Source organism: Pseudomonas campi (assembly GCF_013200955.2).
Classification (GTDB): Bacteria; Pseudomonadota; Gammaproteobacteria; order Pseudomonadales; family Pseudomonadaceae; genus Aquipseudomonas; species Aquipseudomonas campi.
In genome coordinates this window covers 1136933-1251249 of the sequence record NZ_CP053697.2, presented here as the reverse complement: position 1 = coordinate 1251249, position 114317 = coordinate 1136933, and the positions used below count along the sequence as shown (strand labels likewise).

At 64.4% G+C, this 114317-nt stretch carries 100 protein-coding genes (2 of these 100 running past the window's edge); 38 read left to right on the top strand and 62 right to left on the bottom strand.

Annotated features, from left to right (window positions below; genetic code table 11):
* The 7 genes from ispC to rpsB all read right to left on the bottom strand — a co-directional run.
* Window positions 1-1162, bottom strand: the 5' portion of a protein-coding gene (gene ispC, locus HNE05_RS05660) for a 1-deoxy-D-xylulose-5-phosphate reductoisomerase (protein WP_173204186.1). 29 nt of this gene lie to the left of the window's left edge; the window shows 1162 of its 1191 coding nt (coding positions 1-1162); the start codon lies at window positions 1160-1162; its stop codon lies beyond the left edge, outside the window.
* Window positions 1159-1974, bottom strand: coding sequence for a phosphatidate cytidylyltransferase (locus tag HNE05_RS05655; RefSeq protein ID WP_173204184.1), 816 nt, complete (start codon window positions 1972-1974; stop codon window positions 1159-1161). Before HNE05_RS05655 ends, ispC begins: the two co-directional genes overlap by 4 nt.
* A complete protein-coding gene (gene uppS / locus HNE05_RS05650) occupies window positions 1974-2729 on the bottom strand; it encodes a polyprenyl diphosphate synthase (RefSeq protein WP_173204182.1) in 756 nt (251 codons plus the stop codon). The genes HNE05_RS05655 and uppS overlap by 1 nt, the downstream gene beginning before the upstream one ends.
* A gap of 13 nt (window positions 2730-2742) precedes the next feature.
* Window positions 2743-3300: a ribosome recycling factor gene (frr, locus tag HNE05_RS05645; RefSeq protein WP_173204180.1), complete on the bottom strand. Its 558-nt coding sequence runs from the start codon at window positions 3298-3300 to the stop codon at window positions 2743-2745.
* Entirely contained in the window at window positions 3297-4040 is a 744-nt protein-coding gene (gene pyrH, locus HNE05_RS05640) for a UMP kinase (RefSeq protein WP_173204178.1), read from the bottom strand. Before pyrH ends, frr begins: the two co-directional genes overlap by 4 nt.
* 179 nt (window positions 4041-4219) lie before the next feature.
* Window positions 4220-5086 (bottom strand): translation elongation factor Ts, encoded by an 867-nt coding sequence (gene tsf / locus HNE05_RS05635; RefSeq protein WP_173204175.1) that lies wholly within the window; start codon window positions 5084-5086, stop codon window positions 4220-4222.
* Between the two features lie 122 nt (window positions 5087-5208).
* On the bottom strand, window positions 5209-5949 hold the full coding sequence (gene rpsB, locus HNE05_RS05630) for a 30S ribosomal protein S2 (protein ID WP_173204173.1): 741 nt from the start codon (window positions 5947-5949) through the stop codon (window positions 5209-5211).
* Window positions 5950-6245: 296 nt separating this feature from the next.
* Here rpsB and map point away from each other — a divergent pair, with 296 nt between their 5' ends.
* From map to dapC, 3 genes are read left to right on the top strand one after another with little or no spacing between them, the layout of a single operon-like run.
* Complete coding sequence (gene map / locus HNE05_RS05625; protein WP_173204171.1) at window positions 6246-7046, top strand: type I methionyl aminopeptidase; 801 nt, start codon at window positions 6246-6248, stop codon at window positions 7044-7046.
* Between the two features lie 33 nt (window positions 7047-7079).
* Window positions 7080-9782, top strand: a complete 2703-nt coding sequence (locus HNE05_RS05620) for a [protein-PII] uridylyltransferase (RefSeq protein WP_173204169.1) — start codon at window positions 7080-7082, stop codon at window positions 9780-9782.
* Between the two features lie 39 nt (window positions 9783-9821).
* Window positions 9822-11015, top strand: coding sequence for a succinyldiaminopimelate transaminase (dapC, locus tag HNE05_RS05615; RefSeq protein ID WP_173204167.1), 1194 nt, complete (start codon window positions 9822-9824; stop codon window positions 11013-11015).
* On the opposite strand, the gene HNE05_RS05610 is transcribed toward dapC, so the two are convergent.
* Window positions 11016-11681, bottom strand: coding sequence for a polysaccharide lyase family 7 protein (locus HNE05_RS05610; RefSeq protein ID WP_173204165.1), 666 nt, complete (start codon window positions 11679-11681; stop codon window positions 11016-11018).
* Between the two features lie 267 nt (window positions 11682-11948).
* Between HNE05_RS05610 and HNE05_RS05605 the strand changes: the two genes are divergently transcribed.
* The 4 genes from HNE05_RS05605 (at window position 11949) to HNE05_RS05590 (ending at window position 15186) form a co-directional block, all read left to right on the top strand.
* On the top strand, window positions 11949-12257 hold the full coding sequence (locus HNE05_RS05605; RefSeq protein ID WP_240008847.1) for an arsenate reductase: 309 nt from the start codon (window positions 11949-11951) through the stop codon (window positions 12255-12257).
* A 69-nt stretch (window positions 12258-12326) separates the two neighbouring features.
* The gene (gene dapD / locus HNE05_RS05600) at window positions 12327-13361 is read left to right on the top strand and encodes a 2,3,4,5-tetrahydropyridine-2,6-dicarboxylate N-succinyltransferase (protein WP_173204161.1); all 1035 of its coding nucleotides are present in this window, start codon (window positions 12327-12329) and stop codon (window positions 13359-13361) included.
* A 117-nt stretch (window positions 13362-13478) separates the two neighbouring features.
* Window positions 13479-14684, top strand: coding sequence for an aminotransferase class V-fold PLP-dependent enzyme (locus HNE05_RS05595; protein WP_173204159.1), 1206 nt, complete (start codon window positions 13479-13481; stop codon window positions 14682-14684).
* A gap of 94 nt (window positions 14685-14778) precedes the next feature.
* The gene (locus tag HNE05_RS05590; protein ID WP_173204157.1) at window positions 14779-15186 is read left to right on the top strand and encodes a SufE family protein; all 408 of its coding nucleotides are present in this window, start codon (window positions 14779-14781) and stop codon (window positions 15184-15186) included.
* Here HNE05_RS05590 and HNE05_RS05585 read toward each other — a convergent pair whose 3' ends face one another.
* The gene (locus HNE05_RS05585; protein ID WP_173204155.1) at window positions 15187-15918 is read right to left on the bottom strand and encodes a helix-turn-helix domain-containing protein; all 732 of its coding nucleotides are present in this window, start codon (window positions 15916-15918) and stop codon (window positions 15187-15189) included.
* An 83-nt stretch (window positions 15919-16001) separates the two neighbouring features.
* Between HNE05_RS05585 and HNE05_RS05580 the strand changes: the two genes are divergently transcribed.
* The gene (locus HNE05_RS05580) at window positions 16002-16808 is read left to right on the top strand and encodes a hypothetical protein (RefSeq protein ID WP_173204153.1); all 807 of its coding nucleotides are present in this window, start codon (window positions 16002-16004) and stop codon (window positions 16806-16808) included.
* Between the two features lie 253 nt (window positions 16809-17061).
* Here HNE05_RS05580 and HNE05_RS05575 read toward each other — a convergent pair whose 3' ends face one another.
* The 3 genes from HNE05_RS05575 to tcdA all read right to left on the bottom strand — a co-directional run bounded on the left by HNE05_RS05575 (window position 17062) and on the right by tcdA (window position 19601).
* Window positions 17062-17523, bottom strand: coding sequence for a YehS family protein (locus HNE05_RS05575; RefSeq protein WP_173204151.1), 462 nt, complete (start codon window positions 17521-17523; stop codon window positions 17062-17064).
* Window positions 17524-17633: 110 nt separating this feature from the next.
* Entirely contained in the window at window positions 17634-18422 is a 789-nt protein-coding gene (locus HNE05_RS05570; RefSeq protein WP_240008820.1) for a substrate-binding periplasmic protein, read from the bottom strand.
* A 369-nt stretch (window positions 18423-18791) separates the two neighbouring features.
* Window positions 18792-19601 carry a tRNA cyclic N6-threonylcarbamoyladenosine(37) synthase TcdA gene (tcdA, locus tag HNE05_RS05565; RefSeq protein ID WP_173204149.1) on the bottom strand — a complete coding sequence of 270 codons (810 nt, stop codon included), beginning with the start codon at window positions 19599-19601 and terminating at the stop codon, window positions 18792-18794.
* 226 nt (window positions 19602-19827) lie between these two features.
* Here tcdA and HNE05_RS05560 point away from each other — a divergent pair, with 226 nt between their 5' ends.
* The 4 genes from HNE05_RS05560 (at window position 19828) to HNE05_RS05545 (ending at window position 25167) form a co-directional block, all read left to right on the top strand.
* Window positions 19828-22416 carry a glycosyltransferase gene (locus HNE05_RS05560; RefSeq protein WP_173204147.1) on the top strand — a complete coding sequence of 863 codons (2589 nt, stop codon included), beginning with the start codon at window positions 19828-19830 and terminating at the stop codon, window positions 22414-22416.
* Between the two features lie 160 nt (window positions 22417-22576).
* Window positions 22577-23716 (top strand): succinyl-diaminopimelate desuccinylase, encoded by a 1140-nt coding sequence (gene dapE / locus HNE05_RS05555; RefSeq protein ID WP_173204146.1) that lies wholly within the window; start codon window positions 22577-22579, stop codon window positions 23714-23716.
* A complete protein-coding gene (locus HNE05_RS05550) occupies window positions 23713-24519 on the top strand; it encodes a putative RNA methyltransferase (RefSeq protein ID WP_173204145.1) in 807 nt (268 codons plus the stop codon). Before dapE ends, HNE05_RS05550 begins: the two co-directional genes overlap by 4 nt.
* Window positions 24520-24795: 276 nt before the next feature.
* A complete protein-coding gene (locus HNE05_RS05545) occupies window positions 24796-25167 on the top strand; it encodes a hypothetical protein (protein ID WP_173204142.1) in 372 nt (123 codons plus the stop codon).
* Between the two features lie 68 nt (window positions 25168-25235).
* Here the strand turns inward: HNE05_RS05545 and HNE05_RS05540 are convergent, their stop codons facing one another.
* The 5 genes from HNE05_RS05540 to HNE05_RS05520 form a co-directional block, all read right to left on the bottom strand.
* A complete protein-coding gene (locus tag HNE05_RS05540) occupies window positions 25236-25445 on the bottom strand; it encodes a cold-shock protein (protein ID WP_173204140.1) in 210 nt (69 codons plus the stop codon).
* A 439-nt stretch (window positions 25446-25884) separates the two neighbouring features.
* Complete coding sequence (locus HNE05_RS05535; protein WP_173204139.1) at window positions 25885-27720, bottom strand: GldG family protein; 1836 nt, start codon at window positions 27718-27720, stop codon at window positions 25885-25887.
* Between the two features lies 1 nt (window position 27721).
* Window positions 27722-28456: an ABC transporter permease gene (locus tag HNE05_RS05530; RefSeq protein ID WP_173204137.1), complete on the bottom strand. Its 735-nt coding sequence runs from the start codon at window positions 28454-28456 to the stop codon at window positions 27722-27724.
* Window positions 28453-29376, bottom strand: a complete 924-nt coding sequence (locus tag HNE05_RS05525) for an ABC transporter ATP-binding protein (RefSeq protein WP_173204135.1) — start codon at window positions 29374-29376, stop codon at window positions 28453-28455. Before HNE05_RS05525 ends, HNE05_RS05530 begins: the two co-directional genes overlap by 4 nt.
* A 478-nt stretch (window positions 29377-29854) precedes the next feature.
* Window positions 29855-30292, bottom strand: coding sequence for a hypothetical protein (locus HNE05_RS05520; RefSeq protein WP_173204133.1), 438 nt, complete (start codon window positions 30290-30292; stop codon window positions 29855-29857).
* A 253-nt stretch (window positions 30293-30545) separates the two neighbouring features.
* On the opposite strand from HNE05_RS05520, the gene plsB reads away from it, so the two are divergent.
* The 5 genes from plsB to HNE05_RS05495 all read left to right on the top strand — a co-directional run bounded on the left by plsB (window position 30546) and on the right by HNE05_RS05495 (window position 38432).
* On the top strand, window positions 30546-33032 hold the full coding sequence (gene plsB, locus HNE05_RS05515; RefSeq protein ID WP_173204131.1) for a glycerol-3-phosphate 1-O-acyltransferase PlsB: 2487 nt from the start codon (window positions 30546-30548) through the stop codon (window positions 33030-33032).
* A gap of 94 nt (window positions 33033-33126) precedes the next feature.
* On the top strand, window positions 33127-34611 hold the full coding sequence (locus tag HNE05_RS05510; RefSeq protein WP_173204129.1) for a hypothetical protein: 1485 nt from the start codon (window positions 33127-33129) through the stop codon (window positions 34609-34611).
* Window positions 34611-35708 carry a caspase family protein gene (locus tag HNE05_RS05505; RefSeq protein WP_173204127.1) on the top strand — a complete coding sequence of 366 codons (1098 nt, stop codon included), beginning with the start codon at window positions 34611-34613 and terminating at the stop codon, window positions 35706-35708. The genes HNE05_RS05510 and HNE05_RS05505 overlap by 1 nt, the downstream gene beginning before the upstream one ends.
* A complete protein-coding gene (locus HNE05_RS05500) occupies window positions 35695-37464 on the top strand; it encodes a hypothetical protein (RefSeq protein ID WP_173204125.1) in 1770 nt (589 codons plus the stop codon). The genes HNE05_RS05505 and HNE05_RS05500 overlap by 14 nt, the downstream gene beginning before the upstream one ends.
* Before the next feature lie 290 nt (window positions 37465-37754).
* The gene (locus tag HNE05_RS05495; RefSeq protein WP_173204123.1) at window positions 37755-38432 is read left to right on the top strand and encodes a DUF4197 domain-containing protein; all 678 of its coding nucleotides are present in this window, start codon (window positions 37755-37757) and stop codon (window positions 38430-38432) included.
* 62 nt (window positions 38433-38494) lie between these two features.
* Here the strand turns inward: HNE05_RS05495 and HNE05_RS05490 are convergent, their stop codons facing one another.
* Both HNE05_RS05490 and HNE05_RS05485 read right to left on the bottom strand, forming a co-directional pair.
* Window positions 38495-41566, bottom strand: coding sequence for an efflux RND transporter permease subunit (locus HNE05_RS05490; protein WP_173204121.1), 3072 nt, complete (start codon window positions 41564-41566; stop codon window positions 38495-38497).
* A gap of 4 nt (window positions 41567-41570) precedes the next feature.
* Window positions 41571-42674: an efflux RND transporter periplasmic adaptor subunit gene (locus HNE05_RS05485; RefSeq protein WP_173204119.1), complete on the bottom strand. Its 1104-nt coding sequence runs from the start codon at window positions 42672-42674 to the stop codon at window positions 41571-41573.
* A gap of 94 nt (window positions 42675-42768) precedes the next feature.
* On the opposite strand from HNE05_RS05485, the gene HNE05_RS05480 reads away from it, so the two are divergent.
* A complete protein-coding gene (locus HNE05_RS05480; protein WP_173204117.1) occupies window positions 42769-43407 on the top strand; it encodes a TetR/AcrR family transcriptional regulator in 639 nt (212 codons plus the stop codon).
* A gap of 231 nt (window positions 43408-43638) precedes the next feature.
* Here the strand turns inward: HNE05_RS05480 and HNE05_RS05475 are convergent, their stop codons facing one another.
* Window positions 43639-44418: a class I SAM-dependent methyltransferase gene (locus tag HNE05_RS05475; protein WP_173204115.1), complete on the bottom strand. Its 780-nt coding sequence runs from the start codon at window positions 44416-44418 to the stop codon at window positions 43639-43641.
* A gap of 106 nt (window positions 44419-44524) precedes the next feature.
* On the opposite strand from HNE05_RS05475, the gene HNE05_RS05470 reads away from it, so the two are divergent.
* A complete protein-coding gene (locus HNE05_RS05470) occupies window positions 44525-45319 on the top strand; it encodes a hypothetical protein (protein WP_173204114.1) in 795 nt (264 codons plus the stop codon).
* Window positions 45320-45425: 106 nt separating this feature from the next.
* Here the strand turns inward: HNE05_RS05470 and HNE05_RS05465 are convergent, their stop codons facing one another.
* The 5 genes from HNE05_RS05465 to ppc form a co-directional block, all read right to left on the bottom strand.
* Complete coding sequence (locus HNE05_RS05465; protein WP_240008819.1) at window positions 45426-46283, bottom strand: DUF72 domain-containing protein; 858 nt, start codon at window positions 46281-46283, stop codon at window positions 45426-45428.
* A 4-nt stretch (window positions 46284-46287) separates the two neighbouring features.
* Window positions 46288-46638, bottom strand: a complete 351-nt coding sequence (locus tag HNE05_RS05460; protein WP_173204112.1) for a hypothetical protein — start codon at window positions 46636-46638, stop codon at window positions 46288-46290.
* Between the two features lie 226 nt (window positions 46639-46864).
* The gene (tsaB, locus tag HNE05_RS05455; protein ID WP_173204111.1) at window positions 46865-47545 is read right to left on the bottom strand and encodes a tRNA (adenosine(37)-N6)-threonylcarbamoyltransferase complex dimerization subunit type 1 TsaB; all 681 of its coding nucleotides are present in this window, start codon (window positions 47543-47545) and stop codon (window positions 46865-46867) included.
* A gap of 259 nt (window positions 47546-47804) precedes the next feature.
* Complete coding sequence (gene adk, locus HNE05_RS05450; protein ID WP_173204110.1) at window positions 47805-48452, bottom strand: adenylate kinase; 648 nt, start codon at window positions 48450-48452, stop codon at window positions 47805-47807.
* Between the two features lie 159 nt (window positions 48453-48611).
* A complete protein-coding gene (gene ppc / locus HNE05_RS05445) occupies window positions 48612-51248 on the bottom strand; it encodes a phosphoenolpyruvate carboxylase (protein WP_173204109.1) in 2637 nt (878 codons plus the stop codon).
* A gap of 194 nt (window positions 51249-51442) precedes the next feature.
* Between ppc and HNE05_RS05440 the strand changes: the two genes are divergently transcribed.
* Window positions 51443-51787: a pilin assembly protein gene (locus HNE05_RS05440; RefSeq protein ID WP_173204108.1), complete on the top strand. Its 345-nt coding sequence runs from the start codon at window positions 51443-51445 to the stop codon at window positions 51785-51787.
* Window positions 51788-51955: 168 nt separating this feature from the next.
* On the opposite strand, the gene HNE05_RS05435 is transcribed toward HNE05_RS05440, so the two are convergent.
* The 10 genes from HNE05_RS05435 to HNE05_RS05390 all read right to left on the bottom strand — a co-directional run bounded on the left by HNE05_RS05435 (window position 51956) and on the right by HNE05_RS05390 (window position 63744).
* Window positions 51956-52288 (bottom strand): PA3694 family proteiin, encoded by a 333-nt coding sequence (locus HNE05_RS05435; RefSeq protein WP_173204107.1) that lies wholly within the window; start codon window positions 52286-52288, stop codon window positions 51956-51958.
* A 168-nt stretch (window positions 52289-52456) separates the two neighbouring features.
* The gene (locus HNE05_RS05430; protein ID WP_173204106.1) at window positions 52457-53206 is read right to left on the bottom strand and encodes a TIGR00266 family protein; all 750 of its coding nucleotides are present in this window, start codon (window positions 53204-53206) and stop codon (window positions 52457-52459) included.
* A 132-nt stretch (window positions 53207-53338) separates the two neighbouring features.
* On the bottom strand, window positions 53339-54628 hold the full coding sequence (locus HNE05_RS05425; RefSeq protein ID WP_173204105.1) for a flavohemoglobin expression-modulating QEGLA motif protein: 1290 nt from the start codon (window positions 54626-54628) through the stop codon (window positions 53339-53341).
* A gap of 12 nt (window positions 54629-54640) precedes the next feature.
* Entirely contained in the window at window positions 54641-55198 is a 558-nt protein-coding gene (locus HNE05_RS05420) for a hypothetical protein (protein ID WP_173204104.1), read from the bottom strand.
* Window positions 55199-55296: 98 nt separating this feature from the next.
* Entirely contained in the window at window positions 55297-56010 is a 714-nt protein-coding gene (locus tag HNE05_RS05415) for a TetR/AcrR family transcriptional regulator (RefSeq protein WP_173204103.1), read from the bottom strand.
* Between the two features lie 338 nt (window positions 56011-56348).
* Window positions 56349-57866 carry a lysine--tRNA ligase gene (gene lysS, locus HNE05_RS05410; protein ID WP_173204102.1) on the bottom strand — a complete coding sequence of 506 codons (1518 nt, stop codon included), beginning with the start codon at window positions 57864-57866 and terminating at the stop codon, window positions 56349-56351.
* A gap of 122 nt (window positions 57867-57988) precedes the next feature.
* Window positions 57989-59084 (bottom strand): peptide chain release factor 2 gene (prfB, locus tag HNE05_RS05405; protein ID WP_173204101.1). Its coding sequence is split into 2 segments (ribosomal slippage): window positions 57989-59011 and window positions 59013-59084, totalling 1095 coding nucleotides; the frame shifts between segments, so codons are not numbered across the junction.
* 199 nt (window positions 59085-59283) lie between these two features.
* Window positions 59284-60282, bottom strand: a complete 999-nt coding sequence (locus HNE05_RS05400) for an autotransporter outer membrane beta-barrel domain-containing protein (protein ID WP_173204099.1) — start codon at window positions 60280-60282, stop codon at window positions 59284-59286.
* A gap of 60 nt (window positions 60283-60342) precedes the next feature.
* Window positions 60343-61728, bottom strand: coding sequence for an exosortase Q (gene xrtQ, locus HNE05_RS05395; protein ID WP_173204097.1), 1386 nt, complete (start codon window positions 61726-61728; stop codon window positions 60343-60345).
* A gap of 3 nt (window positions 61729-61731) precedes the next feature.
* Window positions 61732-63744 carry a VIT and vWA domain-containing protein gene (locus tag HNE05_RS05390; RefSeq protein ID WP_173204095.1) on the bottom strand — a complete coding sequence of 671 codons (2013 nt, stop codon included), beginning with the start codon at window positions 63742-63744 and terminating at the stop codon, window positions 61732-61734.
* A gap of 187 nt (window positions 63745-63931) precedes the next feature.
* Between HNE05_RS05390 and HNE05_RS05385 the strand changes: the two genes are divergently transcribed.
* The 3 genes from HNE05_RS05385 to HNE05_RS05375 all read left to right on the top strand — a co-directional run bounded on the left by HNE05_RS05385 (window position 63932) and on the right by HNE05_RS05375 (window position 68544).
* Complete coding sequence (locus HNE05_RS05385; RefSeq protein WP_173204093.1) at window positions 63932-65572, top strand: sensor domain-containing diguanylate cyclase; 1641 nt, start codon at window positions 63932-63934, stop codon at window positions 65570-65572.
* A 130-nt stretch (window positions 65573-65702) separates the two neighbouring features.
* Complete coding sequence (gene cax / locus HNE05_RS05380; protein ID WP_173204091.1) at window positions 65703-66776, top strand: calcium/proton exchanger; 1074 nt, start codon at window positions 65703-65705, stop codon at window positions 66774-66776.
* A gap of 16 nt (window positions 66777-66792) precedes the next feature.
* Window positions 66793-68544, top strand: coding sequence for a SulP family inorganic anion transporter (locus HNE05_RS05375; protein WP_173204089.1), 1752 nt, complete (start codon window positions 66793-66795; stop codon window positions 68542-68544).
* Window positions 68545-68671: 127 nt separating this feature from the next.
* Here HNE05_RS05375 and HNE05_RS05370 read toward each other — a convergent pair whose 3' ends face one another.
* Window positions 68672-69445 carry a tellurite resistance TerB family protein gene (locus tag HNE05_RS05370; RefSeq protein ID WP_173204087.1) on the bottom strand — a complete coding sequence of 258 codons (774 nt, stop codon included), beginning with the start codon at window positions 69443-69445 and terminating at the stop codon, window positions 68672-68674.
* Between the two features lie 291 nt (window positions 69446-69736).
* Here HNE05_RS05370 and HNE05_RS05365 point away from each other — a divergent pair, with 291 nt between their 5' ends.
* Both HNE05_RS05365 and HNE05_RS05360 read left to right on the top strand, forming a co-directional pair.
* A complete protein-coding gene (locus tag HNE05_RS05365) occupies window positions 69737-70414 on the top strand; it encodes a transglutaminase-like cysteine peptidase (protein ID WP_173204084.1) in 678 nt (225 codons plus the stop codon).
* 168 nt (window positions 70415-70582) lie between these two features.
* Entirely contained in the window at window positions 70583-72235 is a 1653-nt protein-coding gene (locus tag HNE05_RS05360) for a GGDEF domain-containing protein (protein WP_173204082.1), read from the top strand.
* A gap of 156 nt (window positions 72236-72391) precedes the next feature.
* On the opposite strand, the gene recJ is transcribed toward HNE05_RS05360, so the two are convergent.
* Together recJ and HNE05_RS05350 are read right to left on the bottom strand one after the other, a co-directional pair.
* The gene (recJ, locus tag HNE05_RS05355; RefSeq protein WP_173204080.1) at window positions 72392-74107 is read right to left on the bottom strand and encodes a single-stranded-DNA-specific exonuclease RecJ; all 1716 of its coding nucleotides are present in this window, start codon (window positions 74105-74107) and stop codon (window positions 72392-72394) included.
* 88 nt (window positions 74108-74195) lie between these two features.
* On the bottom strand, window positions 74196-74735 hold the full coding sequence (locus HNE05_RS05350) for a YaeQ family protein (protein WP_173204078.1): 540 nt from the start codon (window positions 74733-74735) through the stop codon (window positions 74196-74198).
* Between the two features lie 189 nt (window positions 74736-74924).
* Here HNE05_RS05350 and HNE05_RS05345 point away from each other — a divergent pair, with 189 nt between their 5' ends.
* Window positions 74925-76640 carry a hypothetical protein gene (locus HNE05_RS05345; protein ID WP_173204076.1) on the top strand — a complete coding sequence of 572 codons (1716 nt, stop codon included), beginning with the start codon at window positions 74925-74927 and terminating at the stop codon, window positions 76638-76640.
* 13 nt (window positions 76641-76653) lie between these two features.
* Here the strand turns inward: HNE05_RS05345 and HNE05_RS05340 are convergent, their stop codons facing one another.
* The 9 genes from HNE05_RS05340 to bacA form a co-directional block, all read right to left on the bottom strand.
* Window positions 76654-77343, bottom strand: a complete 690-nt coding sequence (locus HNE05_RS05340; protein ID WP_173204074.1) for a phospholipase D-like domain-containing protein — start codon at window positions 77341-77343, stop codon at window positions 76654-76656.
* Window positions 77344-77856, bottom strand: a complete 513-nt coding sequence (locus tag HNE05_RS05335; RefSeq protein WP_173211609.1) for a rhomboid family intramembrane serine protease — start codon at window positions 77854-77856, stop codon at window positions 77344-77346.
* A 50-nt stretch (window positions 77857-77906) separates the two neighbouring features.
* Window positions 77907-83159 carry a DNA repair ATPase gene (locus HNE05_RS05330; RefSeq protein WP_173204072.1) on the bottom strand — a complete coding sequence of 1751 codons (5253 nt, stop codon included), beginning with the start codon at window positions 83157-83159 and terminating at the stop codon, window positions 77907-77909.
* Between the two features lie 93 nt (window positions 83160-83252).
* Window positions 83253-83492, bottom strand: coding sequence for a hypothetical protein (locus HNE05_RS05325; RefSeq protein ID WP_173204070.1), 240 nt, complete (start codon window positions 83490-83492; stop codon window positions 83253-83255).
* A 68-nt stretch (window positions 83493-83560) separates the two neighbouring features.
* Window positions 83561-83932, bottom strand: coding sequence for a TFIIB-type zinc ribbon-containing protein (locus tag HNE05_RS05320; protein WP_173204068.1), 372 nt, complete (start codon window positions 83930-83932; stop codon window positions 83561-83563).
* Between the two features lie 181 nt (window positions 83933-84113).
* A complete protein-coding gene (locus HNE05_RS05315; protein WP_173204066.1) occupies window positions 84114-86159 on the bottom strand; it encodes a flotillin family protein in 2046 nt (681 codons plus the stop codon).
* Window positions 86160-86385: 226 nt separating this feature from the next.
* A complete protein-coding gene (locus HNE05_RS05310; RefSeq protein WP_173204064.1) occupies window positions 86386-87030 on the bottom strand; it encodes an OB-fold-containig protein in 645 nt (214 codons plus the stop codon).
* 65 nt (window positions 87031-87095) lie between these two features.
* Window positions 87096-87791, bottom strand: coding sequence for a PspA/IM30 family protein (locus HNE05_RS05305; protein WP_173204062.1), 696 nt, complete (start codon window positions 87789-87791; stop codon window positions 87096-87098).
* A gap of 24 nt (window positions 87792-87815) precedes the next feature.
* Entirely contained in the window at window positions 87816-88436 is a 621-nt protein-coding gene (gene bacA, locus HNE05_RS05300) for a biofilm formation regulator BacA (protein WP_173204060.1), read from the bottom strand.
* Between the two features lie 293 nt (window positions 88437-88729).
* Here bacA and HNE05_RS05295 point away from each other — a divergent pair, with 293 nt between their 5' ends.
* The 5 genes from HNE05_RS05295 to HNE05_RS05275 all read left to right on the top strand — a co-directional run bounded on the left by HNE05_RS05295 (window position 88730) and on the right by HNE05_RS05275 (window position 93527).
* Entirely contained in the window at window positions 88730-89926 is a 1197-nt protein-coding gene (locus HNE05_RS05295; RefSeq protein WP_173204058.1) for a CaiB/BaiF CoA transferase family protein, read from the top strand.
* A gap of 281 nt (window positions 89927-90207) precedes the next feature.
* A complete protein-coding gene (locus HNE05_RS05290; RefSeq protein ID WP_173204056.1) occupies window positions 90208-91161 on the top strand; it encodes an ornithine cyclodeaminase family protein in 954 nt (317 codons plus the stop codon).
* The gene (locus HNE05_RS05285; RefSeq protein ID WP_420826988.1) at window positions 91158-92312 is read left to right on the top strand and encodes an NAD(P)/FAD-dependent oxidoreductase; all 1155 of its coding nucleotides are present in this window, start codon (window positions 91158-91160) and stop codon (window positions 92310-92312) included. Before HNE05_RS05290 ends, HNE05_RS05285 begins: the two co-directional genes overlap by 4 nt.
* Before the next feature lie 116 nt (window positions 92313-92428).
* Window positions 92429-93058 (top strand): helix-turn-helix transcriptional regulator, encoded by a 630-nt coding sequence (locus HNE05_RS05280; protein ID WP_173204054.1) that lies wholly within the window; start codon window positions 92429-92431, stop codon window positions 93056-93058.
* A gap of 28 nt (window positions 93059-93086) precedes the next feature.
* Entirely contained in the window at window positions 93087-93527 is a 441-nt protein-coding gene (locus tag HNE05_RS05275) for a hypothetical protein (protein ID WP_173204052.1), read from the top strand.
* 41 nt (window positions 93528-93568) lie between these two features.
* Here the strand turns inward: HNE05_RS05275 and HNE05_RS05270 are convergent, their stop codons facing one another.
* From HNE05_RS05270 to HNE05_RS05240, 7 genes are all read right to left on the bottom strand, one after another.
* Window positions 93569-94345: an ABC transporter substrate-binding protein gene (locus tag HNE05_RS05270; protein WP_173204050.1), complete on the bottom strand. Its 777-nt coding sequence runs from the start codon at window positions 94343-94345 to the stop codon at window positions 93569-93571.
* A gap of 299 nt (window positions 94346-94644) precedes the next feature.
* Window positions 94645-95100: a molybdopterin synthase catalytic subunit MoaE gene (gene moaE / locus HNE05_RS05265; protein ID WP_173204048.1), complete on the bottom strand. Its 456-nt coding sequence runs from the start codon at window positions 95098-95100 to the stop codon at window positions 94645-94647.
* Window positions 95101-95104: 4 nt separating this feature from the next.
* Window positions 95105-95350, bottom strand: coding sequence for a MoaD/ThiS family protein (locus HNE05_RS05260; protein WP_173204046.1), 246 nt, complete (start codon window positions 95348-95350; stop codon window positions 95105-95107).
* Window positions 95347-95823 (bottom strand): cyclic pyranopterin monophosphate synthase MoaC, encoded by a 477-nt coding sequence (moaC, locus tag HNE05_RS05255; RefSeq protein ID WP_173204044.1) that lies wholly within the window; start codon window positions 95821-95823, stop codon window positions 95347-95349. The genes HNE05_RS05260 and moaC overlap by 4 nt, the downstream gene beginning before the upstream one ends.
* Before the next feature lie 95 nt (window positions 95824-95918).
* Window positions 95919-97310, bottom strand: a complete 1392-nt coding sequence (locus HNE05_RS05250; RefSeq protein WP_173204042.1) for a PhoH family protein — start codon at window positions 97308-97310, stop codon at window positions 95919-95921.
* 348 nt (window positions 97311-97658) lie between these two features.
* Entirely contained in the window at window positions 97659-98786 is a 1128-nt protein-coding gene (locus HNE05_RS05245; protein ID WP_173204040.1) for a polysaccharide deacetylase family protein, read from the bottom strand.
* 238 nt (window positions 98787-99024) lie between these two features.
* Window positions 99025-100206: a tetratricopeptide repeat protein gene (locus HNE05_RS05240; protein ID WP_420826987.1), complete on the bottom strand. Its 1182-nt coding sequence runs from the start codon at window positions 100204-100206 to the stop codon at window positions 99025-99027.
* Between the two features lie 166 nt (window positions 100207-100372).
* On the opposite strand from HNE05_RS05240, the gene yaaA reads away from it, so the two are divergent.
* From yaaA to HNE05_RS05220, 4 genes are all read left to right on the top strand, one after another.
* Complete coding sequence (gene yaaA / locus HNE05_RS05235; RefSeq protein ID WP_173204038.1) at window positions 100373-101152, top strand: peroxide stress protein YaaA; 780 nt, start codon at window positions 100373-100375, stop codon at window positions 101150-101152.
* A 311-nt stretch (window positions 101153-101463) separates the two neighbouring features.
* Window positions 101464-102297: an SDR family oxidoreductase gene (locus tag HNE05_RS05230; RefSeq protein WP_173204036.1), complete on the top strand. Its 834-nt coding sequence runs from the start codon at window positions 101464-101466 to the stop codon at window positions 102295-102297.
* Between the two features lie 4 nt (window positions 102298-102301).
* Window positions 102302-102679, top strand: coding sequence for a hypothetical protein (locus tag HNE05_RS05225; protein ID WP_240008818.1), 378 nt, complete (start codon window positions 102302-102304; stop codon window positions 102677-102679).
* A 147-nt stretch (window positions 102680-102826) separates the two neighbouring features.
* Window positions 102827-103987, top strand: a complete 1161-nt coding sequence (locus tag HNE05_RS05220; RefSeq protein ID WP_173204034.1) for an AAA family ATPase — start codon at window positions 102827-102829, stop codon at window positions 103985-103987.
* On the opposite strand, the gene HNE05_RS05215 is transcribed toward HNE05_RS05220, so the two are convergent.
* Complete coding sequence (locus tag HNE05_RS05215) at window positions 103984-104883, bottom strand: DMT family transporter (RefSeq protein WP_173204032.1); 900 nt, start codon at window positions 104881-104883, stop codon at window positions 103984-103986. The genes HNE05_RS05220 and HNE05_RS05215 overlap by 4 nt on opposite strands.
* Before the next feature lie 146 nt (window positions 104884-105029).
* Between HNE05_RS05215 and HNE05_RS05210 the strand changes: the two genes are divergently transcribed.
* A complete protein-coding gene (locus tag HNE05_RS05210; RefSeq protein WP_173204030.1) occupies window positions 105030-105905 on the top strand; it encodes a helix-turn-helix domain-containing protein in 876 nt (291 codons plus the stop codon).
* Here HNE05_RS05210 and HNE05_RS05205 read toward each other — a convergent pair whose 3' ends face one another.
* The 4 genes from HNE05_RS05205 to HNE05_RS05190 all read right to left on the bottom strand — a co-directional run bounded on the left by HNE05_RS05205 (window position 105906) and on the right by HNE05_RS05190 (window position 108680).
* Entirely contained in the window at window positions 105906-106226 is a 321-nt protein-coding gene (locus HNE05_RS05205) for a DUF3325 family protein (protein WP_173204028.1), read from the bottom strand.
* A complete protein-coding gene (locus HNE05_RS05200; RefSeq protein ID WP_173204026.1) occupies window positions 106226-107752 on the bottom strand; it encodes a PepSY-associated TM helix domain-containing protein in 1527 nt (508 codons plus the stop codon). Before HNE05_RS05200 ends, HNE05_RS05205 begins: the two co-directional genes overlap by 1 nt.
* Window positions 107749-108045 carry a DUF3649 domain-containing protein gene (locus HNE05_RS05195; protein WP_173204024.1) on the bottom strand — a complete coding sequence of 99 codons (297 nt, stop codon included), beginning with the start codon at window positions 108043-108045 and terminating at the stop codon, window positions 107749-107751. The genes HNE05_RS05200 and HNE05_RS05195 overlap by 4 nt, the downstream gene beginning before the upstream one ends.
* Before the next feature lie 191 nt (window positions 108046-108236).
* Window positions 108237-108680, bottom strand: coding sequence for a phosphate-starvation-inducible protein PsiE (locus HNE05_RS05190; RefSeq protein ID WP_420827000.1), 444 nt, complete (start codon window positions 108678-108680; stop codon window positions 108237-108239).
* Window positions 108681-108935: 255 nt separating this feature from the next.
* On the opposite strand from HNE05_RS05190, the gene HNE05_RS05185 reads away from it, so the two are divergent.
* Window positions 108936-109196, top strand: coding sequence for a YebG family protein (locus HNE05_RS05185; RefSeq protein ID WP_173204020.1), 261 nt, complete (start codon window positions 108936-108938; stop codon window positions 109194-109196).
* Window positions 109197-109312: 116 nt separating this feature from the next.
* Here the strand turns inward: HNE05_RS05185 and HNE05_RS05180 are convergent, their stop codons facing one another.
* Entirely contained in the window at window positions 109313-110332 is a 1020-nt protein-coding gene (locus HNE05_RS05180) for a Leu/Phe/Val dehydrogenase (protein ID WP_173204018.1), read from the bottom strand.
* Window positions 110333-110674: 342 nt separating this feature from the next.
* Window positions 110675-111664, bottom strand: coding sequence for an NAD-dependent epimerase/dehydratase family protein (locus HNE05_RS05175; RefSeq protein WP_173204015.1), 990 nt, complete (start codon window positions 111662-111664; stop codon window positions 110675-110677).
* 204 nt (window positions 111665-111868) lie between these two features.
* On the opposite strand from HNE05_RS05175, the gene HNE05_RS05170 reads away from it, so the two are divergent.
* Entirely contained in the window at window positions 111869-113827 is a 1959-nt protein-coding gene (locus tag HNE05_RS05170) for a methyl-accepting chemotaxis protein (protein ID WP_173204013.1), read from the top strand.
* Window positions 113828-113960: 133 nt separating this feature from the next.
* Here HNE05_RS05170 and HNE05_RS05165 read toward each other — a convergent pair whose 3' ends face one another.
* A protein-coding gene (locus HNE05_RS05165) for a LysR family transcriptional regulator ArgP (protein WP_173204011.1) crosses the window boundary here: on the bottom strand, window positions 113961-114317 show its 3' end. 534 nt of this gene lie beyond the right edge of the window; 357 of the gene's 891 nt are visible here — the last part of the coding sequence; the start codon falls outside the window, past its right edge; it ends in the stop codon at window positions 113961-113963.

Sequence of the window (114317 nt, the reverse complement as noted above, 5' to 3'; positions counted from 1 at the left end):
CGGCCAGCACCCGTGCCCGGGCATCGGCGGCCAGTACCGCATCGAGACTTTCGACCGCAACGGCCGCCTCAAGATTCAGCACTTCATCGATGATACGCGCGATCTCGGGAAAGCGGATGCGCCGCTCGAGAAAGGCCGCCACCGCAATTTCATTAGCCGCATTGAGCAAGGCCGGCGCACTGCCACCGACTTCCGCTGCCTGCCGCGCCAGGCGCAGACAAGGAAAACGCTGTTCATCCGGGCGCTGGAAATCCAGACGCGCCACAGCGAACAGATCCAGTGGCGCCACCCCGGAGTCGATCCGTTCGGGCCAGGCCAGTGCATGGGCGATGGGTGTGCGCATATCCGGGTTACCCAGCTGCGCCAATACCGAGCCATCCACGTAGTCGACCAGTGAATGGATCACGCTCTGCGGGTGGATCACCACCTCAACCTGAGACGGCCTGGCATCGAACAGCCAGCAGGCCTCGATCAGCTCCAGCCCCTTGTTCATCATGCTCGCCGAATCGACGGAGATCTTGCGCCCCATCGACCAGTTGGGATGGGCGCAGGCCTGTTCGGGACTGACCTGCTCCAGCTCGGCCAACGGCGTTTCGCGAAACGGCCCACCCGAAGCGGTCAGCAGGATCCGCCGCACGCCGACCGCCCCCAAGCCGCGGGCGTAGTCGCCAGGCAGACACTGGAAGATCGCATTGTGCTCGCTGTCGATCGGCAAAAGCACGGCACCGCTGCGGCGCACAGCCTGGATGAACAGGTCGCCGGACATCACCAGCGCTTCCTTGTTGGCCAGCAGCACCTTCTTGCCGGCCTCGACCGCCGCCAGGGTCGGCTGCAAGCCAGCAGCGCCAACAATGGCGGCCATCACCGCATCCACCTCGGGATGAGCAGACACGTCGCACAGCGCCTGCGCACCCGCCAATACCTCGGTCGGTACATCTGCAGCGCGCAACGCACGCTGCAGTGCAGCCGCCGAAGCCTCATCAGGGGTTACCGCGAATTGCGGGCGATGTGTGCGACAGAGCTGCTCCAGCTCCTGCAGGCGCGAGAAACCGCTCAACGCAAACACCTGATAACGATCGGGATGACGCGCAATCACATCCAGGGTGCTGAGACCGATCGAACCGGTCGCCCCCAGCACGGTGATCTGCTGCGGCTGACTCACTGCGCGTTCCAGCCGGCCAGCCAGAGCAGTACGGCGAACAGCGGTACGGCGGCGGTCAGGCTGTCGATACGATCCAGCACACCACCGTGACCAGGCAGCAGATTGCTGCTGTCCTTGATCCCGGACTGACGCTTGAACATGCTCTCGGTCAGGTCACCGACCACCGACACCAGCACCACTAGCGCGGCGCCCGCCAGGGCCAGGGCAAAACCCTTGGCCTGCCAACCCTGCTGCAGGCCGACAGCTGCGGTGATCAGCAGGCTGGCCAGTAGCCCGCCATACAGACCTTCCCAGCTCTTGCCGGGACTAACGCTCGGCGCCAGCTTGCGCTTGCCGAAGGCCTTGCCAGCGAAATAGGCGCCGATGTCGGCACCCCAGACCAGTACCATCACCGCGATGATCAGCATGTTCGCCTGCGGCCACTGCTTGAGCAGCACCAGGCCTTGCCAGGCCGGCAGGAGGATCAGCAAGCCGATCAGCAACTTGCCGGGCAGGCCACCCCAGTAGCGACTGCTATCCGGATAGGTCAGCACCAGCAGGGTCGCCAGCGCCCACCAGAGCACCGCAGCCCCCAGCAACCAGGGCGCCAGCGCCGGGGTGAGGTAGAGCAGATAGAGCAGCGCTGCGACCAGCGCAGCATAACCGACACGCAGCCCTTGCGCGGCGAAGCCGGCCAGGCGCGCCCATTCCCAAGCGCCGAGGGTGACTACTGCACCGATGAACAGAGCAAACAGCCCACCATCCAGCAGAAAGAAACCACCCAGAGCAATCGGCAGCAGAAGCAGCGCCGTGATGATCCGTTGTTTGAGCATCAGTTACGCGCCTCGGCTTCTACCTGCTCGCTGGTCTTGCCGAAGCGCCGCTGGCGGGTAGAGAAATCGGCCAGCGCCTTGCGCATGGCCTCGTGTTTGAAATCCGGCCAGAACAGGTCGGAGAAATACAGCTCGGAGTAAGCCAGCTGCCAGAGCAGGAAATTGCTGATGCGGTGCTCACCACCGGTACGAATGCACAGGTCCGGCAGCGGCAGATCACCCGTAGCAAGGCAGCTCTGCAACAGCTCGGGAGTCAGATCTTCCGGCTGCAGATGCCCGGCCTGCACATCACGCGCCAGACGCTGAGCAGCCTGAGCGATATCCCACTGGCCACCATAATTGGCCGCCACCTGCAGGACGAAGCGATTTTCCCCGGCGGTGGCCTGCTCGGCCTCGCGCATGGCAGCCTGCAACTCCGGATGAAAGCGCGAGCGATCACCGATGATGCGCAGACTGATGGCATTCTCCTTGAGCTTCTTCGCCTCGCGACGCAGAGCACCGAGGAACAGCTCCATCAACGCCCCGACCTCCTCGGCCGGGCGCTGCCAGTTCTCACTGGAGAAGGCGAACAGAGTCAACACCTCGACCCCAGCCTCGGCGCACACCTCGATCACCGCACGCACGGCATCGACGCCGGCCTTGTGTCCGGCCACGCCAGGCAGCAGACGCTTTTTCGCCCAGCGATTGTTCCCATCCATGATGATGGCCACGTGACGCGGCACTATCGCCTGGGCTTCCTGCTTGCTCTTGACCATGGCTAGAAGACCGTCACACCGCCATCAGATCGGCTTCTTTGGCTTCCAGAGCCTTTTCCACCTCGGCGACGAACTTGTCGGTCAGCTTCTGCACCTCGTCGGAAGCGCGGCGTTCTTCGTCTTCGCTGATTTCCTTTTCCTTGACCAGGTCTTTCAGCTGGGCCAGGGCATCACGACGAATATTGCGCACCGCCACACGGGCGTTTTCCGCTTCGCCACGCGCCTGCTTGGTGAAGCCCTTGCGGGTTTCCTCGGTCAGCGCCGGCATCGAGATCAGCAGCAGCTCACCCAGGTTGGTCGGATTGAAGCCCAGGCCGGAACTCTGGATCGCCTTGTCGACGGCAGCCAGCATGCCGCGCTCGAACGCCACCACCTGCAGGGTGCGGGCATCCTTGACGGTGACGTTGGCCACCTGATTGAGCGGGGTATCAGCGCCGTAGTAAGGCACCATCACGCCGCCCAGAATGCTCGGGTGCGCCTGACCGGTACGAATCCGGCTGAACGCATGACTCAGCGACTCCAGACTCTTCTGCATGCGTTCCTGGGTGTCTTTCTTGATCTCGTTGATCATTGTGCATCCTCCTCGATCAGGGTTCCTTCGGCGCCGCCCACCACGATATTCAGCAGGGCGCCTGGCTTGTTCATGTTGAAAACCCGCAGCGGCATCTTGTGATCGCGGCACAGGCAGATGGCCGTCAGATCCATGACACCCAGCTTGCGGTCGAGCACCTCGTCATAGGTCAGACGATCGAATTTCTCGGCATTGGGGTCTTTGAAAGGATCGGCAGTGTACACGCCATCGACCTTGGTGGCCTTGAGCACGATATCGGCATCGATCTCGATCGCGCGCAGACAGGCGGCGGAATCAGTGGTGAAGAACGGATTGCCGGTACCGGCCGCAAAAATCACCACTTCACCGGTTTTCAGGTGGCGCATGGCCTTGCGCCGATCGTAATGATCGGTCACGCCGACCATGGAAATCGCCGACATCACGATAGCCGGGATATTCGAGCGCTCCAGCGCATCGCGCATGGCCAGGGCGTTCATCACGGTAGCGAGCATGCCCATGTGGTCACCGGTGACCCGATCCATGCCGGCCGCGGACAGCGCCGCACCGCGGAACAGGTTGCCGCCGCCGATCACCAGACCGACCTGCACACCGATGCCGACCAGTTGGCCGACTTCCAGGGCCATGCGATCGAGAACCTTCGGGTCGATACCGAAGTCTTCGGAGCCCATCAGGGCCTCGCCGCTAAGTTTGAGCAGAATGCGTTTATAGCGAGGTTGGCGACCACTCACCTGCTGAGCCATGCGTATCTCTCCTGCGGCGTTGTTTTCTAGCGAAGCCTCGTGAGCTTCATATTTTTACCCGGCAGTCAGACCACTGCCCGGTGAATTGGTGCGGCGCGACGGGTAATTAGGCCGCGCTTTGCAAAAGAGGCTGCACGCATAAGCGGGCAGCCTCTTCGGTACGACAGTGTAGAACCGTCTTACTGCTTGCTGGCGGCAGCCACTTGAGCAGCAACTTCGTCAGCGAAGTTGTCGACCGGCTTCTCGATGCCTTCACCGACCGCGAAGCGGGTGAAGGAAACGATTTCAGCGCCGCCTTTCTTGGCCAGAGCACCGACGGTGATTTCCGGATCCTTGACGAAGGCTTGCTCAACCAGGCTGGCCTCGGCCAGGAACTTGCTGATGCGACCGGCAATCATCTTCTCGACGATTTCAGCCGGCTTGCCCTTCATCTTGTCTTCGTTCAGGGACAGGAACACGTTCTTCTCGCGCTCGATGGCCTCGGCAGAGACCTGGCTCGGCAGCAGGAATTCCGGGTTGCTGGCAGCTACGTGCATGGCGATGTCTTTGGCCAGCTCGACGCTACCGCCTTTCAGAGCCACGACCACACCAATCTTGTTGCCGTGCAGGTAGGAACCCAGCACGTCGCCTTCAACACGGGCCAGACGGCGGATGTTGACGTTTTCACCGGTCTTGCCAACCAGCACCAGACGATCGGCTTCACGGGCTTCGATCAGCGGCTCAACGGTGGTCAGCTTGTCAGCGAAAGCCTGCTCGACGCTGGCAGCGACGAAGGCTTTGAAGTCGTCTTGCAGGGCCAGGAAGTCGGTCTGCGAGTTGACTTCCAGCAGAACGGCGGATTTACCGTCGTCCTTGACTGCGATGGCGCCTTCGGCGGCAATGTTGCCAGCCTTCTTGGCGGCCTTGATGGCGCCCGAGGCACGCATGTCGTCGATGGCTTTTTCGATGTCGCCGCCGGCCTTGGTCAAGGCCTTTTTGCAATCCATCATGCCTTCGCCAGTGCGCTCGCGCAGTTCTTTAACCAGGGCTGCAGTAATTTCTGCCATGTTCTTGATCCTCTTGAATCGGTAGTCAACCAATCAACCCGGATACCGGGTACAAATTCGTAAGTGGCAAAAAGGGGGCCTAGCCCCCTTCTTGCGCAACGGGTGACGTTAGTCGCCCGCTATCAGCCTTCGCTGGCCTCGGAGGACGCTTCTTCGACGAACTCGTCGGCGCCACCGGCAGCGTTGGTGCGACCACGGATTACGGCGTCGGCCATGGCACCCATGTACAGCTGGATGGCGCGGATGGCGTCGTCGTTACCCGGGATGATGAAGTCAACGCCTTCCGGGCTGCTGTTGGTATCGACTACGCCGATGACCGGGATGCCCAGCTTGTTGGCTTCGGTGATAGCAATGCGCTCGTGGTCAACGTCGATCACGAACAGAGCGTCCGGCAGACCGCCCATGTCCTTGATACCACCCAGGCTGCGATCCAGCTTTTGCAGGTCGCGGGTGCGCATCAGGGCTTCTTTCTTGGTCAGCTTGGCGAAGGTGCCGTCCTGGGACTGGGTTTCCAGATCACGCAGGCGCTTGATCGAAGCACGGATGGTTTTGTAGTTGGTCAGCATGCCGCCCAACCAGCGGTGATCGACGTACGGCGAACCGCAACGTGCAGCTTCTTCAGCAACGATCTTGCCAGCGGAACGCTTGGTGCCCACGAACAGAATCTTGTTCTTGCCGTTAGCCAGTTTCTCAACGAAGGACAGAGCCTCGTTGAACATCGGCAGGGTCTTTTCCAAGTTGATGATGTGGATCTTGTTGCGCGCGCCGAAAATGAACTTGCCCATTTTCGGGTTCCAGTAACGGGTCTGGTGGCCGAAGTGCACACCGGCCTTCAGCATATCGCGCATATTGACTTGGGACATGATAGTTCCTTGATAAGTCGGGTTAGGCCTCCACGCATCCCGCTATCCAACCCTTTCAGGCACCCAGGATAACGTGTCGATACGTGTGCGGATTAAAGCTTCACGAGCCCACTGCCCGTAAAGCGGCGCGTTTTATACCATAGAAAGCCGCACCAAGCTAGCGCAAACAACCCCCTCCAGCCCGCCGACCTGGGCCGAGCAACAGCCTGCGCGCCCTGCCGCCGGGCGATTGCTTTCTGCTAGAATCGCCGTCTTCCCTGTTTTTGCCTTGCGCCGCCGGCGCCGAGAGAGACTGCATGACCGTCACCATCAAGACTCCCGCAGAAATCGAAAAAATGCGCATCGCCGGCCGCTTGGCCGCCGAAGTGCTGGAGATGATCGGCGAGCACGTCAAACCCGGCGTCACCACCGAAGAAATCGACCGCATCTGCCACGACTTTATCGTCAACGTGCAGAAGGCCATTCCGGCGCCGCTCAACTACGGCGCCGCGCCAGGCCGCCCGGGCTTTCCCAAGTCGATCTGCACCTCGCTCAACCACGTGGTCTGCCACGGCATCCCCAACGAGAAGCCGCTGAAAGACGGCGACGTGCTGAACATCGACGTCACCGTAATCAAGGACGGCTACCACGGCGACACCAGCAAGATGTTCATGGTCGGCAAGGTGCCCGAGTGGGCGGTCAAGCTGGCCCAGGTCACCCAGGAATCTATGTACAAGGGCATCCAGCTGGTCAAGCCGGGCGCACGCCTGGGCGACATCGGCGAAGTGATCCAGAAGCATGCCGAGAAGCACGGCTTCAGCGTGGTGCGCGAGTACTGCGGGCATGGCATCGGCGCCGTGTTCCATGAAGAGCCGCAAGTGCTGCACTACGGCCGCGCCGGCACCGGTATGGAGCTCAAGGAAGGCATGACCTTCACCATCGAGCCGATGATCAACCAGGGTCGCCCGGAAACCCGCCTGCTCGGCGACGGCTGGACCGCCATCACCAAGGACCGCAAGCTCTCCGCCCAGTGGGAGCACACCATCCTGGTCACCGCCGACGGCTACGAGATCCTCACCCTGCGCAGCGACGACAGCCTGCCGCGCACTTCCGTCTGAGCCCACACATATATAGAGAGAAGGTAGGCACGCATGCCGCAGATGGACCCGGAGTTGTTTGATCGCGGCCAGTTCCAGGCAGAACTGGCGCTCAAGTCCAGCCCCATCGCCGCGTTCAAGAAAGCCCTCAAGCAGGCCCGCGAAGTGCTCGACGGGCGCTTCCGCGAAGGCCGTGATATCCGCCGTCTGGTCGAAGACCGCGCCTGGTTCGTCGACCAGATCCTCCAGGAAGCCTGGAAACGCTTCGACTGGTGCGAAGACGCCGACATCGCCCTGCTGGCGGTTGGCGGCTACGGGCGCGGCGAGCTGCACCCCAACTCCGACATCGACCTGCTGATCCTGCTCGACAGCGCCGACCACGAAATCTTCCGCAGCCCCATCGAAGGCTTCCTTACCCTGCTCTGGGACATCGGCCTGGAAGTCGGCCAGAGCGTGCGCTCGGTGGACGAGTGCGCCGAAGAAGCCCGCGCCGACCTGACGGTGATCACCAACCTGATGGAAAGCCGCACTATCGCCGGCCCCGAGCACCTGCGCCTGCGTATGCAGGAGGTCACCAGCAGCGCGCAGATGTGGCCGAGCAAGCACTTCTTCCTGGCCAAGCGCAAAGAACAGATGGCGCGCCACGCCAAGTACAACGACACCGAATACAACCTCGAACCCAATGTGAAGGGCTCGCCCGGGGGCCTGCGCGACATCCAGACCATCCTCTGGGTGGCTCGCCGCCAACTCGCCACCCTCAACCTGCATTCGCTGGTCAAGGAAGGCTTCCTGGTCGACAGCGAGTACAGCATGCTCGCCGCCAGCCAGGAGTTCCTGTGGAAGGTGCGCTACGCCCTGCACATGCTCGCCGGCCGCGCCGAAGACCGCCTACTGTTCGACCACCAGCGCAAGATCGCCGCCCTGCTCGGCTTCGAGGACGGTGACGGGCGCATGGCCGTCGAGCGCTTCATGCAGAAGTACTACCGGGTGGTGATGGGCGTCGCCGAGCTGAGCGAGCTGATCAACCAGCACTTCGAGGAAGTCATCCTGCGCGCCGGCGAATGCGGCACGGCGCAGCCGCTGAACAGTCGCTTCCAGCTGCGCGACGGCTATATCGAAGTGACCAGCGCCGGGGTATTCAAGCGCACCCCGTTCGCCATCCTCGAAGTCTTCGCACTGATGGCACAGCACCCCGAGATCAAGGGCGTGCGCGCCGACACCATCCGCCTGCTGCGCGACAGCCGCCACCTGATCGACGACGACTTCCGCCGCGATATCCGCAACACCAGCCTGTTCATCGAGCTGTTCAAGTCGCCCCAGGGCATCCACCGCAACCTGCGCAGGATGAACCGCTACGGCCTCCTCGGCCGCTACCTGCCGGAGTTCGGTCTGATCGTCGGACAGATGCAGCACGACCTGTTCCACATCTATACGGTCGATGCGCACACGCTGAACCTGATCAAGCACCTGCGCAAACTCAAGTGGCCGGAGCTGGCGGAAAAATTCCCGCTGGCCAGCAAGATCATGGGCAAGCTGCCCAAGCCGGAGCTGATCTACCTCGCCGGCCTCTATCACGACATCGGCAAGGGCCGCGGCGGCGACCACTCGGAACTGGGCGCGGTGGATGCCGAAGCCTTCTGCGTACGCCACCAGCTGCCGACCTGGGACACCCGCCTGATCACCTGGCTGGTGCAGAACCACCTGGTGATGTCGACCACCGCCCAGCGCAAGGACCTCTCCGACCCGCAGGTGATCTTCGACTTCGCCCAGCTGGTCGGCGACCAGACCCGTCTCGACTACCTCTACGTGCTGACCGTGGCCGACATCAACGCCACCAACCCCAGCTTGTGGAACTCCTGGCGCGCCAGCCTGCTGCGCCAGCTCTACACCGAGACCAAGCGCGCCCTGCGCCGCGGCCTGGAAAACCCGCTGGACCGCGAGGAACAGATCCGCCAGACGCAGAGCTCGGCGATCGACATCCTGGTGCGCGGCGGCATCGACCAGGACGACGCCGAGCAGCTGTGGAGCCAGCTCGGCGACGACTACTTCCTGCGCCATACCGCGGCCGACGTGGCCTGGCACACCGAGGCAATCCTCCAGCACCCGGCCGGCAACGACCCACTGGTGCTGATCAAGGAAACCGCCCAGCGCGAGTTCGAGGGCGCGACGCAGATCTTCATCTACGCCCCGGACCAGCACGACTTCTTCGCCGTGACCGTGGCCGCCATGGACCAGCTCAACCTGAACATCCATGACGCGCGGGTGATCACCTCCACCAGCCAGTTCACCCTCGACACCTATATCGTGCTGGATACCGAGGGCGGACGCATCGGCGACAACCCGGCGCGGATCAAGCAGATCCGCGAAGGCCTGATCGGCGCACTGAAGAATCCGGACGACTACCCGAACATCATCCAGCGCCGCGTGCCGCGCCAGCTCAAGCATTTCGCTTTCGCCCCGCAGGTGAGCATCCACAACGATGCGCAGCGCCCGGTGACCGTGATCGAGCTGACCGCCCCGGACCGCCCCGGCCTGCTGGCACGGATCGGCAAGATCTTCCTGGACTTCGACCTGTCGCTGCAGAACGCCAAGATCGCCACCCTGGGCGAGCGCGTGGAAGACATCTTCTTCATCACCGACGCGCACAACCAGCCGCTGGCCGACCCGGAACTGTGCGCCCGCTTGCAGGACGCCATCGTCCAGCAACTGTCGCACGCCAACGGCGAAACCCAGACCACCGGCGCCATCCGCATCTGACCCGGGCCTGGCGGCCCGCTCGTGTAGTAAAGAGACGTTATGAATCACGCCCTGACCCAGCTACAGCCCTACCCCTTCGAGAAACTGCGGGCCCTGCTCGCCGGCGCCCAGCCGCCGGCAGACAAACGTCCGATCGCCCTGTCCATCGGCGAACCCAAGCACAAGTCGCCGACCTTCGTCGCCGAAGCACTGAGCGCCAATCTCGATCAGCTGGCCGTTTACCCAACCACCCTGGGCATCCCGGCCCTGCGCGAAGCCATCGCCGCCTGGTGTGAACGCCGCTTCAAGGTGCCGGCCGGCTGGCTGGATGCCGCGCGCCACGTGCTGCCGGTCAACGGCACGCGTGAGGCGCTGTTCGCCTTCACCCAGACCGTGGTAAGCCGTGAGAGCCAGGGCCTGGTGGTCAGCCCCAACCCGTTCTACCAGATCTACGAAGGCGCCGCCCTGCTCGCCGGCGCCACCCCGCATTACCTGCCCTGCCTGGAAGCCAACGGCTTCAACCCGGACTTCGACGCCGTACCGACCGATGTCTGGCAGCGCTGCCAGATCCTTTTTCTCTGCTCGCCCGGCAACCCCACCGGCGCCCTGGTACCGCTCGAACAGCTGAAAAAGCTGATCGCCCTGGCCGACCAGCATGACTTCGTCATCGCCGCCGACGAGTGCTACAGCGAGCTGTATTTCGACGAGGACAACCCGCCACCGGGTCTGCTCAGCGCCTGCGCCGAACTGGGCCGCAGTGACTTCAAGCGCTGCGTGGTGTTCCACAGCCTGTCCAAGCGCTCCAACCTGCCGGGCCTGCGCTCGGGCTTCGTCGCTGGCGATGCCGACATCCTCAAAGCCTTCCTGCTGTACCGCACCTACCACGGCTGCGCCATGCCGGTGCAGACCCAGCTGGCCAGCGTCGCCGCCTGGAACGACGAAGCCCACGTACGCACCAACCGCGATCTGTACCGCGAGAAGTTCGCCGCCATGCTCGACATTCTCGGACCGGTACTCGACGTGCAGCGCCCCGACGGCGGTTTCTACCTGTGGGCCAAGACGCCGGGCGACGACAGCCAGTTCACCCGCGAACTGTTCGCCCAGCAGCACGTCACCGTGGTGCCCGGCTCCTACCTGTCACGCGAAGTGAATGGCGACAACCCGGGCGCCAGGCGCGTGCGCATGGCCCTGGTCGCACCGCTGACCGAATGCGTGGAAGCCGCCGAGCGCATTCGCCAATTCATTCGCGGCTGACTACTTGGGCTGGTGACCGACCTTGATGTCATAAAAGGTCACCCGCCCACCCTCGGCTGCCGGACCCTGATTGTCCGGAATGTAGTTGCCGGTCTTGAAGTAGAAAGCCTTCTTCGCCCAGGCACTATTGACCGTGGTGCTGTACTGCATGCCGGCAACATTGACATCCAACCGACCGCTTGGCGAAACCTTGAAGGAATAGTCGAAAGCGGTATTGAGCGGCATGCTCTTGTAGGTCAGCACCACCGGGCTGGCACTGTCCGTCGGCTTCTTGCGCAGGGTGACATCCAGGTAGCCGACACCCCGATCCAGGCGATAGCTCAATTTAAGGAAGGGATAGGGATTATCCTTGGCGTGGATCTGCCCGATGATCACCCCGCCCACGGACGGCAACTGGTTGACCGCCAACCGTGCGCTGAGGGTGGCAGTACCCTCGGTGTACAGCCAGTTGCGCGGCTTGCCATCGGCATACGCTTCACGCAGCTCGGTACGCGGGTAATCGCTGAGATTGGTACTGGTGCCGCTGACGGGGGCCCAGAACTGGATAGCGCCGCCCGCAGGCTTGAAATACTTGTCGTTGTAACCTGCCACCAGCTGCGGGCTTTCAATGACGATAACGGGGTTTCCTTCCGGGATCGACAGATCCCAATGGCTAAGATCAATCATGGCGTGCACCTCTCTACTTCGCACCCGGCGCAGGATAGACAGGTAGCGATTGGTTAATTTTCGACCAGGTCTCATATTGAATCGCCGTTCGTCTGACGCCATATTCCAGGCGAACCACTGAAAGCAGGCCGAAAACGGCCGAAAGCAGTCGGGCGTGGCATAATTGCCGGCTGATTGCACCGATCGTTCAATCGCTTGCGGAGAGCGCGCAGAGTGAGCAAAACCAGCGAAAGCCTGTGCCTGTATGGCATCAAGGCGTGTGACACGATGAAGAAGGCCCGCACCTGGCTCGACGAGCAAGGCGTCACCTATGCCTTCCATGACTACAAGGTCGCCGGCATCGACCGCGCCCGCCTGCAGCACTGGTGCGCCGAGCACGGCTGGCAAACCGTACTGAACCGCGCCGGCACGACCTTCCGCAAACTCGACGAGGCGCAGAAGAGCGATCTCGACGAAGCGCGCGCCATCGAACTGATGCTGGCCCAGCCCTCGATGATCAAGCGCCCGGTGCTCGACCTCGGTGACAAGACCCTGGTCGGCTTCAAGCCCGAGCTGTACGCCGCCGCCCTGAACTGAGCCCCCACGAATTCGCCTGGCTGCTGACGCGCCGGCCTGATCCAACCTAATTCAGCAAGAGGAACTGCCATGTCTACCCAACTGTTCAGCATCGCCTTCGGTGTCGGCACCCAGAACCGCCAGGGCAACTGGCTGGAAATCTTCTACGCCCAGCCGCTGCTGCACCCGACCACCGCCCTGTCCGACAAGGTCGCGCAGAAGCTCGGCTACACCGGCGGCAACCAGGCCATTGCCTTCACCACCCAGCAAGCAGCCGAACTGGCAGAAAGCCTGAAAGGAATCGACGCCGCCCAGGCCGCCCTGCTCACTCGCCTGGCCGAGAGCCACAAGCCACTGGTGGCGACCTTCCTCGATGCCGACATCGCCCTGACCAGCACCCCCGAGGCCTACCTCAAGCTGCACCTGTTGTCGCACCGCCTGGTCAAGCCACACGGCCTGAACCTGACCGGTATCTTCCCGCTGCTGCAGAATGTGGCCTGGACCAGCCAGGGCGCCGTCGATCTGAGTGAGCTGGCCGAACGCCAACTGGAAGCGCGCCTGAAGGGCGAGCTGCTGGAAGTGTTCTCGGTGGACAAGTTCCCGAAAATGACCGACTACGTGGTGCCGGCCGGCGTGCGTATCGCCGACAGCGCCCGCGTGCGCCTGGGCGCCTACATCGGTGAAGGCACCACCGTGATGCACGAAGGTTTCGTCAACTTCAACGCCGGTACCGCAGGCCCGGGCATGATCGAAGGCCGCGTTTCCGCTGGCGTATTCGTCGGCAAGGGCTCGGACCTGGGCGGCGGCTGCTCGACCATGGGCACCCTCTCTGGTGGCGGCAACATCATCATCTCGGTCGGCGAAGGCTGCCTGATCGGCGCCAACGCCGGTATCGGCATCCCGCTGGGTGATCGCAGCACCGTGGAATCCGGCCTGTACATCACCGCCGGCACCAAGGTGGCCCTGCTCGACGAGCAGAACAACCTGGTCCAGGTGATCAAGGCCCGCGAACTGGCTGGCCAGCCGGACCTGCTGTTCCGTCGCAACTCGCAGAGCGGCGCGGTGGAGTGCAAGACCAACAAGACCGCGATTGAGCTGAACGAAGCCCTGCACGCCCACAACTAAAAGTTGGTCTGAAGCTACTGCGCTTCACTCCAATTTTGATGCTTGAAGGCTACAGGCCGGGCCCATGCCCGGCCTGTCTATTTATACTCAGCACATCTCCCAGCAGTGCCGAAGCCCATGCCCCTGAACTCCCCCTGGCGCACCGACTTTCCCGGTATCCAGGCCCTCGACGCCGAAGGCCAGACCTACCTGGACAGCGCCGCCACCGCGCAGAAGCCACAGGCCATGCTCGACAGCCTGCTCGGCTACTACGCCAGCGGCGCCGCCAACGTGCACCGCGCCCAACACCTGCCGGGCGAGCGCGCCACGCGCGCTTTTGAGGCCAGCCGGGGCAAGGTCGCGCAGTGGCTGAATGCGGCCAGCAGCGAGGAAATCATCTTCACTCGCGGCACCACTGAATCCCTCAACCTGCTGGCCTATGGTCTGGAGCCTCTGTTCGCCGCCGGCGACGAGATCGTCGTCAGCGCCCTGGAGCACCACGCCAACCTGCTGCCCTGGCAACAACTGGCGCTGCGCCGTGGCCTCAAGCTGGTGATCATGCCGCTGGATAGCTGCGGGCAGATCGACCTGGCGCAGGCCGCCACGCTGATCAGCCCACGCACCCGCCTGTTGGCCGTATCGCAACTGTCCAACGTGCTGGGGCGCTGGCAACCGGTGCGCGAGCTGATCGCCCTGGCCCAGGCGCAAGGCGCGCTGAGCGTGGTCGATGGCGCCCAGGGCGTGCTGCACGGACGCCACGACGTGCAGGCGCTGGGCTGCGACTTCTATGCCTGCTCCAGCCATAAGCTGTATGGCCCGGACGGTGTCGGCCTGCTCTACGGGCGTGGTACGGCCCTGGCACAACTGCGCCACTGGCAGTTCGGCGGCGAAATGGTGCTGGAGGCCGACTATCAGCACGCCCGTTTCCGCCCGGCACCGCTGGGCTTCGAGGCCGGCACCCCGGCGATTTCCAGCGTGATCGCCCTGGGTGCCAGCCTGGATTACCTGGCCGGCCTGGATCAGGCGGCCGTGATCGGCCATGAGGCAGCCTTGCACGCCAGGCTGCTGGCCGGCCTGAGCGCGCGTGACGGTATCCAGTTGATCGGCGAGCCACAGGTAGCCCTGGCCAGTTTCACCGTGGCCGAGGTACACAGCGCCGACCTCGCCCATCTGCTCACCGAGCAGGGTATTGCCGTACGCGCCGGTCACCACTGCGCCATGCCCCTGCTGAAAAGCCTCGGCCTGCCAGGGGCGATCCGTGTGTCACTCGGCCTGTACAACGATGGCGCTGACCTGACGCGCTTCTTCGTCGCCTTGGACAAGGCCCTGGAGCTGTTGCGATGAGTGCCTACACCTGTAGGAGCGAGCTCTGCTCGCGAACACCAGGCCCGCCAAAAGCTTCGCGAGCAGAGCTCGCTCCTACAACAGCGATACCGGCATGACGCTCCCTCGCCCGGCCCAGCAGGCCCTGGACGCCTTTGCCGCCTGCCCCGGCTGGGAACAGCGCGCGCGCCTGCTGATGCAGTGGGGCGAACGCCTGGCGCCGCTGAGCGAGGAGGACAAGCAGGAGGTCAATCGGGTATCGGGCTGCGAAAGCCAGGTCTGGCTGGTCGGTGAAATACAGGAGAGCCGCTGGCAGTTCCGCGCGACCAGCGATGCGCGACTGATTCGTGGCCTGCTGGCCGTACTGCTGGCGCGGGTCGACGGACTCTCGGCAGCCGAGCTGGACGCCCTCGATCTGGCCGACTGGTTCAACCAGCTGGGCCTGGCCCGCCAGCTCTCACCCTCGCGCAGCAACGGCCTGAATGCCGTGCTGCAGCGCATGCGCGAGTTGGTGGCGGGCTAATCAGCGGCGCCACGCCTCGAATACCGCAAACTCCCAGCGCCGCATCGCCAGGACCAGCGTATAGCCCTCCCGCTCGGCTTCGGGCAGCTTCTGGTCGGCCAGATGCTGCTGGGCATACTCCTGCGCCACCCGCTGCAGGCGCTCGACGAACGAAGGCGCCAATGCGCGACTGATCCGCCCGTGCACCAGCAGCAAGCCTTCGTCGCTACCAGCGAATTCGCCAGCGTAGTAATCCTGCAATGCATGCTTGCGGAAGTAGCGCATCACCGGTCCGTCGGGTTGCCAGCGAAAGGTCTTGGCCAGCTTGAGGCGGTATCGGTTCAACGGTTTCAACTCGATGACGCCCAGCCGGTCGAGGCGAATCAGGGCGCGGATCAGCTCTGCCTCGCTCAGGCGATAGACTGCCAGCATCTGCTCGGCGGTCCACTGACTCAGCACACAGAGCGCCACCAACATCAGTTGCTCATCGCCCACCACAGCCTGTTCCTGCTCCAGGCTGAGGGTGCTGATCAAGGGCTGGGCATCGGCGACCTGGCGGGCCAGGTCGGCAAAGTCGAGGTGCAACACGCGGCAGATAGCGTCCACCCGCGACAGCGGCATGTCTTCCTTCGCCAGCATGCGCTTGACGTTGGACTCGGACATGCCCAACTCGCGGGCTAGATCCGCATAGGTGAGCTGCTGCGCCTTGAGCTCACGCTTGATGATCGGTACCAACTCAGATGAAGCGCCCATAAGTATCGCCAAAGTGAACTTGATAGCTACTTATACGCCACCAAGAACACTGAAGAGAGACTTAATCACGAAAAGGACCCAGAGTGCCTGCCACAACCAGCGACCTGATGGAGAAGGCCATGCACTCGAATACCAGCCCACCCCGCCATTGGCACAGACCAAGCCCGGCCTCATTCGCACTGTGCCTGTTCGGGCTCGGTCTGGTGCTCGCCGCAGTCCTGGCCCCAGCGGTGCAACAACCCACGCACTATCACGCCTTCGCTGATCAGCGTGTCCTGTTCGGCATTCCCCATGCCATGGACGTGCTCAGCAATCTGCCGTTCCTGCTCCTCGCACTGCTCGGCTTGAGCCGCCTGCCGCAGATGCCTGACCCTCGCTGGCGCAGCCTGGCGCTGTTGATGTGCCTCGGGCTGCTTTTCACCTTCGCCGGCTCCAGCGTCTACCACCTGTCGCCCAGCGACCCCAACCTGCTCTACGACCGCCTCGGCATGCTGGTGTTGTTCGCCGCAATTCTGAGCCTGGCGACCGCCGATCGCCTGGGCCTGGCGGCAGCCAGTGGCGTGCTGCTGGCCGTCGCTCTTGGCGGAGCGGCCAGCCTGTGGGCCTGGCAGGCCAGCGACAACCTGCTGCCCTGGGTACTCTTGCAGGCTGGCGGCATGCTGGTGCTGGCTGCGCTCGCCTTCTGCCGACCGCAGCCTGGCGGATATGGCTTGCGCCTCGGCCTGTGCGTGGCTTGGTATGCCCTGGCCAAGCTCTTCGAGCTTGGCGACGAACAGCTGTTCCACCTGAGCGGCGAGCTGCTGTCCGGCCACAGCATCAAGCATGTGCTATCCGCTGGCGCAGTACTGCCGCTATGGCTCCCTCTGGTCGCAAGCAGATACAGAGGTTAGCTATTGGGCCGCTAGCGCTCGACGTCACCGAACGTGCGACAGTCCTGTAGCCGTCTCCACTGGCGAAACGCGCAGGTCCGTCGTTGCAGTGGCGCTGCGGCTCGGTTCAGCTAGCGCAGCTAGTGAGTGACGGCCTGCTCAGCGGGGAGGAGGCGGGTGGTCGAAGGAACACCCGAGCCCACGCCATGGGGTGCTGCGCGCAGCATGGCCTGGCCACTTCCTGCGACCCGCTACGGCCTAGATGGGCCCGGGGTCAGCCCCGCTGGCGCTGGGTCAGGCCGCGAAGGAAATTGCGCAGCACCTGATCACCGCACAGGCGGAAGTTCTTGTGTCCCGGCTTGCGGAACAGCGCGCTCAACTCGGCCTTGGTCATTGGCAGGTCGGCGGCCTGGAGAATTTCGTGCATGTCGTCATCCTTCAGCTCGAAGGCCACGCGCAGTTTCTTCAGGATGTTGTTGTTGGTCAGGCGCTTCTCCACCGGCAGGGCCGGGCGGCTGTCATCCTTGCCGCGCTTGAAGAACACCAGGCCATCGAGGAAATGCGCCAGCACCTCGTCGCGGCAGGGCACATAGCCCTCTTCATCGTCCTTCAGCAGATAGGCGGCGACATCGGCCTCGCTCAGCGAGTAGTCGGCCAGCTGGCAGATTTCGACCAGTTTGGCGTCACTGACATCCAGCAGGTAGCGCAGGCTGCGCAGCACATCATTGTTGATCATCGGTACATCTCGTAAGGCCCGGCAGACGCGGGAAAGGCGCGATTATACGGGCAGCTGACCGGCCACACGGCAGATAAAAGTGCAGCCTTGCTGTCAAAGCCGGTTTTTCCTCAGTCGCGCGGTGCCAGCAACGTCGGCATCCAGCTATCCGGATCACCGCTATACAGCGCCCGCTGCAGATCCTGCAGCTCGCCGCGCTCGGCAAAACGCCTGAGGCTTTCGTCGAACTGCCGCATCACCGCCAGGGACGCCGGGTCATCCTTGCGAAACAGCAGGCGCAACGGTTCGGTATTCAACTGGCGCGGATGGTGGGTAATGCTGGCCAGTTCGGCGGCGGAGAAACGCTGGCGCAGCATGCTGTAACCCACCGCCCGATCCTGCGGATGCAGGTCGATGCGCCCCAGTTCCAGCAGGCGAAAGTTGGTGTCCTCCTTGCTGTTCTGCAGCGCTTGCAAGCTGCCCGCCTGCAACGCCGCATCGAACTGCGGGCCGTAGGAGTAACCCAGGGTGGTGCCGATGCGAAAAGGCCGCAGGTCATCGAGGCCACGCCAGTCGAACGACAGGTCCTTGCGGTGAAACAGGACGATCTCGCCCTGCACCAGCGGCGCGCTGCACACGCCGTACTGCAGGCGCTTGGGCGTGCAGCTGTAGGGCATGATGGCGTCTAGCTCGCCATGCTGGAGCATCAGGACATTGCGGTCCCAGGGATAGAACAGGTATTCGACCCGGTAGCCCGCCTCGGCAAACACGGCACTGACCAGCCGCCCAAGGGCACCACCATCGGCGCGGCGCTGATCGACATAAGGCGCCCAGTCACCGGTACCGATACGCACGATCTGCTGCGCCTGCGCGGCACTTAAAGGCAGCAGCAGGCAGATCAACGCCAGCCAGGTCTTCACACACATACAACGCAATTGATTGGCCCCTCAGGTACACCTCGATGCTGTCCCTGGCGGCTAGGGTCTGTTGCCGTTTCGGCGCAAGCCGCGTTGCTGGGCAAAATCGCGCCAGGCAAGGCGCGGGACGCAGGCAATGGTCATTCCCTTGCCAAGTCCCGCAACACCGCCTGGCGCGATTTTGTACGCAACCCGAAGGGACGGGCCAGTTTTTGCGCGGAACGTCGTTACTCGACGGCTCATTTGGACGACCAAACTTCGCGTCTCGCGCCTAGCTCCGCGCAAAAACTGGCACCGTCGCGGTTGTGCCGAAACGGCAACAGACCCTAATGATCTCCCTGTCCGTTGTTTCAGCTTAGTCGAGTCCGGCCATCAGTCCGACCGCTGGCGCTCCGCTGGTCGCCTGGCTCCGGCCACTAGTTTGTCGATGATTTTCGCCGCCGCGAGCATGCCGAAGCTGGCCGTTACCATCATGGCCGAACCGAAGCCGCCGGCGCAGTCCAAGCGGGTGCCGTCGCCGGGCATGACCTTGCTCAGGCACACGCTGCCATCGGGCAACGGGTAGCGCAGCTGCTCGCGCGAGTAGACGCAGGTGATGCTGTAGGTGCGCCCCGGGGTGCGCGAGAAGTTGTAGTCGCGGCGCAGCAGCGAGCGCACCTTGGCGATCAACGGGTCGTTGACGGTCTTGTTGAGGTCGGCGATCTCGATCTTGCTCGGATCGACCTGGCCCCCCGCACCACCGGTGGCAACGATCTGGATCTTGCGCCGCTTGCACCAGGAGATCAGCGCCGCTTTGGCCGTCACGCTGTCGATGCAGTCGATCACCGCGTCCAGTTCCTCGGTGATGTACTCGGCCATATTCTCGCGGGTGACGAAATCGGCCACCGCGTGCACCACGCAGGCCGGATTGATGGCACGGATGCGCTCGGCCATCACCTCGACCTTGGCCTTGCCTACCGTGCCGCTCAGGGCATGCACTTGGCGATTGGTGTTGGTGACGCAGACATCGTCCAGGTCGAACAGGGAAATCTCGCCCACCCCCGAACGGGCCAGCGCTTCGGCCGCCCAGGAACCGACACCGCCAATGCCAACCACCGCAACATGGGCCGCCTGCAGGCGCTGCAAGCCCTCTACGCCATAGAGCCGGGCAATGCCGCCAAAACGCTGATCATCTGTCGCCATACCGCCACCCTCGAAAACCGGCCGGCATTATAGGGGCCTGCGGCGCAGGACTCACCCTGCAGCCATCGGAAACAGGCCCCACACGACCACCTGCCACCCAGCGGCAGGCCCCGTGCGCCGGGGCTGGCGGCCTATACAGCCTGCGGACAGGGGAGTAGCATGCGCGCCGACCGGCGTTCGCCGGATCTTTCCCCCTGCTCCACCCTGCGGAACCTGACAAACAGCCATGCCTACGCGCAAATTCGGACTCAACCTTGCAGTCTTTGTGGCGGTCGCCGCCCTGTTCACTGGCATCTGGGCACTCTATAACCGCCCCGTGACTGCCCCGGACTGGCCGGAACAGATCTCCGGCTTTTCCTATTCACCCTTCCGCGCCGGACAAAATCCTCAGCAGAATACCTACCCGAGCGATGCGCAAATGCGCGCCGACCTGGAACTGCTGAGCAAACACACCGACAACATCCGTACCTATTCGGTGGATGGCGCCCTGGCCAACATCCCGCAGCTGGCGGAGGAATTCGGCCTGCGCGTGACCCTGGGTATCTGGATCAGCCCGGATCTGGAGCGCAACGAACGGGAAATCGCCAAGGCCATCGAGATCGCCAACGACTCGCGCAGCGTGGTTCGCGTGGTGGTCGGTAACGAGGCACTGTTCCGCCGCGAGATCACGCCGGAGAACCTGATCGCCTATATCGACCGCGTACGTGCGGCGGTCAAGGTACCGGTAACCACCTCCGAGCAGTGGCACATCTGGCAAGAATTCCCAGAGCTGGCCAAGCACACCGACCTGGTCGCCGCCCACGTGCTGCCGTACTGGGAATTCGTGCCGATGGAGGACTCCACCGAGTTCGTCCTCGAGCGCGCCAAGGACCTGAAGAAACTCTTCCCGAAAAAACCGCTGCTGCTCTCCGAAGTAGGCTGGCCGAGCAACGGCCGCATGCGCGGCGGCGCCGAGGCCTCCCAGGCAGACCAGGCCATCTACCTGCGCACCCTGGTCAATGCGCTGAACGGCAAGGGCTACAACTACTTCGTCATCGAGGCCTTCGACCAGCCGTGGAAGGCCAGCGATGAAGGCTCGGTCGGTGCCTACTGGGGCGTGTACAACCTCGACCGCCAGGCCAAGTTCGCTTTCGAGGGCCCGGTGGTGGCCATTCCGCAATGGCGCCTGCTGGCCATCGCCTCGGTGGTCCTGGCCCTGCTGACCCTAGCCCTGATGCTGATCGACGGCTCTGCACTGCGCCAGCGCGGCCGCACCTTCCTGACCTTCGTCGCCTTCGCTGGCGGTTCGGTGCTGGTATGGATCGGTTACGACTACAGCCAGCAGTACAGCACCTGGTTCAGCACCATCGTCGGGCTGCTGCTCGGCATCGGCGCCTTCGGCGTGTTCATCGTGCTGCTCACCGAAGCCCACGAACTGGCCGAGACCGCCTGGACCCGCACCCGCCGCCGCCCCTTCCTGCCGGTGCTGACCGACACCGCCTACCGGCCCAAGGTGTCGGTCCATGTGCCCTGCTACAACGAGCCGCCGGAGATGGTCAAACAGACCCTCGACGCCCTCGCTGCGCTGGACTACCCGGACTACGAAGTCATCATCATCGACAACAACACCAAGGACCCGGCGGTTTGGGAGCCCGTAGAGGCCTATTGCAAAGTGCTGGGCCCACGCTTCCGCTTCTTCCACGTAGCCCCCATTGCCGGCTTCAAGGGCGGCGCGCTGAACTACATCCTGCCGCATACCGCGCCCGATGCCGAAGTAGTGGCGGTCATCGACGCCGATTACTGCGTCGACAAGAACTGGCTCAAGCACATGGTGCCGCACTTCGCCGACCCGAAGATCGCCGTGGTGCAGTCGCCACAGGACTACCGCGACGGCAACGAAAACATCTTCAAGAAGCTCTGCTACGCCGAGTACAAGGGCTTCTTCCATATCGGCATGGTGACGCGCAACGACCGCGACGCGATCATCCAGCACGGCACCATGACCATGATCCGCCGCACGGTGATGGACGAATTGAAATGGGCCGACTGGACCATCTGCGAAGACGCCGAGCTGGGCCTGCGCGTGTTCGAGAAAGGCTATAGCGCCGCCTATGCCCACCAGAGCTTCGGCAAGGGGCTGATGCCGGACACCTTCATCGACTACAAGAAGCAGCGTTTCCGCTGGGCCTACGGCGCCATCCAGATCATGAAGGGCCATGCGCGCAGCCTGTTCCTCGGCAAGGATTCCGAACTGAAGACCGGCCAGCGCTACCACTTCGTCGCCGGCTGGCTGCCGTGGATCGCCGATGGCCTGAACATCTTCTTCACCGTCGGCGCCCTGCTCTGGTCGGCCGGCATGATCATCGTGCCGCAGCGGGTCGACCCGCCGCTGATGATCTTCGCCATCCCGCCGCTGGCGCTGTTCTTCTTCAAGCTGGGCAAGATCCTGTTCCTCTACCGCAAGGCCATGGGCGTCGACCTGGTGCGCTCGTTCCAGGCGGCCCTGGCCGGCCTGGCGCTGTCGCACACGATCGCCAAGGCGGTGCTCTACGGGACCTTCACTAAGACCATCCCGTTCTTCCGCACACCGAAGATGGCCAGCAACCACGGCATCCTGGTGGCCCTGGCCGAGGCTCGCGAGGAGGTGTTCATCATGCTCCTGCTATGGGGTTCGGCGGTCGGCATCGGCATCGTCCAGGGCTTCCCCAGCTCGGACGTGAAGTTCTGGGTGGCCATGCTCCTGGTGCAGTCGCTGCCGTACCTGGCGGCGCTGATCATGGCGCTGCTGTCGTCCCTGCCCAAACCGGTGGAGGAAGAGGTGGCACAGACCGCCTGAGCGTAGGGTGGATGTCGCTTTGTACATCCACCGTGACTGCGTTCGGTGGATCGATGAAGCGCGATCCACCCTACGTCTCACCCTATCGAAACGGCGGCCTTGGGCCGCCGTTTTGCTTTAAGATGGCGGCCTTTCTGAATTCCGCTGCTCCGGAGCTGCAATGACCACCCTCTCCCCCACCCTCGAGCTCGCCTGCGACCTGATCCGCCGCCCCTCCGTGACCCCGGTCGACGAAGGCTGCCAGGAACTGATGATGCGCCGCCTGGCCGCCGCCGGCTTCGCGCTGGAGCCGATGCGTATCGAGGAGGTGGACAACTTCTGGGCCCATCGCGGTGGTGAGGGCCCGGTGCTGTGCTTCGCCGGGCATACCGACGTGGTGCCGACCGGCCCGCTGCAATCCTGGCAGCACCAGCCGTTCGATGCCCTGATCGACGAGCAAGGCATGCTCTGTGGGCGTGGCGCGGCAGATATGAAGGGCAGCCTGGCGTCGATGATCATCGCCGTCGAACGTTTCGTCGCCGACCACCCAAACCACAAGGGCGCCATCACCTTCCTCATCACCAGTGACGAAGAAGGCCCGGCCCACCATGGCACCAAGGCCGTGGTCGAACGCCTGCGCGAGCGCGGCGAGCGCCTGGACTGGTGCATCGTCGGCGAGCCGTCGAGCACCACCCTGGTCGGTGACGTGGTGAAGAACGGCCGTCGCGGCTCGCTCGGCTGCACCCTGACCGTGCACGGCAAGCAGGGCCATGTGGCCTACCCGCACCTGGCCCGCAACCCCATCCACCTGACCGCCCCGGCCCTGGCCGCACTGGCCGCCGAGCACTGGGACGATGGTAACGCCTACTTCCCGCCGACCAGTTTCCAGGTATCCAACCTCAACTCCGGCACCGGCGCCACCAACGTCATCCCCGGCGAACTGAAAGCGGTGTTCAACTTCCGCTTCTCCACCGAGTCCACCGTCGAAGGCCTGCAGCAGCGCGTGCGCGCCATTCTCGACAAGCACGGCTTGGACTACGAACTGGACTGGGCACTGTCCGGCCTGCCCTTCCTCACCCAGCCGGGCGACCTGCTCGACGCCGTGGCAGCGAGTATCCACAGCGTCACCGGCCGCGAGACCACCCCCTCCACTTCCGGCGGTACCTCGGACGGGCGTTTTATCGCCACCCTCGGCACCCAGGTGGTCGAGCTGGGTCCGGTCAACGCCACCATCCACCAGATCGACGAGCGCGTGCTGGCCAGCGACCTGGATGTGCTGACCGAAATCTACTATCAGACCCTGGTAAACCTACTGGCATGAGCCTGACCTGCCCCATCTGCCAGCAGGCTCTGAGCCTCGTCGACAACGGCGTGGCCTGCCCGGCCAACCACCGTTTCGACCGCGCACGCCAGGGTTACCTGAACCTGCTGCCGGTGCAGCACAAGAACAGCCGTGACCCGGGCGACAACGCCGCCATGGTCGAAGCGCGCCGACGTTTTCTCGACGGCGGGCACTACGCACCACTGGCCCGGCGCCTGGCCGAACTGGCCGCCGAGCGCGCGCCGCAGCGCTGGCTGGATATCGGCTGTGGCGAGGGCTACTACACCGCGCAAATCGCCGAGTTGCTGGCGGATGCCGATGGCTATGCCCTGGATATCTCCCGCGAGGCAGTCAAGCGCGCCTGCAAGCGCGCACCGCAGTTGAGCTGGCTGGTGGCGAGCATGGCCCGCGTGCCACTGGCGGATGCCAGCTGCAACCTGCTGGCCAGCGTGTTCAGCCCGCTGGACTGGCAGGAAGCGCTACGCCTGCTCGCCCCCGGTGGCGGCCTGCTGCGCATGGGCCCGACCGGCGAGCACCTGATGCAGCTGCGGCAGAAGCTGTACGACGAGGTGCGCGACTATGATGAGCAGAAGCACCTCGAACTGATTCCGCCAGGCATGCGCCTGGCCCATAGCGAAACCCTGCGCTTTGCCCTACAGCTGGACAGCAGCCAGGCCCGCGCCGACCTGCTGGCCATGACCCCGCACGGCTGGCGCGCCAGCGCCGAACGTCGCGCCGCGGTGATCGCCGAAGACTTCGAAGTGACTGTCTCCATTCGCTACGATTGGATCGAGAAAATATAGGGTCTGTTTCCGGTTCATTCACGGCCGCGCCGGAGCCTGTTTTAGCGCGAGGCAAGGCGCGAGATGCGAAGTTTGGCGTTCCAAATAAGCGTCGAGCAACGTAGCATCGCGCTAAAACAGGCCCGGCCCTGCGGGTTGCGCGCAAAATCTCGCCATGCGTCGTTGTAGGGCTTGGCAAGGGAACACCATTACCTGCGCCCCACGCCTAGCCTGGCGAGATTTTGCGCAGCAACGCGGCTCGCGAATGAACCGGAAACAGACCCCAGGGACACCCTCATGCGCCAACCCGATATCGAGATCTACCTCAAGGACGCCGACCACAAGGCCATCGCCGCCTGGCTGGGCCAGGCCATCGGCGCCGTCAGCGAATGGCGCCAGCAGGGCCAGACCTACAAGTGCCGTGCCGGTGAGGTGCCGGTCACCTGGCTGCCAAAGGCCGTGGGCAAATGGCACAGCCTGTATCTGGAAAGCGACGCCACGCCCTGGGCCGACGACCTGGCCTGCGCCCGCGCCGCCTTCGCCGCATTGAACATGGAAGTACGCTGCGCACCGGGCGGCTGGGACGAAGAGGAAAGCGTGGAAACCGCCGACCGCTGGATCCGCATCAGCAGCGACGGCGAAGAAGAGATCATCTGGCGCACCGACTGAAGCGCTGCCCCGGAAAAACAAAAGGCCCGTCACTGACGGGCCTTTTGTTTTTCTGCGAGCTGTAGGGATCAGAGCTGGGAGACGTCTTCCGCCTGCAGGCCTTTCTGCCCCTGGATCACGGAAAACTCGACCTGCTGACCCTCGACCAGCGAGCGGTGGCCTTCGCCACGGATGGCACGGTAGTGGACGAATACGTCCGGCCCGCTGCCACGCTGAATAAAGCCATAGCCCTTGGAATCATTGAACCACTTGACGGTTCCAGTCTCACGCTCAGCCATTCGCACTTCCTCGACTCACATTATTGTTATTGCCCGGATGGACTTCGCCGGTGCCACGGGCGCCCTCCTCCGCGCTTCGCCCACACACCAGACCGGCGTGGAACGGGATGCTGAAAGTGCTCCTGAAGCAACCGCCAACCGAGTATAAAACAAGTGTTTGGCCTGCCAAGAGATAATTCAGGACAGCCTGCAGGGCACGCAGCATATGGCCTACAGGGCTTTTACAGGATTTCTCAGGGAGCAGAACGGTCAGCTTTTTCGCCAACAGCCGCTACGGCTCAGGCGCTGCTCGGCAGAACCCTGCCGAGTCAGCCGCAGTGGATAAGCCAAGCGTTATCCACCCTACCCAAGCGGACGTCCGTGTAGGGTGGAAAACCGCGCAGCGTTTTCCACCGTTGAGCCAGGCAAGGCGCCTGGCTCATGCGGGGCGAACGACCTCTTAAGCAACCTTGCGCCGACGCCACAGCCACAGCGCCAGCACGCCGAGGGTCAGCAACAGCGGCACCAGGGCAATGTTGACGAACTTGAGTACGCCCCCCAGCTCCTCGATCTTCGAGTTGAGCTGGAAGCGCACTTCACGCAGCTCCTTGCGGATGCGCACCTTCTCGGCGAGGAACTGCTGCACGGTGGCCTGCTGTTCCGGAGTCAGCTCCATGGGCTTGCTCGGGTCCTGGTTCTGCTGCAGGGCGGCGAGCTTCTGCTCGGTCTCGCCCAGGCGCTTCTGCAGGTCTTCTTCCTTGACCCGGAACTGCGCCTCGGCCTCACGCTGCAGCGCCTCGACCACCTCGAACGGGCGACTGAAGCGACCGCGCGAGCGCACGCTGATCAGCGCGTCCGAGCCGGACAGGTTGTCCAGGGCGTTGATGGCAAAGCCAGCGTTGTCGGCGAAGGGCTGCGGCATGCGCTGGCCGAAGAAGTCCTGCACCTGCACCCACATGCGGTCGCTGAGCAGGTCGGTGTCGGCCACGGCAATGACGTTGATGTTGTCCGCCGCCTTGAGGCCGTCCTTCTGCCCTTCGATACCGTTCGGGTAAGCCGACTGCGCCGGGCCGCTGATGCGCGCGGCGATGGCATAGCGCTCGCCGGTCGGTTGCAAGTCGCGCAGTAGCTCTTCCGGGTTGCCGAGCATGCCGAAACGCGCCGCCTCGAAGGGCATGGCGTATTCCGAACTCTGCAGCAGCGGCAGGAACTGGGTCTTGGCGCCTTCGAGCGGTTCGAGAATGCCGCTGGTGGCGACGTTGATGCTTTCCAGGCCAGCGGTACTCACGTCGTCCTGGTTCAGCGCGCGCGGCGGCAGGCCCAGCCAGCCGGCATGGCGCACCGGGCGCTGACTCTGGCCCATGCCCACCGCCATGGCGTAGGAACCGTCGCCGAGCACCTTGCCCGGCATCAGGCGCAGGCCCCAGGCCTTGAATAGTGGTTCCAGATCGGAAGCCTTGTCGGCACCATCGCCCGGCAGCATCGGCATGCCGGTATCGGCCTCGCTGAACGGGTCGACGAACACCAGCAACTTGCCGCCACGCAGGACGAACTGGTCGATGGCGTACAGGGTCGCCTCCGGCATCTGCTTGGGATGCACCAGCAGCAGTACCGACACGCTATCGGGGATCTGGTCGATGCCGATCTTCAGGCTGGTGATCTTGAACAGCTGACGCGCCTGTTCCATGAACATCCAGGGCGCGGTCGGCTGACGGCTGGCCATGTCGAAGCCGCCGTTGATCTGTAGCCCGGACATCAGCCCGACCACCGGAAGCTCAGGTTTGGCCAGGCTCTGTACCAGTTGGCTGACCTGGTATTCGAGGAACTCTTCCTGATCCAGCGGGAAGAACGGGATGATCTGCTTGTCGTCCTGGCCATTGGTGCCGGCCAGGCCGAAGTAGATCTGCTCGCCGCTCTGGTTCGCCGGCACGGCCTGCAGGCCGAAACTGGCGGCCTTGTCCTCGTCTTCGGAGAACGGCTCGGGGTCGATCACATGCAACTTGATCTTGCCCTTGGCCGCGCGTTCGTAGGCCTCGAGCAGCTCCTGCACGCGGGTGGCGTAGTTGCGCAGCACGGCCAGCTCGCGGGCCGACTTGTCGGAGTAGAAGAAGTACAGGTCGATCGGCTCTTCGATCTCGCCGAGGATCTGCTTGGTGCCCTCACTGATGGTGTAGAGCTTCTGCTCGGTCAGGTCGAGCCGGGCATTGCCCAGGGTCAACCCGGACAGCACGTTGAATGCCAGGAAGGCCACAGCGATCAGCAGCAGGCCGGCGCCGGAATACATCAGTTTTTTCATCTCAGTCAGCCTTCTTCAGATCGACCACGATGGCGGTGGCAGCAAGCCAGGCAGCCATCAGGGTGATGAAATAGAGCAGGTCGCGCAGGTCGATCACGCCCTTGCTGATCGCGTCGAAACGGGTCAGGAAGCTCAGCGAAGCCACGGCATCCAGCAGCCACTGCGGCGCCCAGCCGGTGAAGGCATCCAGCACCATGGGGAAACCGCTGACGATGAACAGGAAGCAGGCGCTGACCGCGAGGATGAAGGCGATCACCTGGTTCTTGGCCAGGGCCGACATGCACGAGCCGATGGCCAGGTAGGAACCGGCCAGCAGCCAGCTGCCCAGGTAGGCGGTGATGATCGCGCCGTTGTCCGGCTCGCCCAGGTAGTTGACCGTGATGATCATCGGGAAAGTCAGCAGCAGGGCGATGCCGGCGAACACCCAGGCGGCGAGGAACTTGCCGGTAACCGCGTCGAAACGGGTGATCGGCAGGGTCATCAGCAGCTCGATGGAGCCGGACTTGCGCTCCTCGGCCCACAGGCGCATGGCCAGGGCCGGTACCAGGAACAGGTAGAGCCAGGGGTGGAAGCTGAAGAAAGCCTTGAGATCGGCCTGGCCGCCCTCGTAGAAACCACCCATATAGAAGGTGAAGACCCCGGACAACACCAGAAAGATCAGGATAAACACGTACGCAAGAGGGGTCGCGAAGTAGCTGGCCAGCTCGCGTTTGAAGACTACCGGTAGCTGTTTCATGCCGCTTCTCCGCGCGTCAGGGTACGGAACACTTCATCGAGGCGACCGCGCTCCACGTCCAGTTCCTCGACCAGCCAGCCGCGCTGGTGAATCAGCGCGTTGACCTGCGGGAAGATCACCTGGCCCGGCTGGGCCAGCACGGTAAGGCTGCGCTCCAGACGGTTTTCCTCGACCCCGGCCACGCCCGGCAGGGCCGCCAGCGCGGCCTGGTCCAGCTCGCTGCTGCTGACCAGGGTGACGGCCTGGTGGTAGCGCGAGCGGCTTTCCAGCTCCAGCGGCGTGCCATCGGCAACCAGCTTGCCGGAGGCGATTACCACGGCGCGGGTACACACGGCGCTGACTTCTTCGAGGATATGGGTGGAGATGATGACGATTTTGTCGTGAGCCAGGCTCTGGATCAGCCCGCGCACCTGGTGTTTCTGATTGGGGTCGAGGCCGTCGGTGGGCTCGTCGAGAATCAGCACCTTGGGATCATGCAGGATCGCCTGGGCCAGGCCGACGCGGCGCTTGAAGCCCTTGGACAGGGTGTCGATGGACTGGCCGAGGACCTTGTCCAGCTCCACCTGGCCAACCGCGCGACTAACCCGCTCGCGCTTCTCGGCGCCACGGAAACCACGTACTTCGGCGATGAATTCGAGGAAGCCACGCACCGTCATGTCGCCATAGCAAGGCGCGCCTTCCGGCAGGTAGCCGATCTGCTGCTGGGCCTTGAGGGTCTGGCGCTGGATGTCGTAACCAAGGACGCTCGCCGTGCCGGAAGTCGGCGCAAGAAACCCGGTCAACATCTTCATGGTGGTGGATTTACCGGCACCGTTAGGGCCGAGAAAGCCCAGCACTTCCCCCTGCTGGACATTGAACGAGAGGTTATCGACGGCCGTATGCCCGGCAAAACGCTTAGTTAGATTTTTTATCTCGATCATGGTCTCTCACCATTTTCGGTAAGGGCCCAGCCGTACTCACCACGGGGCCCATGAGGACCCATCTCGACACCCGGATAACCCAGCGGAGACAGGCTGCCAAAATGCCGCCGGACTATATGAAGCCATCGGCGCTATTGCAAGACAGCCCGCTAAAGAGAAAGTTGCGCAGAGTGTTTCTACACGTAAACGCCCCAGAACCTGCCTACGATCTTCTGAGCTAGAGCCAGGTAAGGCGCAACGACTATCGGCAGTAACAGCCGTAGGCTGGCCCGCTGGGCAAGTGCCAGCGAGTCAATTGGGCAAGGGCGCGGAGTTTACAAGCCGTAAATGCGCAGTACTCGCTTCACTCGCCCTTCGGGCCGCGCTCAAGCGCGTTAGCCGCAAGCGGCTTGCCGAGCCCGATTGACCAGCCTACGGCTGTTACTGCGTGGCAACGCAGCATGGCCGACGATCGAGAGATCGTAGGCAGGTTCTAAAATCAGGGGCTGACCTGATAGCCCCGCCCCTGCAGGCAGCTGCTGTAGGCCGCCGAGTCGACCTCGGCGGGGCTGTTGCGGTCGTCCCGGCGATCCTGGCGCGCGCGCGAGCCGCCGACCACCATGCCCGCCGCCGCGGTTTCCTTGGCCCGATCCTGGCGAATCTCGTCCTGCACATCATCATCGACCCGGTCGTAATCGTTGCCGCGCACCTCCGACCCCACCGCCCCCGCAGCGGCCCCCACCGCGGCACCACGCAGGCGCTGGCCGGACGGCCCGCTTGAGCTGCTCGAGGTGGTGGCCGAACTGCGGCAGGCGTCAATATCCGCCTGAACCTGCTGGGAACTCTGGCCGTTCAGGGGTACTACCGTTTCGGCCTGGACCTGGGCAGCCCCTGCCGCCGCGGCAAGGCCCAGACAAAGCAATGAAAACCTGTTCATAGCAACCTCCTCGGATAACATCTGCGATGCGACAGTGATCCGCCCCACTCACCCCGTTCAGCGGCAGACCGGACAAGGATTGGCGGGGCGCAAACCTCAGACCTGAAGCATAGCCGCCAATCGGCCCGCAGCCGGACCGAATACCGGCCATTGGGCAGCGAACGCCAGCGCCGATGGCTTTTGCCGCCGCGCGGCGAATCCGGCAAACTAACGCCCCCGAGCAAATGCTCGCTTGATTGCCCGCAGAGTCCGTATGACCCGCTCGCCCTTTCGCCGTCTCGTTTTTGGTGCCCTGCGCCGCGTGCTGTACCTCTGGGTGCGCTCGGAAACCATCAACCAGTCCGCCTTTACCCTCAAACTCGACCGCAGCAAGCCGGTGTTTTACGTGCTGCAGCAGCCTTCGGCGAGCGACCTGGCGGTGGTCGACACGGAATGCAGCAAGGCCGGCCTGCCGCGCCCGGTGCTGCCGGTGGCGATTGGCGAGCAGATCGAACCCGCCGCCTTCTTCTACCTGACCCCCGAGCCGGGCTGGTTTGGCGGGCATGACAAGCGCGGCGCCCCGCCGGCGCTGGTGCGCACCCTCGCCGCCCTCGACCGCAATGCGGTGGACGACGCGCAGATCATCCCGGTCAGCGTGTTCTGGGGCCAGTCGCCGGATCGCGAGACCAGCCCGTGGAAACTGCTGTTCGCCGACAGCTGGGCGGTTACCGGGCGCCTGCGCAAGCTGGTCAGCATCCTGATCCTCGGCCGCAAGACCCGCGTGCAGTTCTCCGCGCCGATCCACCTGCGCGAGCTGCTGGCACAGGACAAGGGCCTGCAGCGCACCCAGCGCATGGCCCAGCGCATCCTGCGCGTGCACTTCCGCAACCAGAAAGCGGCGGTGATCGGCCCCGACGTGTCGCACCGGCGCAACCTGGTCAAGGGCCTGATCCACGGCCCACAGGTACGCCAGGCGATCCTCGACGAAGTCGAACGCGAGAAGATCAGCGTGGAGAAGGCCGAGAGCCAGGCCCTGCGCTACGGCAACGAGATCGCCTCGGACTACACCTACACCGCCATCCGCTTCCTCGAACTGGTGCTGAGCTGGTTCTGGAACAAGCTGTATGAAGGCATCCAGGTCAACCATATCGACGCCGTGCGTGAAGTCGCCCACGGCCACGAGGTGATCTATGTGCCCTGCCACCGCAGCCACATCGACTACCTGCTGCTGTCCTACCTGCTGTTCCGCAACGGCCTGACTCCGCCGCATATCGCCGCCGGGATCAACCTCAATATGCCGGTGATCGGCGGCCTGCTACGCCGCGGTGGCGCCTTCTTCATGCGCCGCACCTTCAAGGGCAACCCGCTGTACACCGCGGTGTTCAACGAATACCTGCACACCCTGTTCAGCCGCGGCTTCCCGGTGGAGTACTTCGTCGAGGGCGGGCGCTCGCGTACCGGGCGCATGCTGCAGCCCAAAACCGGCATGCTGGCCATCACCCTGCGCAGCTTCCTGCGCTCCAGTCGCCTGCCGGTGGTGTTCGTGCCGGTCTATATCGGCTACGAACGTGTGCTGGAAGGCCGTACCTACCTCGGCGAATTGCGCGGTGCGGCGAAGAAGAAAGAGTCGATCTTCGACATCTTCAAAGTCATCAGCGCCATCCGCAAACAGCGCTTCGGCAGCGTCTGGGTCAACTTCGGCGAGCCGATCAAACTGGCCGAGTTCCTCGATGCCGAGCAGCCAGACTGGCGCAGCCAGGACTACGGCACGCAGTTCCGCCCGGACTGGCTGAACGCCGCCACCAACCGCCTCGGCGAGCGCGTGGCGCAGCACCTCAACGAGGCGGCGGCGGTCAATCCGGTCAACCTGGTCGGCCTGGCCCTGCTCTCCACCAGCAAGCTGGCGCTGGACGAGAAGAGCCTGGTGCGGGTGCTCGACCTGTATCTGGCGCTGCTGCGCCAGGTGCCCTACTCGCCCCACGCGACCCTGCCAGAAGGCGATGGCGCCGCGCTGATACGCTACGTGCAGAGCATGGACCTGCTGGCCGAGCAGAAGGATGCGCTGGGCAAGATCTTCTATCTGGACGAGCACAACGCCGTCCTGATGACCTACTACCGCAACAACGTGCTGCACATCTTCGCCCTGCCGGCGCTGCTGGCGAGCTTCTTCCAGAGCAGCTCGCGGATGAGCCGCGAACAGATCCTGCGCTACACCACGGCGCTGTATCCGTACCTGCAGTCCGAGCTGTTCATCCGCTGGTCCCGCGAGGAGCTGGAAGACGTGGTCGACCAGTGGCTGGCTGCCTTCGTCGAACAGGGCCTGCTGCGCCAGGAAGACGATGTGTACATCCGCCCGGCACCGAGCTCGCGTCAGTTCGTCCTGCTCACCCTGCTGGCTCGCGCCATCGTGCAGACCCTGCAGCGCTTCTACATGGCCACCGCCCTGCTGAGCAACGCCGGGCAGAACGTGCTGTCGGCTGAGGAGCTGGAGAACCTCTGCGTGGTCATGGCCCAGCGCCTGTCGATCCTTCATGGCCTGAATGCTCCGGAGTTCTTCGACAAGAGCCTGTTCCGCCACTTTATCCAGACCCTGCTCGACGAGGGCGTACTGCGCCAGGACAGCGCCGGCAAGCTCAGCCACCATCCGCAGCTGGACGGACTGGCCGAAGGCGCGGCCAAGCGCGTGCTACCGGCGGAGATTCGCCTGTCGATCCGCCAGGTCGCGCTGGAACGCGGCGAGGACGCCGAACAGCAGGCCTGATCTGGCAAACCGACCAACGTAGCCGCTGAGCATTTGACGCCTCGGTCGCGAGACCTAGACTCACACTTCAGTCGCAGGGACGCCGGAGGTGGGTATGGATCTCGTTCGAGAGCACATCATTCATTCGCGTGGAGGCCGGCTCGGCACTGGTGCTTCCAGCAAGGACGATGCCAGCCGAATCGCCGCACAGGCCTTCAAGACCACAGCCCCTGGCGGCATCGCCCTGCACTTTCACGGTGGTCTGGTATCCAGCAGCTCGGCGCAGGGCATCGCGGCCCGCCTCACCGAGCACTACCAGAGCGCCGGCGCCTATCCGCTGTTCTTCGTCTGGGAAAGCGGCCTCCTCGAAGCCATTCGCAACAACCTCAAAGACATCTTGCAGGACAAGGTCTTCCACGAGTTGCTCAAGAAGGCCTCGGAATGGGTGCTGAAGAAAGGTACCGGCACAATCGTCACCCGCGGCAGCGGCCAGACGGTTGAGGTCGACCGCCTGCGCCGGGACTTCGACCTCTGGCTGTCCGGACAAGCCGCCGAGCCCCCTATCCGCGAAACGGCTCCGCCGGCCGCGCAGACCTTTAAGAACCTGCAGACGGACGAGGAAGAGCTCGCCAACGAGATCGCCGCGGAGATCGAACTGGATCCGGTCTTCGAACAGACCATCGCTGGCCTGGCGGTTGCCAGCCAACGCGTCGCCAGCGTCACGACCAGGGGCGCGGGTATAGAACCCCTGCCGGTACAAGTACTGATCGACGCGGGTGCCCTGGAGCAGATGCTGCCGCACCAGCCGGCCACGACCAAAGGCGGCATCCCCTGGCTCTCGGTAGCACGCTTCGTGGCCAAGGTGGTTATCGCAACCCTGCAGCGCTACCTGAACAAACGGGATCACGGCGCCTACACCACCATAGTCGAGGAAGTCTTGCGCGCGGCCTACCTCGACAAGGTGGGCCAGGTCATCTGGAACCAGATGAAGAAGGATGCCGGCGCGGACGCCTTCGGCGCCGCCGATGCCGTGGGCGACGTCGTCCTGCAGGCCTGGAAGCGCTGCCTGGACGAAGGCACCAGTGCGCCGCGCATCACCCTGATCGGCCACAGCACCGGGGCCATCTACATCAACGCCTGGTTGCGCCGCTCGGCGCAACTCACACCCGGGCTGAAATACGACCTCGTGCTGCTCGCACCGGCCTGCCGCACCGAGGAATACGTCGCCATGCTCAGCCAATGCGGCGCGCAGATTGGCCAGGTCCGGATGTTCGCCATGCAGGACGCGGTCGAGCAACAGGATCGGCTGGTTCCCATCCTCTATCCGCGCTCGCTGCTGTACTTCGTATCCGGCGTCGTGGAGGGCGAGGTCGACATACCCCTGCTCGGCATGCAGCGCTTCCTCGCCGACCCCGCGACCTTCGACCAGGGCTACATGAACCAGCTCCGCCAGCATCTGGATCAGGGCGACCGCGCCGTCTGGTCGATCGCCGACCTTGGCCCCGGCAAGCACAGCGCCTCCGTTGCCCACGGCGATTTCGACAACGACGCCGCCACGCTCGACAGTCTCGCGCACATCCTTAGCAACGGCTTCAACTGATGGCCATGTCCGACCATGCCATCCTCACCGCCATCTCCTGGTACCCGGCGGGCGGCTTCACGGAACTGCAGGGGCCGTTGAACGATCTGCAACTGGTCGAGAAGTGGCTGACCGACCCGGCGCTCGGGGCCGTCCCCCCAGAAAACATCGAGAAGATCCACACCCCGTTGGCCAAGCCGACGGAGCTCGACGTCGACGATGCGCCCCCCGCCGCCGACGCCTTCGACCGGCACTTCAAGAAACTGCTGGCCAAGCGTATGGCGCTAGGGCCCGAGAGGGTAAGCGGGCGGCTCTACCTGTATTTCTCCGGTCACGGCTTCTGCAACAAGAGCCAGGACAAAGATGCCGAGGCGGCGCTCTACTGCGCCAACGCGACGCGGATCATGTACGAGCACATCTTCGGCACCCACTACGCCCGCATCGCCAAGAGCTGGGCGCTGTTCGCGGAAGTGGTGCTGATCATGGACTGCTGCCGGGATGCCGAGATCGCCCGCACGCCCATCCCCCGCCCCTACCGTGACACACCGTACGACGAGCTGGCCCACAACGTGCCGCTGCTGGCCATCTACGCAGTACCCAAGGGCGGCAAGGCCCAGGAGCGGTCCATTGCCGAGCGCGGCGACAAGGTGCACGGGCTACTGACCCATGCCCTGTTCAAGCTCCTCGACGAACTGCCCGCCTCCAGCGCCCTGGGCATCTCGGCGACCGAACTACGCCGCCACCTGCTGGAAAGCTGGAATTCGATTTGCGGCGAGGACTCGGCGCCGCGCCCGGAAATCTACCTACCCGCCAGCGGGGAAATCCACTTCCCCACCCGCAACCAAGGCAGCCCGTTCAGCTTCGCCTGGGATGCACAGCAGCTCCCGGGCGAAACGCTGCAGATCATCGACTCCTCGCTACGACCGATAGCCCAGTTCCAGCTCGCCGGAAACGGCGCCCATCGAGTCGAGCCGCTGTCGCCCGTGATTGCCCACGAGTTCAAGCCCGGGCACCTGGCGTTACGCATGAAGCCGGGCCTGTATGAGTACCGCTTGGCGCCGCAAGGGCAACAGCTGGGGTTCAAGGTCGACGGAGGCAGCCAGCATGTCGACCTCTGAGCGCCAGGTGGTGGTGCAAACGGACAACCCCCAGGCGGAACTACTGCTGATCGACAGCGACTTCCGGGTAGTTGCACGCGGCACCTCCCCACTGCGCGCAAGCATTGCCATTGGCCTGTATGCCGCCAAGGCGAAAGTCGGCGACGAGGAGTCGGAATTGCTCTTCCGCCTCGCCGAAGGGACGCAGGAAATGTCGGTGACGGTCGCCGCACCACACTTCGAGAGCCCGATTCCCCTGGCCATGACATCCACCACCCATGAGTACCACACGGCGGCCGCCCAACGCTTCCTGACCCCCGGCAACGCCACTCTGAATCTGGGTGGCGACAGCGAGATCATGATCTGCATCCGCGACCCCTGGCGCTACAACTTCAGGGTCGACGGCGACGTCGAACGAGATGCCTACCAGAGGAGCTTCAGCGGCTTCCGCCTGCTCGACATCGAGCGCTCCGTGGTGCTGGATCTGGATCATTCGGCAGAACACAACGTCGCCGACGGTTACGCCGCCGTGACTGTCGGGCTGCCCGCCGGCGCTTACCTGCTGGCGTACGAACGCGGCGCCCAGGCATTCCGCCTTTCCCTACCCGCGGTCAGCGACTGGACACTGCAGTGCTACATCAACCTGGTGGCAGACGGCCGGGGCGCTGCACTGGTACCCGATCTGCTGGACGCAGCCATGCTCTACGGCCGCATGGACGAAGGCTTCGATCCCTGGTGCGAAGACCTGGCCGCCACCGAAACCATACGCAAGGGCATGCTCGATGGCAGAACACATGTGGACACGCCAGGCATGCGCAAGATGCTCGGCGACCAGCTCCGCAGCCCGATGCTCGGGCTCTATGCGGCCCATCTGCTGCTGGCCGGGGATCCGCCGGACTACCAACTGATCCGCGCCCTGCTCGGCAAACTGCAGGATCTGCTCGGCCAGAGCCATCCGGACGTGATAGCCCTGGCCTGCGAACTCCACAGGCGCCAATCGGCGGCAGCAAACCCGACACGCCCTGCCGACCTGGCAGGAGAGCTGCAATTGCTGAACGGCCCACCGCTACTGGCCAGAAGCTGGGATCTGTTGCTCGCCGCCGCCGCGGCAGTGCCCTCGGCGGCCAGCGAGCAACATCCTGTGTTTCGCGTGGCAAACCACTCGATCGGCCGGGGCATCTACCTCAATTGGCTAGAGCATGCCGGAGCTGCCTCCCCTGCCCCGCCCAGTGCGCCACCCACCCCGCCAGACCTGTTCGATATCACCTTGCAGGATCGGCTAACCAACACGACCTTGGGCGGCGCCCTGCTGACGAACCTGACCGCCAGCTTGCTGAAAACCACCGGCCATGCCGTGTCCACGGCCTTGGGCTGGGCCAGGAAACTGCGCCTCGGCAGCGGCCAAGCAGCGCCCCCCGAACTGGCCCGGATCGACACCCATGAGGACGCGGCCAGGGCCCTGACCGCCCTGGCCGGCGACTACGAATGGAAGCAGATCATTCCCGCCATCCGCCGCAACTCCGAGTGGATCAAGCACTTCGGCGGACTGCAGGGGGAGCTGATCCTGATGCTGCGCGACATCGCCGAGGACGACACGGCCATTGCCGCCATCGATGCAGCCTTCGTCCAGCGCCTGCTAGAAAGCCAGCGCGTACCGCTCGCCACACTGGCCGAAGCAATCGCCACTATCGAGCTGGGCGGCTGGGTGGCATCCGGTCGATTCAAGAGCGACCTCAAGCAGGCCGGGCGTGAACTGCTGCAAGAACGGATTCACTAGGGTCTACTCCCGTTTCGTTCGCAATCCGCGTTGCTGCGCAAAAACACGCACGGCTAGGTGTGGGACGCCGGTCCCTTGGCAAATCCCGCAACGACGCATGGCGCGATTTTGCGCGATCCACATGGATGTGGCGAATGCAGCAAGCCCGCCGGGAGCGGGCGATGCCTAGCTCTGCGCAAGAACGGGCGCCGTCGCGGCCGTGCACAAAACGGCAACAGACCCTAGGAATTTGGCTCGCTCACCGAGCTCCGTTAAGCTCGCTCCACTCCCACCGCATTAAGGAAGTCCCCATGCTCCGCCTCACCACCCTGGCCACCGGCCTGCTGCTGTCTGCCAATGCCCTGGCCCTGTCGTTGGCCGATCTGACCCAGAGCGACGCCAGTAGCGGCCTCAAGGATGCCCTGAGCCAGGGTGCGCAGATCGCCGTCAAACAACTGGGCAAGCCCGGTGGATTCAGCAACAACGAGGACGTGCGCATCGAACTGCCCGGCAAGCTGGGTAAAGCCGCGCAGACCATGAAGATGATGGGCATGGGCGCCCAGGTCGATGAACTGGAAGCGAGCATGAACAAGGCGGCTGAAGCGGCCGTACCGCAAGCCCAGGCGATTCTGCTGGACGCCGTGAAGAAGATGACCGTGACCGATGCCAAAGGCATCCTCGCCGGCGGCGACGACTCGGCAACCCAGTACCTGAACAAGAGCAGCCGCGCAGAGATCCGCGCCAAGTTCCTGCCCATCGTCAAGCAGGCCACCGACAAGGTGGGCGTGGCCAAGCAGTACAACGCCTTCGCCGGTCAGGCTGCGGCCTTTGGCGTGGTCGATGCAAAGAGCGCTAACGTGGAAAACTACGTCACCGAGCAGGCGCTGGACGGCCTGTTCAAGATGATTGCCGAGCAGGAAGCCAGCCTGCGCGAAAACCCGGCGGGCGCTGCCACCAGCCTGGCGAAGAAGGTGTTTGGCGCGCTCTGATCGTCTAATACCCCAACAAAAAGCCCGGCAATTAGCCGGGCTTTTTGTCTGCGCGGCGCTAATTACGCCTCGACTTCCTTGACCTTGAACCAGGCCGCATACAGCGCCGGCAGGAACAGCAGGGTCAGTGCCGTGGCGACGATCAGGCCGCCCATGATGGCCACCGCCATCGGCCCGAAGAACACGCTGCGCGACAGCGGGATCATCGCCAGCACCGCCGCCAGGGCGGTCAGCACGATCGGCCGGAAGCGCCGCACCGTGGCCTCGATGATGGCGTGCCAGCGGTCCTGGCCGGCGGCGATGTCCTGCTCGATCTGGTCGATAAGGATCACCGAGTTACGCATGATCATCCCCGACAGAGCGATGGTACCGAGCATAGCGACGAAGCCGAACGGCTGCTGGAACACCAGCAGGAACAGGGTCACGCCGATCAGCCCCAGCGGGGCGGTGAGGAACACCATCACCGAGCGCGAGATGCTCTTCAGTTGCAGCACCAGCAGGGTCATCACCACCAGGATGAACAGCGGGATCCCGGCATTCACCGACTGCTGGCCGCGGGCCGAGTCCTCGACGGTGCCGCCGACTTCCAGCAGGTAGCCATTGGGCAGCTCATCGCGGATCGGCTGCAGGGTCGGCATGATCTGTTTGACCAGACCGGCCGGCTGTTCACCGCCATAGATATCACCGAGCACGGTGACGGTCGGCAGGCGGTCACGGTGCCAGATCACGCCTTCCTCGAAACCGTATTCCAGGGTGGCAATCTGCGACAGCGCCACGCTCTTGCCATTGCTGATCGGCACCGCCAGGCTCGGTAGCAGTTCCAGCTCCTGGCGTTCACGCACGGTGCCACGCAGGAGGATCTCGATCAGCTCGTTACCCTCACGAAACTGGCTGACGCTGGAGCCGGACAGCGAACTCTGCAGGAAGCGCGAGACATCGGCGGTGCTCACACCGAGGGCACGGGCACGCTCCTGGTCGATGTTGAGGTAGACCACCTTGCTCGGTTCTTCCCAGTTCAGGTGCACGTTGGACACATGGCTGTTCTCGCGCACCTTGTCGGCGACCTGGCGGGCTATCGCCCGTACCTCGTCGATATGCTCGCCGGAGATGCGGAACTGGATCGGGAAGCCTACCGGTGGGCCGTTCTCCAGGCGCGAGACACGGCTGCGCACAGTGGGGAAGTCTTCGTTCATCACCTCGATCAACCAGGTGCGCAGTGCTTCGCGGTCCTCGATCGACTTGGCCAGCACCACCACTTGGGCGAAACGGGTCGCCGGCAGTTGCTGGTCCAGCGGCAGGTAGAAGCGCGGCGAACCAGTGCCCACGTAGGCCACGTAGTTGTCGACGCCCTCGCGCCCCTTGAGCATGGCCTCCAGGCGCTTGACCTGTTCCTCGGTGGCCTTGAGCGACGAGCCCTCGGTGAGTTTCAGGTCGACCATTAGTTCAAGACGCCCGGATGCCGGGAAGAACTGCTGCGGAATGAAGCGGAACAGCAGCACCGAGGCAACGAACAGGCCGATGGTCACCAGGATCACCGTGCGCCGGCGGCGCACGCACCACTCCACCACTTCGCGCACCGTCTGGTAGAAGGTGGTCGAGTAGGGATCATGGCCGCCGGCGCTGCCGCCATGCTTCTTCGCATGCAGCTTGGCCAGGTCCGGCAGCAGCCGGTCGCCCAGGTACGGCACGAACACCACGGCGGCGATCCAGGACACGATCAGGGCGATGGCCACCACCTGGAAGATCGAGCGGGTGTACTCGCCGGTGCCGGATTGCGCGGTGGCAATCGGCAGGAAGCCGGCGGCGGTGATCAGGGTGCCGGTGAGCATCGGGAATGCCGTGCTGGTCCAGGCGAAACTGGCCGCCTTGAGCCGGTCGTAACCCTGCTCCATCTTGATCGCCATCATCTCCACGGCAATGATCGCGTCATCCACCAGCAGGCCGAGGGCCAGCACCAGGGCGCCGAGAGAGATCTTGTGCAGGCCGATATTGAAGTAGTACATGGTGGCGAAGGTCATCGCCAGCACCAGCGGGATCGACAGCGCGACCACCAGGCCGGTACGCAGGCCAAGGGAGAAGAAGCTCACCAGCAACACGATGACCAGCGCTTCGGCCAGCACCTGGACGAACTCGCCAACCCCGGTTTTTACCGCCGCCGGCTGATCGGAGACCTTGCTCAGTTCCATGCCGACCGGCAGGGTCTGCTGCAGGCGGGCGAATTCCTGTTCGAGGGCTTCGCCGAGCACCAGGATGTCGCCGCCAGCCTTCATCGACACAGCCAGGCCAATGGCATTCTGATCCATGAAGCGCATGCGTGGCGCGGGTGGGTCATTGAAACCGCGAAACACCTCGGCCACGTCGCCGATGCGGAAGGTGCGGTCGCCAATGCGCATGGGGAAGTTGCGGATCTCGTCGACCGTCTCGAAGCTGCCGGAAACCCGCAGTTGAATACGGTCAGTACTGGCCTCGAAGAAACCCGAAGAAGCTACCGCGTTCTGCTCTTCCAGCGCCTGCTGTACGGCCGCCAGGGGCAGGCCGAGGGTGGCCAGCTTGACGTTGGACAGCTCGATCCAGATCTTCTCGTCCTGCAGGCCGAGTAGCTCGACCTTGCCCACGTCCTTGACCCGCTGCAGCTGTAGCTGCAGGCGGTCGGCATAGTCCTTGAGCACGGCGTAGTCGAAGCCTTCGCCGGTCAGCGCATAGATGTTGCCGAAGGTGGTGCCGAACTCATCGTTGAAGAACGGCCCGCGGATATCCGCTGGCAAGGTGTAGCGGATATCGCCAACCTTCTTGCGGATCTGGTACCAGAGTTCGGGAATATTCTTCGACACCAGATTGTCGCGAGCCATGAAGGTCACCACCGACTCGCCGGGACGCGAGTAGGACATGACCATCTGGTAATCGCCGGTCTCCATGACCTTCTTTTCGATGCGTTCGGTGATCTGCCGCGAGACCTGCTCGGCGGTAGCGCCCGGCCAGTCGGTGCGAATGACCATGGCCTTGAAGGTAAAGGGCGGGTCTTCACTCTGTCCCAGCTTGGTATAGGACAGCGCGCCGACCACGGCGATCACCAGCATCAGATAGAGCACCACGGCGCGGTTGCGCAGCGCCCATTCGGAGAGGTTGAAGGACATGCGCTTACTCCCCGGCGATCAGCTTGACGGTGCGATTGTCGCGATCCACCGGCTTGATCTTCTGCCCGTCACGCAGCATCTGCACACCGGCGGCAACCACCCAGTCGCCCTCCTTCAGGCCTTCCAGCACCGATACGCGCTCCTGACCATAGCGGCCGATGCGTACCAGGGTACGGACCACCTTGGATTCCTTGGGATCGACCACCCAGACAAAGGGCACGTCCTTTTCCGCGCTGAGCGCCGACATCGGCACCGACAGCGGCACCTCGCCCTCGGCCTTGATCGCCACGCGGGCACTCTGCCCCAGCTCGGCTTTCATCGCCCCGCCGGCAAAGGCCACACGGGCGGCGAAGGTGCGCGACTGCGCGTCGGCGGCCGGCGACAACTCGCGGATGCGTCCGGGGAAACGCTTGCCCGGCTGCGACCACAGCTCGACGCTGACGTCCTGGCCAATGCGGAAACGCTCGAAGGCATGTTCTGGGACGCTGATCAGCACTTCGCGCTCACCATCGGCCGCCAAGGTAAATACCGTCTGCCCAGCCGAGACCACCTGACCGACCTCGGCCAGACGACGGGCAATCACGCCGTCCTGGGAAGCGCGCAGCACCGAATAGCCGGCCTGGTTGTTGGCCACGTTGAACTCGGCCTTGATCTGTTTGACCCGCGCTTCACCGGCGCGGTACTGGTTTTCCACATTGTCGTACTGCGACTGACTGATCAGCTGGCGGGCCAACAGGGTCTGGTAGCGATCACGCTCGGTGCGCACCAGCTTGAGGTTGGCTTCCGCCGCCGCGACCTGGGCACGGGCGGCCTCCAGTTGCAGTTTGACGTCCTCGGGGTCCAGTTCGGCCAGCGGCTGATCCTTCTTCACCCGCGCCCCGGCATCCACCAGGCGCTTGCTGATCTTGCCACCGATGCGGAAGGCCAGCTCAGGTTCGAAGCGCGCGCGCACCTCGCCTGGGTAGGTTTCCATGGCGTCGCCCGCAGGCTGCGGCTGCACCACCATGGCCGGACGTACCGGCGCTTCAACGGTTTCGCCGTTGCCGCAGGCAACCAGCAGGGTGATCAGGCTCAGGGGCACAGCGACGGACAAGGCATGGCGAAACATGATGAGTGACCTTTCGCAAAGAAATGCTTGGAATACTTATACTGAGCGGTATAGTAAAAATAGCAAACTCACCAGTCCAGTATTAAAACGCGAAATGTCCAACAAACTGTTACCGCCCTCCGGTGGCCCCGGACGGCCCAAGGACCCTGCCAAGCGGCTGGCCATTCTCGAGGCCGCCAAGCGTCTGTTCATGCGCAACGGTTATGAAGGTAGCAGCATGGATGCCATCGCCGCCGAGGCCGGCGTGTCCAAGCTCACGGTGTACAGCCATTTCACCGACAAGGAGACACTGTTCGCCTGCGCGGTGGAGTCCAAGTGCGAGGAGCAACTGCCCACCCCCTATTTCGAGCTGCACAGCGACACCGCCATCGACACGGTGCTGCTGGCCATCGGCCGCGGCTTCAACAGCCTGATCAACAGTGAAGAGTCGGTCGCGATGATGCGCCTGGTGATGACCCAGGCCGGGCAGAACCCGCAGATGGCCCAGCTGTTCTACGACGCCGGCCCGCAGCGCATGCTGCTGGCCATGGAGCATCTGCTGGAACAGGCCAACGCCAACGGCCAATTGCGCGTGGAGCATCCGCAGCGTGCCGCGGAGCACTTCTTCAGCCTGATCAAGGGCGGTTGCAACTTCCGCCGCCTGATCGGCTGCTGCGAGCCACCCAGCGGCCTGGCGGCCGACGAGCATGTGCAGGAAGTGGTGAAGCTGTTTTTGCGCGCCTATCGCCCCTGAGAACCCGTCTCGGATCTCTTGATCGTCGGCCATGCTGCGTTGAAATTGGGCTCGGGCTGCTCATTTACACCTCGTAAACTCCGCGTCCTCGCCCAATTGATTCGCTGGCGCTCATCCTTCGGGTCAGCCTACGGCTGTTACTCCCGCTGGTCGTTGCGCCTTGCCTGGCTCTAGCTCAAAAGATCCGAAACAGGTTCTGATCGCAGATAACACACGGGAGAGGGCAGCCACTCAGGGCTTTAGCGCCTTCTTCGGGTAGATGTCGTAGCGGCTGGACTTGCCTTCCAGCGCATAGCTCGGCTTGCCGCCTTCGATGATCGGCGCCTTGCGCGGGCGCTTGACCACCACCCGGTGACTGGCCAGGGCCAGCGCGGCCTCGAGCAGTGCCGGGGCATCCATGTCATCGCCGACCAGCGGGCGGAACAGGCGCATCTCCTTCTTCACCAGCGCGCTCTTGTCGCGATGGGGAAACATCGGGTCGAGGTAGATCACCTGCGGCGGCTCGCCCTGCCACTGGCTCATCAGCTCGATAGCGTTGCCACAGAGCAGACGCATCTGCCTGGCAATCGGCGCCACTTCGGCATCCTGCAGGGCGCGTTCCAGGCCATCCTCGAGCAATGCGGCGATGATCGGCTGACGCTCGATCAGGGTCATCTGGCAACCCAGGCTGGCCAGCACGAAAGCATCACGCCCCAGCCCCGCCGTGGCATCCAGCACCACTGGGCGCACCCCGGACTGCACGCCGACCGCCTTGGCAATCATCTGCCCGCTGCCGCCGCCGAACAGACGCCGGTGCGCCACCGCGCCCTCGACGAAATCCACCCGCACCGGCCCCGGCGCCTGCGGCCCCAGCTCGGCCAGCTGCAAACCCTCGGCGCCCAGTTGCAGGGCAAAATTCGCCGCGCCATCCAGGGGCAAGCCCAGACGCTGCGCCCACTGCGAGGCGCCTGGCGCATGGCCTGGAGCCAGGGCTTCGACGCGAATTCTGGCTATATGCCGCTCGTCACTCATCAGGAAATATGCTCAAAAAATGTTCAATCGAACCGATTTTCGGCCGATACAGGCATAACGCCCTATTTTGCCAGACGCGGTAGCTAGCAGCCGCATCGAGTTGATCATGTTTGACGCCCTTTCCGCTCCGCACAGTGCCGCCGCCCGCCCTTCGCGCAGTAGCGACCTGGAAGACAACCTCGACGCGGGCCTGCGCGACTCGCTGGACTATCAGATCCTGCGCCGCACGTTAATGCCTAAGGACGAAGTGCCCGCCCCCGAAGCCGCCGCAGCCGAAATCAACGAGGCACGCCGCCCGGACAGCACTACCAGCAGCGCCATGGCTGACGCCAGCGCCCAGGCTGCCAGCTTCCAGCAGGTGCTGGAGCAGCGCGAACTGGAACTCAACGTCAGCGCCAACCCGCAGCCGCAGCAAACCGATCCACTGGTGCTCGACCTGGCCAGCAACGGCTTCACCACCCGCGGCCTGCAAGACCCGGTGCGCTTCGACCTGGATGCCGACGGGCGCATCGACCGCATCAGTGCGCCCAGCGGTGACGACGCTCTGCTCGCCCTGGACCGCAATGGCAATGGCCGCATCGATGACGGCCGCGAACTGTTCGGCGACCAGAACGGCGCCGCCAACGGCTTTGCCGAACTGGGTAAATACGATGACAACCGCGATGGCCGCATCGACGCCCAGGATGCCATCTTCGAGCGCCTCAGCCTGCTGCGCTTCGACGCCCAAGGCCGCCAGCAGCAGATGAACCTGAGCGAGGCTGGAGTCAGCGCCATCCAGTTGCAGGCGCGCGACGTCAAACAGGCCCTAGGCCAATACGACACCATCGCCCAACTCGGCAGTTTCGACTTTACCGATGGCCGCCGTGGCCAGGCTGCCGACCTGCTCCTCGCCCAGCGTTGAAGCCAAGCTTCTGAGAGCTAGAGCGGTAACCCCCCTTGCGTCGGTACCACTGGCCTGCGGGGCTCCAGGTGCGCGCGGCGCACTCTACGAGGCCGCAAATAGACGTTTAGAGCAACCCCAGTTGCAACTCCCGCTCCTGCAGCTCGGGAAACGCCAGTGCCGGCAGCCCCGGCAAGCGCTCGCGCAGTTGCTGGTGAAAACGCAGCGCCAGATGCGGCGCCCGCAGGTTGTCCGGGGTATGCAGGAATACGTAAGGCTTTAGCCCCTGCTCGATCCAGCCCGCCACCTTGTCCAGCCAGGGCGCCATGAACACATCGTTCGCCGCCAGCTCGGGATGGCCGATAAAGCGCAGTTGCGGGTGCAGGGTGAATGCCGTCGGCCGTGGCGGCAAACGCGGCTTCTTTGCCTGTGCATGCAGCACCGCCGGATCACTGGACTGACAGCTGAACAGCGCCCGCGAATCCAGACAGATGCGCTCCACCTGCAGCTCCCGCAGCAGCCGGTTGAGCGCCCGCTCCTCCTCGCCCTTGGCGAAGAACGCCGGATGGCGCACTTCCACCGCCAGGCTGCGTCCCAACTCTGCGACGAAATACTGCAACTCGCCCAGGCGCGACGGGCCGAAGCTGGCCGGCAACTGCAGCCAGAGCGGCGAGCAGCGCTCGCCCAGTGGCGCGAGCAGACGCAGGAAGTCCTCGGCGGCGACCAGTTGCTCGCGCAGATCGGCGGTGTGGCTGATAGTGCGCGGCAGCTTGGCGCAGAAGCGGAAACCCGCCGGCATCAGCTGCGCCCAGCGCGCCACGGCCTGCGCCGAAGGCCGAGCGTAGAAGGTGGTGTTGCCTTCCACAGCATTGAACAGGCGGGCATACAGCGGCAGGAAGTCGGTACTGCGGGCGTTATCGGGATAGAGGGAATCGCGCCAGGCTGGCTCGCTCCAAGACGGGCAGCCGAGAAAGTAAGGCAGCACGCGGTCAGGCGTACAGGTCGAGGCCGAGGACTTCCGTCGCGTCGCTCTCGCTGGTGAAGCTGGCCGTACTGCCATAGGCAGCCAGCGCCTGGTTGGCCTTGGCGTTCAGCGGGCGCTGCTGACTCAGCACGTCCTGGCTGCGTGCCGGCAGGCTGTCGCTGCTGGCAGTGCTCGGCTGCACCCGACGCGGCTGTGGCGTCTGCTCGAAGCCCTGACTACTGGTCGGACTGGGGGTAACCGGTTGTTCACGACGATCCTCGATCTCGCGCTGACTTTCGCGCAAGGGCGTGACCGCACTGCCCGGACGGGGCGTGCGATCCAGCGAATAAGAGGAAATGAAGCCATCGATACGCATCGGTTACTGCTCGGTGTACGTGCTGGCAATTTAGCGGTGCCGCAGGCCCTTGGCAATTCTACGCTCAGCGGACGGACAGAAGGTCAAGAACCTGTTCAATGTCTCGCGAGCTAGAGCCAGGCAAGGCGAAATCGGGCGAAGAAGCGCAGTTTACGAGTTGTAAATGAGCATTCTGAGCCCGATTTCAACGCAGCATGGCCGACGCGCAGCAGACTTTGAACAGGTTCTAAGGCGCCGCCTTGGGCGTGGCGACTTTATCGCGCAGATAGACCGGTTGCGCCTGGTCCGCCGGCAAACCTTCGCCACGGGCCCAGGCGAAGCGGGCCAGCTGCAGCAGATCTTCGGCGTGCGGCAGCATGCCGCCATCCTGGCCAGCGGGTTGCACGGCGATACGCGCGCCGTAAGTGCCCCAACCGGTGCCCGCACCGAACCATTCACCCGCAGCGCCACGCGGCAGGCTGGCCTGCTCCGGTGGCAGCACCGCCTCGACACCCTGCAGGCGCATCTCGCCCTGCTCGGCACGGTAGCAACCCCAGTACACCTCATCCATACGCGCATCGATGGCCGCCGCGACCTGCTGCGCGCCGTGCTCGCGCAACGCGCGCTGGGCCAGCACCGCCAGGTTGGACACCGGCAACACCGGGCGATCCAGGGCGAAAGCCAGGCCCTGGACCACGCCGATGGCGATGCGGATACCGGTGAATGCCCCCGGACCACGACCAAAGGCAATCGCATCCAGTGCCGAGAGTTCGACACCCGCCTCGCCCAGCAGGGTCTGGATCATTGGCAGCAGGCGCTGGGCGTGCAGGCGCGGGATCACCTCGTAGTGACTGAGCACCTTGCCGTCATGCAGCAGGGCAACGGAACAGGCTTCGGTGGCGGTATCCAGGGCCAGCAAGGTGGTCATCGGGCAATCCGGTCAGGTCAGGCAGAAAAGTCGCGCAGTATAAACGCCAACGGCCCGCATGCGCGGGCCGTTGAACTACTAGCCAATGATCGAGCGAGCTAGAGCCAGGCTAGGCGGGAAACGACCGACGGGAGTAACAGCCAAAGGCTGGCCCGAAGGGCGAGCGCCAGTGAGTCAAGGGCCGAGGGCGCGGAGTTTACATGCAGTAAATGAGCACCCGAGGCCCTTTTCCAACGACGCATGGCCGACGCGCAGCCGATCAGCTGAGAGCAGCCAGCACCTTGCCGGTGATCTCGTCCACCGAGCCAACGCCAGCGATGGCGCTATACTTCGGCGTGCCTTCGGCAGCCGAGAGCTTCTGGTAGAAGTCCACCAGTGGCTTGGTCTGCGAGTGGTAGACGGACAGGCGATGACGCACGGTTTCTTCGGTATCGTCCTTGCGCTGTACCAGCTCGTCGCCGCTGACATCGTCCTTGCCTGCCACTTTCGGCGGGTTGTAGACCACGTGGTAGACGCGGCCGCTGGCCTCGTGCACACGACGACCGGCGATGCGCTGAACGATTTCTTCGTCGTCGACGGCGATTTCGACCACGTTGTCGATGATCACGCCGGCTTCCTTCAGGGCTTCAGCCTGCGGAATGGTGCGCGGGAAGCCGTCGAACAGGAAACCTTTGGCGCAGTCGGCCTGGGCAATGCGTTCCTTGACTAGGTTGATGATCAGGTCATCGGAGACCAGACCGCCGCTTTCCATGATGCTCTTGGCCTTCAGGCCCAGCTCGGTACCGGCCTTGACCGCTGCACGCAGCATGTCGCCAGTGGAAATCTGCGGAATACCGAACTTTTGGGTAATGAAACCAGCTTGGGTACCTTTGCCGGCACCGGGCGCCCCCAACAGAATCACGCGCATCGATGTGCTCCTCAAGAAATGACTAGAAATCGTCGGATTCGCCTCGTGGGGCCAATCTCACTATTCGGGTTTCGGCGTCACTGAGCGGCCAAAAGGTTGACCAAGATACACAGCAGCCCCCTGCCACACAAGCCACCAAAAGTCGCAGGCCGGCAGGGGTCAGCCGGTATTGCGCAGCCCGGCGGCGATCCCCGCCACCGTCACCAGCAGGGCCTGCTCCAGGGGGCCTTCCACCGGGCTCTGACGCTGCCTGGAACGGGCCAGGAGCTCGGCCTGGAGCAGGTGCAACGGGTCCAGGTAGATGTTGCGCACCGTGATTGCCTCGCGGGTCTCGGGACTATGGGCGAGCAGCTCCGACTGCCCGGTCAGGCCGAGAACGATGGCACACGACTGCGACAATAGGTCGCGTAATTGCGCGCCTAGCGGTTGCAGCTCAGGACTGACCAGACGCTGGTCATAGAGCGCGGCGATGCTGCCATCGGCCTTGGCCAGGACCATTTCGAGCATATCGATGCGCGTGCGGAAGAACGGCCACTGCTCGCGCATCTGCGCCAGCAGGGCCTGTTCGCCACGCTGCAGGGCGCTGCCCAGGGCCGTTTCCCAGCCCAACCAGGCCGGCAACATCAGGCGGGTCTGGGTCCAGGCAAAGATCCACGGGATCGCCCGCAGGCTTTCCACCCCGCCGGCACGCCGCTTGGCCGGGCGACTGCCCAGCGGCAGGCGGCCCAGCTCCTGTTCCGGGGTGGCCTGGCTGAAGTATTCGACAAACTGCGGATGCTCGCGCACCACCGCGCGGTAGGCCGCCACGCCATCGGCGGCCAGCCGGTCCATGGCCGCACGCCAGGCCGGTTCAGGCGCCGGCGGTGGCTGCAGGGTGGCTTCCAGCACCGCTGCCAGGTACAGATTGAGGTTCTGCTCGGCCAGGTCGGGTAGGCCGAACTTGAAGCGGATCATCTCGCCCTGCTCGGTGGTGCGGAAACGCCCGGCTACCGAGCCCGGCGGCTGCGAGAGGATCGCCGCATGGGCCGGGCCGCCGCCACGGCCGACCGTGCCACCGCGGCCATGGAACAGCAACAGCTCGACCTCGTGTTCGCGACAGACCTCGACCAGGGTTTCCTGGGCACGATACTGGGCCCAGGCCGCTGCGGTGGTGCCGGCGTCCTTGGCCGAGTCGGAATAGCCGATCATCACTTCCTGCGGGCCGTGCAGGCGCGCGCGGTAGCCATGCAGGCCGAGCAGACGGTCGATCGCCGGGCCGGCGTTATCCAGGTCGGCGAGGGTCTCGAACAGCGGCACCACGCGGATCGGCCGTTGCAACCCGGCTTCCTTGAGCAGCAGTTGCACCGCCAGCACGTCGGAAGGCGCGCCGGCCATGGAGATTACATAGGAGCCCAGAGAGGCGGCAGGCGCGGCAGCGGCCACCCGGCAGGTGGCCAGCACTTCGGCAGTGTCTGCCGAGGGCCGGTGCTGCGGCGGCAACAGCGGCCGACGATTGTCCAGCTCACGCAACAGAAAACCGATACGCGCGTCCTCGTCCCACTCGGCATAGCGACCAAGACCCAGATAGTCGGTGATCTCACTCAGGGCGGCGGCATGCCGCGCGGCATCCTGGCGCAGATCCAGACGTACCAGGAACAGGCCGAAGGTCGCGGCGCGGCGCAGGCAGTCGAGCAGCGCGCCTTCGGCGATCACGCCCATGCCGCAGGCGTGCAGCGAGTGGTAGCAGAGTTCCAGCGGCTCGAGCAGCTCGCGGTTGTCGTGCAGCACCTCGGGGCCGGGGGCGACTTCAGCGGCCAGCGCCGCCTCGCTCCAGGCTCGGGTGGCGCGCAGGCGCTCGCGCAACTGTTTGAGCAGCGCCCGGTATGGCTCGGGCTGCGCGCCGACCACTCGCAGCAGTTCAGCGCTGGCCTGCTGCATGGACAACTCGGCGGCCAACTGGTCGATATCACGCAAATACAGGTCGGCCGCCATCCAGCGCGCCAGCAACAGCACCTCGCGCGAAACCTGGGCAGTGACATTGGGGTTGCCGTCGCGGTCGCCGCCCATCCACGAGGCGAAGCGGATCGGCGCCGCCTCAAGGGGCAGGCGCAGGCCGGTGGCGGCCTGCAGGGCCTGGTCGGTACGGCGCAGGAAGTTCGGTACGGCCTGCCACAGCGAATGCTCGATGACCGCGAAGCCCCACTTGGCCTCATCCACCGGACTGGGGCGAGTGCGACGGATCTCCTCGGTATGCCAGGCCTCGGCAATCAGGCGGCGCAAGCGCAGTTGCACCTGGGCGCGCTCGGCGGCGAGCAGATCCGTGTGATCCAGCGCCGCGAGCTGAGCAGCAATCGCATCGTATTTCTGGATCAGGGTGCGCCGCGCCACCTCGGTGGGATGAGCGGTGAGCACCAGCTCGATATCCAGCCGGCCGATCTGCCGGGCCAACTGCTCGGACTTGTGACCGGCGCCCTGCAGGCGCTGCAACAGCTCATCCAGCACGCGATTCTCGAATGGTTCCGGCTCGCTCGGGCCACGCCGACGAATACGGTGGTACTGCTCGGCGATATTGGCCAGGTTGAGAAACTGGTTGAAGGCCCGCGCCACCGGCAGCAGCTCGTCGTCGCTGAGGCCATCGAGGGTCGCTCGCAGTTGCTGCTCGCCGGCTGCCGAGCCTTTGCGCGCCGCTTTGGCCCCCTGGCGGATCAGCTCGACCTTGTCGACAAAGGCCGCGCCGCGCTGATTGCCGATGGTGTCACCGAGCAGATCACCCAGCAGATGAACCTCTTCACGCAGGCGCGCATCGATTTTCGCCATGACCGGGGTCTCCTCTGCAGTGGTGGGCCCAGCTTGCCCAGCGCGACGATTTCTGACAAGGGCGCGACGAATGGCCTTGCAACGCCGGGACGCGAGCTAGGCTGAGAGTAGCGGGCGTCAAAAGCGTCCGTCGTCCGCCTTGTAGTGGTTGCGGACTGACTCAGCCCACCATGAATGGGCACTTAGAGGTATTTATGAAGATCCGCGAGCTTGTCCGCCATTGGGAACAGAACGCCAAGGGTCGCCTGACCCCCAGCCATTATCAGATCCACCTGGACCTGGAGTCCGCCGCCCGTCTGGCTGCGCTCTCCGAGATGTACCCGAAACGCAGCAGCGAGGAGCTACTCGGCGAGTTGATTGGCGCCGCCCTGGAAGAGCTGGAAGCCAGCCTGCCGTATGTGAAAGGCAGCAAGGTGGTAGCCACCGACGAACAGGGCGACCCGCTGTATGAGGACATCGGCCCGACGCCGCGCTTTCTCGCCCTGTCGCGTCGTTACCTGCAGACACTCAGTGCCAAGCAGGCCGGCGCCAAGCACTGAGCGCGCCTGGCTCGCGGGGTGCGCCGTGCGCACCAGCGGAAATTTACGGGATTGAGGGGCGCGCGGCGCACCCTAGGGGCGATTCGCGGCTGTTTTAAGGCCAATCGCGCAGGCCGGAACAGCCTGACAGGCACAGCCCGCGCGGCCCGTTGCCAACTGCCGGCCGTCTTACTCGGCGACTGGAGCCTGCGGAGTCTCCTGGCCCATGCAGCGCACGGCCTGCTTCTTGTCATCCACCAGCACGCCGGTCAGACCCTTCTGCTGGGTATCAAACAGCACCAGCACGCCGTCGATGCACTGCGCGACCTGGTTGGCCGGCTTCACCGGGAGCTTGTACTGATCGCCGGGGACGGTCTTGAGCATGGTGAATTCGGCCAGCAGGAGGGCATCTTCCTCCTTGGCAAAATGCAGGTAACCGTACAGCCAGAGCACGCCGATGGTGCCGATGATGCTGGCGATGCCGGTCAGAATCAGAGGGATGGCGTTGCGTTCTTCACTCATGACGTTGTTCACCGTTAGAACTGACTAAATAGGATGTGGCTGCCTGGAGCCAATGGCGGCGCAGCCTGATACAGGCTTAGGCGATTGGCAAGAGGGCGCGACGGATAGCCGCTGCGCTCATTAGAACCTGTTTACGATCTCCCGTAGGGTGCGCCCCAAACCCGTGGTTCAGGACTTGCCGCCAGCCCGCACTTCCTCACGCGCCTTGAAGGTCGCGTCATAGATACGCTCGGCCAGGCGCGAGAACGGCAGACTCTGGATCCATACCGTACCGGTGCCCTTGAGGGTGGCCAGGAGAATGCCTTCGCCACCGAACAGCATGCTTTTCAACCCGCCGGCCAGGGCGATGTCGTAGTCGATGCCACTGGTGAAGGCCACCAGGCAGCCGGTATCCAGGCGCAGGGTCTCGTTGTTCAGCTCCTTGCGGATTACCGTGCCGCCGGCATGTACGAAGGCCAGGCCGTCGCCTTCCAGCTTCTGCAGGATGAAACCCTCGCCGCCGAAGAAGCCGGCGCCGATGCGCTTGTTGAAGCTGATGCCGATCTCGGTGCCGTAGGCGGCGCAGAGGAAGGCATCCTTCTGGCAGATCAGCTTGCCGCCGACCTGGCTCAATTCGATGGGCACCACGCTGCCCGGGTAAGGCGCGGCAAAACCAACCCGCTGCGGGCCTTTGCCGGCGTTGGAAAAGTGCGTCATGAACAGCGACTCACCAGTGAGCAGACGCTTGCCGGCGCCCCACAGCTTACCCAGCACACCGCTAGCCGAGCCATCGCCCATGCGTGTCTCGAAGCGAATGCCCTCGGTCATGTAGTTCATCACCCCGGCTTCGGCGATCACCGTCTCACCCGGGTCGAGAATGATCTCCACGGTCTGCGCCGAAGCGCCGAGGATTTCGTAGTCGAGTTTGTGGCTGGGCATGGCGGGGGTTCCTTGATCGGAGGCGGGCAGAGTCCCGGATTGCATCCGGGCTACGGGGCTAGAGGGGGCGTAGGAGCAAGCTCTGCTCGCGAACGAATCCAGCCGCGGCCCCTTCGCGAGCAGAGCTCGCTCCTACAGGATATTCGCGTAGTCCGCTTCGATGCGGTCCAGGCTCAGGTGATTGAGGAAGTTGGAGAAGCACATCCAGGCCGACAGCGCGTTGAGGTCGCGGAACTGCGGCGGCAGGTACTTGGGTGGAGCCACCAGGCCTTCGTCGACCAGTTGGCGCAGGGTGCGCATGTCTTCCAGAGTGGTTTTGCCACAGAACAGCAGCGGGATCTGCTCCAGCTTGCCTTTGCGCACGGCCAGCTGGATGTAGTTGTAGATCAGGATGAAGCCCTTGAGGTAGGACAGGTCCTTGGTGAACGGCAGGCCGGTCGGGGTCGAACCGCGGAAGGCGCGACTGGCGTTGCCGTAGCTCTCTTCCAGGCTGAAGCCCTGTTCGCGGTAGAACTCGTAGACCTGCAGGAAGTCGGCGCCCTCCTCGGCCATGTGGATGGCGCGGGTACGGTTGGTCAGCTTGCGCAGGCGGGTCGGGTAGGAGGCGAAGGCAATCACCTCCATAAGGATGGCCAGGCCTTCCTGGGTCACCGTGGACGAGGGTGGACCCTTGGCCAGGAAGGTACAGATCGGCTGGTTCAGGCCATTCAGCGTGGTGCCGACATGCACCATGCCCTCATGCACTTCCAGGGCGCGCACATCGCGCTGGTTGAACAGCGCGTCACTGCGAATCTTGATGTAGTCAGCACCTGCCGCCGCGTCGGCAACGATGCCGTCGGATTCGAAAACGCGGATGGTTTCGTCGCCGAACACCGCAGACAGGCGCTCCTGAAGAATCACCACGGCGTCCTTGGCGGTGAGGTTCTTGGCCTCGTCCTCGAGGTCGCCACGGGCGGCGATGTTATTCAGGTAGCCGGAAAGCATCAGGCCGAGGTCGGCCAGGGTCGGGTCGCCAGCATGGAAGGCGTCGGACGCCGCGCCATACAGCTCCTGGGAGATCAGGCCGAAATCCGCAGTGCCGCGCGCTTCGAGCATGCGGATGACCATGCGGTATTCCTTGCACATGCGCCGCATGATCTGCCCGACCGGGTTGAACTGGCCGAGCTGGCGGGTGATATCGCGCTCGATGTTCTGGAATTCCAGCTTCTTCGCCGTCGAATCGAAGCTCAGCGGGCGGCTGTCGTAGTAGCTGCGATCCACCGCCGGCATCTGCTTGCCCTTGGCCTTGATGAAGCCCTGGCGGATGCTGTCGTCCCACTTGATCGCATCGAGCACGCGGATCGGGGTCTGCGCCTCGACGATGCGATCGGACAGGGCACGGATGGTGCTGTGGTAGTCGTCCGGCGTATTGCGTCTGCTCATCGAACTGCTCCGTTACTGCTCGCTGCTGCGCTGATAACGCGCCACCTCGACGAATACGTCTGCGTTGGCCTGGTCATCCAGATAACCGAAGACCTGATCCAGCGGGCTGGTGACCAGCACGGCCTCGCCTTCGCTGGTTTCCACCGGTTGACCCTGGAGAATGCCACCCTGCATTTCCTGCAGAATGCGCTCCACATCCAGGTTGTAGATCACCAGCTCGTTGCTGGCCGTCAGTTCGAAACCGGCAATCGCGAAATTCGCCCCCAGGCGCTTGGGCAGGCCCGCCGAGACATACCAGCGCCGACCGTGGTGGGCGACGGTGAAGCCGTATTCGTCGACCTCCTTCAGGCCGTCTTCATCATCCAGCCAGGCACGCGCCTTATAAACATTGGAGCCGGAGCGGCTGATCGACAGGTACTGGCGTTCGCCCCACTCGTCCTTGCGTTCCCACTCACCGAGCAAAGGTATGGGTGCCGCCTCGTTGGCCGGGATCGGGTCCTTGAAGGTGACCAGGCAACCACTCAACAACAGGCAGGCTAAGGCAGCTACCGCAACGCGCCAGGCATTCATTACGCACTCCTTGTGAGATCCGTTGGTGCCGCTCGCGGGGTTTTGCTGCTGCCGAAAACGGCAAACCCCGCAGCAGCGGGGCTTGGTCGGGTCTGATCCTACAGCCCTATGACCAGGTCCAGGAAGCGTTTGAGCACTGCCCGCTGGCCTGGCATATCCAGGTTCCCCACCCCATCGACCAGGGCATGATATTCCATCCGCAAAATAAGCGTAGTCAACACCTGCGCATCCTCGACCGGCGCCGCCGAGCCCATGGCACGCAGGGCGCGCTCGGCAAAGTGGAAACGCAGGTTGCGGTAAGCCACGGCCAGCGCATTGAGGCTGGTATTGGTCAGCGCTTCCTGGCGGAAGGCCAGCTCCACCAGCAGTTCGGCATCGCCTTCACGGGCCTTGGCCTCGATATGCGCCACCGCCAGCTCGATGACATGCTCGACCATGTCACGCCGCGCCTGTGGATTGCTCTCGATGGCGGCGGACATGCGCAGGAAATCCTCGTTGATACCGCTCCACAGACTGGCCAGATTGGTCGAGCTGCGTTTGACGAACAGCGCGAAACTGTCGGCGATCAGGTCCTGGATATCGTTGAAATAGTAGGTAGTGGCCGACAGCGGTACGCCGGCTTCGGCAGCCACCGCGCGATGCCGTACGCCACGCATCCCCTCGCGCACGATGATGCGCAGAGCGGCTTCGAGAATACTCAGGCGGCGTTGTTCGCTGCCATTACGACTGGCCTTGCGGCCACGGTATTGCACGTTTTCGGCGAGCTGGCCGGCGATTATGGCCGGGCATTCCGGGGCTGAGCTGAAAGTCACTGCTGGTTAAACCTCGCTAACAGGCTGTTGAAAAACTACCTGCGTTGCCATCGCGGCGTTAAAAACAGGCTCAACAAGCCGCTTGCGGCTAACGCGCTTTAGCGCGGCCCGAAGGGCGAGTGGAACGAGTCATGCTCATTTACAGCTCGTAAACTGCGCTTTTTCGCCTGTTTTTGCCTTGCGCTGACTGCCTCGCCAACGTTTTTCAACAGCCTGCTAAATCCGGACAAAAAACAGGGCCTGCCATGGGCAGACCCTCCTTTTTCATCGCCGGCATGGCAGTACTAGCCATGTGCCATGCAGCGCGGTGCGCACAGTGCCCGCAACGGGCCGCGCAATCAAGCCTGCGGGCGCATATGCGGGAACAAAATCACATCACGGATCGATGGCGAGTTGGTCAGCAGCATGACCAGGCGGTCAATACCAATGCCCTCACCGGCGGTCGGCGGCATGCCGTACTCCAGGGCGCGGACGAAATCGGCGTCGTAGTGCATGGCTTCGTCGTCGCCGGCGTCCTTGTCGGCCACCTGCTGCATGAAGCGCGCGGCCTGGTCTTCGGCATCGTTCAGCTCGGAGTAGGCGTTGGCGATCTCGCGACCACCGATGAACAGCTCGAAGCGGTCGGTGACGCTCGGATCGTCGTCGCTGCGACGGGCCAGCGGCGAGACTTCGAACGGGTAGCGGGTGATGAAGTGCGGCTGCTCCAGCTTGTGCTCGACCAGCTCTTCGAAAATCATCACCTGCAGCTTGCCCAGGCCTTCGAAGCCGAGCACCTTGGCGCCGGCCTTCTTGGCGATCTCACGCGCGCGGTCGATGTCGTTGAGGTCGGCGGCGGTCAGCTCGGGGTTGTACTTGAGGATCGAGTCGAACACCGACAGGCGCACGAACGGCTCGCCGAAGTGGAACACCTTGTCGCCGTAAGGTACGTCGGTGCTGCCGAGGACCAGTTGGGCCAGCTCGCGGAACAGCTCCTCGGTCAGGTCCATGTTGTCTTCGTAGTCGGCATAGGCCTGGTAGAACTCGAGCATGGTGAACTCGGGGTTGTGCCGGGTCGAGACGCCTTCGTTACGGAAGTTGCGGTTGATCTCGAAGACTTTCTCGAAGCCGCCAACCACCAGGCGCTTTAGGTACAGCTCCGGGGCGATACGCAGGAACATCTGCATATCCAGGGCGTTGTGGTGAGTCTCGAACGGCTTGGCCGCGGCGCCGCCAGGGATGGTCTGCAGCATCGGCGTTTCCACTTCGAGGAAGTCGCGCTTCATCAGGAAGCTGCGGATGTGCGCAATCACCTGCGAACGCACGCGGAAAGTCTCGCGCACGTCTTCGTTGACGATCAGGTCGACGTAACGCTGACGGTAGCGCTGCTCGGTATCGGACAGGCCGTGGTGCTTGTCCGGCAGCGGGCGCAGCGACTTGGTCAGCAAGCGCACGTCGGTCATTTCCACGTACAGGTCGCCCTTGCCGGAACGGGCCAGGGTGCCAACGGCGGAGATGATGTCGCCCATGTCCCAGTGCTTGACCTCGGCGAGCTTCTCTTCCGGCAGGGTCTTGCGGTTGACGTAGACCTGGATGCGCCCGGTCATGTCCTGGATCACCATGAACGAGCCACGGTTGAGCATGATGCGCCCGGCAACCTTGACCGGAATGGCAGCGGCTTCCAGCTCTTCCTTGGTCTTCTCGGCGTACTGTTTCTGCAGGTCGGCGCAGTAGTTGTCGCGGCGGAAGTCATTGGGGAAGGCGTTGCCCTGCTCACGGATGGCAGCAAGCTTCTCTTTGCGCTGGGCAATCAGCTTGTTTTCTTCCTGCTGCCCATCGTCCTGAGAAGAGGCGTGTTGGTCGAGTTGTTGGTCGCTCATGATCTTGGTGGTTCCTGGTTAGGCTTTTGCCTGGGTGGAAACGGTTTACTTAACAGGGGTTGTAAAGCGTAGCGAGCGCAGGTCAGGCATCTTCCAACGCTGCCTGGCCAAACGCAGTCGCTTTACAGGCCCTGTTTCAGGCTGGCTTCGAGGTATTCGTCAATATCGCCGTCCAGCACCTTGTCGCAGTCACTGCGCTCGATATTGGTACGCAGATCCTTGATCCGCGAGGCATCCAGCACGTAGGAGCGGATCTGGTGGCCCCAGCCGATATCCGACTTGGTCTCTTCCAGCGCCTGCGAGGCGGCGTTGCGCTTCTGCACTTCCTGCTCGTACAGGCGCGCACGCAGCATCTTCATCGCGGTGTCTTTGTTGGCGTGCTGCGAACGTTCGTTCTGGCACGCCACCACGGTGTTGGTCGGTACGTGGGTGATACGTACGGCCGAGTCGGTGGTGTTGACGTGCTGACCACCGGCACCGGAGGAACGGTAGGTGTCGATGCGCAGGTCGGCCGGGTTGATCTCGATCTCGATGTTGTCATCGATTTCCGGCGAGACGAACACCGCGGAGAACGAGGTGTGGCGGCGGTTGCCGGAGTCGAACGGGCTCTTGCGCACCAGGCGGTGCACGCCGATCTCGGTACGCAGCCAGCCGAAGGCGTATTCGCCCTTGATATGCACGGTGGCGCCCTTGATCCCGGCGACTTCGCCGGCGGACAGCTCGACGATCTCGGCGGAGAAGCCGCGTTTGTCGGCCCAGCGCAGGTACATGCGCAGCAGGATGTTGGCCCAGTCCTGCGCCTCGGTGCCGCCGGAACCGGCCTGGATGTCGAGATAAGCGTTGTTCATGTCCATTTCGCCGCTGAACATGCGGCGGAATTCCAGCTTTTCGAGGATGCCGCGCAGGCGCTCGATTTCGCTGACGATGTCGCTCACCGCGCCTTCGTCGTTCTCCTCGACGGCCATGTCGAGCAGGTCGCGCGAGTCGGCCAGGCTGCTGTGCAGGTCATCCAGGGTATCGACGATCAGCGCCAGGGCGGCGCGTTCGCGGCCCAGGTTCTGCGCGTATTCGGGGTTGTTCCAGACGTTGGCGTCTTCGAGTTCGCGGTTTACTTCGACCAGACGATCATGCTTGTGATCGTAGTCAAAGATACCCCCGAATGGTCTGGGTCCGCTCGGACAGGTCCTTGATGCTGTTGAGGATCGGGTTGATTTCCATGGCTGTCAGCACTCGCAGGCGAAGCGGGACGCAGCGGCCCTGTGCGGCCCGGCGAGCCAGCCTGGACGGCCGCTGACCGGGCACGGCGACAGGCCGTGACCCCGAAGTTTCAGAAAAGCCGGCGAGTATACCCGAGTCCGCGCCGCGCGGGCAGCCCGCCACGGCCGCTGACCAGGCCCGGCCTGACCGGCGGAAACCCTCAGAACTGCAGACTGAAGCGAGCACCCAGCTGGTTGTCGCGGGCATCGTCGGCGTACTGGCCGGCGTAGGTCAGGCCCAGGTACAGCTGCTCGCTCAGCTGGTAGTCCAGGCTCAGATCCAGGCGCAGCTGATCGCGCTCGAATTCGCGCCCGCTCAGCTCGAAACTCTGCCCAGTTGCCGGCTGCCAGGCCTGCGCGTCGGCGCGATCATCGAGGAAACCATGCCGTGCAGCCAGGCTGGCGCGGCCGACCAGGCGCCGCTCGCGCACCTGCCAGGCACTGGCCAGGCGCCAGCCAAGAGTCAGGTAGGCGCCATCCTGCTGTTCGCCGCTCAGTTGCAAGGCGTCGACACCGCCCGCCTCGTGCAGGCTGTCGGCGTCCAGATGGACGTAGGCCAGGCCGGCGAAGGGTTCCAGGGTGAACTCGCGAAAATCCAGGGGATAGCTGGCTTCGCCAAACAGCTGGCTGCTGGCGGCCTGACTGTCGCCGCGCAGGCGTTGCCCGGCACTGCGCCGTTGGCTGTCCAGTTCGTGCCAGCTGTAGGCGGCACCGAGCTTGAAGCCCAGCTGGTAATAACGGGTCGTCGCGTAAGCCGCCAGATGATAGCTGTCGACATCACTGTCGCCGCCCTCATCCTCCTGCAGCTCGCTGCGACTGACGCCAGCCAGCGCCCCAGCCATCCACATACCCGTCAGCGGGCGGTCTACGCCGACCAGCAGGCCTGTAGTGCGTCGCTCCAGACGCGCCGAGTCACTGCTGCCATCCCAGGAGCCATAACCCCCATAGCCACGCGACCAGCCCTGCAGCTGGCCAGCCGGCGCCGGACGCTCGCGGAAAGCGAAGCGAATCTGCTGCATGCGATCGAGCGCCGCCTCGCGCGGCAGGCGGCTGTCGTCGAGCAACAGGCTGCGCTGGCTGAGCGGCAGTGCCGCCTCCGCCTGTGCCGCGCTCGCGACCAAGGCCAGGGTCGCGCCCATCACAGCTGCCAGTACCTTCATGTTTGCGCTCCCCTGTCGCTATCCGGCGGATTCTATACGTCCCGGCGCAGACAGCCAGCTTCAGGGTGACAACACCTCGGCGACCGTCACCGCCAACCATGGGCCGGTCGAGCCGCCGCCCAGCGCTGCCCAGTACCAGGCCGAGGTGTCGGTGAAACTCTGCCCGGCGGCATCCTCGATGTACTCGCACACGCGCAACGCCGGGCCCTGGCCGCTGGCAACGAAGCAGCGCTGCAACCCGCCGCCCTGCGCTCGACGCTGCAGGCTCATGGCCTGGATGCGATAGCCCAGGCCACGGTAGCAGTCCGCCGCCGGGTGCAGCTTGCGCGTCGGCCGGGTGACATGGCGCAGGCTGAGCACCTGGGCGCCGGCGCGAAAGCGTGCGATGGCCCCCGGAAACTGCGCAGCGAAGCGCTGCTCGACCGCCGACAGGGCCAGCGGCTGCAGCGGCTGCCCGGCGAACTGTTGCGGCCATTCGACGAAACGCTCGACCGGCCCTGGCGCGGACTTCGGCAGCCCCAGCAGCGGAGACAGCGCCAGCAGGCCGAAGGCCAGCAGCAACGCCCCCTGCAGCAGCGGCGGCAAAGGCCGGTCGGCAGCCGCCGGCGTATGCCGTGGCACGGCACGCTGCGGCACGGCACCGGCCGCCGTATAGCGCAGCACCAGGGCGCAGACGCCGACGAACACCAGCAGCCCGGTGCCCTCGTGCATCCACGCCGGCCAGGCCAGGCGCCCGGTTTCCTGCAGCACCAGCAGGCTGTTGCGCAGAATATTGCCGGCCAGCACCAGCACCCCGAGCAACGGCAGCCGGCGCAGCAACTGGCGATCGGCAAGCCGCAGCCAGGCCGCCGTGGCGAATGCGGTGAAATAGGCGACCCAGGCCATCTGGATGCCGGAACAGGGCGCATCGACCATCACCAGCTGCCCCGCCACCTCCAGCGTGCTGCCCTGGCGCCCCACCTCCAGCCCGCCGGCGCGCAGCAGCCAGGCACTGACTTCGGCCGTCAGCACCCGCAGCGGATAACCGATGAAGAACTGCAGCGAAGACAGCAGCGGCAATGCCAGCAGCCCCAGGCCGCACCAGGCCAGCCACGCCTGCACCGGCACGCGCACGGCCAGCAGCGCGGCGAACAGGGCCAGCACCGCCAGTACCGCGCGCAGCAACGGCGGCAGCCAGGCTTGGCTCAGCAACGCCGCCGCGCTGAGCAACAGCGCCAGCAGCAGGCCAGGCAAGCGCGGCGTGACCGCCAGCTGGTCACGTTCGCGCCACAGCACCAGCAACAGTGTGGCCAGGGCGACGATGCCGAATGGATCATCCGAACCATCGCTCATCCGCCGCAGGCTCCTTTGCCACACCGGCCACAGGGCCAGCGCCGGCAACAGCAGCCACGCCCAGCCCGGCAGCTGCAGGCGCCAGGCGGGTCGGTCCAGCGCGAGCACCGACATCGCTCAGGCCTGCGCCTGGGCAGTGCGGCGGCGCAGCAACCAGCCCAGGCCCAGCGCGGCAATCAGCAGCATGGCCCAGGCGCTCGGCTCCGGTGTGCTCGGCACCACGGCACCGATGGCCTGGTTGCTCACGCCCTGCGGCAACGGCACGGGCTGGTTGACGCTGGTCGCCGCGGCCGGATCGGCATTGCGCACCTGCTGGTCGACGGCAATGAAGGAGGTATAAGGCGTCAGCAGGCTGTATTTCAGGCCCAGGTCGAGAATCGCCTGGCTGTGGGCATAGTCGCCTTCGAGGGTTTCCTGATCGGTCAGGCTGGCGACCTTGTGCCGCGCCCACAGATAGGCCAGCGCCTGGTTATCTGCCTGCGCCTGCTCCGGGCGGATCGCCACCTCACGGCGATAGACGCCGGCTGCACTACGCCCCTCGACCTGCACACTGCCACGCGCCTCGCCGCGCCACTTGCCGAACACCACCAGCGGCCGCTGGGCGAACAGGTCCGGCAGCAGCATGGGCTCGACGTCATACACCTCCAGGCCGCTGAAGCGCACCTGCGGGTTGGCCAGCAGCGGCGCGTCGATCATCTGCCGGAAGCGTTCGGCCTGGGCGTCGGCCGACTCGGCATCGAGCACCACGAACGGCTCGCCCTGCCCGGCCCGCGCCAGGCCTTCGATCAACTGGCGGTTGACCGAGCTGCCGATACCGAAGGCGAACAGGTTGGCCTTGTCCAGGTTGTTGCGCACCAGCGCGAAGGCTTCGCGCTCGACCGCCACAAAGCCATCGGTAATCACGATGAAGCTGCGCGCCCGTTCCGCATCGGCCGGCACACTCAGGGCCTGACGCAGCGCCGGCAACAGCTCGGTGCCGCCACTGCCCATCTGCGTGTCGAGCATGCTCAGGGCCTGCTGGATGTTTGCCGCGGTGGCGGGCTGGGACTCGGCGGCGAGCATGCGGCTACTGCCGGAGAACAGCAGCACATTGAAGCTGTCGGCCGGGCGCAAACGGCCGATCAGGCGCTGCAGCAGGCGCTTGGCGGTATCCAGCGGAAAGCCGTGCATGGAGCCGGATATATCCACCACGAAGATGTATTCGCGCGGCACCAGCATCGCGCTGTTCACCGTGGCCGGCGGGGCGATCAGGGCCAGGAAGAAGTTTTCCTCGGCGCCCCGGGAAAGCAGCACGCCGCTCTCGAACTGAGCGCTGCTGAGGCGGTAATCGAGGACAAAATCGCGGTTGTTAGCCGGCGCGGCCGCAGCGCCCAGCGCTACCTGGGCCTGATTCGGCGCGCTCTGCTGCACCTCGATGGCATGGCTCGGCGAGTGGATGGCCGTCAGCGGCACGGGCGACTGCAATTCGACCTTGAGCGCAAAACTGTCACCCGCGGCCGCGCCCTGCGCCAGATAGGGCGTGCTGATCCAGGGCTCGGCTTGATTGCTCTCGCTGCCGGGGGCGCCGTTGTAGCGCGGCCCGACCACGGTAGGGAAGACGAAGCGGTAGACGCCATCGCTGGGCAGCAGCAGCTCGGTATAACGCAGCTCCACATCGACCACATCGCCGGGCAGGATGTTGGCGACATTCATCTGGAACACATTCTCGCGCTGCTGTTCGAGCAGGGCCGCAGTCTTGCCCGCGCTCTTGGCCTGCTGGTACTCGACCTGGGCCTGCTGTTTCTCGCGGATCTGCGCGCGCAACTCGCGCTCGCCGAGGCGCACGGTCATGCCATACACCGCCGCACGGGTCGAACCGGGAAACACGTAACGCGCCTCCAACGCCCGCGTGCCTTCATTGCGGTACTGCTGGATGACCCGTACATCGGCGATCACCCCGAGCACACGCACGTCCACCCGGGTCGACTTGAGCGGCAGCCGGTCAAGCGCCGGATCGGCGCCATCCAGGGCGAAATAGGGGCTTTCGCCCGCCTCGTCCGCAGCCCAGGCTGGCGCCAGCAGCAACAGACTGAACCACAGCAACAGGTGACGGCCGGCGCCCACCCCACTGTCGGCAAGAAACTTGAACATGGCGAAACTCCCCAGGGCTGATGGAAACACCGGGACATGTTCGCTGCCGTTTATGGGAGAAATTTGCAGGATGCGTGGCGATTGTGTGGAAATAGCCGCCCCTATACGTGGCGCCTGCCGCACCTACAGCTCATCAAACGGCGCGTCCTCGACACGGCCCGTTTTTCTGCCTGGGAGCCGAAGTACCATGCGCCCTCCACACAGCTTGCGTAGCCGTTTCGCCCTGCTCATCGTGCTCCTGGTCACTGCGCTCAGCTGGCTGCTGGGCACGCTGATCGGCCAGGACGCCAGCCAGCGCATCCGCGAAGAAGTCGGCCGCGATCTGGCCGAAGTCTCGTTCCAGATGGTTGATCGCCTCGATCGCGACATGGCCAGCCGCGCCGACTACCTGCAAGTGCTGGCCAGCCTACGGGTGCTGCGCAGCCCGGACGCCATCGGCGAAGTCCGCGCCCTGCTCGACCGCCTGCAGCAGGAAATCCCCAGCATCGCCTGGATCGGCTACACCGATGTCCAGGGCCAGGTACTGGCCTCCAGCAACGGCATCCTCGAAGGCGTCAGCATCGCCCAACGGCCGGTGTACCTGGAGGGCAGCAAGGGGCTGTTCATTGGTGACGTGCATGAGGCCGTGCTGCTGGCCAAACTGTTGCCCAACCCCAGCGGCGAGGCGATGAAGTTCGTCGATATCAGCCTGCCGATCCATGGCCTCGACGGTGCGCCGGTGGGCGTGCTGGCCAGCCACCTGTCATGGGGCTGGGCCGAGGAAGTGCGCCGCTCGCTGATGGAACCGCTGCAGGAACGGCGCAATGTCGAATTCCTCGTGCTCGGCCGCGACCACAGCGTGCTGCTCGGCCCAGCGCAGCTGATCGGGCAGACGCTGCAACTGCCCGCCTTGAAAAAGGACAGCCGCGACGACTTCTGGGCGGTCCAGCAATGGCCCGACGGCCAGCCCTACCTCACCGGTTTCGCCCGCAGCCAGGGCTATCTGGACTACCCCGGCCTGGGCTGGATCGTGCTGGCCCGCCAACCCCTCGCGGAAGCCTATGCGCCGGCCCGCGCCATGACCCACAACATATTGCTCTGGGGTAGCGGCCTGGCCCTGCTGTTCGCCGCCATCGGCTGGCTGCTGACCGGTTACTTCACCCGCCCGCTGCGGCAGATCGCGCATGCCGCCGACCGCCTCAGCGCCGGCGAGATCACGGTGATTCCCGACCTGCGCAGCCCCAGTGAAATCGCCACGCTCAGCCAATCGATCCGCCACCTGGTGGAAAGCCTGACCCACCAACAGACCGCTCTCAATCTGATGGAAGACAAGGCCCACAGCGACCCACTGACCGGCCTGCCCAACCGCGCCGCCCTGGAAAAATACCTGCCCCATGCGCAGCACCACAGCCAGGCCAACCAGGGTTGCCTGGCCCTGCTCTACCTCGATCTGGACGGGTTCAAACCGGTCAATGACCAGTTCGGCCATGCCGCAGGCGACCTCCTGCTGCAGGAAGTGGCCAAGCGCCTGCGCACCTGCCTGCGTGACGGCGACCTGGTGGCGCGCCTGGGCGGCGACGAATTCCTGATGATCCTGCAGGTGCCACAGCACGAGGCACAGCAACAGGCCCGGCAGATTGCCGAACGCACCCTGCAGGCACTGGCCGCCCCCGTGGACCTGGACGGCCAGCAGGCGCGGGTCGGCTGCAGCATCGGTGGCGCACTCTGGCCACTCGACCATGTCGAGCTCGGCGCGGCCCTGGAGCTGGCCGACCAGGCCCTGTACCGCGCCAAACATGCCGGCAGGAACCGCGCGGAATTCCACATGGCACAGCAACCGGCGGCCTGATCCGCACACCCGGCAGTGCCGCGGCAAGTGCTCGCGACGCAACCCGCACGCAAATTGCTCGGTCAACTGCCCGTGCTTGGCCAATACTCCATGCACGATAAGCCCCCTTTGCACCTGGAGATAAGCACGCATGCTCAACTGGCTGCTGCTCTGCGTCCCGCTAACCCTGCTCCTCGAATACCTGACACCCCAGTTGCACCTGCTGATCTTTCTGAGCGCCGCCATAGCGATCATTCCCCTGGCCGGCTGGCTGGGCAAAGCCACCGAACAACTGGCCGAGCGCTGCGGCGAAGGGGTCGGCGGGCTGCTCAACGCCACCTTCGGCAATGCCACCGAACTGATCATCGCCATCGCCGCCCTGCGCGCCGGCCTGCATGACGTGGTCAAGGCCTCGCTGGCCGGCTCGATCATCGGCAACATCCTCCTGGTGCTGGGCGCGGCCATGTTCTGCGGCGGCCTGAAGTTCAAGGAGCAGCATTACAACCCCAACGGCGCGCGCGCCGAAGCCACCCTGCTGACCCTGGCCGCCATCGCCCTGGTGCTGCCGGCGGTGTACATGATGCGCGCCGAAGCTGTGCCGGGGCTGCTGGGCAAGGTGCAGTACCTGAGCAACTCGATTTCCGTGGTGCTGCTGGTGGCCTACGGCCTGTTCCTCTATTACTCGCTGGTCACCCACAAGGCGCTGTTCGCCGGCAACCGCGAAGACAGCGACGAGACCGTCGATCTCTGGCCCATGGGCAAGGCCATCGGCATCCTGGCCGTCGCCACCGCCCTGATCGCCTGGGTCAGCGAGATCCTGGTCGGCGCCATCGAACCGAGCGCCAAGGCTTTCGGCCTGAGCAATATGTTCATCGGCGTGTTCGTCGTGGCCATCCTCGGCAACGCCGCCGAACACGCCACGGCGATCACCGCGGCGATCAAGAACCGCATGGATCTGGCCCTGTCCATCGCCATCGGTTCCAGCGTGCAGGTGGCCCTGTTCGTCGCCCCGGTACTGGTACTGGCCAGCCTGCTGATCGGCCCGCAGCCGATGGATCTGGCCTTCGACGCCGGCCTGACCCTGACCGTACTGCTGGCGGTGGTGATCACCGGCCAGGTGGCGGGCGATGGTCGCTCCGACTGGCTCAAAGGTGTGCAGCTGCTGGCGGTCTACCTGGTATTCGGCCTGGCCTTCTTCTTCATTCCCGCCACTTTGGCGCCCTGACTCGCGAGGACACCCCATGAGCCCCGAAGCGCCGCAAGAACAACACCCCAGCCTGCCCATCGTCACCCCGCCCAGCGGCTGGTTGCGCTGGCTGCCGGGCCTGCTGATGCTGAAAAACTATCAACTGGCCTGGCTGCCCAAGGACATCGCCGCCGGCCTGGTGCTGACCACCATGCTGGTGCCGGTGGGCATCGCCTATGCCGAAGCCTCCGGCGTGCCGGGCATCTACGGCCTGTACGCGACCATCGTGCCGCTGCTGGCCTACGCCCTGTTCGGCCCCAGCCGCATCCTGGTACTTGGCCCGGATTCGGCGCTGGCCGCACTGATTCTCGCCGTGGTGCTGCCGCTGTCCGGTGGCGACCCGATGCGCGCGGTGATCCTGGCCAGCATGATGGCGGTGGTCGCCGGCCTGACCTGCATTGTTGCCGGCCTGCTGCGCCTGGGCTTCATCACCGAGCTGCTGTCCAAGCCGATCCGCTACGGCTACATGAACGGCATCGCCCTCACCGTGCTGATCAGCCAGGCACCCAAGCTGTTTGGCATCTCCGTCGACGGCGACGGCCCGGGCCAGGAAGTCTGGCTGCTGGGCCAGGCGCTGCTGGCCGGCGAGGCCAACTGGTACAGCTTCGCCGTCGGCGGTGGCACCCTGGCCCTGATCCTCGCCTGCAAGCGCTTCAAGCAGCTGCCGACCATCCTGATTGCCGTGGTGCTGGCCACCGTCGCCGTCGGCCTGTTCGACCTCAGTGCCCAGGGCGTGAAAGTACTCGGCGAGCTGCCCCAGGGCCTGCCGAGCTTCGCCTTGCCCTGGCTCAGCGGTGTCGACCTGGCGGCCGTGGCACTCGGTGGCGTGGCGGCCGCGCTGGTGGCCTTCGCCGACACCAGCGTGCTGTCGCGCACCTATGCCGCGCGCACGCGCAGCTATGTCGACCCCAATCAGGAAATGATCGGCCTCGGCGCGGCCAACCTGATCGGCGGCCTGTTCCAGGGTTTCCCGATCAGCAGCAGCTCCTCGCGCACCCCGGTGGCCGAAGCCGCCGGCTCGCAGACTCAGCTCACCGGGGTGGTCGGCGCCCTCTGCGTGGCCATCCTGCTGCTGGTGGCGCCCAACCTGATGGAGTTCCTGCCCAACAGCGCCCTGGCGGCGGTGGTGATCGCCGCCGCCATCGGCCTGTTCGAGTTCGCCGACCTCAAGCGTATCTACAAGATCCAGCAGTGGGAGTTCTGGCTGTCGATGGCCTGCTTCGCTGGCGTCGCGGTGTTCGGCGCCATCCCCGGCATCTGCATCGCCGTGGTGCTGGCGGTGATCGAATTCCTCTGGGACGGTTGGCGCCCTTACTACGCGGTGCTCGGCCGGGTCGACGGGGTCCGAGGCTTCCACGATATTTCCCGCCACCCCGATGCCCGCCAGGTGCCCGGCCTGGTGCTGCTGCGCTGGGACGCTCCGCTGTTCTTCGCCAACGCCGAACTGTTCCAGCAGAGTGTGCTGCAGACCCTGGCGCAGTCTTCCACCCGCGTGCGCCGCCTGGTGGTGGCGGCCGAGCCGGTGACCAGCATCGACGTGACCTCGGCCGACATGCTCAGCGAGCTGGGCCAGACGTTGGCCACTGCCGGCATCGATTTCCACTTTGCCGAGGTCAAGGGACCGGTGAAGGACAAGCTGCGCCGCTTCGGCCTGCTCAAGCCGGAAGAAGAACAGCGCATTCATCCCACGGTCGGCGCCGCCGTAGACGCCTACCTGGCCGATTACCAGGTCGACTGGACGCCGTAAAAAGCGCTTGAAGCTCGCTCGCGCAAGGTGCGCCATGCGCACCGCCAGCCGCGCACAGGCACTGGGTGCGCAGGCGCACCCTGCGCAAGGGTAGATCGCCAGCCTTTATCGGAGGCTGGCGCCCCCATCAGTTGACCGCCACCACCTGACGTACCTGGGCTTCCAGCTCGGCCTTGAGCGCCGGATCGAGTTTGAGCTGACGGGCCAGTTCTTCCAGGTAGGCGCGCTCCATGAAGTGCTCCTCGTCGACCATCAGCACGCTGGCGATATACATCTCGGCGGCCATTTCCGGGGTGCTGGCGGCACGCGCCACTTCAGCCGGGTCGAGCGGTTTGTTCAGCTCGGCATCCAGCCAGCGCATCAGTTGCGGATCACCCGACAGTTGGCCGATCTGCTCCTCGATCAGCTGACGCTCCTTGGCATCGACATGGCCATCGGCCTTGGCCGCCGCCACCAGCGCCTTGAGGATGGCCTGGCTATGCTGCTCGACCTGCGGCGCCGGTAGGCGATCCACGGTCTGTGGCTCATGCAGCGGCTGCGGCGCACCACCCTGCTGTTGCTGGGCCTGCCAGTTGCCGTAGGCCTTGTAGGCGATCACCCCGAGGGCCGCCAGGCCGCCGTAGGTCAGCGCCTGGCCACCCATCTTGCGCGCGCTCTTGTTGCCCAGCAACAGGGCCAGCGCGCCGGCCGCCGCCGCGCCACCGCCGACGCCCTTGAGCAAGGTGCCGAGGTCGCCACCGCCCTGCCCGCCTTTGCCGGCAGTTTTGCCACCGCCGAGCAGGCCACCCAGCGCATCACCCAGGCCGCCACTCAGGCCGCCAGCGGAGGAACCAGCGGACTTCTGCTGCAGCAGGTCCTGACCGGATTTCAACAGTTGATCGAGCAAACCACGGGTATTCATAAGCTTCTCCTCTGAGATGTTGCCGTTCCTTGGTGCGGCCGATTCTAGCCGCGCCGGTGGCCGCACCGCGGCAGACAGAGTGCTTCGAGATATTGCGCAGGTGCGGCGTCAACGCGGCTGCCCGCATTGCCGAGCGGTAATCCGTCGAAAGTAGGCCCGGTAATTGTGCAAAAAGTGGCCAGAGTCACAGCTAGGGGCTGGGCATCGACGAGTCCCTACCGATAGCATGGAAACATAACGATAAACGGCGGCCATCCCGGCTAGCCAATAAGCCAGAAGCGCCCCGTCACTATGCCTGAACAGCCCTTCCGCTGTGCCAACGCACTGCGCCGTGCACTGCTCTGCGCCAGCAGCCTGCTGCTTTGCCTGGGCGGTAACCTGAGCAGTGCCGATGTCGCCCCGACGGCCCTCGGCGAAGCGCTGCGCGATACCCGCCTGAGCAGCTGGCAGAATCTGCTGCAACAGCCGGGCAACACGGATGAATTGGCCACGCTGGAAACGGTCAACCGCTTTATCAACCGCAGCGTCGTGCATGCTGAAGACGCCGAGGTCTGGGGCGAAAGCGACTACTGGGCAACACCTCTGGAAACCCTCAGCCGCGGACGTGGTGATTGCGAAGACTTCGCCATCGCCAAATACTTCAGTCTGGTGCGCATGGGTGTACCCAGCGCCAAGCTGCGCCTGACCTTCGTCAAGGCTCTGCAGCGCCAGCAGGCCCATATGGTGCTGGCCTACTACCCCAGCCCGAGCGCAGAACCGCTGATTCTCGACAACCTGCAACAGCAGATCCGTCCCGCCAGCCAACGCCGCGACCTGCTGCCGGTGTATGCCTTCAACAACCACGGGATCTTTCTCGGCAGCGCGCCCCAGCGCCAGTCGAAACAGTCGCCGCAGCTGTTGTCGCGCTGGCAGGATGTCAGCGCACGGGCATTGGTCGATGGCTCGCCCGTGCAGGCTCCGCAGGGCTGAACACCCCTCGCGGTTAGCCATCGCTACGCTTGCACATCGACAGGTCGTTCTGTCGGCAGGCTCGCTGCGGGCAATTGCGCCCACGCGGTACGGCAGGCATGATCGGTGCGAGGTTTATGTGCGGTAGCTACCCTATCGGCAGCACCCCAGCCTTCACGGAAAATCCCCATGAACGGTTTCTCCACGCGCCAGGCCACGCGACCCACCGTAAGAGCAACCCTCATCCGCGGGCTGTGCGTGCTTGTCCTCTGCCTGCCGGGCCTGGCCATCAGCGCCGAGCCGAGCCGCCACAACGACGCCACGGCTCTGCAGGTCATCGACTTTCAGCTGCGCTGGAAGCACCAGTTCCAGTTTGCCGGCTACTACGCTGCCATCGCCCAGGGTTATTACCGCGAAGAAGGTTTCGAGGTACGCCTGCACGAGGGCGCACCGGGCCGCACGCCGGTGGACGAAGTGCTGGCCGGCCGCGCACAGTACGCCGAGTCCAATAGCGAGCTGCTCTACGAGCGCCTCAAGGGCAAGCCGCTGGTGGCCCTGGCAGTGATTTTCCAGCACTCGCCTTCGGTGCTGCTGGCCCGTGCCGATGCCGGCATCGAGAATGCCCACGACCTAATCGGCAAGAACGTGATGCTGATGAACGCGCAGACCGATGCCGACTTTCAGGCCATGTTCCGCCGCGAAGGCATCGACCCGGCGCTAATCCAGCTGCAGCCCAGCAGCTACGACATCGAAGACCTGGTCTCGGGCAAGGTGGCCGCGTTCAATTCCTACCTGACCAATGAGCCGTACCACCTGCAACAGCGCGGCATCGACTACCGGATCATCTCGCCCAACACCTACGGCATCGACTTCTACAGCGACATCCTGTTCACCAGCGAAGCGGAGCTGCGCGACAACCCCGAGCGGGTCGAAGCCTTCCGCCGCGCCACCCTGCGCGGCTGGCGCTACGCCATGGACAACCCAGAGGAAATCATCGACCTGCTGCTTGCGCAGTATCAGGTGAAGAAATCCCGCGCCCACCTGCAGTTCGAGGCCGAGGCCATGCGTGGCCTGATCCTCCCCGACCTGATCGAAATCGGCCACATGAACCCAGGCCGCTGGCAGCGTATGGCCGAGGCCTTTCACGAACTGGGCATGGTCAGCGACACCCGCGCACTGGAAGGGTTCGTCTACGACCCCACGCCGCTCCCACAGGTCGAGCGCCTGCAGAAGATCATCGTCCTGATCAGCGTTGGCGCTGGCCTGATCCTGCTGGCCACGCTGGCATTGCTGGCCAGCCAGCGCCGCCTGCGGCGCGAGATCCAGCGCCGCCAGGTGGCCGAAGAAGAAGTGCGCAACCTGGCTTTCCACGACAGCCTCACCGGGCTGCCCAACCGCAACAGCTTCATTCCCTACGCCAAGCAGAAACTGCTGAGCGCCAAACGCAACGGCGAGTGCCTGGCGCTGTGCTACATCGACCTCAATCGTTTCAAGCAGATCAACGATGCCCATGGCCACCAGGCGGGCGACGCCATCCTGATCCACACGGCCAAGGCCATCAGCGCCCATATCCGCGAAGCCGACATGGCGGCGCGCATGGGTGGCGACGAATTTGTGATCCTGCTCGACGGGGTGCACAACGATGCTGACATTCAGCAGCTGACCGCGCAGATCTGCCGGGCCATCGCCCTGCCGCTGCGCTGGGCCGACGCCCAGCTGCAGGTCAGCGCCAGCCTGGGCGTGGCCCTGTACCCGCGCGATGGCGAAGAGCTGGACGAACTGATGTCCAAAGCCGACAGCGCCATGTTCCTGCAGAAGAGCGCCATGCTGGTGCTGCGCTAAGAGCCTGCTTGCGCTCTTGCGTGGGTGCGCTGCGCGCATCGGGAATTGGTGCGGGGTTGCTGGTGCGCACGGCGCCCCCTGCGCCAAGCCGCCCCCAAAGATCAGTGAACATTGATCCTGCCTTGGCAGCGGTTGGCAAAGACCCTAAACAGACGCTCAACGCGGCGCGATATGCGCCACCATCAACTGCACGCTCTCGCGGCCCTGGTACTCGTTGACGTCGAGTTTGTAGGCCAGTTCGACCCAGCGCACGTTGGGATTGGGCCAGACCTCGCGGTCGATATTGAAGGCGATGCCATCCAGGGTCTGGCCGCCGCATTCGGTCTTCAGCACCAGCTTGAGGTGCTTGTCGCCGACCAGGCGCTGTTGGACGATCTGGAACACGCCGTGGAACAGCGGCTCGGGGAAGTGCTGGCCCCAGGGCCCGGCATGACGCAGGGCCTTGGCCAGTTCCAGGTGGAACTCCTCGACGCCGAGCTGGCCATCCGACAGCAGACGCCCGGTGAGGTCGTCTTCCGTCAGCTGGCGGCGCACCTCGGCATCGAAGGCGGCAGCGAAGGCGCCGTAGTGTTCCTGCGGCAGCGACAGGCCGGCGGCCATGGCATGCCCGCCGAACTTACTGATCAGCCCCGGATGCTTGGCCGCCACCGCGTCCAGCGCATCGCGGATATGCAAGCCCGGCACCGAACGCGCAGAACCCTTGAGCACACCGTCACAGGCATCGGCGAAGGCGATGGCCGGGCGGTGGTAACGCTCCTTCAGGCGCGAGGCGAGGATGCCGATCACACCCTGGTGCCAATCCGGCTCGAACAGGCACAGGCCGAATGGCATGTCGGCCAGCGGCAAGTCTTTCAGCTGGGCCAAGGCCTCGCGCTGCATGCCCTGCTCGATGGACTTGCGGTCCTTGTTCAATTCGTCGAGCTGCTGGGCCATGTCGCGGGCCAACGCCTCGTCTTCACACAGCAGGCACTCGATACCCAGACTCATGTCGTCCAGGCGCCCTGCTGCGTTCAGGCGCGGGCCGAGGATGAAGCCGAGGTCGGTGGAGGTGATGCGCCCATGCTGCCGCCCCGCCACTTCCAGAACCGCACGCAGGCCCGGACGAGCACGGCCGGCACGGATGCGCGCCAGGCCCTGATGGACCAGGATGCGGTTGTTGGCATCCAGCGGCACCACGTCGGCGACGCTGCCCAGCGCCACCAGATCGAGCAGTTCGCCCAGGTTCGGCTCGGCGATGCCAGTGCTGGCGAACCAGCCCAGCTCGCGCAGACGCGCACGCAGGGCCAGCAGCACATAGAACATCACCCCGACCCCGGCCAGCGCCTTGCTCGGGAACTCGCAGCCCGGCTGGTTGGGGTTGACGATGGCATCCGCCGCCGGCAATTCCGGGCCAGGCAAATGGTGGTCGGTGACCAGCACGGTCAGCCCGGCGGCCTTGGCCGCGGCCACGCCGTCGACGCTGGAGATGCCGTTGTCCACGGTCAGCAGCAGATCGGGCTGGCGCTGCAGGGCCACGGCGACGATTTCCGGGGTCAGGCCGTAGCCGTATTCGAAGCGGTTCGGCACCAGGTAATCGACATGCGCCGCACCGAGCATGCGCAGGCCGAGCACGCCTACGGAGCTGGCGGTGGCGCCGTCGGCATCGAAGTCGCCGACGATAAGGATGCGCTGGCGTTGCTGCAGAGCCAGCACCAGCAGCTCGACGGCCCCATCGATGCCCTTCAGCTGCTGATACGGAATCAGCCGCGCCAGGCCCTTGTCCAGCTCGGCAGCGGACTGCACACCACGCGCCGCATACAGGCGGGTCAGCAGCGGCGGCAGGTCGCCGAGGTCAGGCAGGTTGGCGGGAAGCGGGCGGGGTTCGATGCGCATGGGTGTTCTGGATATTCCGGTAGGAGCGAGCTCTGCTCGCGAAGCTTGTGTGTCACCGCATTCGCGAGCAGAGCTCGCTCCTACGGGGTCAGCGTTCGCCGACCAGCCACTCCAGGGGAATCTCGTGCTGGCCGCGCTCGTCGGTGACGAACAGCTCGCCGTCGCTGATCATCACGCTCCAGCTGACCGTACGCGGCAGGTCACGGGCCAGGTTTTCCAGGGCCTCCTGCTGCACGCCGACCACATTGATGTTCTTCAGGTTACGCACGTTGTCGAGCACCTTGGTCTGCCACACGCGCAGGTTGCCGTAGGCCACCAGGCTGAACTTCTCGGTACGCCGCGAGCACCAGGTCATGCGCTCGGCATCCGGCTGGCCGACTTCGATCCAGTGCAGCACGCGGTCGTCCAGGCTCTTTTCCCACAGCGCCGGCTCGTCGATATCCGACAGACCGCGGCCGAAGGCCAGCTGCTCGTGGTACCACAGCGCATAGGCAATCAGCCGCACGCACAGGCGCTCCTCGGTTTCCGAGGGGTGCTTGGCCACGGTGAAACGCAGGCTTTCATAGACGCTGCGGTCGATATCGGTGAGGTTCAGGTCGACTTTGTAAGGCGTGGCTTGCAGGGCCATAGGAGCGGTACCGGCTGGGAAGCGAAGGGGCGCAAGTCTAACGCGAAAGCCTTCACAGGTGCGGACCACGCGACCAGGCGAGGTTGGCAAATGGCGCAACATGCGGTTGCCGAGCGGTGGCGGGCGCCGTATAAGACCGCGCGGCAATAGCCATCATGGTCGAGAGGCTTACCTAAGGAAGGGAACCCCATGGAAATGTTTGTCACCGTTTTGTTCATCATCATCGTGGTCGTTGTGGTCATCACCCTGAGCGGCAGAAACCCGGCCGATCCGCGCCTGGAGGTCCAGGACAGCCCGGCACGCATTACCCTGGACGAAGCCAAACAGATCAATCGCATCGCCTGCCTGCGATACATCCACCCGGAACTGGCCCGCACGCTGGCCAGCAACCTGCAAGGCGATGCCTGGCAGATCGCCCAGAGCGGCTTGTGCACCACCCTGCTGGACGATGGCCAACAGGACGCTGCGCTGCAGCTGCTAAGCCGATTCGATGCGCACCATCGCGGCGTTGCCCTGCACAACATGCTCAATCACCTGATCGAGGCGGGCGACGAGCGCCAGGCCCTGGAGCTGCTGGCCAAGTCCGGAGACGACCTACCCCAGAAGCCTCTCCTGAAAATTCCGCTGCTACGCACCGCAGGGCGACTGGATGAGGCGCGGGCCGAACTGGCGGAGCTGGACGAGTGCAAGGGCGGCTCCGATGCCCTGCAGCTGCCGAGACTGGCCAGACAGCAACGCGCGTTCGAGCAGAGGGAGGCGGCAACCCAGATGCTCGACCTGGCCTGGCAGCTGATACAGGCCGAGGCCGCGACACAGCAATACCTCGGCCTGGAAGACCTGCTCAAAGAACTGGTCGAACTCGGCGAGTACGGCAGGTTGCAGGCTATCGCCGAGCAACTCCCGGTGCAGCAGCGCCCAACGGCCATCGCCGAACTGATCCGGGCCGGCCTGTTCGCGCAGGCACTAGCCCTGCTTCAGGACCTGCCGCAGTACGAGAGCAACGTTCTGTATGAGCAGATGTTCGGCGCCATGCTGGAACGCGCCCAGCTGGTACAGGCTGACGAACTGCTGGCGACACTGGACGGCACACTACACACCACTCTGTTGACCCAGTTGGCGCAATGGCACATCACACGCGGCACCTTCAACACGGCCGCCGGAGCCCTGCAGGCACAGGCCCGTAACCTCCAGGAGCGCATCGACCTCTATCTGTCGCTGTGGAAACTGCAGGCCACCGAGCGCCCCGCGCTGGCTGCCACGCTGCTGGATCAGGCCGAGCACTGGGTATCCGAACTGGCCGCCGACGAACAGGACGAACTGCGCTTCTTCGTGCTCAACGCACGCCTCTCGACACAAAGCCGGCTACCCGAGCGGCAACGCACCAGCTACGAGATTCGCCGGGGGCTGGAGGAAATGGAACGGCTACTGCCACGCATGGACAGCTACAGCCGCATCGCCAATCTCGGTCTGCTGGCCCGCCTGCTGCAAAAGCTCGGCCGCGACGAAGACACCATGGCCAGACTGGCGCAGGCCCGCGAACTGCTGCGCCACAGCGGCCCGCAGGACGAATTGGAAGACTTCGACAAGGCCTTGCTGCTGGAGGACATGGCGAAAACCTACCTGCAGCTGCAACGACTGGATCTGGCCCTGGCCGCCCGCAACGAGATCCCGAAGGAGGCAATGTTCGACGAGCACGAGTGGATAGCCGCCCTGATCGAGCATGGCCACCTGCAGCTGGCCATCGAGGGGCTGAGCCTGACCACTCTGCTCGTCCTCGCCCAGCCACTGGCGGCCCTGACCACCAAGATCGCCGAACTGGCCGAGCAGGGTCAGGCACTGCGTAGCCAGTTGCTGGCCAGGTTGAGCGGCGACGCGTTCTGGGAGCCGTCCGGCACCACGGCCTGAAGTCAGGCCCGACTCAGCGAGCGAAGCGCGCCCAGAGCTTGTCGAACTCGCTGACATAGGCGCCGACCAGCTGTCCGTGGTCGATCACCAGCAGGTTTTCCTCGTTGCTGGTGCTGGCGCTGCGGGTCCAGTTGAAGCTGCCGTTGAGCAACAGGCGGCGGTCGAACAGGGCGAACTTGTGGTGCATGTGGTAGGGGCTGTCGTCGATGCGCAACGGCACGCCCTGGGCCAGCAGATGCTGGATGTCGCTACCCTCGTCGAACTGCTTTTCGTTGTCGCTGATCACCCGCACCGCCACGCCACGGCGGTGGCAGGCGACGATTTCCTCGCTGAGGCGGTCGTCGGAGATGGTGTAGACGCAGATATCCACCGTCTCGCGGGCCTGGCGGCACAGCTCGCGGATCTTGCGCAGGCAGTCCTCGCCAGGACTGAAGTGAGCGCTGGCCACAGCCGGACGCGGCGGCGCGCTGGCAGCGTCGAGGGTCTTGATCACCTGCTCCAGCCACTTCAGCGCCGGCAGGGCATTGGCCGCGTCGTTCAGGGTCAGGTCGCGCACCAGGTCGAAGGCGCGGTTACGCAGGTAGCGCACCTGGTCCGGACCCAGGTCGCTGCCCAGCTGGCGCAGTTCGTCGCGCTCCTCATTGCTCAAACGTAGATCGGCCAGGCTGTCACGCAACTGCTGATCGAGACGATCGAAATCCACTTAACCTCCTTGTTGCCTGCGCTGGCGCGGCGAATAGCGCCAGGCCGCATAAAGGCCGCCGCAGAGCGTGCCGGCCAGGTGGTATTCGAATGAAACGCCGTGCTGCGGCAACAGACCGAAGACCCAGCCGCCATGCAGGAACAGCACCAGGACCGCCAGCAGCAAGTCCAGCCAGCTGCGACGGAACCAGGCCCGCGCCAGCAGCAACGACCAGAGCCCGAACAGCCAACCGCTGGCGCCAACGTGAATCCCCTCACGGCCGAATAGCCACACCAGCAAGCCGCTGCCGAGCAGGATAAATACGCTGGCTTTGACAAAGTCGCGCCGCGATTCGACCAACGTCAGGGCGCCCAGCACCAACAGTCCGCTGAGATTACCCAGCAGGTGCAACCAGCCACCATGCAACCAGGGTGCGAACAGAATGCCCGGCAGGGACTCGATCCGGCGCGGTATCACGCCCCAAGCATTCAGGCTGTAACCGCTGACGCTGTTGAGCAGTTGCAGCACCAGCATCAGCGCGGCTATGCCGAACAGCAACTGCACCCGCGGGATCAGCCAGGCTGTCACGTTGGCTCGCCGTCGACGTCGCCCAGGCGCTGCTCGTGGCCCAGTTGCTCACCGAGATCACGCAGTTGGGTAGAGATTTCCTGCATGCGGTTGTGGGTGCGCAGGTCGATATCGATCTTCTTGTCCATCGCGTGGATCAACGGCAGAAAGCTGTTTTGCAGGCTGTCGGCCAGGCTTTCCAGCACCTTCTGCACCGCCGGTTGTGGCGGCGTGACCACCTCCACCTGCGGGCGCAGCTTGCCCAGGTTATCCAACCCGGCTAGCAGTTCGGCCCAGGGAATCGTCGGCGCGGCGGCTTGCTCGCCCGGCGCCAGCTTGGCCAGGCCGCGCACGCCCTCGACCAGATCGTTAAGCTGCGCCACCACCCTGCCGCCGACATCGGTGTCGCTGCCGCCCATGGCCTTGTTGCGCATGAAGTCGCGTTTGATCTGCGCCCAGCGCTCGGTTTGTACGTCGGTCATATTGCCGCGCAACTCGGCGAGTTTGAGCAGGTTTTCCTCGGCGCCGGTGGTGAGCAACTGAGATTCGCCCTGGTAGTGATCGGCGATCAGCTGCAACACCTCGGCGTCGTTCATCACCGAGCTGATCTTCTCCGCCATCTTGTTCATGTTGCGGTAGCTGCCCTGCAACTTGAACGGCGGTTCGGTGCGGTACTGATCGGCCTGGGCCGCGCTGGCGATGTACTGCTGGTTAACCCGGCCGACCACATCGCGCACCTGCATCAGACGCTGCAAGGTGGTGACGATTTCGTTGACTTCGGCGGCGCTGTAGCTGTGGCTCAGTTCGTTGCTGGAGCACGGCTTGCCCTCGGCCTTGGCAACGAAGCGATAAACGTCGGCCATATCGCGGGTGGCCAGCGGCGCCAGCACCGGGTTGGAGGTCAGGCCGTTTTCGATGTAGGACAGCGCGAAGGCTTCCTGCATGCCGCCCAGGGTGTCGCCGAGGTTATAGATGTCGGCGCGGTTGGCCAGCATATCCGGGATCTTGAATACGTCGCCGGACTCGGTATAGGGGTTGCCCGACATGATCACGCAGAACTTGCGCCCACGCATGTCGTAGGTGCGCGTGCGGCCCTTCCATACGCCTTCGATACGTCGCGTGCCATCGCAGAGCGAGATGAATTTCTGCAGGAATTCCGGGTGGGTGTGTTGGATGTCGTCGAGATAGAGCATCACGTTGTTGCCCATCTCCAGCGCCAGGTTGAGCTTTTCCAGCTCCTGGCGTGAGGTAGCGTCCGGCGCCTGGGCTGGGTCCAGGGAGCGCACTTCGTGACCCAGGGCCGGACCATTGATCTTCATAAAGATCAGACCGAGGCGGTGAGCAACGTACTCCATCAACGTGGTTTTGCCGTAACCCGGCGGCGAAATCAGCATCAGCAAACCGGACAAGTCCGAACGGCGGTTCTCCCCGGCGGTGCCCATCTGCTTGGCCAGGTTGTCGCCAATTACGCCCAGATACACGTCGTTGATCAGCTTGTTGCGCACGAAGGAGCTGAGCGGCTTGGGCTTGAACTCATTGAGGCGCAGAGCCTCGCGCTCGCGCGCCACCACTTCCTGACGCAGTGCCTGGTAGCGCTGCAAACCGGGCAGGAACTGCTCGCGATGCACACGCAGGCGGGCGAAGAAGTCGTCCACCGCCAGCACCAGTTGCCGTTCGCCGATGCGTGGGTGTTCGCCCATCAAGTCCTTGGCGGTAAAACGCAGATCCACCTCGGTGATGCGCTTGGGCAGATCCTCGGCAAGCAAGGTCAGGGCCACGGCTTCGGGCACATAGGCACTGAGCGCGGCGAATTCGTCTGCCGCGCAAAGGCCGCGCAGCCAGTTTTCCACCAGCGCCCACTGCGCTGCCGGGCGATCCTGCAGTTGCGTCAGGGTCTGCTGATAAACATCCCACATATGCGCCGTCTGCAGACGCGCCTGCAGGCCAGCCAGCAGCTCGCGGGCGTATTTGCTGAAGACGAACTCGATACGCTCGGCGGCCAGTTCCTGCACCAGGTATTCCGCCGCCTCGGCCAGCGTCGCCTGGGTCAGGTTCATGTCCTGCTCGGCGATATAACCGGCCATGGCCTCGGCAATTTCGGCCTGCAGCTGCAACAGGCTCTCGCGTTGACCGAACAACTGCTGGATATGCCGGGCACTGCGCGCGCGTTGCGGCCACTGCTTGGCATCGTCGCGGCGCTGCGCCTGGCCCCAGAAAAAGCTGGCGAAACCACGCGGCAAGGCGCCGTAGCTGAGCAGCCCGGCGCTGTCGCGTAGCGGCAACAGCTGGGTGAGGATCAGCGCCGCGTCGTGGTCGTGGATGCCCTTCTCGTAGCCGTCCTTGTAGCGCGGCGCGGCAAAGTCGCGGATGCTTTTGATCAGCGCGTCCGGCTGGGCCAGCTGCTGCTTGAGCAGGTCCAAGCTGAGGCCATCGCGCCCGGCATCGGCCGCTGCCAGCACTTCGCCGGCCAGGTATTCGGCGCGGTACAGCGTGGCGGATTCAGACTCCAGGGACACCTGCCAATAATCACGCAGCGCTTCCAGCTCAGCATTTTGCAGCGGCTCGAGAAATTCGGTGCCGGTCAGGTGCAGGTAGAGCTGATCGCCGCGCGGCATCAGGGTCAGATCCAGCTCCTGGGTGTTGACGCTGAAGCGGTGGCGCGGGCCGAGCTTGATGACGTTGCCGCCCTCCTCGAACAGCTCGCTCTTGTCGCGCAGGCTACGCACCGCCTGATCGCGGGCGGCCTTGAGGCGCGCCTCAACATCCTCGGCCTTGACGCTGTCCTTCAGCTCGCGCAGGCGCTCGGCCAGCTCGCGCAGCTTGAGGATCAGCGGGTCGGCGGCGAAGAAAGCGTTCAGCTCGTCCGGCTGAGTCAGGCGTGCGGTCCGCCGGCCGAGGCTTTCCAGAATCCGCCGGGCGGCATCGAGCAGGCCCTGGGCCTTGCGCTGGCGCTCGTCGAGCAGCGCCTGTTTGTGCGCCTCGAAGGTTTCCAGCAGCTCCTCGCGCTTGCTCAGAATGTCGCCGAGGAACTGTTCCTGATCTCCGAACTGGCTCTCCAGCTCTTCCAGCTGCACCAGCAGGCGCGACAGCTGTTCGTCGCAACGTTCCGGGTCCTGGGCCATGGCCAGGGCGTTGGTGATGCCCTGACTGAACAGTTTGAACTGGGCGCCGAACTGCGCCACCGTCTCCGCCGAACCCAGCCCCTTGCGCCGCTGTTCGGCGCGGGCCTTGGCCTGGTTAAGACGGGCGTAGACCTCGGAAATCGACTCGACTATCGCGGTGCGCTGGGTCGCGTCGTCGATCGGCAGCGAGGCCATCAGGCTGGACAACATATCCAGGTTGCCGGCCATGGCCTGCAACGCCACCAGCGGTTCGTTGAGTTGGCTGACGCTCTCGGCCTTCTGCGCCTGGGCGTCGAGCTGAGCCAACTGCAGCACATAGGGCTCCAGCGCCGCCTTGCTGGCCAGAAACCCCGAGGTGGCGGCCGCGACCTGCTCCTGGGCCGTCAGCAGCTCGGTTTCCATGGCGTCGATGCGCGCCACGTCGATATAGCGATAATCGCGGATGGTCAGCAGTTGGCCGCGCTGGGCGTTGATGCCATTGAGCGCGTCGACGAAGTGCTGCACCTCATCCCAGCTATCGATCAGCAGACCGGAAAGCAACGCCTGCTGCCGGGTTTCTGCTTCGGCCATGGCGCGCGCAGATTGCTGGCGGATGCTTTCGACCTTCTCGAACTCGTCGAGCACCAGCTCGCCGGTGGCGGCGATTTCGCGCAGCAGCGGTGCCATACCCTGGCATTGGGCATCGCCCAGCCAGTGGTAGACGTCAAACAGGCGACGGGTGTTCTGGCACAGCTGGGTGTAGCGCTGCACCGAGACTTCCGGGGTTTCGATCTCGCGACTGAGGCCCAGCAGGTCGGAGACGCCGCGTACCAGTTCGGCATTGCCGATACGGCCGAAGAAACCGCTGCGCACCGGCTGGCGGGCGGCGAAATCATCGCTGCAGAACGGCGTCTGCCAGATCTGCATCGGGTGGATACGGGTTGGCTCGCTGCCTTCGGCGGCGAAGATCACCATGCGCCCGTCTTCCAGGCGCGCGTAGCCGTGGCCGAAGATCGGGTTATGCAGCTGACGGTTGATCATGTTGTAAGTGAACAGCGCCGAACGGCCTTCTTCCGGGTGGTAGAAGATGTACTGCACGTCCTCGCCATTGGGCGAACGCACCGCGCGCTTGAAGCGCATGCCGGCCATGGGTTGCTCGAAGGCCTTGGACTCGCCGTTCTGCAAGTAATAGCCGCCGGGAAAGATGATGCCGTGGTCTTCCGGCAGCTGCACGCAGGCCAGGCCGATGGCGTCGATACGCTCGACCTTGCGCGTCAGGTTATTGAATACCAGGTAGCGCCACTGCTCTTCGCGATACGGCAGCACTTTCAGCAGGATCAGGCTGCCGAGTTTGGCGTACTCGATCTGCGCATCGTCCAGGGACTGGGTCTTATCCAGCACTTCTTCGCGGTAGATACCCAGGCCGTCTTCGGTGTTGTTCTCGACCTTGACCGTGAGGTCGCCGCCGATGGTCTCGACGAAGATGGTGTCGAGGATATTCATATGCGGATGACGGCCGTTGACCACCATCTCGCGGGAAGTCTTTTGCCATTCGAAATCGAACGGCGCCGGCAGCGCTATATCGCGCTCACCGCGGTTGTCGATATAGCGGACTTCTTTGCCGTCGACGGAGATCGACCAGCGGAACACCCGGATATCGCTGATCCGCTCGCCGATCTGGAAGCTGGCCAGCAGCTTGCCGTCGCGCACCAGCAGTTGCAGCAAGCGTGTGTTCTTGTAATAGGTGTAGAGCTCGTTGAAGTCGTTAACGAAGCTGCTCTGGCCGAGAAAGCTGTCAGCCAGAGCCACGCTCTCGGCTTCGTAGCCTTCGTCCTGTTCGCTTAGGCGATACAGGGAGAACACATCCTCGACGCGGGTTTCCTTTTTCAGGCCGAGGAACACGTTGTAGCCGAACAGCAGATTCTCGCCGACCTGAACGATATCGCGGGCAGTGCAGTTGTTCTCGGTGCGGATGCGTACCCGCCCGACCACCTCCATCTGGCTGCTGCCGAACTCCTGCAAGCGCTGAGCGTTCAGTGCTTCGGTGGTCTGGCGCAAGCGCAGGCCTTGCTCCTGCAGGCGCTTGTGCAGCACCTCATAGGCACCGCCTTCGGCGACGGCCTTGTCCAATACATCCTGTGGTTGGGCTACGGCTGGAGCATCCGACATCGTGGTCTTCCTGAATCTGCGCTGTCTGCTAGCAAGGTGGGACGAGGCTTGGGGCCGGCTTCAGCCGGCCCCGAAGGCGAATCTACCCTTGGTTTAGGCACCAATCTTTTGGGCAATTTCGGCAAGTTTTTCGCGCATCGCCTGATCGAGCTCTTCGGGCTTGATCTGAGCGATGATCTTCTTCAGCACGCGAACTTCATTGTCATCAATCACCCCGTCGCGCTCGGCAACACCCAGCAGAGCACCCAGTTCCTGCACGTCCAGGCGGCCGTCATTGGCAAAGCACTGAATCGAGCGAAACGACATTTCCAGATAATCCCGTGGTTCTGACATAAGGCTTCCTAGTGGGGGAGTACAAATCTGCAACACTGGCTTGCGCCTGCGTCGACAAAAAACGACCGCTAGTGGCGCGCCGTTAACGAGAAGCGCTTGAAGAAGTCGCTCAAGCTAGTCGATGCCAAATCGCGAAACTCGCCGGCGTCAAAGAAGCTGCCAAAGCAGGTTGGGCAGCGCTCGAACCAGATATGCGGCTGACCAGGGTCGACCATGCGCGTCATCGGACTATTGGCACATGCCGGGCAATCGATACGATCGTTGGTGTTGTGCATGCGGCCCGATTCGGCGCTGCCTACATCTAACTGCTTGGCATAGGGCTTGAGGTCTTCGTGTTCGAGCATGTTGAACCACAGCCCTTTGCAGGCGGTGCAGCGATCGATCACGCCATCCTGCGTCGGTACTTTTTCCATAGCGGCCTGGCATTTCGGACAGTGCATGTAATTTCCTTATTTATCGAGGTGGACATAGCGTCACTTGAAAACACAGCGGCAGCTTGCTGGTTGACGACCCCGAGGAGTCGCCGAGCCTAACCGGCGCACTTTAGTTTCTACGAAGCATCCCTAAATGTTCATTTCGCACCCAGCCCAGCAGCATGCAGCACGCTGGGTGCGAGCTCCGTCAGGTACTGGCGCTGTCTACCGCCGCCGGCGTCTTGCTTTCGCCGACGCGGCCGTTCAGCAGTCGGGCCAACACGTCCTGCACCACCGGGCTCTTGCCGACCACGCCTTCGATGGCTTTGCCCACCGACAGCGACTTGGCGAAGGAGTTGAAGAAGTCGCCTTCACCGCCGACGATCTCGATCTTCGCCTTGGACAGCGCCGCCGAGAGCACTTCGGCCTGGTCCTTGGCGATTTCCTTGTTGGCGGCGATGGCGGCCATGGCCTCATCGAAGTTCGCCTCCAGCTGCATGCGGAACTCCTCGTGCTGGCGGGCGTTGTCGCTGAGTGCATCGAGAGCACCGAACTTCTTGCCCAGACCTTCGGCCTCGGCATTCAGACGCTCCAGCAACACATGGGCTTCGGCCATACCCAGATCCTGGGTGGCTTTGGCCTTGGCCGCACCGAGCTGCTCTTCGCCGCGCGCCTGGGCGCCGAGTTTCTCTTCCAGCACCTTGGCGTCGGCCAGGCCGTCTTTTTCCTTGGCGGCAGCCTTGGCTTCGGTCACCCGCGCCTCGGCCATGCCCTTCTCCTGGTCGCCCTTGGCCGCAGCAATCAGTTGTTCGGCATGCACACGGGCTTCGGCCAGGCCTTCCTTCTCCTTGGCGGCGGCGGTGACTTCACGCACTCGCGCATCGGCCAGACCCGGCGCAGCGCGCTCGGCTTCGATACCTTCGGCCATTTTCTTCTTGGCTTCGGCCTGCTTGGCCGCGGCTTCCAGCTCGGCCTGAGCCAGGTTGTTGATTTCCACGGCCTTGTGCTGGGAGCGGGTCTCGTCGGCTTCGGCCTGTTTGACCTGGCGCACCAGCTCCTGCTCGGCTTCGGCCTGGGCGTTGAGCACCATGACCTGCTTGGCCCGATCGGCCTCAGAAACCTCACGCACTTCCTTGATGCGTTCTTCTTCCTGGGCCACGGTTTTCTCGACCGCCACACGCTCGCGAATCACCCCGGCAATGTTCTTGCGTTCGACTTCCAGGGCTTTTTCTTTCTCGATGCGCTGCAGCTCGACTTCGCGCTCGCGGGAGACGATTTCCAGGTCCTTGGCGCGGGTGACTTTTTCCACCTCGATAACCACCGCACGCTGGCGGTTCTGCTGCGCCACTTCGACCTCGCGCTGATGGTTCTCGGCGCGGATATCCAGTTCCTGCTGGGTGGTGATGCGTGCCTGCTCGGCCTTCAAGCGTTCTTCTTCCTTGACCTTGAGGGTCTCGGCTTCTTCGCGGGCGCGGATGGTTTCGATCTCACGTTTCTGCCGCGCCTCGGCATCGGCCTGCTGACGCTCGAGAGCCAGGGTCGCCTCGCGGGTTTCCACGTTCTTCTTCTTGATCGCCAGCTCTTCGTTGCGCTCCAGGTCATTGGTGATGACGTTCTGCGCAGCGGTCAGCTCGGTGATCTTGCGGATACCGGCCGCGTCGAGGATGTTGCTCGGATCAAGGGAGCTCTTGGCAGTCTGCTCCAGATAGTCGATGGCCACGTCTTCCAGCACATAGCCATTGAGATCGTTGCCGATCACCTCAATGATGCGGTCGCGAAATTCCTGGCGGTTCTCGAACAGCTGAACGAAGTCGAACTGCTTGCCGACGGTCTTCAGTGCCTCGGAGAACTTGGCGTTGAACAGCTCGTTCACCGCACTGCGGTCAGACGCACGATCCACACCGATGGCTTTGGCCACCTTGAGCACGTCCTCCTGGGTCTCGTTGACGCGCAGGTAGAAGGCCACGGTAATGTCAGCACGCATATTGTCCTTGCAGATCAATCCGTCCTTGGCGCGCCGGTCCACTTCCAGGGTGATCAGCGAGATGCGCATGAACTCCTTGAGGTAGATCACCGGGTAGACCAGGGCGCCGGTGAAATGCACCTTGGGTGTCGACGACATGTCGTTGACGATCAGCGCCGTACCTTGCGGGACCTTGATGTAAAAGGCTTTGAACAGTACGAAAAAGCCGAAGATCAGTAGAAAGAACAGACCCACACCGGTCAGGAAGGGCATCAGCAGCTCGAGGCTCATTGCAATCAATCTCCTTTGATTCAGGGTTGAGTTCCGGGTGTAGAGCCTGTTCAAAATCTCGCGAGCTAGAGCCAGACAAGGCAGAAATGGCCGAGGGAGCGGAGTTTACGAAAAGTAAATGAGCATGACTCGCTCCACTCGCCCCTACGGGCGTTAGCCGCAAGCGGCTTTCCGAGGGCATTTCTAACGTCGTATGGCCGACGCGCAGCAGATTCTGAACAGGTTCTCAGAAGCCCTTGAACTCGTCCTCAGTTATGACCCGGTAGGCATGTTCGGCCTCCAGGTACTCCAGCAACACGACGCGGTCGCCGCGTTTGAAACCTCGCGCCTCATCGGCACGCACACGCAGGATCAGGCCCGCGCCACCGTTTTCCAGCACCGCCTCGCCGTGGCTCAGGGTGACCCGACCACTGCGCACCACGGCCGTCTGGCCGAGCACCGAGTTGCTGCTGGCGGCTTCCAGCTTGCGAAACAGCGGGCGTAGCGGCCGGCACAGCGCAGCACTGACCGGCACCGCCAGCAGCAGCGCAGCGAATGCCACAACCAGGCCCAGCGGATAACGCAACAAGCCCAGCGGCAGATAACGCAGGAGCAGCAGTTCGACGAAGTAGCTGACGCTCCAGGCGAAGAAGAACAGCAGGGTCAGCACCAGCGTCACCGGCACGCCGTTCAAGCCCAGCTTCAGCAGCAGCCCGGCGAAGCCCTCCGGTTGCAGCGCATGGTTGTCCAGCGCGGAGTCAGCCTCGATATCGAGCAGGTCGACTTCGAGAATGCCCAGCGCAGCGACGCACCAGTAGAGGATTGCCACGCACAGCAGAAAGCTGAACAGCGCGGTGGGGAACGACAAGGCGCACTGCAGGAAGATTTCCATGTTTTTCCTATCCCTGTTGTCGGCCAGTCGGCAGCTTGCACTGCCGACATGCGATTACCCGCGAATCAGGACTTGGCCTTGTCCTTCAGACGCGCCAGCACGCTGTCGGCGCTGCCGCTGTCGGCGACGATACCCGCAGCACGCAGCTTGGCTTCCAGCGAGTCGTCCAGGCTGACGGCCTCAGCCAGTTCGGCCGTTGCCTCCATCACCGCCGCGCGCTCGGCCTGCTTCAGCTTGATCCGCTCCAGCGATTCGACCGCGGTATGCAGCTTGGCCTGCGAGCCACCGTAGCGCTGAGCCACGGCCATCTGTGCCTTCTGTACGCTCTCGGTGGCCTTGACCGTATCCACCTGTTGCTTCAGACGCTTGATATTGGCCTCGGCCTGGCTAACCGCCTTGCGTAGCTGCGCCACACTGGCCGCATAACCATCGGCCTGCTCGCGCTCGCTGGCCAGTTCGACCTCGAGGTTGGCGATCTTGCCAGCCACCTCCTTGGCCAAAGCCTCGTTGTCGGCTTCCAGGGCTTTCAGCGCGTACTGCTCGTACTCGGCGACCTTGGTTGCGCTTTTCTCGGCACGATCGGCAGCCAGCTTCTGCTTGGCCATGATCTCTGCCAGGGCTTCCTTGGACTTGCGCAGCTCCAGGTCGGCATCGCGGATTTCCTGATCGAGAATACGCAGGGCCTGACCATCGACCACTGCCTCACCCACTTCGTTGGCACCGCCGCGCAGCGCCGTCAGCAATTTGCTCCAGACGTTCATCAGCATTTCTCCTTCACAGTGGCTTTAGGCACTGGCCTTGAGGAAGCCTTCGTAGGCTTCGGTGGCCTTGATCACGTTGTCCGCCAGCAACTCGATTTCCTGCACCACGTTGGCCAGGATCGAACTGGCACTCAACGCACCAAACATGGTGTAGCAAGCCTGCCCGTCCGGCAGCGTTTCCAAACCAATGCAGGACAGCGGAAACAGCTTATGGCTGCGCAGCACTTCCTCATTGAAGGCAGCCGCATCGCGCACATCGGCCAGCGGCCAGAGCAGCGCCTCGACGATGATCTGCTCGCCGAACACGGCGATGAACAACGGCAGGTCGCCGTACTCGCGCATGGTTACATGCAAGCTGGCGTCGGCTCCGTCGATCAACTCGACCGCCGCACGCCCATCAGTGAACAGCTCCGCTGTCGACAGCGCTTCAAACAAGGCTTGCGCAGTCCAGACCTGAGGCATGCTCATATCCCCCTCCTTCTCCATAGAGGCCAACCCCGACTGAGGCTGGCGCAGTTTCCGCTCAAGCGCCGCGAGCACATGGGCGTGCTCGGGCAATATCCAGACTTCCTTCTTCACCAAGCCCTGCTCGCGCAGGCGCTGACGAAAAAGACGCTGGTAATGGGCTGATGATTTGCTTTCCATGGATGCAGATTAATTAATCACATGTAACGAATCAACAGATCACATGTAATGTTTTAAAACGACCGTTTGACAGGCGAATGCATGCCCGCGCGACGACCAGCGCCGACGCGGAATACGTTGAGAAGGAGGATGAACAGAACAGCAGGAGGGAAAGCCATCCCGGCCAGATAGAAGTGCGCATCCTTTCGCAGAGCGCGATTTAACCGCAAAACGCTGCACCAGCGAAGTGGATTTTCCCAAGGACCAGCACAATCGCATAGGCTTATGCGCTCCCCTACCGCCCCGGAGCCGCCATGATTCCCAGCAAACCCCTCGCCGGCCTGAAAGTGGTCGAACTCGGCACCCTGATCGCCGGGCCGTTTGCCTCGCGCATCTGCGCCGAGTTCGGTGCCGAGGTGGTCAAGGTCGAGTCGCCGGATGGCGGCGACCCGTTGCGCAAGTGGCGCAAGCTGTACGAGGGCACCTCGCTGTGGTGGTTCGTGCAGGCGCGCAACAAACAGTCGCTTACCCTCAACCTCAAGCACGAGGCCGGGCGTGAGGTGCTGAAGAAGCTGCTGAGCGAGGCCGATATCCTGATCGAGAACTTCCGCCCCGGCGTGCTGGAGAAGCTCGGCCTCGGCTGGGACGTGCTGCATGCGCTCAACCCCAAGCTGGTGATGGTGCGCCTGTCCGGCTTCGGCCAGACCGGGCCGATGCACGACCAGCCGGGCTTCGGCGCGGTGGGTGAATCCATGGGCGGGCTGCGTTACATCACCGGTTTCGAGGACCGCCCGCCGGTGCGCACCGGCATCAGCATCGGCGACTCGATTGCCGCACTGTGGGGGGTGATCGGCGCCTTGATGGCGCTGCGTCATCGCGAGGTCAACGGTGGCCAGGGTCAGGTGGTCGACGTGGCACTGTACGAGGCGATCTTCGCCATGATGGAAAGCATGGTCCCGGAGTTCGACGTGTTCGGTTTCATCCGCGAGCGCACCGGCAACATCATGCCCGGCATCACACCCTCTTCCATACACACCTGCGCCGACGGCAAGCACATCCAGATCGGCGCCAATGGCGATGCGATCTTCCAGCGCTTCATGCGCGCTATAGGCCGTGCGGACCTGGCCGATGACCCGACGCTCGCCGACAACGCCGGCCGCGACGCCCGCCGCGATGAACTGTACGGAGTGATCGACCGCTGGACCGCCAGCCTGCCACTGAGCGAGGTGGAGGCTACCCTGGTGCGCGCCGAAGTGCCGGCCAGCCGCATCTATTCCGCCGAAGACATGTTCAAGGACCCGCAATTCCTCGCCCGCGAGATGTTTCTCTCGGCCAAGCTGCCGGACGGCAAGCCGTTCAAGATGCCCGGCATCGTGCCCAAGCTCAGCGACACACCCGGCGCAGTGGAATGGACCGGCCCCGAGCTGGGCGAGCACAACGCGGAGGTACTTGGCCGGCTGGGTTACAGCACCGAACAGATCGCTGCCCTGAAGGCTGGCGGGGCGATCTGAACCAGCCCGCAGGGCATACGACGTAGGGTGGATCAGGCTTCACCGATCCACCGAGCGGGATCCGTGGTGGATGAGCAAGGCGTCATCCACCCTACACCCTGGGAAAACCCTTTAGCCGCCACGATTACGCAGTGGAACTGAAGACGATGCATGCGCCCCGAATCGATGCGACACACTCGTTCGCGCAAGCGCCATGCACAGACCAGCGGCCTTGCTGGAAAATACTTAAAAGTCCAATATAGACAAATAAGTTTATTCCCAATCCAGCGGAGCGCCCACCCATGTCCAGCCCGACGCCCTATGTGATCCACCAGGCCGAAGCCGAACGCCTGCTCGCCCGCATCGACGTGCCGGCAGCCCTGCGCAGCATGTTCCGCAGCCTGGCCAGCGGCCAGGCCGTGCAACCGGCACAGCAACTGGTGGAATTCCCTGCGGGCGGCGACTTCATCAATTACCTGGGTGTGCTGGCCGAGGATGGTGTGTATGGGGTCAAGACCTCGCCCTATATCCCCGGCCCGCACGGCGCCGTGGTTACCGCCTGGACCCTGCTGATGTCGATGCGCAGCGGCCAGCCGCTGCTGCTGTGCGACGCCCACAGCCTGACCACCGCACGCACCGCCGCCACCACTGCCCTGGCGGTCGACGAACTGGCACCGGCCGGCGCTCGCCACCTGGCGATCATCGGCAGCGGCGCGGTGGCCCGCGCCCACCTGCATTACGTGAAAGATCTGCGCGAATGGCAGAGCATCCGCCTGTACTCGCCAAGCCTGGCCAGCCGCAGCGCCGCCGCGCGCGCCGAGCTGCAGACGCTGGATAGCCGCCTGCAACTGTGCGACAGCCAGGAAGCCGCCGTGGCCGACGCCGAAGTGATTCTGCTGTGCACCTCCTCGGCCCAGGCCCTGCTCGATCCGCTGGCCCTGGGCCGCGCCGCGCTGATCACCTCGATCAGCACCAACGCACCGCGTGCCCATGAGGTGCCGCCCGCCAGCCTGGCCGGCATGGACGTGTATTGCGACTACCGCGCCACCACTCCCGGCGCGGCCGGCGAGATGCTCCTGGCGGCAGAAACCGGCTGGAGCCGCAGCAGCATCCGTGGCGATCTGCCCGAGCTGCTCAGCGGCCTGGCGCCCAAGCCGGACTACCAGCGCCCGGTATTCTTCCGCTCCATCGGTCTCGGCCTGGAAGACATGGCTCTGGCCAACGCCCTCTACCAGCTGCGGGAGCAGGACCAATGAGCGCGGTGATCGACGCCGAGTATCTGATCATCGGCGCGGGGATTGCCGGTGCTTCCACCGGCTACTTCCTCGCCGCGCACGGCAAGACCATCCTGCTCGAGCGTGAGAGCCAGCCCGGCTACCACTCCACCGGCCGCTCCGCCGCGCTGTACACCGTGGCCTATGGCACGCCGCAAGTACGCGCACTGACCGCCGCCAGCCGCGCCTTCCTCGACCAGCCGCCGGCCGGTTTCAGCGACCATCCGCTGCTCAGCCCACGCGGCGAGCTGGTGGTGGACTTCAGCGGCGACCCGGACGAGCTGCAGCGCCAGTACGAGAGTGGCAAGGCCAGCGTGCCGGACATGCGTCTGCTGGATGCCGACCAGGCCTGCGCCCTGGTGCCAGTGCTGCGCCGCGACAAGGTGCAAGGCGCCATGCTCGACCCTAGCGCCGCCGACATCGACACCGATGCCCTGCACCAGGGCTTCCTGCGCGGCATCCGCCAGCAGGGCGGGGAAATTCACTGCGCCAGCGACGTCACCAGCATCGGCAAGACCGTCGATGGCTGGCAGGTGCGCTGCGGCCAACAGCTGTACAGCGCCCGTGTGCTGATCAACGCCGCCGGCGGCTGGTGCGACGAGATCGCCAAGCTGGCCGGGGTCGCCCCCATCGGCCTGATCCCAAAACGCCGCGCGGCCTTCACCTTCCTGCCGCCGGAAGGCGTCGACAGCCATGCTTGGCCCTGCCTGGTGGACTTGCACGAAGCCTTCTATTTCAAGCCGGACGCCGGCCAGCTGCTCGGTTCGCCGGCCAATGCCGACCCGGTCGAGCCCCACGACGTGCAACCGGAGGAGCTGGATATCGCCCTGGGCATCTACCAGATCGAGGAGCACACCACGCTGTCGATTCGCCGCCCGCAGCACACTTGGGCCGGGCTGCGCAGCTTCGTCGCCGACGGTGATCTGGTCGGCGGTTACGACCCGCAGGTGGACGGTTTCTTCTGGGTCGCCGCCCAGGGTGGCTACGGCATCCAGACCAGCGCGGCGATGGGCGAGGCCTGCGCCGCGCTGATCCGCCGGCAGCCATTGCCGGAGCGTTTCGCCGCCTTCGGCCTCAGCGCGGCGATGCTCAGCCCCGCCCGTCTGCGCAGCCCGGATGCCATCCGGGAATAAGCTTCGCGCCCGCCCCGGATTGCATCCGGGCTACGGCGACCCTGCAGCGCGGGGTCGCTGATGACGCCCCCGGCGCTTTGCGGCACACTCGCCGAGCCGATCCAGGAGCCTACCGCATGACGCCCCGCCCCGCCGCCGACCTCGATAACTTCCGCGCCATCGCCGACGCCATCGCCACCCTGTTCTACCCCCATGCCGAGGTGGTGCTGCACGACCTGCGCACGCAGAAGATCAACTACATCGCCAACAACCTGTCCAAGCGCACCATTGGCGACGATGCGGCGCTGGAAGACCTGCTCAGCGGCGAGGTGGACGAGCGCAATATCGGCCCCTACGAGAAGCTCAACTGGGACGGGCAGAAGATCCGCTCGGTAAGCACCGTGCTGCGCGATGCCAAGGGCATGCCGATCGCCGTGCTGTGCCTGAACCTGAATATCTCGCTGTTCGAACGCGCCAAGCAGGCGCTGGACCTGTTCCTCTCCGCCAGCAAGCTGATCCCGCAGCCGGACGCACTGTTCCGCGACGACTGGCAGGAGCGCATCAACACCTTCCTGCACGCCTGGCTGCAGCAGCGCCAACTCGGCCTCAACCTGCTGACCCGCGAGCACAAGCGCGAGCTGGTCGAGGCCCTTCACGCCGAAGGCGCGTTCAAGGGCAAGAGCGCCGCCAACTATGTGGCCAATGTGCTGAACATGGGCCGCGCCACGGTGTACAAGCACCTGAAAGAGATCAAGGGCGAGGCCTGAGGTTCCCCCATCGGCAAGGAATGCCAACATGCAACGCCTGATCCGCTATACCTGCATCCTCCTGCAGAGCCTGGCCATCCCGCTGACGGCCGGCCTGTTCCTCTGCGCCGTAACCGGCGAGCTGCGCCAGCGGCGCCTGGTGCTGGAGTGGCCGTACCTGATCGACTCATACCACCCGGCCCTGGATATCCTCGGCCTCTCGCTACTGGGCATCCTGCTCTACGCCGTGCTGGCCAGCCTGCTGCGCCAGCGCCTCCTGCATGCCGTGGCTCTGCTCCTGCTGGCGATGCTGACCGCCTACAGCGCTGTGCAGGCCTTCGCCACGGCCTTCGGCAATACCTGGACGCCGGCGGAAGTGTTCTTCGAGCTGTACGTCGCCCACCTGCACCTGCTGGCCCTGGCCCTGCTCCCCGGCCTGTTGCTGTGGTGGCTGCCCGATTGGCTGCACCGACGTTTACCCCGGGCATGAAAAAGCCGCGCTAGGCGCGGCTTTTGGCTACAGCAGGCGCATCAATCGCCGTAGATATCGAAGCTGAAGTACTTGCTCTGGATCTTCTGGTACTCACCATTGGCGCGGATCGCCAGGATCGCCGCATTCAGCTTGTCGAGCAGGGCCTGGTCGCCCTTGCGCACGGCGATGCCGGCGCCTTCGCCGAAGTAGGTCGGGTCGGTAAACGCCGGGCCGACGAAGGCAAAGCCCTTGCCCTGCTCGGTCTTGAGGAAGCCTTCATCCACCGGAATGGCATCGGCCAGGGTGCCGTCGACGCGACCGGAAACCATGTCCAGGTAGATCTCGTTCTGCGAGCTGTAACGCACCACTTCCACACCCTTGGGCGCCAGCACCTCAGTGGCGAAACGGTCGGTGGTGGTAGCCCGCTGCACGGCGATGCGCTTGCCGTTGAGGCTGCTGAAGTCGGCGCTGATCTCAGTGCCAGCCTTCATCGCCAGGCGCGCCGGGCTGTAGTAGTACTTGCCGGTGAAATCCACCGACTTGCGGCGCTCGTCGGTGATGGTCATGGACGACAGCACGGCGTCGACCTTCTTCACTTTCAGCGAGGGGATCAGGCCATCGAACTCCTGCTCGACCCACTGGCACTCGACCTTCATCTCGGCGCACAGAGCGCCGCCGATTTCCACGTCGAAGCCCGCCAGCTGACCCTCGGCGGTCTTGAAGGCGAAAGGTGGGTAGGCCGCCTCGATACCCAGGCGCAGGGGCTTGTCGGCGGCGAACAGGCTGGATGCCATCAGGCTCAGGGCAAGGCTGCCCAACAGGACGAGTTTCTTCATGGTGCGACTCCCGCTATACGTGTGGGCGCCCGCCGCAGATGGCGGGCAGGTTGGCTGTAGGCGTTACTGGCGTGGCAGAAGAAAGGGCAGGCGGCGTAAATCGCTGCTGCAGTGGAACCGGTTGGGCAGTTGCTGATGCATGATCGCTCGCCGCTGATTTGTACTTATGAGTCCATACTGGACTTTTATGTACATATCGTCAACCAACGGTAACAACCGTAGGTCGACGGCCAATCGGCCAGCAAAGAGCAGCGCTGAAGAACCGGGAATGTCGTGTTGGCGCGCGCAACACCTGGCGCTCAGGACTTGGCCCAGCGCCCAGCCGCGTCCTGGTCGCTGCTACGCCCTTCCACCCAGCGCGCACCTTCTGGCGTGTCTTCCTTCTTCCAGAACGGCGCGCGGGTCTTGAGGTAATCCATGATGAAGTTGCAGGCGTCGAACGCCGCCTGGCGGTGGGCACTGGCGGTGCCGACGAAGACGATCGGCTCGCCCGGCGGCAACTGGCCGACGCGGTGGACGATCTCTACGCGTAGCAGCGGCCAGCGCTGCTCGGCTTCCACCACGATTTTCTGCAGGGCCTTCTCGGTCATGCCTGGGTAGTGTTCGAGGAACATACCGCGCACGTCCTGGCCGTCATTGAAGTCGCGCACGTAGCCGACGAAACCGACCACTGCACCAATGCCCAGCTGCGCCGCATGCAGGGCGTTCAGCTCGGCACCGGGGTCAAAGGCATTAGGTTCGACGCGCACGCTCATCTAACTAGCCCCCAGTCACTGTGGGGAAGAAGGCCACTTCATCGCCATCGGCCAGCTCGCTGTCCAGGCTGCACAGCTCCTGGTTACGCGCGCACATCAGGTTCTGTTCGGCCAGCACCTGCCATACGCCGCCCCGACTGAGCAGGTGCTCGCGCAGCTGATCGAGGCTACTCAGCGCGGCGAGCTGCAACTGCTCGCCATCAATGCCCAGCACCTCGCGGTAACGGGCGAAATACTGCACGCGAATCATGCCTGCTCTCCGGCCACGAAGTGGCCACTCTTGCCGCCCAGTTTCTCCAGCAGGCGCACCGATTCGATGACCATGCCGCGATCCACCGCCTTGCACATGTCATAGAGGGTCAACGCGGCGACGCTGGCGGCGGTCAGTGCCTCCATCTCCACGCCGGTCTGCCCGGCCAGCTTGCAGCGCGCCTGGATGCGCACGCAGTCGTCGCCCTCGGCCTGCAGTTCGACCTTGACGCTGGTCAGCATCAACGGATGGCACAGGGGAATCAGCTCGGAGGTCTTCTTCGCCGCCTGGATGCCGGCGATACGCGCCACGGCAAACACGTCGCCTTTCGGATGGCCGCCGCTGGCGATCATCTGCAGGGTGGCGGGCAGCATGCGCACGCGGGCTTCGGCCACGGCCTCGCGGGAGGTCACCGCCTTGTCGGTGACGTCCACCATGTTGGCGCGGCCTTGGGAATCGAGATGGGTCAGCACGGTCTTGCTCCGGAAAAGATGCGGCCATTGTAACGCCGCCCGCAGCCGAAGCACGCATCCCCTCCCCCGAATGGGAGAGGGGAATACCGCGTGATTTACATGTGGGTTTCCGCGTACTCGGCCAGCAGCGAACGCGGCACGCCCTGCAGGGTGATGTGTACGCCGTGCTCGAAGTCCTTGAAACGCTCGGTGAGGTAGGTGAGACCGGAACTGGTGGCGGACAGGTAAGGCGTATCGATCTGCGCCAGGTTGCCCAGGCAGATCACCTTGGAGCCGGTACCGGCGCGGGTGATGATGGTCTTCATCTGGTGGGGGGTGAGGTTCTGGCACTCATCGATCAGGATCAGGCTGTGCTGGAAACTGCGCCCGCGGATGTAGTTGAGCGATTTGAACTGCAGCGGCACCTTCTGCAGGATGTAGTCGACGCTGCCGTGGGTGCTTTCGTCGTCCATGTGCAGCGCTTCCAGGTTGTCGGTGATGGCGCCCAGCCAGGGCTCCATCTTCTCCGCCTCGGTACCCGGCAGGAAGCCGATGTCCTCGTCCAGGCCCTGCACGCTGCGGGTGGCGATGATGCGCCGGTAGCGCTTGCTGACCATGGTCTGCTCGATGGCCGCGGCCAGCGCCAGGATGGTCTTGCCCGAGCCGGCGGCGCCGGACAGGTTGACCAGGTGGATGTCCGGATCGAGCAGGGCGAACAGCGCCAGCGACTGGTAGATGTCGCGCGGCTTGAGGCCCCAGGCTTCCTGGTGCAGCAATGGCTCCTGGTGCAGGTCGAGGATGGTCAGGGTGCGTCCGTCGATGCCCTTGACCCAGCCGACGAAGCCCTGCTCGTCGATGATGAACTCGTTGACATGCACGGCCGGCAGGTTGTCGGTGAGCTGCACCTGGTGCCAGGTACGGCCGTGGCCCTGGCGGGTCTCGACCTTGTTCACGCGGTCCCAGAACGAGCCCGTCATGTTGTGGTAACCACGCGACAGCAGGTTGACGTCGTCGACCAACTGATCGGTGTGGTAGTCCTCCGAGGAAATGCCGCAGGCACGCGCCTTCAGGCGCATGTTGATGTCTTTGGTCACCAGCACCACACGCACGCCCGGGTTGCGGCTGCGCAGGTCGACCAGCTGGTTGATGATCTTGTTGTCGTTGAGGTCTTCGGGCAGCCAGGTCAGCGGCTCCGCCCGCTTGCTCATGAGGATCGACAGACTGCCGCAAGGCCCGCTCTTGCCACGCTGGATCGGTACACCCTTCTCCACTTCCTCCGGAGTGGCCTCGCCCAGTACCTGGTCGATCAGGCGGATGGCCTGGCGACATTCGGCGGCGACGGAGTGCTTGCCGGCCTTGAGCTTGTCCAGCTCTTCGAGCACGGTCATGGGGATGGTGACGTGGTGTTCCTGGAAGTTCAGCAGCGCGTTTGGATCGTGGATAAGGACGTTGGTGTCGAGGACATAGAGGGTGGGCAGGGTGGAGCGGTTGTGTCCGTGATCATCCATACTCGGTCACCTTATCTGGAGGCCATGCGGAGCCGGTAAAGCACTCCGTCGAAGGGCCGCCGACCACCCGACCGAAGTCGGGAAAGTGCTAGCAAAAGTGATGGCCGATGGCCGCCACCTGTGCTGCAGGGTTCGGCGGTCTGTCTTTGTTAATACTCCATTCGGGATGACAGAAAAAAGAACTTTTTCATCGCTTGCAGACTTTTTTATCGGCTCGACGAATAACCCTTGGCGTACCCGATCAGCACCGTTAAAGTCGGAAGTCCTGCCCCTCGACGAGCCCGCTGCGGTTTGCTCGCCAAGCACAGCGCAAGTCCCTCCGAATCCACCCTCGATGCCCTCCTCGATTCAGCGATAGCGGCGGCAATCCTGCCACTGCAACGGCACCCCTGCGCTCGCCTGCAGCACCCAGGGCAAGGCGCCTTGGGCCTTGTTGTGGATGTCGTGGAACAGCAGCACGCCACGGCGCCACAGCAGCATCAGGGTCAGCACGCGCTGGCCGGCGGCCTCGGCGTTGACCTTGCTGCTCCAGTCCTGCGAGTCGATCTGCCACAGCGCCACCTGCAGCCCCTGATTGGCGAAGAAGGCCTGGCTGTCAGCCTTACGCTGGCCATAGGGCGGACGGAACAGCGGCACGTACAACGCCGGCAGTTCGCCCTGCAGCAGTTCACGGGTGCGACTCACCGAGCCCTGCCAATCGGCCCAACTGGCATGCGACTTGTGTTCCCAGCCGTGGGAAGCCACACACTGGCCGGCATACAGCTGATTCAAGGCGGCGGCCGTAGTCTTCTGCAGGCGCTGCTGCAGGTTGCTGCCGAGCACGTAGAAGGTGCCGTTGAGGCCCTGCTGACGCAGCCAGGCCGCCAACTTGTCAGTGTGGCCACCGAGCGCCGTGGGGCCATCGTCGAAGGTCAGGAGGAACTGCATATCGGCCAGTTCGTCGCCGTTACGTTCTTGTTCGGAGAACAGCGCGATCTCGCTGCTGATCCGCGGAAACAGCGCGGCCAGGCGCATCTGCTCGTTGAGGTAGCCAAGGTGGAACCGCTGGCTGGCCTCGGCCCAGGCGAAGTAGCGCGAGTCTGGGGCGATCACCAGTTGCCGGGCCTGCTCCTGCAGCCCGGCGACATCTTCGACCGGCGCGCAGAAATCGCTGGCCGCCGTGCAGCTCTGCCGAGCGAAACGATAGTTCTCCAGCAGGCGCTGCCAGAAGCGTTCGCGCACCTGGCCGATCGACTGCAGATTGGCCGACTTCAGACCCAGGCGGGTCTTCCAGGCGGTTTCGTCGATCCCTTCGCTGGCCTGCAGGGCCTGAGCGAAGGTGAGAATCTCCGCGCGCGAGGCGCTATCGAAAGCGGCCTGGCTGTGCAGCGGCTCGGGCCAGCTGCCGCGATCAAGGGTGGCGAAGCTCGCGGGGCCGGCAGCCTGGACGCTGCCGGCCAGCAGGCCGAGACTGAATAACAGGGTTCTGATCCGCATGAATGTCCTTCCTTAGAGCCTGTGCACGATCTCGCCAGCACGAGCTGAGTAGAGTCTGTCGGTGGAAAATGCTTCGCAGTTTTCCACCCTACGCGGGCCTGTGGGCTCTGTAGGGTGGATAACGCTTTGCTTATCCACCAGCTTGTTCACAATCAGCGTGGTTGCGAAAAAATCGTGAACAGGCTCTTAGAATGAAAAACGCGCCCCTGAGGGGCGCGCTATTTTGATCGGCGACGGATCAGTGACGATCCTGCACGCGCAGGATGGCCTTGTCGTACACCGGGTTGGCCTTCTGTTCCTTGGCCAGGTGGTAGTGACGCAGGGCGTCGTCGAACTGCTCGGCCGCCTCGTAGATCCGCGCGATGTTGTAGTAGGAACCGGCCCGTACGGTGGCCGCGCTGGCGCCGCTGGCCAGGGCGATGGCCTTGCGGTTGGCCCAGATCGCTTCGGCGGTGCGCCCGGCCTTCTGGTAGGCCAGGCCGAGGTTGCCGTAGGCCTGGCCGTAGTTGGCGTCCAGCTCGATGGCTTCGCGGTAGAAGTCGATGGCCTGGTCCAGCTGGCCGGCATGGTAGGCCGTCTCGCCCTGGCGGTTGAGTGCCTGGGCATCGCCCTGGGCGGCTTGTGTGGCAGTCAGGCTGGCAATGCTCTGGCCTTCGTTCTGCAGCGGCTGGAGGATGCCGCCGATGGTGGCACTTTCGCCGCTGATACCCTGCACTTGGTTGATGTCCTGGAAGTCGCCGTTACCGGTGACGCGGAACACCGTCCACAGGTTGCCGCGCTGGCCCTGCGGCACGTAGTAGGTGCGTACCAGCGACTGGCCGACATAGACGAACACCTTGGCCTGGCTGGCGCTCAGGGCATTGGCCGACGGGTTGCCGCTGTTGATGAAGTCATGCACGGCATACACGTAGGTCTCGCCGAAGCGCTTCTTCTGCAGGGTGATGGTTTCCGGGCCGTAGCTGTCGGTGTCGTCGACATCCAGGTTGGCCTCGTCGCCCTCCTTCTCCATGAAGAAGATGTGATTACCCGGATAGGCGATGTGCGAGTCGAGGTCGGCCGGGGCCTGCCCCCAGCTGAGCACCACGCGCATGCCGTCGAGGCTCTGCATCACCGGACTGATGGCGTAGGTCATGCCTTTGCACGGGCACTTGGCGACCAGATTGGAGTAGCCGGCTTTCTTGATGATCAGCAGGCTGGCGGCGTCATCAGGGAAGGCCGTGGTCAGGCTAACCTGGCCCTGGGCGTTGGTCTTGCCGACCACGCTCTGCGCGCCGTTCTTCTGCACCAGCACTTCGGCGTCGGCGATGCGCTGGTCCTTGACCACGGCGCTGAGCACTTCGATGGGCAGCTGCTCGGCCTGGACCAGGGCAGCGGTGGATGCGAACAGCAGGGATGCGATGGCGCGAGGGAGAAAACTCACTGCGACCTCCTTGTCAAAGCGATGAATGGAAGGCGCGGCCAAACGATCGCGCGGCGGCCACTATAACCGCAGCCCGCAGCACAGTCTGTGACTGATCGCCCCTATAGCTGGAGCCGCACCCCGCATCCAGCCTAGAATCGCCGCCACGTTTTATGGAGACGATCCGATGCTGATGGTGATTTCCCCCGCCAAGACCCTGGACTACGAGACGCCGCCGGTTATCGGCCGTTTCACCCAGCCCGCGCACCTGGACCATGCCCAGGAGCTGATTGGCCAATTGCGCGAACTGAGCCCGCAGCAGATCGGCGAACTGATGCACCTGTCGGACAAGCTCGCCGCCCTCAATGTCGCCCGCTACGGCAGCTGGCAGCGGCCATTCAACCCGTCCAACGCCAAACAGGCCCTGCTCGCCTTCAAGGGCGATGTGTACACCGGGCTGAATGCCGAAGACTTCGCCGAGGCTGACTTCGACTTCGCCCAGACCCACCTGCGCATGCTCTCCGGCCTGTACGGCGTGCTGCGCCCGCTCGACCTGATGCAGCCCTACCGCCTGGAAATGGGCACCAAGCTGGCCAACCCGCGCGGCAACAACCTCTACGATTTCTGGGGCGAGCAGATCAGCGCCTGGCTCAATCAAGCCCTGGCCGAACAGGGCGACGACGTGCTGCTCAACCTGGCGTCCAACGAGTACTTCGGCGCGGTCAAACGCAAGGCCCTGAATGCGCGAATCATCGACACCGAGTTCAAGGACCTGAAGAACGGCCAGTACAAGATCATCAGCTTCTACGCCAAGAAGGCCCGCGGCCTGATGGCGCGTTACGTGATCAAGGAGCGCCTGCGCGACCCAGCTGGCCTGAAAGACTTCAGCTATGCCGGCTACCGCTACAGCGCCGAGCAGTCCAAGCCGGACAGCCTGGTATTCCTGCGCGACCAGCCGGCGGAATAACAGTCCGCGCCAATCCGTTGATCCAGACTGGCTCAGTCCTGAGCAGGGGCAGTTTGTAGGGTGGATCGCGCTCCATCGATCCACCGAGCGGCGTCATGGTGGATGAAAAAAGCGTCATCCACCCTACGAATTCGGCAGTGACGGCGCCAAACCAAAACACCGTTACCGAACGCACGACTCTGCGAACAGGGCACGGCGCTTTGGCACGTCGGGCCAGCCACTCTGGCCCGCAAGGCAAGTACAGCTGGCACCACCCTTGTGTAGGATGCGAGCAGGGTCCAGTCCCTGCCCCCTAACAACAAGGAGCCAGCATGAGCCAGCCAGTGGTACTGATCACCGGATGTTCCAGCGGCATTGGCCGCGCCCTGGCCGACGCCTTCCACGGCGCCGGTTACCAGGTCTGGGCCTGCGCGCGCAAAGCCGCTGACCTCAGCACGTTGAGCGCGGCCGGTTTCGTCGCGGTACAGCTGGACGTCAACGATGCCCAGGCCGTGCAACAGGCGGCCACGCGCCTGCAACAGGAAGCTGGACGCCTCGACGTGCTGATCAACAATGCCGGCTACGGCGCCATGGGCCCGCTGCTCGATGGCGGCGCCGAGGGCATGCGCCAGCAGTTCGAGACCAACGTGTTCAGCCTGGTCGAGCTGACCCGCGCCTGTTTCCCGCTGCTGCGCGCCAGCCGGGGTCTGGTGGTGAATATCGGCAGCATCTCCAGCGTGCTGGTGACCCCGTTCGCCGGCACCTACTGCGCTTCCAAGGCGGCCGTGCATGCGCTGTCCGATGCCCTGCGCATGGAACTGGCGCCGTTCGCCATCGAGGTCATGGAAGTGCAGCCGGGCGCCATCGCTTCGAGCTTCGGCAACAACGCCAGCCAGGCGGCGGAACAGCTGCTCAACGACAGCTCACCCTGGTGGCCGCTGCGTGACGGTATCCGCGCCCGCGCCAATGCCTCCCAGGACAAACCAACCCCGGCCAGCGAGTTCGCCGCCGACCTGCTGACCGCAGTACAACGGCCCAAGCGCCCGGCCCTGCTGCGCCTGGGCAACGGCTGCCGCAGCCTGCCCTTGCTCGCCTTCCTGCTGCCGCGCACACTCCTGCAGGCCGTGCTGAAGAAACGCTTCGGCCTCAATCAGAAGCTTGTCTGAAATCATGTCCAGCCCGCGCCGCTTTGCCCTTTACCAATACGCGCTCGGCGCCGCCGCAGCGGTGTTCGCACTCAACCTGCTGGTGCGCGGCCTGCTCAAGCTAGGCGGTCTGCCCGCCACCCTACTGGTGGCCATAGTCGTCGCGCTGGGCCTGCGCTGGCTGTTCACCCACCTCGAAGGCCACCTGCCTCGCCACGGCGAAGCCTGGGGCCTCAACCTGCTCTACGGCGCGGTACTCGGCCTGCTCTACCTCGGCCTGTGGGGCCTGATGTGGCTGAAGGACGAGCCCGGCCACATGGGCCAGTTGCTCTTCGTGCTGCACTACCTGAGCTATCCCGTAGCGCTGGCCTTCGCCCTGCATCTGGGCCGACGCCCGACGTAGCTTCGCCATGCTGCCCCACGCTAGCCCTGCACACACCTGTACGACTGACGCCGAGCCATTCGTATCGACGATCCGGCCCGCTGCGCTAGGATAGTTGCGCGCCCTTCGCCACTGATCGAGGCGGCTCTACTGTCAGGACGACTCGCCATGCTGCATACCCTCGCCGTCGGCAACTACCGCTCCATCAACAATCTGGTGATGCCACTGAGCCGGCTCAATCTGATCACCGGCACCAATGGCAGTGGCAAGTCCAACCTCTACCGCGCCCTACGCCTGCTGGCCGAAACGGCCCAAGGTGGTGTAGTCAATGCTTTGGCTCGGGACGGCGGATTGGAGTCGACTATCTGGGCGGGGCCGGAGACGATCAGCCGGCGCATGCGCAACGGCGAAGTGCCGATCCAGGGTGGTCCGCGCCGAGAGGTGGTACGCCTGCGCCTGGGTTTCGCCAGTGAGGACTTCAGCTACGCCATTTCCCTAGGCCTGCCCGAGCCGTCGAGCTCGGCCTTCTCCCTCGACCCGGAGATCAAACGCGAATGCATCTGGGCTGGCCCCTGCTATCGCCCGGCCGCACTCTTGGTCGATCGCGAAGGCCCGATGGTGCGCCAGCGTGAGAGCCGCGACTGGCAGGTTCTGGCCCAGCACCTGCCCAGCTACGACAGCTTGTTCGATCAGATTGGCAACGACCCGGGTTGCCCGGAGGTGTTCCAACTGCGCGAGACCATCCGCCGCTGGCGCTTCTACGATCACTTTCGCACCGACGCCGAGGCACCAGCCCGCCAGCCGCAACTGGGCACCCGCACGCCGGTGCTGCACCACGACGGGCGCGACCTGGCCGCCGCGCTGCAGACCATCCGCGAGATCGGCGATCGCCAAGCCCTGGAACAGGCCATCGCCGACGCCTTCCCCGGTTCCGAGCTGAGCATCGAATTCCAGCCCGGCGGGCGCTTCAGCGTCGCCCTGCGCCAGGAAGGCCTGCTGCGCTCGCTGTCGGCAGCAGAGCTGTCCGACGGCACCCTGCGCTACCTGCTGCTGGTGGCTGCTCTGCTCACCCCCAGACCGCCTTCGCTGATGGTGCTCAACGAGCCGGAAACCAGCCTGCACCCGGATCTGCTGCCGGCGCTCGGGCGGCTGATCATCGAGGCCTCGCGACATACCCAGGTGTGGGTGGTGTCCCACGCCAGTCGGCTGATCGCCACACTGGAACAACACCCGGAATGCAACTCCATCGTCCTCGACAAAAGCTTCGGGCAGACCGCCATCCAGGGCCAGAGCCTGCTCAATGAACCCGCCTGGCACTGGCCGGATTAGGCTCGATCTGCCTGAGGACTCACCACCGAGCGCGGTTTCCGGAACACCAGCACATTGCCCAGCATCACCAGCAGCAGCCCCAGCAGCGCAGGCGCCGTCCACTGGTAGCCCTCGACGAACACCGAGATATTCAGCGCCACCACCGGGAACAGCACGGTGCAGTAGGCCGCGCGTTCCGGGCCGAGGCGCCCGACCAGGGTCAGGTAGGCGGTGAAGCCGATCACCGAGCCCGGAATCGCCAGGTACAGCAAGGTGCCGATATAGCGCGGGCTGTTCTCGAAGGTGAACGGGATACCGCTGACCAGGCAGTAGCCGACCAGCAGCAACGCGCCGTAAAGCATGCCCCAGGCATTGGTGGTCAGCGGCCGCAACCCGGCCTGCTGCTGCAGGCTGGAGAGCAGGTTGCCGGCGGAGAAGCACAGCGTGCCGATCAGCGCCAGGCCCAGGCCGATCAGGCTTTCGCGGCTGGCCTCGTGGCCCGCCAGTTGTGGCCAGAACAGCAGGCCCAGGCCGAGCATGCCCAGCGCGCCGCCGGCCAGCACATTGGCGGCAATCCGCCGGCCCATGAAGATCCTTGCATTGAGCGCATTCCACAGGGTCGCGGTGGAGAAGATCACCGCCACCAGCCCGCTGGGAATCCACTGGCTGGCGGTGTAGAAACACATGAAGTTGATGCAGAACAGGCACAGGCCCTGCGCCAGGCAGATCAGCTGGCCACGGCGGTTCATCGGTTGCAGGCGGCCACTGAGCAGCAGAATGGCGAACAACACCAGGGCCGCCAGGGCGAAGCGGTAGGCGATGGAAACTGGAATGGCCACCTCGCCCAGCTGCAGCTTGAGGGCAATCCAGGTGGTGCCCCAGATCAGGACGGTCAACAGGTACAGCGACAGGTTCATGACCAGGCTCCGTGAGACAGGCCTTCAGTCTCGACCCGCCAGGCCGCCTGCGCTTGCACAAAATTGCGCTTATCTGCGCCAGGCGGATGGCAGCGGCGCATGCCGGGAGTAGGATGGCCACTGTCCAACCCGGCACTTGAACCCCGATGACCAGCCTCGCCCACAACCAGGTATTCCAGTCCCTCAGCAGCTCGCCGCACGCGCGCCTGCTGCATGGGGCCGAGCTGGGCGACGACTTGGCTGCGGCGCTGTGGACCAACCACCACGATGCCCGCGACTATCAGGGACCGAGCCAGCACACGCTGTCCTGCTACCTGGCCGGCGGCACCGGCACCTTCCGCCGCGAGAAGCCCGGCAGCAAGGGCGCGCCGGACAAGCTGTGCATCCTGCCGGCCGGCCATGAATCATCCTGGGTGATCAATGGCGAAATCTGCCTGGCCCACCTTTATGTCAGCCCCGAGCGTTTCGCTGCCAGCGCGGTCACCCTGCTCGACCGCGAGCCGCGCGAACTGCAGCTGCGGGAAAGCACCTTCCTCGACGATCCGCAGCTGGCCGGGCAGTTTCGCCAGCTGGTGCAGCTGGACTGGGACGAACCCGGCGAGCGCCTGCTCGGCAGCAGCCTGGCCCACGAGATGATCAGCCATGTGCTGCTGACCCAGGTCGGCCTGCGCCAGGGCCTGAAGGTCAAGGGTGGACTGGCGCCGCACCTGCGCCGGCGGCTGGCCGAGTACATCGAACAGCATCTCGAGCAGCCCCTCAGCCTGGGCGAGCTGGCCCAGCTGGCGGCGCTGTCGGAATACCACTTCGTGCGCATGTTCCGCGCCAGCTTCGGCCTGCCGCCGCACCGCTATGTGCTGCAACGGCGCCTGCTGCGTGCGCGCCAGCTGCTGCAGCACAGCCGCCTGCCACTGGGCGAGATCGCCCTGGCCTGCGGCTTCGCCAGCGCCAGTCACTTCAGCAACCGCTTCCGCGCCGCCTTTGGCGCCGCCCCCGGCCTGCTGCGCGCAGCCCGCGCGGACTGATCAGACCAGCAGAGTCAAGCCACCAGCAGCCGGCAACAGTGCGGCCAGCGGCAACACCCAGCGCGCGCGCCAGGCCAGCACAGCGACCAACAGCAGCCCCGCCAGCATCAGCAGGCACAGCCAGGTCACCGCACCGATCTCGCCGCCCAACTGTTCGATGGACAGCAGTAGACCGAGAACCAGACCGACCAGCGCCAGGCCGCGCAGCAAGCGCTGACGGCCGATGCTGGGCGCGCCTTGCAGCAGTATCTTGTGCTGGCGCGCCATGGCCAGACAGAGAGCCAGCAGCGCCAGGTAACTCAAGGCAAAACCCAGCAGCATCACAGTGCCTCCTCGACCAGCACGCGACGCGCGCGGGGTTCCTGGGCCTGTTGCGGCTGGCCACAACGCCAGGCGCACAGGGCGCAGAGCAGGCCACACAACAGCAGGAACAGGTCGATCCCGGCCAGCGCCCAGTCGCCACGCAACAGGCTGGACGGCAAGCCGCCATGGCTGGTGGTCAGCACATTCACCAGCGGCAGCCCAAGGGCCAGCACTGCGCCCAGAGCCAACTGCTGGCTGAGCAGACTGCGCGGCTGGTTACGGCGCAGTACCGCCCACAACGCCAGCAGCAACCAGCTGCCAACAAACACCCAGCCCTCGGCCGTGGCCCGTTCGGTCAGGTCGGCGGGGATCAATCGGTTACCCCATAGCAGCGCCAGGCTGGCCAGCGGCAGGCCGACGAACACCCCCCCATTGAGCGCGCGCACCAGGCCGATTCCTGCAGTGCCACGGGCCTCACGCTTGGCCAGCCAGACCTGCAGACCGCCGACCAGCATGGCGCAGCCGGCAAAGCCGAGCAGCAGGTACATCAGACGCACCAGAGTGCCGCCGAACTGGGCCATATGAAGCCCGGCCAGCCAGGTGTAGGCGCGGTAGCCGGCCGAGGCGTTTTGCACGTTGAGCAGGGTACCGCTGGCGTCGTCGTAACTCAGGGTTTCCAGCGGCGGGGCGATGCGCGAGCTATCGAAGCGGCGAATATCCACCACGCCAGCTTCATCACCCGGATGGTGCACGCTGATCCAGCCGGGCTCAGCGCCGCCCCAGTGCTGGCGCGAACGCTCGACCAGCTCGTTCAGCGAAGCCTGTTGCGCCGCGGGCTTGTGCACACCCTCGCGGTTATAGGCGCCCATCACATCGCTGAAGAACTGTTCGACATTGCTGTTGTAGGCCACCTGCGCCCCGGCCGGCATATAGGTGGCGACGAATATCGCCACGCCGGTGTAAGCCAGTACCAGGTGGAAGGGAAAGCCGATCACGCCGAACAGGTTGTGCGCATCCAGCCAGGCGCGCTGGCCATTGGCATTCGGCCGCAGGGTGAAGAAGTCCTTGAAGATGCGCCGATGGATGATCACCCCGGACACCAGCGCCACCAGCATGAACATGCCGGCCAGGCCGACGATGTACATGCCGAGGGTGCCACCATGCAGGTTGTAGTGCAGCTCGAAGAAGAAGCCACCGCCGAGGGTTTCCACCATCGGCTGCTGGCTGGCCGGGTCGAAGGCGACGTTGTGCATTTCCTCGGTCTTGTCCACTTCCCAGCCCAGCCGCCAGAACGGCTCACGGCTGGTCGGCCCATGCATCCAGAAGGCATGCAGCTCGTCGCTGACATTCGCCTCCAGCCAGTCGCGCACCTGATCGGCCGTCATGCTCGACGCCACGCCCTGGTGCAGTGCCGGACGCATCCAGCGCTCCAGCTCCTTGTCGAAACAGGCCAGGGTGCCGGCGAAGATGATCACGTAGAGCAGCCAGCTCGGCAGCAGACCGCCCCAGGTATGCAGGCCGGCCATGGATTGACGCAGGCTCATGGGCGGACTCCCAGTTCAGTCGGCAGGAAGGCGGCAAGGCAAAGGGCAGCGGTCAGACCGACTAGCCATAGCCAGGCACGGGTCGCGCTACGGGCGGCGAACACATAGATCACCGCCGCAGTCCATACGGCAAAGCAGGCCAGGCTGGAAAACACCACGCGGTCGGCCCGAACCAGCGGCAGGTAAACGGAAAAGAACGCGGTAAAGCCATAGGCCAGCGCATAACCGCCGAACAGGGCAGCCAGCACACGCGAGGCAATGCTCCAGCGCGACAGGGGAAGGTTCTTGCTCAAGGTCGGCTCGCTGTTTTCGGGGAATACGTGCCAGCCGCTCACGATGGAACGACTAGCAACTACGAATCAGAGCCATATAGTAGTGAGAAACACTTGCAGTGGAAAGCTATTAGCAGTCTTGTCCTACCACCCCCTGCCGCGTGATCAGGCCGCGTGGCCCGGCAAACCGCCCCACGCGCCCAAGGACCGCCTCAGGCTTCGCCAGCCTCGCGCTCTTGCTCCCGTCCCAGGCGCATCGGCGCCTGCACCGAGGGGAAACGCGAGGAGGCATAGCGCACCACCAGGATCGCCAGGCCGAGCAACAGAATGGCGCCGGAGACATAGACCACGCCCATGTCCGGGCGATGATGGTGCGACACGTCGGAGATCAGCAGGCGGGTCAGCGCGGTGATCGCCACGTAGATCAGGAAGCGCACCGGCATGTGGTTGGTCTTGAAGTAGATGCCAACCATGGCCCCCAGCTCCAGGTAGATGAACAGCAGGAGGATGTCATCGACCGTGATATGGCCCTTCTCCAGCATGCCGAGAAAGGCCACCACCGAGGCCCAGGCGGTAATGCCGCCAATGCCGAATAGTGCCAAGTAGTGGAACGACTCCACCATCAGGTTGCCGACGGACTGCGCAAAGTCATGCATGCCCTCGCGCAGGGCTTCGATCTGTTTCGATTTCACGCTGTTACTCCTGACTACTCTTGATTGGCCATACTGGCGCCGCCTGATGACGGTTATGCAGAATGGAGGCCAGCGTGACGTCCAGGCATTGGCCGCGGGCACCGCGACGGGACTGCCGGCAAAGACTTTGGCGCAGGCCTTGCAGCAATGATGCATCTCTTTATACTGTATACAAATACAGTATTTTTCTTCCCAACAGATACAGGAATGAGGTGATGAATGGCCGTCGAAGTGGTGTACCGCAGCAGCCGCGACCTGGAGCGCTTGTTTATGGATAAGGCCGAAGCCGATCGTTACGACAAGATGCTGGAACTGGCCGAAGCGCTGTCCGAGGCGCTGCAGAAGGCCGTGCCATCGCTCAGCGAACAGCAGGTGGAAGAACTCGGCATCTTCATGGCGAAGAACCGTGACACTTTCGCCAAGGCCTTCAAGAACCAGCCGGAAGCGCTGGCCGAACTGGGCGCAGAAGTCGCCGAGTAATTACCGGCGGCTCTGCGCGCCAGGTAGTCCTTGGCGGATCTCGTCAGGCAACAAAGAACGCCCAAGGCAGTGACCGCCCTGGGCGTTTCTGTTTTCAAGAGCGGGTCTGAACTGCGCTAGCCGCACAACAACCGCTCCGCCAGCCGGTCGGCAACCCTTGCCGGCGAGTGCTTGTCGGCCTGGGCATGGGCGTAGATATCGGTCAGGCGCAGGCCGATCTGCGCCAGGTGCGCGGTGATCGCCGGCAGCTCATAACCCCGATGTTGCAGCGAGACATAGATCAGCCCGCCGGAATTGATCACGTAGTCCGGGGCGTAGAGGATGCCGCGCGCCTCCAGTTCATCGGCGATTTCGCCACTGGCCAACTGGTTGTTGGCCGCACCGGCCACCGCCGCGCAGTGCAGGGTGCCAACCGTCTGGGCGTTGAGCACGCCACCCAGGCCACAGGGGGCGAGGATCTCGCACGGCGTGCTAAGCAATGCCTCGTTGCTCACCGCATGGGCACCAAGCTGCTCCACCGCCAGCTGCACACGGCCGGGGTCGAGATCACTGACGAACAATTCCACCCCGGCCGCCGCGAGCTGCTCGGCCAGGGCGAAGCCGACGTTGCCGAGGCCTTGCACGGCGATACGCAGGCCCTCCAGATCACTGCTACCCAGGCGCGCCTGGGCAGTGGCGCGGATGCCGGCGTAGACGCCCATGGCGGTGTGCGGCGATGGGTCACCTGCGCTGGTGGTGCTGGTCACGTGCTGGGTGTGCTGGGCGATGCAGTCCATGTCGGCGCTGGAGGTGCCGCTGTCCATCGCGGTGATGTAGGCCCCCTTGAGCGATTCGATCATGCGCCCGAAGGCCTCGAACAGCGCGCCGCGGTTATCCACATGAGCGGGACGGATGATCACCGCCTTGCCGCCGCCCTGCTCCAGGCCGGCCAGGGCGGCCTTGTAGCTCATGCCCTGGGCCAGGCGGATGGCATCGCGCACGGCGCTGTCGGTATCGGGATAGGCGAGATAACGACAACCGCCAAGGGCGGGGCCGAGGCGCGTGTTGTGGATGGCAATGATGGCCTGGAGGCCTGTGGCAGGGTCTTGCGCCAGATGCAGGGCTTCGAGCCGGGCGCGTTCCATCATGGCGAACATGCGGATTTCCTTGCTGGCTTTACAGGCCAGTATAGGTCGGGCGCTACCTGCGGCTGGGTTGACTGGGTATAAGCCACCCACTCCTGATAACCAGACTCATAGCCCGGCTTGAAGGATCGAGCCCACAGGCTGAGTCCCGAAGGGTGCGCACGGTGCACCTACGGAACAGCTCCCGACGGGGTTGCGCGCGCACCAGCGGGTGCGTCCGCCACGTAGGGTGGATCGCGCTTCATCGATCCACCGAGCGGAGCCTGTGGTGGATGAATAGAGCGTCATCCACCCTACGATCCCGCGCCTGCCCCGGTGCGCGCGGCACACCCTACGCAGAGCCTCCACCGACGCTCAGCGCCCCTGCACCTTCCACCACTGGCAGAATTCTTCCAGCGCGGTCCAGATCGGCACCTGCGGATCGTAGTCCAGGTACTGCCGGGCGCGGCTGATATCCAGGGAGAAGTCCCGCGCCATCACCGCCACGCCGAGGCGGAACAGGCTCGGCTCCGGGCGCCCCGGCAGCACCTTGCAGACCATCTCGTTGAGTGTCGCCGCGGCATAGGCCAGGCCATAGGGCATGTGCTTGCTCACCGGCGGCAGATCGAACTGGCGCAGGACGAAATTGACCACGTCCCACAGCGGCACCGGCGCGCCATTGCTGATGTTGTACACCTTGCCCAGCGCCGGCCCGGCGGCCAGCAGGCTACTGAGCAGGGCGTCGTTGAGGTTCTGCATGCTGGTGAAGTCGACCTTGTTCAGGCCGTTGCCGATGATCGCCAGGCGGCCCTTGCGCTGCATGTTGATCAGCCGCGGAAAGATGCTGGTGTCGCCGGCGCCGGTGACGAAGCGCGGACGCAGGGCAATCACTTCCAGACCAAACTCCTGGGCCTCGAAGACCTTCTGCTCAGCCAGGTACTTGGTCGCGCCATAATGATCGACGAAGGTCTTCGGCACCTGCTCTTCGCGCAGGCCGATGTGCGAGCGGCCATCGAAATACACCGACGGCGACGACAGGTGCACCAGGCGCCGCACCTTCTGCCCCAGGCAACCCTCAATGATGTTCTGGGTCAGGCCGACGTTGCCCTGCTGGAAGTGCGCGCGACTGCCCCACACCCCCACGGCGCCGGCGCAATGCACCACGGCTTCGACATCGCGGCACAGGTGATGGACCAGGTCGGCATCTGCCAGGTCGCCCTGGACGAACTCCGCACCACGCTTGATCAGGTGTTGCACCCCTTCGGGGCGGCGACCGTTGACCCGCACACTCAAACCCTGCTCCAGGGCGAACCGGGCAAAGCGCCCGCCGATAAAACCGCTCGCCCCCGTTACCAGAATCTTCATGCGCCTCTCCCCTGTGGTGCTGGTTGTAGCAGCGACTCTAGCAGCCCCACCCCCGCCCGACTGTGACATGGCAAGCCAGAAAACCGGCCTTGCAAACGGCTATCGAACATTATTTTTGACACTCGTTAAACAATTCGCACGCTTCTTGCAGAATTTTTGACAGCCACCCCATTTGTAACCCTTCTACCCCTGGAGCCAACGGAAATGCCGTTACGTCTCAAACTCGCGCTCAGCTATCTGATGATCGGCCTTATTCCGGTACTCGCCATGGCTTTCACGGCCTACCACCAGGCCAGCCAGGCCCTGCAGGAACAGACGCTGAACGCCCTGGAGGCCGTAGCGAATATCAAACAACGGCAGCTGCAGGACAACTGGCAGTCCAGGCACAACCAGCTCAGCACCCTGGCCAGCAACCTCAGCACCAGCTATGCCGGCCTGGACGCCGTCGCCCTGGTCAGCACCGCTAACTATGACCGGCCAATTTTCGAGAATTTCATCAAGACCTTCGGCTACCGCGACCTGAAGCTGATTTCTAGCGACGGCAAGGTGCTGTTCAGCGTGCTGCGCGGTAGCGACTACCAGCAAAATCTCAACGACGCGACCTGGCGCGGCACGCCCATGGGCCGCCTGGCGCGCGCCAGCCTGGACAGACAGCAGGCGCTGATCAGCGATCTGGCGAGCAACCCACAGACCGGCGAGCCCAGCCAATTCCTGGTGGCCCCCATCATCAGCGACGGCGAACTGCAAAGCCTGCTGATGCTGGAACTGCCGATCGACCCGCTGAATGCGGTGATGCAGACCCGCCAGGGCCTGGGGGAAGCCGGGGAAACCTACCTGGTCGGCAGCGACGGCCTGCTGCGCTCCGACTCGGTACGTTTCAGCGAGCTGCAGGTCAGCCGGGGCAACGCGCAGACTGCGCCACTCGCCGGCCAGGCCCTGACGCTGGCGCTGCAGGGACAACAAGGCCGCCTGAGCGAATCGGGGCTGGACGGCAAACCGGCACTCAAGGCCTTCGTACCGCTGGAGTTCAACGGCCAGCGCTGGGCGCTGATCGCCGAGATGGATCAGGCCCAGGCCTTTGCTCCGGTGCGTGAGCTGCTGTGGCAAGTGCTCCTGCTCGGCCTGCTGACCATCGCCGGCGTGGCCCTGGCTACCTGGCTGGTCAGCCGTAGCGTGATGCGCCCGCTGGGCGGCGAGCCAAGCAACATGGCGGACCTGGCCCGCCGTCTGGCCGCCGGGGAGTTGCGCCTGGCCAGCCACGACAGCCCGCACAGCGGACTGATGCAGGCTCTGCATGAAATGGCCGGCGCCTGGCGCGAAGTGATCGAACGCCTGCGTCAGGCCAGCAGTGCGGTGGGCGATGCCAGCGGTGACATCCTCGGCGCCGCCGGGCAGACCAGCAGCCGTCTCGACCAGCAGCAGGAAGCCCTGGAAATGGTGGTCAGCGCGGTCGACCAGATGGCCGCCACCGTCCAGGAAATTGCCAGCAACGCCAGCCAGAGTGCCGATGGCAGCGCCGCCGCGCGCGATGCCTTTGTCACCATGCAAAGCACCCTGCAGCGCATGATCGGCCGCCAGGACCAGCTGCTCGACGGCCTGCGCCAGGCCGACCGGGTGGTACAGACCCTGGCCGGCGACAGCCAGCAGATCGGCTCGGTCCTCAGCGTGATCGGCGCCATCGCCGAGCAGACCAACCTGCTCGCGCTCAACGCCGCCATCGAAGCGGCGCGGGCCGGCGAACAGGGCCGCGGCTTTGCCGTGGTGGCCGACGAAGTACGCAACCTGGCCCTGCGCACCCGTACCGCCACCGAGGAAATCGTGCAGATCATCGGCGCCCTCGGCGACTCCTCCGCCGAGGCGCTGCAGCGCATGCAGGGTTCCACCGAGCAGGCGCGCGCGCTGGAAGACGAAACCCAGGCCGTACTCGGCTCGCTGGATCACCTCAGCCAGTCGCTGGAGGGCGTGCATGCCCTGGCCTTCCAGATCGCTGCGGCCGCCGAGCAGCAGGCAGCCACCACCCAGGAGGTCAACCAGCACATGCACCGCCTGCATGAGATGACCGGGGAAAATCGCCAGACCGCCGCGCACACCCGCGACTGCGGCGAACACCTGCGCAAAGTGGCCGGCAGCCAGGAGCAGTTGGTAGCGCACTTCCAGCTTTGAATGGGTTGGCTGCAGACCCCTGTAGGGCGGGTGAAACCCGCGCTGTCGACACCGCGGGTTGCACCCGCCCTACACAGGTAGCCCGGATGCAATCCGGGGGTGGCGCGGACAACTATCCCGGATTACATCCGGGCTACGGTTTGACCAGCCAGCCGGCTACGCCGCGGTGCAGGTGTTCAGTCAGCGCCGTCAGCAGCTCGCCACCGTTGCGCCAGTGGTGCCAGTACAGCGGCACATCCAGCGGCAGGTCGGGGATGATCTCCACCAGCGCGCCGCTGGCCAGCTCGCGCTGCACCTGCAGTTCGGGCACCAGGCCCCAGCCGAAGCCGGCTTCGGTCAGGCGCACGAACCCTTCCGACGACGGGCACAAATGGTGAGCGAAGCCGCCCTCCACGCCCAGTTGCGCCAGGTAGCGGTGCTGCAGCAGGTCGTCCGGGCCGAAGACGATGGCTGGAATCCGCGCCAGGTTCTCCGCCTGCACACCCTGGGG

Excerpts from the sequence above, each read along its gene's own strand:
- HNE05_RS05535 (WP_173204139.1), bottom strand. The coding sequence starts at position 27,720 with ATGAAAAAACTGATGTATTCCGGCGCCGGCCTGCTGCTGATCGCTGTG.
- HNE05_RS05590 (WP_173204157.1), top strand. The coding sequence starts at position 14,779 with ATGACGCTCCCTCGCCCGGCCCAGCAGGCCCTGGACGCCTTTGCCGCC.
- HNE05_RS05370 (WP_173204087.1), bottom strand. The coding sequence starts at position 69,445 with ATGAATACCCGTGGTTTGCTCGATCAACTGTTGAAATCCGGTCAGGAC.
- HNE05_RS05275 (WP_173204052.1), top strand. The coding sequence starts at position 93,087 with ATGCAACGCCTGATCCGCTATACCTGCATCCTCCTGCAGAGCCTGGCC.
- moaE (WP_173204048.1), bottom strand. The coding sequence starts at position 95,100 with ATGAGCGTGCGCGTCGAACCTAATGCCTTTGACCCCGGTGCCGAGCTG.
- HNE05_RS05505 (WP_173204127.1), top strand. The coding sequence starts at position 34,611 with ATGGCCATGTCCGACCATGCCATCCTCACCGCCATCTCCTGGTACCCG.
- HNE05_RS05190 (WP_420827000.1), bottom strand. The coding sequence starts at position 108,680 with ATGCATGACTTTGCGCAGTCCGTCGGCAACCTGATGGTGGAGTCGTTC.
- HNE05_RS05440 (WP_173204108.1), top strand. The coding sequence starts at position 51,443 with ATGAAGATCCGCGAGCTTGTCCGCCATTGGGAACAGAACGCCAAGGGT.
- HNE05_RS05350 (WP_173204078.1), bottom strand. The coding sequence starts at position 74,735 with ATGGCCCTGCAAGCCACGCCTTACAAAGTCGACCTGAACCTCACCGAT.
- HNE05_RS05390 (WP_173204095.1), bottom strand. The coding sequence starts at position 63,744 with ATGTTCAAGTTTCTTGCCGACAGTGGGGTGGGCGCCGGCCGTCACCTG.
- HNE05_RS05170 (WP_173204013.1), top strand. The coding sequence starts at position 111,869 with ATGCCGTTACGTCTCAAACTCGCGCTCAGCTATCTGATGATCGGCCTT.
- HNE05_RS05545 (WP_173204142.1), top strand. The coding sequence starts at position 24,796 with ATGCGCCAACCCGATATCGAGATCTACCTCAAGGACGCCGACCACAAG.
- HNE05_RS05550 (WP_173204145.1), top strand. The coding sequence starts at position 23,713 with ATGAGCCTGACCTGCCCCATCTGCCAGCAGGCTCTGAGCCTCGTCGAC.
- HNE05_RS05655 (WP_173204184.1), bottom strand. The coding sequence starts at position 1,974 with ATGCTCAAACAACGGATCATCACGGCGCTGCTTCTGCTGCCGATTGCT.
- HNE05_RS05250 (WP_173204042.1), bottom strand. The coding sequence starts at position 97,310 with ATGGATGATCACGGACACAACCGCTCCACCCTGCCCACCCTCTATGTC.
- HNE05_RS05585 (WP_173204155.1), bottom strand. The coding sequence starts at position 15,918 with ATGGGCGCTTCATCTGAGTTGGTACCGATCATCAAGCGTGAGCTCAAG.
- HNE05_RS05335 (WP_173211609.1), bottom strand. The coding sequence starts at position 77,856 with ATGCTGGTGCTGCAACTGCTCAACAGCGTCAGCGGTTACAGCCTGAAT.
- tsf (WP_173204175.1), bottom strand. The coding sequence starts at position 5,086 with ATGGCAGAAATTACTGCAGCCCTGGTTAAAGAACTGCGCGAGCGCACT.
- tsaB (WP_173204111.1), bottom strand. The coding sequence starts at position 47,545 with ATGACCACCTTGCTGGCCCTGGATACCGCCACCGAAGCCTGTTCCGTT.
- HNE05_RS05285 (WP_420826988.1), top strand. The coding sequence starts at position 91,158 with ATGAGCGCGGTGATCGACGCCGAGTATCTGATCATCGGCGCGGGGATT.
- dapD (WP_173204161.1), top strand. The coding sequence starts at position 12,327 with ATGTCTACCCAACTGTTCAGCATCGCCTTCGGTGTCGGCACCCAGAAC.
- HNE05_RS05320 (WP_173204068.1), bottom strand. The coding sequence starts at position 83,932 with ATGCACTGTCCGAAATGCCAGGCCGCTATGGAAAAAGTACCGACGCAG.
- HNE05_RS05330 (WP_173204072.1), bottom strand. The coding sequence starts at position 83,159 with ATGTCGGATGCTCCAGCCGTAGCCCAACCACAGGATGTATTGGACAAG.
- yaaA (WP_173204038.1), top strand. The coding sequence starts at position 100,373 with ATGCTGATGGTGATTTCCCCCGCCAAGACCCTGGACTACGAGACGCCG.
- HNE05_RS05400 (WP_173204099.1), bottom strand. The coding sequence starts at position 60,282 with ATGAAGGTACTGGCAGCTGTGATGGGCGCGACCCTGGCCTTGGTCGCG.
- lysS (WP_173204102.1), bottom strand. The coding sequence starts at position 57,866 with ATGAGCGACCAACAACTCGACCAACACGCCTCTTCTCAGGACGATGGG.
- bacA (WP_173204060.1), bottom strand. The coding sequence starts at position 88,436 with ATGGAAAGCAAATCATCAGCCCATTACCAGCGTCTTTTTCGTCAGCGC.
- HNE05_RS05620 (WP_173204169.1), top strand. The coding sequence starts at position 7,080 with ATGCCGCAGATGGACCCGGAGTTGTTTGATCGCGGCCAGTTCCAGGCA.
- pyrH (WP_173204178.1), bottom strand. The coding sequence starts at position 4,040 with ATGGCTCAGCAGGTGAGTGGTCGCCAACCTCGCTATAAACGCATTCTG.
- map (WP_173204171.1), top strand. The coding sequence starts at position 6,246 with ATGACCGTCACCATCAAGACTCCCGCAGAAATCGAAAAAATGCGCATC.
- HNE05_RS05200 (WP_173204026.1), bottom strand. The coding sequence starts at position 107,752 with ATGAGCCTGCGTCAATCCATGGCCGGCCTGCATACCTGGGGCGGTCTG.
- uppS (WP_173204182.1), bottom strand. The coding sequence starts at position 2,729 with ATGGTCAAGAGCAAGCAGGAAGCCCAGGCGATAGTGCCGCGTCACGTG.
- HNE05_RS05420 (WP_173204104.1), bottom strand. The coding sequence starts at position 55,198 with ATGAATGCCTGGCGCGTTGCGGTAGCTGCCTTAGCCTGCCTGTTGTTG.
- HNE05_RS05500 (WP_173204125.1), top strand. The coding sequence starts at position 35,695 with ATGTCGACCTCTGAGCGCCAGGTGGTGGTGCAAACGGACAACCCCCAG.
- xrtQ (WP_173204097.1), bottom strand. The coding sequence starts at position 61,728 with ATGTCGGTGCTCGCGCTGGACCGACCCGCCTGGCGCCTGCAGCTGCCG.
- HNE05_RS05520 (WP_173204133.1), bottom strand. The coding sequence starts at position 30,292 with ATGAACAGGTTTTCATTGCTTTGTCTGGGCCTTGCCGCGGCGGCAGGG.
- HNE05_RS05210 (WP_173204030.1), top strand. The coding sequence starts at position 105,030 with ATGACCAGCCTCGCCCACAACCAGGTATTCCAGTCCCTCAGCAGCTCG.
- HNE05_RS05205 (WP_173204028.1), bottom strand. The coding sequence starts at position 106,226 with ATGCTGCTGGGTTTTGCCTTGAGTTACCTGGCGCTGCTGGCTCTCTGT.
- HNE05_RS05610 (WP_173204165.1), bottom strand. The coding sequence starts at position 11,681 with ATGATTGATCTTAGCCATTGGGATCTGTCGATCCCGGAAGGAAACCCC.
- HNE05_RS05475 (WP_173204115.1), bottom strand. The coding sequence starts at position 44,418 with ATGAGTGACGAGCGGCATATAGCCAGAATTCGCGTCGAAGCCCTGGCT.
- HNE05_RS05435 (WP_173204107.1), bottom strand. The coding sequence starts at position 52,288 with ATGAGTGAAGAACGCAACGCCATCCCTCTGATTCTGACCGGCATCGCC.
- tcdA (WP_173204149.1), bottom strand. The coding sequence starts at position 19,601 with ATGGCGACAGATGATCAGCGTTTTGGCGGCATTGCCCGGCTCTATGGC.
- HNE05_RS05385 (WP_173204093.1), top strand. The coding sequence starts at position 63,932 with ATGCGCCCTCCACACAGCTTGCGTAGCCGTTTCGCCCTGCTCATCGTG.
- HNE05_RS05345 (WP_173204076.1), top strand. The coding sequence starts at position 74,925 with ATGGAAATGTTTGTCACCGTTTTGTTCATCATCATCGTGGTCGTTGTG.
- plsB (WP_173204131.1), top strand. The coding sequence starts at position 30,546 with ATGACCCGCTCGCCCTTTCGCCGTCTCGTTTTTGGTGCCCTGCGCCGC.
- HNE05_RS05530 (WP_173204137.1), bottom strand. The coding sequence starts at position 28,456 with ATGAAACAGCTACCGGTAGTCTTCAAACGCGAGCTGGCCAGCTACTTC.
- HNE05_RS05490 (WP_173204121.1), bottom strand. The coding sequence starts at position 41,566 with ATGTCCTTCAACCTCTCCGAATGGGCGCTGCGCAACCGCGCCGTGGTG.
- dapC (WP_173204167.1), top strand. The coding sequence starts at position 9,822 with ATGAATCACGCCCTGACCCAGCTACAGCCCTACCCCTTCGAGAAACTG.
- HNE05_RS05280 (WP_173204054.1), top strand. The coding sequence starts at position 92,429 with ATGACGCCCCGCCCCGCCGCCGACCTCGATAACTTCCGCGCCATCGCC.
- HNE05_RS05325 (WP_173204070.1), bottom strand. The coding sequence starts at position 83,492 with ATGTCAGAACCACGGGATTATCTGGAAATGTCGTTTCGCTCGATTCAG.
- HNE05_RS05365 (WP_173204084.1), top strand. The coding sequence starts at position 69,737 with ATGCCTGAACAGCCCTTCCGCTGTGCCAACGCACTGCGCCGTGCACTG.
- HNE05_RS05560 (WP_173204147.1), top strand. The coding sequence starts at position 19,828 with ATGCCTACGCGCAAATTCGGACTCAACCTTGCAGTCTTTGTGGCGGTC.
- HNE05_RS05485 (WP_173204119.1), bottom strand. The coding sequence starts at position 42,674 with ATGTTTCGCCATGCCTTGTCCGTCGCTGTGCCCCTGAGCCTGATCACC.
- HNE05_RS05230 (WP_173204036.1), top strand. The coding sequence starts at position 101,464 with ATGAGCCAGCCAGTGGTACTGATCACCGGATGTTCCAGCGGCATTGGC.
- HNE05_RS05305 (WP_173204062.1), bottom strand. The coding sequence starts at position 87,791 with ATGAACGTCTGGAGCAAATTGCTGACGGCGCTGCGCGGCGGTGCCAAC.
- HNE05_RS05510 (WP_173204129.1), top strand. The coding sequence starts at position 33,127 with ATGGATCTCGTTCGAGAGCACATCATTCATTCGCGTGGAGGCCGGCTC.
- adk (WP_173204110.1), bottom strand. The coding sequence starts at position 48,452 with ATGCGCGTGATTCTGTTGGGGGCGCCCGGTGCCGGCAAAGGTACCCAA.
- HNE05_RS05260 (WP_173204046.1), bottom strand. The coding sequence starts at position 95,350 with ATGATTCGCGTGCAGTATTTCGCCCGTTACCGCGAGGTGCTGGGCATT.
- HNE05_RS05360 (WP_173204082.1), top strand. The coding sequence starts at position 70,583 with ATGAACGGTTTCTCCACGCGCCAGGCCACGCGACCCACCGTAAGAGCA.
- frr (WP_173204180.1), bottom strand. The coding sequence starts at position 3,300 with ATGATCAACGAGATCAAGAAAGACACCCAGGAACGCATGCAGAAGAGT.
- HNE05_RS05295 (WP_173204058.1), top strand. The coding sequence starts at position 88,730 with ATGATTCCCAGCAAACCCCTCGCCGGCCTGAAAGTGGTCGAACTCGGC.
- HNE05_RS05495 (WP_173204123.1), top strand. The coding sequence starts at position 37,755 with ATGCTCCGCCTCACCACCCTGGCCACCGGCCTGCTGCTGTCTGCCAAT.
- HNE05_RS05540 (WP_173204140.1), bottom strand. The coding sequence starts at position 25,445 with ATGGCTGAGCGTGAGACTGGAACCGTCAAGTGGTTCAATGATTCCAAG.
- HNE05_RS05245 (WP_173204040.1), bottom strand. The coding sequence starts at position 98,786 with ATGCGGATCAGAACCCTGTTATTCAGTCTCGGCCTGCTGGCCGGCAGC.
- ppc (WP_173204109.1), bottom strand. The coding sequence starts at position 51,248 with ATGGCGAAAATCGATGCGCGCCTGCGTGAAGAGGTTCATCTGCTGGGT.
- HNE05_RS05180 (WP_173204018.1), bottom strand. The coding sequence starts at position 110,332 with ATGTTCGCCATGATGGAACGCGCCCGGCTCGAAGCCCTGCATCTGGCG.
- HNE05_RS05215 (WP_173204032.1), bottom strand. The coding sequence starts at position 104,883 with ATGAACCTGTCGCTGTACCTGTTGACCGTCCTGATCTGGGGCACCACC.
- HNE05_RS05430 (WP_173204106.1), bottom strand. The coding sequence starts at position 53,206 with ATGCCCAGCCACAAACTCGACTACGAAATCCTCGGCGCTTCGGCGCAG.
- HNE05_RS05185 (WP_173204020.1), top strand. The coding sequence starts at position 108,936 with ATGGCCGTCGAAGTGGTGTACCGCAGCAGCCGCGACCTGGAGCGCTTG.
- cax (WP_173204091.1), top strand. The coding sequence starts at position 65,703 with ATGCTCAACTGGCTGCTGCTCTGCGTCCCGCTAACCCTGCTCCTCGAA.
- HNE05_RS05470 (WP_173204114.1), top strand. The coding sequence starts at position 44,525 with ATGTTTGACGCCCTTTCCGCTCCGCACAGTGCCGCCGCCCGCCCTTCG.
- HNE05_RS05270 (WP_173204050.1), bottom strand. The coding sequence starts at position 94,345 with ATGAAGAAACTCGTCCTGTTGGGCAGCCTTGCCCTGAGCCTGATGGCA.
- HNE05_RS05595 (WP_173204159.1), top strand. The coding sequence starts at position 13,479 with ATGCCCCTGAACTCCCCCTGGCGCACCGACTTTCCCGGTATCCAGGCC.
- HNE05_RS05480 (WP_173204117.1), top strand. The coding sequence starts at position 42,769 with ATGTCCAACAAACTGTTACCGCCCTCCGGTGGCCCCGGACGGCCCAAG.
- HNE05_RS05290 (WP_173204056.1), top strand. The coding sequence starts at position 90,208 with ATGTCCAGCCCGACGCCCTATGTGATCCACCAGGCCGAAGCCGAACGC.
- HNE05_RS05225 (WP_240008818.1), top strand. The coding sequence starts at position 102,302 with ATGTCCAGCCCGCGCCGCTTTGCCCTTTACCAATACGCGCTCGGCGCC.
- HNE05_RS05315 (WP_173204066.1), bottom strand. The coding sequence starts at position 86,159 with ATGAGCCTCGAGCTGCTGATGCCCTTCCTGACCGGTGTGGGTCTGTTC.
- HNE05_RS05605 (WP_240008847.1), top strand. The coding sequence starts at position 11,949 with ATGAAGAAGGCCCGCACCTGGCTCGACGAGCAAGGCGTCACCTATGCC.
- HNE05_RS05525 (WP_173204135.1), bottom strand. The coding sequence starts at position 29,376 with ATGATCGAGATAAAAAATCTAACTAAGCGTTTTGCCGGGCATACGGCC.
- HNE05_RS05175 (WP_173204015.1), bottom strand. The coding sequence starts at position 111,664 with ATGAAGATTCTGGTAACGGGGGCGAGCGGTTTTATCGGCGGGCGCTTT.
- rpsB (WP_173204173.1), bottom strand. The coding sequence starts at position 5,949 with ATGTCCCAAGTCAATATGCGCGATATGCTGAAGGCCGGTGTGCACTTC.
- HNE05_RS05220 (WP_173204034.1), top strand. The coding sequence starts at position 102,827 with ATGCTGCATACCCTCGCCGTCGGCAACTACCGCTCCATCAACAATCTG.
- recJ (WP_173204080.1), bottom strand. The coding sequence starts at position 74,107 with ATGCGCATCGAACCCCGCCCGCTTCCCGCCAACCTGCCTGACCTCGGC.
- dapE (WP_173204146.1), top strand. The coding sequence starts at position 22,577 with ATGACCACCCTCTCCCCCACCCTCGAGCTCGCCTGCGACCTGATCCGC.
- HNE05_RS05575 (WP_173204151.1), bottom strand. The coding sequence starts at position 17,523 with ATGATCAACAATGATGTGCTGCGCAGCCTGCGCTACCTGCTGGATGTC.
- HNE05_RS05375 (WP_173204089.1), top strand. The coding sequence starts at position 66,793 with ATGAGCCCCGAAGCGCCGCAAGAACAACACCCCAGCCTGCCCATCGTC.
- HNE05_RS05310 (WP_173204064.1), bottom strand. The coding sequence starts at position 87,030 with ATGGAAATCTTCCTGCAGTGCGCCTTGTCGTTCCCCACCGCGCTGTTC.
- HNE05_RS05460 (WP_173204112.1), bottom strand. The coding sequence starts at position 46,638 with ATGCGTATCGATGGCTTCATTTCCTCTTATTCGCTGGATCGCACGCCC.
- HNE05_RS05425 (WP_173204105.1), bottom strand. The coding sequence starts at position 54,628 with ATGAGCAGACGCAATACGCCGGACGACTACCACAGCACCATCCGTGCC.